Annotated in this window: 104 protein-coding genes and 1 pseudogene (1 of these 105 running past the window's edge); 44 read left to right on the top strand and 61 right to left on the bottom strand. The window is 42.6% G+C overall.

The genetic code is table 11. The features are described 5' to 3' along the window. Nucleotides 1-24 carry the final stretch of an ROK family protein gene (locus tag QM738_RS18900; protein WP_462278304.1) on the top strand. The gene continues 942 nt to the left of window position 1, outside the view, so the window shows 24 of its 966 coding nt (coding positions 943-966); its start codon lies beyond the left edge, outside the window; the stop codon is at nt 22-24. A 53-nt stretch (nt 25-77) separates the two neighbouring features. On the opposite strand, the gene QM738_RS18895 is transcribed toward QM738_RS18900, so the two are convergent. The 3 genes from QM738_RS18895 to QM738_RS18885 all read right to left on the bottom strand — a co-directional run bounded on the left by QM738_RS18895 (nt 78) and on the right by QM738_RS18885 (nt 2274). Continuing rightward, nucleotides 78-599, bottom strand: a complete 522-nt coding sequence (locus QM738_RS18895) for a hypothetical protein (RefSeq protein ID WP_462278303.1) — start codon at nt 597-599, stop codon at nt 78-80. Between the two features lie 82 nt (nt 600-681). Further along, nucleotides 682-1218, bottom strand: coding sequence for a DUF4382 domain-containing protein (locus QM738_RS18890; RefSeq protein ID WP_462278302.1), 537 nt, complete (start codon nt 1216-1218; stop codon nt 682-684). A 66-nt stretch (nt 1219-1284) separates the two neighbouring features. Further along, entirely contained in the window at nt 1285-2274 is a 990-nt protein-coding gene (locus QM738_RS18885) for a phosphodiester glycosidase family protein (RefSeq protein ID WP_462278301.1), read from the bottom strand. A gap of 147 nt (nt 2275-2421) precedes the next feature. On the opposite strand from QM738_RS18885, the gene QM738_RS18880 reads away from it, so the two are divergent. From QM738_RS18880 to QM738_RS18870, 3 genes are all read left to right on the top strand, one after another. Next, the gene (locus tag QM738_RS18880) at nt 2422-2988 is read left to right on the top strand and encodes a hypothetical protein (RefSeq protein ID WP_462278300.1); all 567 of its coding nucleotides are present in this window, start codon (nt 2422-2424) and stop codon (nt 2986-2988) included. 64 nt (nt 2989-3052) lie between these two features. Then, nucleotides 3053-4099, top strand: coding sequence for a sensor histidine kinase (locus tag QM738_RS18875; protein WP_462278299.1), 1047 nt, complete (start codon nt 3053-3055; stop codon nt 4097-4099). A gap of 1 nt (nt 4100) precedes the next feature. Beyond that, nucleotides 4101-4859: a LytR/AlgR family response regulator transcription factor gene (locus tag QM738_RS18870; protein ID WP_462278298.1), complete on the top strand. Its 759-nt coding sequence runs from the start codon at nt 4101-4103 to the stop codon at nt 4857-4859. On the opposite strand, the gene QM738_RS18865 is transcribed toward QM738_RS18870, so the two are convergent. The 4 genes from QM738_RS18865 to QM738_RS18850 form a co-directional block, all read right to left on the bottom strand. Then, nucleotides 4837-5259 (bottom strand): retropepsin-like aspartic protease, encoded by a 423-nt coding sequence (locus tag QM738_RS18865; protein ID WP_462278297.1) that lies wholly within the window; start codon nt 5257-5259, stop codon nt 4837-4839. The two genes, QM738_RS18870 and QM738_RS18865, sit on opposite strands and share 23 nt — an antisense overlap. A gap of 169 nt (nt 5260-5428) precedes the next feature. Continuing rightward, a complete protein-coding gene (locus QM738_RS18860; protein ID WP_462278668.1) occupies nt 5429-5869 on the bottom strand; it encodes a radical SAM protein in 441 nt (146 codons plus the stop codon). Nucleotides 5870-5875: 6 nt separating this feature from the next. Beyond that, on the bottom strand, nt 5876-6352 hold the full coding sequence (locus QM738_RS18855) for a lipoyl synthase (RefSeq protein WP_462278296.1): 477 nt from the start codon (nt 6350-6352) through the stop codon (nt 5876-5878). A gap of 188 nt (nt 6353-6540) precedes the next feature. After that, nucleotides 6541-7338, bottom strand: coding sequence for a hypothetical protein (locus tag QM738_RS18850; protein WP_462278295.1), 798 nt, complete (start codon nt 7336-7338; stop codon nt 6541-6543). Between the two features lie 110 nt (nt 7339-7448). On the opposite strand from QM738_RS18850, the gene QM738_RS18845 reads away from it, so the two are divergent. The 4 genes from QM738_RS18845 to QM738_RS18830 are packed head-to-tail and all read left to right on the top strand — an operon-like array spanning nt 7449 to nt 9808. Beyond that, nucleotides 7449-7853: an OsmC family protein gene (locus QM738_RS18845; RefSeq protein WP_462278294.1), complete on the top strand. Its 405-nt coding sequence runs from the start codon at nt 7449-7451 to the stop codon at nt 7851-7853. Between the two features lie 54 nt (nt 7854-7907). Then, entirely contained in the window at nt 7908-8498 is a 591-nt protein-coding gene (locus QM738_RS18840) for a Crp/Fnr family transcriptional regulator (protein ID WP_462278293.1), read from the top strand. 51 nt (nt 8499-8549) lie between these two features. Next, nucleotides 8550-9230, top strand: a complete 681-nt coding sequence (locus tag QM738_RS18835) for a M24 family metallopeptidase (protein WP_462278292.1) — start codon at nt 8550-8552, stop codon at nt 9228-9230. A gap of 5 nt (nt 9231-9235) precedes the next feature. Then, nucleotides 9236-9808 (top strand): cysteine hydrolase family protein, encoded by a 573-nt coding sequence (locus QM738_RS18830; protein ID WP_462278291.1) that lies wholly within the window; start codon nt 9236-9238, stop codon nt 9806-9808. A gap of 468 nt (nt 9809-10276) precedes the next feature. Here QM738_RS18830 and QM738_RS18825 read toward each other — a convergent pair whose 3' ends face one another. Then, a complete protein-coding gene (locus QM738_RS18825; protein WP_462278290.1) occupies nt 10277-10693 on the bottom strand; it encodes a PPC domain-containing DNA-binding protein in 417 nt (138 codons plus the stop codon). A gap of 179 nt (nt 10694-10872) precedes the next feature. Between QM738_RS18825 and msrA the strand changes: the two genes are divergently transcribed. Further along, entirely contained in the window at nt 10873-11517 is a 645-nt protein-coding gene (msrA, locus tag QM738_RS18820; protein ID WP_462278289.1) for a peptide-methionine (S)-S-oxide reductase MsrA, read from the top strand. 140 nt (nt 11518-11657) lie between these two features. Here msrA and QM738_RS18815 read toward each other — a convergent pair whose 3' ends face one another. Further along, on the bottom strand, nt 11658-13340 hold the full coding sequence (locus tag QM738_RS18815) for an ABC transporter substrate-binding protein (protein ID WP_462278288.1): 1683 nt from the start codon (nt 13338-13340) through the stop codon (nt 11658-11660). A 53-nt stretch (nt 13341-13393) separates the two neighbouring features. Here QM738_RS18815 and QM738_RS18810 point away from each other — a divergent pair, with 53 nt between their 5' ends. Then, a complete protein-coding gene (locus QM738_RS18810) occupies nt 13394-15091 on the top strand; it encodes a M1 family metallopeptidase (protein WP_462278287.1) in 1698 nt (565 codons plus the stop codon). A 160-nt stretch (nt 15092-15251) separates the two neighbouring features. Here the strand turns inward: QM738_RS18810 and QM738_RS18805 are convergent, their stop codons facing one another. Continuing rightward, on the bottom strand, nt 15252-15989 hold the full coding sequence (locus QM738_RS18805; protein WP_462278286.1) for a C40 family peptidase: 738 nt from the start codon (nt 15987-15989) through the stop codon (nt 15252-15254). A gap of 271 nt (nt 15990-16260) precedes the next feature. Beyond that, a complete protein-coding gene (locus QM738_RS18800; RefSeq protein ID WP_462278285.1) occupies nt 16261-16812 on the bottom strand; it encodes a DUF7738 domain-containing protein in 552 nt (183 codons plus the stop codon). 192 nt (nt 16813-17004) lie between these two features. Between QM738_RS18800 and dnaE the strand changes: the two genes are divergently transcribed. Both dnaE and trxA read left to right on the top strand, forming a co-directional pair. Then, nucleotides 17005-20625: a DNA polymerase III subunit alpha gene (gene dnaE / locus QM738_RS18795; RefSeq protein ID WP_462278284.1), complete on the top strand. Its 3621-nt coding sequence runs from the start codon at nt 17005-17007 to the stop codon at nt 20623-20625. Nucleotides 20626-20797: 172 nt separating this feature from the next. Then, nucleotides 20798-21115 carry a thioredoxin gene (trxA, locus tag QM738_RS18790; RefSeq protein ID WP_462278283.1) on the top strand — a complete coding sequence of 106 codons (318 nt, stop codon included), beginning with the start codon at nt 20798-20800 and terminating at the stop codon, nt 21113-21115. A 309-nt stretch (nt 21116-21424) separates the two neighbouring features. On the opposite strand, the gene pnp is transcribed toward trxA, so the two are convergent. Both pnp and rpsO read right to left on the bottom strand, forming a co-directional pair. Further along, nucleotides 21425-23578: a polyribonucleotide nucleotidyltransferase gene (gene pnp, locus QM738_RS18785; protein WP_462278282.1), complete on the bottom strand. Its 2154-nt coding sequence runs from the start codon at nt 23576-23578 to the stop codon at nt 21425-21427. 142 nt (nt 23579-23720) lie between these two features. Beyond that, the gene (gene rpsO, locus QM738_RS18780) at nt 23721-23993 is read right to left on the bottom strand and encodes a 30S ribosomal protein S15 (RefSeq protein WP_462278281.1); all 273 of its coding nucleotides are present in this window, start codon (nt 23991-23993) and stop codon (nt 23721-23723) included. Between the two features lie 117 nt (nt 23994-24110). On the opposite strand from rpsO, the gene QM738_RS18775 reads away from it, so the two are divergent. The 3 genes from QM738_RS18775 (at nt 24111) to QM738_RS18765 (ending at nt 27541) form a co-directional block, all read left to right on the top strand. Next, entirely contained in the window at nt 24111-25109 is a 999-nt protein-coding gene (locus QM738_RS18775) for a Gfo/Idh/MocA family protein (protein ID WP_462278280.1), read from the top strand. A gap of 52 nt (nt 25110-25161) precedes the next feature. Beyond that, nucleotides 25162-26319 carry a glycosyltransferase gene (locus QM738_RS18770; protein WP_462278279.1) on the top strand — a complete coding sequence of 386 codons (1158 nt, stop codon included), beginning with the start codon at nt 25162-25164 and terminating at the stop codon, nt 26317-26319. A gap of 94 nt (nt 26320-26413) precedes the next feature. Next, nucleotides 26414-27541, top strand: a complete 1128-nt coding sequence (locus QM738_RS18765; protein WP_462278278.1) for a glycosyltransferase — start codon at nt 26414-26416, stop codon at nt 27539-27541. 182 nt (nt 27542-27723) lie between these two features. Here QM738_RS18765 and QM738_RS18760 read toward each other — a convergent pair whose 3' ends face one another. Continuing rightward, on the bottom strand, nt 27724-28413 hold the full coding sequence (locus QM738_RS18760) for a cell division ATP-binding protein FtsE (RefSeq protein ID WP_462278277.1): 690 nt from the start codon (nt 28411-28413) through the stop codon (nt 27724-27726). Between the two features lie 204 nt (nt 28414-28617). Here QM738_RS18760 and QM738_RS18755 point away from each other — a divergent pair, with 204 nt between their 5' ends. The 3 genes from QM738_RS18755 (at nt 28618) to QM738_RS18745 (ending at nt 33602) form a co-directional block, all read left to right on the top strand. Then, the gene (locus tag QM738_RS18755; protein WP_462278276.1) at nt 28618-28974 is read left to right on the top strand and encodes a BlaI/MecI/CopY family transcriptional regulator; all 357 of its coding nucleotides are present in this window, start codon (nt 28618-28620) and stop codon (nt 28972-28974) included. A gap of 87 nt (nt 28975-29061) precedes the next feature. Then, nucleotides 29062-32526, top strand: a complete 3465-nt coding sequence (locus tag QM738_RS18750) for an N-acetylmuramoyl-L-alanine amidase (RefSeq protein WP_462278275.1) — start codon at nt 29062-29064, stop codon at nt 32524-32526. A 152-nt stretch (nt 32527-32678) separates the two neighbouring features. Further along, nucleotides 32679-33602 (top strand): hypothetical protein, encoded by a 924-nt coding sequence (locus tag QM738_RS18745; protein WP_462278274.1) that lies wholly within the window; start codon nt 32679-32681, stop codon nt 33600-33602. Between the two features lies 1 nt (nt 33603). On the opposite strand, the gene QM738_RS18740 is transcribed toward QM738_RS18745, so the two are convergent. After that, nucleotides 33604-34824: an AIR synthase related protein gene (locus tag QM738_RS18740; protein ID WP_462278273.1), complete on the bottom strand. Its 1221-nt coding sequence runs from the start codon at nt 34822-34824 to the stop codon at nt 33604-33606. Nucleotides 34825-34976: 152 nt separating this feature from the next. Between QM738_RS18740 and ribF the strand changes: the two genes are divergently transcribed. After that, nucleotides 34977-35900 (top strand): riboflavin biosynthesis protein RibF, encoded by a 924-nt coding sequence (gene ribF, locus QM738_RS18735; protein WP_462278272.1) that lies wholly within the window; start codon nt 34977-34979, stop codon nt 35898-35900. 106 nt (nt 35901-36006) lie between these two features. On the opposite strand, the gene holA is transcribed toward ribF, so the two are convergent. Beyond that, complete coding sequence (gene holA, locus QM738_RS18730) at nt 36007-37005, bottom strand: DNA polymerase III subunit delta (protein ID WP_462278271.1); 999 nt, start codon at nt 37003-37005, stop codon at nt 36007-36009. A 198-nt stretch (nt 37006-37203) separates the two neighbouring features. On the opposite strand from holA, the gene QM738_RS18725 reads away from it, so the two are divergent. Continuing rightward, the gene (locus tag QM738_RS18725) at nt 37204-38211 is read left to right on the top strand and encodes a zinc ribbon domain-containing protein (RefSeq protein ID WP_462278270.1); all 1008 of its coding nucleotides are present in this window, start codon (nt 37204-37206) and stop codon (nt 38209-38211) included. 468 nt (nt 38212-38679) lie between these two features. On the opposite strand, the gene QM738_RS18720 is transcribed toward QM738_RS18725, so the two are convergent. From QM738_RS18720 to QM738_RS18675, 10 genes are all read right to left on the bottom strand, one after another. Further along, nucleotides 38680-42174 (bottom strand): hypothetical protein, encoded by a 3495-nt coding sequence (locus QM738_RS18720; RefSeq protein ID WP_462278269.1) that lies wholly within the window; start codon nt 42172-42174, stop codon nt 38680-38682. Between the two features lie 122 nt (nt 42175-42296). Beyond that, complete coding sequence (locus QM738_RS18715; protein ID WP_462278268.1) at nt 42297-43046, bottom strand: succinate dehydrogenase/fumarate reductase iron-sulfur subunit; 750 nt, start codon at nt 43044-43046, stop codon at nt 42297-42299. Nucleotides 43047-43080: 34 nt separating this feature from the next. Continuing rightward, the gene (locus tag QM738_RS18710; protein WP_462278267.1) at nt 43081-43965 is read right to left on the bottom strand and encodes a glycosyltransferase family protein; all 885 of its coding nucleotides are present in this window, start codon (nt 43963-43965) and stop codon (nt 43081-43083) included. A 143-nt stretch (nt 43966-44108) separates the two neighbouring features. Further along, nucleotides 44109-46085 carry a fumarate reductase/succinate dehydrogenase flavoprotein subunit gene (locus tag QM738_RS18705; RefSeq protein ID WP_462278266.1) on the bottom strand — a complete coding sequence of 659 codons (1977 nt, stop codon included), beginning with the start codon at nt 46083-46085 and terminating at the stop codon, nt 44109-44111. A 53-nt stretch (nt 46086-46138) separates the two neighbouring features. Beyond that, nucleotides 46139-46819 carry a succinate dehydrogenase cytochrome b subunit gene (locus QM738_RS18700; RefSeq protein WP_462278265.1) on the bottom strand — a complete coding sequence of 227 codons (681 nt, stop codon included), beginning with the start codon at nt 46817-46819 and terminating at the stop codon, nt 46139-46141. Nucleotides 46820-46918: 99 nt separating this feature from the next. Beyond that, a complete protein-coding gene (locus tag QM738_RS18695) occupies nt 46919-47482 on the bottom strand; it encodes a hypothetical protein (protein WP_462278264.1) in 564 nt (187 codons plus the stop codon). A 155-nt stretch (nt 47483-47637) separates the two neighbouring features. Beyond that, nucleotides 47638-48717 carry a T9SS type A sorting domain-containing protein gene (locus QM738_RS18690; protein ID WP_462278263.1) on the bottom strand — a complete coding sequence of 360 codons (1080 nt, stop codon included), beginning with the start codon at nt 48715-48717 and terminating at the stop codon, nt 47638-47640. A 16-nt stretch (nt 48718-48733) separates the two neighbouring features. Beyond that, nucleotides 48734-48913, bottom strand: coding sequence for a hypothetical protein (locus QM738_RS18685; protein WP_462278262.1), 180 nt, complete (start codon nt 48911-48913; stop codon nt 48734-48736). A 64-nt stretch (nt 48914-48977) separates the two neighbouring features. Next, on the bottom strand, nt 48978-49793 hold the full coding sequence (gene murQ / locus QM738_RS18680; protein ID WP_462278261.1) for an N-acetylmuramic acid 6-phosphate etherase: 816 nt from the start codon (nt 49791-49793) through the stop codon (nt 48978-48980). 18 nt (nt 49794-49811) lie between these two features. After that, a complete protein-coding gene (locus tag QM738_RS18675) occupies nt 49812-50654 on the bottom strand; it encodes an N-acetylglucosamine kinase (protein ID WP_462278260.1) in 843 nt (280 codons plus the stop codon). A gap of 270 nt (nt 50655-50924) precedes the next feature. Here QM738_RS18675 and QM738_RS18670 point away from each other — a divergent pair, with 270 nt between their 5' ends. The 7 genes from QM738_RS18670 to QM738_RS18640 all read left to right on the top strand — a co-directional run bounded on the left by QM738_RS18670 (nt 50925) and on the right by QM738_RS18640 (nt 59890). Next, a complete protein-coding gene (locus tag QM738_RS18670; protein WP_462278259.1) occupies nt 50925-52511 on the top strand; it encodes a S41 family peptidase in 1587 nt (528 codons plus the stop codon). Nucleotides 52512-52756: 245 nt separating this feature from the next. Then, nucleotides 52757-53218: a hypothetical protein gene (locus tag QM738_RS18665; RefSeq protein ID WP_462278258.1), complete on the top strand. Its 462-nt coding sequence runs from the start codon at nt 52757-52759 to the stop codon at nt 53216-53218. 118 nt (nt 53219-53336) lie between these two features. Beyond that, nucleotides 53337-54692, top strand: coding sequence for a pyridoxal-phosphate dependent enzyme (locus QM738_RS18660; RefSeq protein WP_462278257.1), 1356 nt, complete (start codon nt 53337-53339; stop codon nt 54690-54692). Nucleotides 54693-56062: 1370 nt separating this feature from the next. Then, nucleotides 56063-56827, top strand: coding sequence for a helical backbone metal receptor (locus QM738_RS18655; protein WP_462278256.1), 765 nt, complete (start codon nt 56063-56065; stop codon nt 56825-56827). Between the two features lie 205 nt (nt 56828-57032). After that, the gene (gene fbaA / locus QM738_RS18650; RefSeq protein WP_462278255.1) at nt 57033-58100 is read left to right on the top strand and encodes a class II fructose-bisphosphate aldolase; all 1068 of its coding nucleotides are present in this window, start codon (nt 57033-57035) and stop codon (nt 58098-58100) included. A gap of 111 nt (nt 58101-58211) precedes the next feature. After that, a complete protein-coding gene (accD, locus tag QM738_RS18645; protein ID WP_462278254.1) occupies nt 58212-59129 on the top strand; it encodes an acetyl-CoA carboxylase, carboxyltransferase subunit beta in 918 nt (305 codons plus the stop codon). A gap of 83 nt (nt 59130-59212) precedes the next feature. Further along, complete coding sequence (locus tag QM738_RS18640; protein ID WP_462278253.1) at nt 59213-59890, top strand: hypothetical protein; 678 nt, start codon at nt 59213-59215, stop codon at nt 59888-59890. 107 nt (nt 59891-59997) lie between these two features. Here QM738_RS18640 and QM738_RS18635 read toward each other — a convergent pair whose 3' ends face one another. Beyond that, the gene (locus QM738_RS18635) at nt 59998-60447 is read right to left on the bottom strand and encodes a DMT family transporter (RefSeq protein WP_462278252.1); all 450 of its coding nucleotides are present in this window, start codon (nt 60445-60447) and stop codon (nt 59998-60000) included. A 156-nt stretch (nt 60448-60603) separates the two neighbouring features. Between QM738_RS18635 and smpB the strand changes: the two genes are divergently transcribed. Next, entirely contained in the window at nt 60604-61041 is a 438-nt protein-coding gene (smpB, locus tag QM738_RS18630; protein ID WP_462278251.1) for an SsrA-binding protein SmpB, read from the top strand. A 92-nt stretch (nt 61042-61133) separates the two neighbouring features. On the opposite strand, the gene QM738_RS18625 is transcribed toward smpB, so the two are convergent. The 3 genes from QM738_RS18625 to QM738_RS18615 are packed head-to-tail and all read right to left on the bottom strand — an operon-like array spanning nt 61134 to nt 63526. Then, nucleotides 61134-62561: an L-serine ammonia-lyase gene (locus QM738_RS18625; RefSeq protein WP_462278250.1), complete on the bottom strand. Its 1428-nt coding sequence runs from the start codon at nt 62559-62561 to the stop codon at nt 61134-61136. A gap of 34 nt (nt 62562-62595) precedes the next feature. Beyond that, nucleotides 62596-63096 (bottom strand): FKBP-type peptidyl-prolyl cis-trans isomerase, encoded by a 501-nt coding sequence (locus QM738_RS18620; protein ID WP_462278249.1) that lies wholly within the window; start codon nt 63094-63096, stop codon nt 62596-62598. Nucleotides 63097-63139: 43 nt separating this feature from the next. Continuing rightward, nucleotides 63140-63526, bottom strand: a complete 387-nt coding sequence (locus QM738_RS18615) for a hypothetical protein (protein WP_462278248.1) — start codon at nt 63524-63526, stop codon at nt 63140-63142. An 82-nt stretch (nt 63527-63608) separates the two neighbouring features. On the opposite strand from QM738_RS18615, the gene QM738_RS18610 reads away from it, so the two are divergent. The 3 genes from QM738_RS18610 to QM738_RS18600 are packed head-to-tail and all read left to right on the top strand — an operon-like array spanning nt 63609 to nt 65610. Then, nucleotides 63609-64502: a hypothetical protein gene (locus QM738_RS18610; RefSeq protein WP_462278247.1), complete on the top strand. Its 894-nt coding sequence runs from the start codon at nt 63609-63611 to the stop codon at nt 64500-64502. Nucleotides 64503-64528: 26 nt separating this feature from the next. Continuing rightward, the gene (locus QM738_RS18605) at nt 64529-65206 is read left to right on the top strand and encodes a lysoplasmalogenase (protein WP_462278246.1); all 678 of its coding nucleotides are present in this window, start codon (nt 64529-64531) and stop codon (nt 65204-65206) included. Continuing rightward, on the top strand, nt 65203-65610 hold the full coding sequence (locus QM738_RS18600) for an SET domain-containing protein (RefSeq protein ID WP_462278245.1): 408 nt from the start codon (nt 65203-65205) through the stop codon (nt 65608-65610). Before QM738_RS18605 ends, QM738_RS18600 begins: the two co-directional genes overlap by 4 nt. Here the strand turns inward: QM738_RS18600 and QM738_RS18595 are convergent. The 5 genes from QM738_RS18595 to QM738_RS18575 all read right to left on the bottom strand — a co-directional run bounded on the left by QM738_RS18595 (nt 65607) and on the right by QM738_RS18575 (nt 69735). Then, nucleotides 65607-66128 (bottom strand): class I SAM-dependent methyltransferase, encoded by a 522-nt coding sequence (locus tag QM738_RS18595; RefSeq protein ID WP_462278244.1) that lies wholly within the window; start codon nt 66126-66128, stop codon nt 65607-65609. The genes QM738_RS18600 and QM738_RS18595 overlap by 4 nt on opposite strands. Nucleotide 66129: 1 nt before the next feature. Next, entirely contained in the window at nt 66130-66801 is a 672-nt protein-coding gene (locus QM738_RS18590) for a basic secretory protein-like protein (RefSeq protein ID WP_462278243.1), read from the bottom strand. 96 nt (nt 66802-66897) lie between these two features. Next, nucleotides 66898-67272: a DUF5684 domain-containing protein gene (locus tag QM738_RS18585; RefSeq protein WP_462278242.1), complete on the bottom strand. Its 375-nt coding sequence runs from the start codon at nt 67270-67272 to the stop codon at nt 66898-66900. A 424-nt stretch (nt 67273-67696) separates the two neighbouring features. Next, entirely contained in the window at nt 67697-69334 is a 1638-nt protein-coding gene (groL, locus tag QM738_RS18580; protein WP_462278241.1) for a chaperonin GroEL, read from the bottom strand. 116 nt (nt 69335-69450) lie between these two features. After that, nucleotides 69451-69735, bottom strand: a complete 285-nt coding sequence (locus tag QM738_RS18575; protein WP_462278240.1) for a co-chaperone GroES — start codon at nt 69733-69735, stop codon at nt 69451-69453. A gap of 264 nt (nt 69736-69999) precedes the next feature. Here QM738_RS18575 and nusB point away from each other — a divergent pair, with 264 nt between their 5' ends. From nusB to QM738_RS18535, 8 genes are all read left to right on the top strand, one after another. Beyond that, nucleotides 70000-70932, top strand: a complete 933-nt coding sequence (gene nusB, locus QM738_RS18570; RefSeq protein ID WP_462278239.1) for a transcription antitermination factor NusB — start codon at nt 70000-70002, stop codon at nt 70930-70932. Between the two features lie 17 nt (nt 70933-70949). Then, nucleotides 70950-71411: a DUF1573 domain-containing protein gene (locus tag QM738_RS18565; RefSeq protein ID WP_462278238.1), complete on the top strand. Its 462-nt coding sequence runs from the start codon at nt 70950-70952 to the stop codon at nt 71409-71411. Between the two features lie 48 nt (nt 71412-71459). Next, a complete protein-coding gene (gene yajC, locus QM738_RS18560) occupies nt 71460-71789 on the top strand; it encodes a preprotein translocase subunit YajC (RefSeq protein WP_462278237.1) in 330 nt (109 codons plus the stop codon). Between the two features lie 106 nt (nt 71790-71895). Continuing rightward, the gene (coaE, locus tag QM738_RS18555; RefSeq protein ID WP_462278236.1) at nt 71896-72483 is read left to right on the top strand and encodes a dephospho-CoA kinase; all 588 of its coding nucleotides are present in this window, start codon (nt 71896-71898) and stop codon (nt 72481-72483) included. 30 nt (nt 72484-72513) lie between these two features. After that, on the top strand, nt 72514-74022 hold the full coding sequence (locus QM738_RS18550; protein WP_462278235.1) for an NAD(P)H-hydrate dehydratase: 1509 nt from the start codon (nt 72514-72516) through the stop codon (nt 74020-74022). Between the two features lie 142 nt (nt 74023-74164). Continuing rightward, nucleotides 74165-76396, top strand: coding sequence for a sodium-translocating pyrophosphatase (locus QM738_RS18545; RefSeq protein WP_462278234.1), 2232 nt, complete (start codon nt 74165-74167; stop codon nt 76394-76396). A 320-nt stretch (nt 76397-76716) separates the two neighbouring features. After that, nucleotides 76717-77103: a BlaI/MecI/CopY family transcriptional regulator gene (locus QM738_RS18540; RefSeq protein ID WP_462278233.1), complete on the top strand. Its 387-nt coding sequence runs from the start codon at nt 76717-76719 to the stop codon at nt 77101-77103. Between the two features lie 107 nt (nt 77104-77210). Then, on the top strand, nt 77211-78668 hold the full coding sequence (locus QM738_RS18535) for a M56 family metallopeptidase (protein ID WP_462278232.1): 1458 nt from the start codon (nt 77211-77213) through the stop codon (nt 78666-78668). A 14-nt stretch (nt 78669-78682) separates the two neighbouring features. Here QM738_RS18535 and QM738_RS18530 read toward each other — a convergent pair whose 3' ends face one another. The 5 genes from QM738_RS18530 to QM738_RS18510 all read right to left on the bottom strand — a co-directional run bounded on the left by QM738_RS18530 (nt 78683) and on the right by QM738_RS18510 (nt 94095). Continuing rightward, nucleotides 78683-83863 (bottom strand): PKD domain-containing protein, encoded by a 5181-nt coding sequence (locus tag QM738_RS18530; RefSeq protein ID WP_462278231.1) that lies wholly within the window; start codon nt 83861-83863, stop codon nt 78683-78685. A 182-nt stretch (nt 83864-84045) separates the two neighbouring features. Next, nucleotides 84046-85074 carry a PorP/SprF family type IX secretion system membrane protein gene (locus QM738_RS18525; RefSeq protein WP_462278230.1) on the bottom strand — a complete coding sequence of 343 codons (1029 nt, stop codon included), beginning with the start codon at nt 85072-85074 and terminating at the stop codon, nt 84046-84048. A gap of 92 nt (nt 85075-85166) precedes the next feature. Beyond that, on the bottom strand, nt 85167-91781 hold the full coding sequence (locus QM738_RS18520) for a PKD domain-containing protein (protein WP_462278229.1): 6615 nt from the start codon (nt 91779-91781) through the stop codon (nt 85167-85169). Nucleotides 91782-92322: 541 nt separating this feature from the next. Beyond that, nucleotides 92323-92697, bottom strand: a complete 375-nt coding sequence (locus tag QM738_RS18515; protein ID WP_462278228.1) for a hypothetical protein — start codon at nt 92695-92697, stop codon at nt 92323-92325. Between the two features lie 129 nt (nt 92698-92826). Next, nucleotides 92827-94095, bottom strand: a complete 1269-nt coding sequence (locus QM738_RS18510) for a T9SS type A sorting domain-containing protein (RefSeq protein ID WP_462278227.1) — start codon at nt 94093-94095, stop codon at nt 92827-92829. A gap of 1060 nt (nt 94096-95155) precedes the next feature. Here QM738_RS18510 and QM738_RS18505 point away from each other — a divergent pair. Next, nucleotides 95156-95560, top strand: a complete 405-nt coding sequence (locus QM738_RS18505; RefSeq protein WP_462278226.1) for an LEA type 2 family protein — start codon at nt 95156-95158, stop codon at nt 95558-95560. A gap of 75 nt (nt 95561-95635) precedes the next feature. Here QM738_RS18505 and QM738_RS18500 read toward each other — a convergent pair whose 3' ends face one another. Both QM738_RS18500 and pyrE read right to left on the bottom strand, forming a co-directional pair. After that, nucleotides 95636-96004: a heavy-metal-associated domain-containing protein gene (locus QM738_RS18500; protein WP_462278225.1), complete on the bottom strand. Its 369-nt coding sequence runs from the start codon at nt 96002-96004 to the stop codon at nt 95636-95638. 36 nt (nt 96005-96040) lie between these two features. Beyond that, on the bottom strand, nt 96041-96670 hold the full coding sequence (pyrE, locus tag QM738_RS18495) for an orotate phosphoribosyltransferase (protein ID WP_462278224.1): 630 nt from the start codon (nt 96668-96670) through the stop codon (nt 96041-96043). Nucleotides 96671-96713: 43 nt separating this feature from the next. On the opposite strand from pyrE, the gene QM738_RS18490 reads away from it, so the two are divergent. Beyond that, nucleotides 96714-97343, top strand: a complete 630-nt coding sequence (locus QM738_RS18490; protein WP_462278223.1) for an NUDIX hydrolase — start codon at nt 96714-96716, stop codon at nt 97341-97343. A 391-nt stretch (nt 97344-97734) separates the two neighbouring features. Here the strand turns inward: QM738_RS18490 and QM738_RS18485 are convergent, their stop codons facing one another. The 5 genes from QM738_RS18485 to QM738_RS18465 form a co-directional block, all read right to left on the bottom strand. Further along, complete coding sequence (locus QM738_RS18485; protein ID WP_462278222.1) at nt 97735-98253, bottom strand: hypothetical protein; 519 nt, start codon at nt 98251-98253, stop codon at nt 97735-97737. 110 nt (nt 98254-98363) lie between these two features. Further along, on the bottom strand, nt 98364-98852 hold the full coding sequence (locus tag QM738_RS18480; RefSeq protein WP_462278221.1) for a hypothetical protein: 489 nt from the start codon (nt 98850-98852) through the stop codon (nt 98364-98366). A gap of 12 nt (nt 98853-98864) precedes the next feature. Then, nucleotides 98865-99446 (bottom strand): DUF4304 domain-containing protein, encoded by a 582-nt coding sequence (locus tag QM738_RS18475; protein ID WP_462278220.1) that lies wholly within the window; start codon nt 99444-99446, stop codon nt 98865-98867. Beyond that, the gene (locus tag QM738_RS18470; RefSeq protein ID WP_462278219.1) at nt 99443-99931 is read right to left on the bottom strand and encodes a hypothetical protein; all 489 of its coding nucleotides are present in this window, start codon (nt 99929-99931) and stop codon (nt 99443-99445) included. The genes QM738_RS18475 and QM738_RS18470 overlap by 4 nt, the downstream gene beginning before the upstream one ends. 86 nt (nt 99932-100017) lie before the next feature. Next, entirely contained in the window at nt 100018-100731 is a 714-nt protein-coding gene (locus QM738_RS18465) for an outer membrane beta-barrel protein (RefSeq protein WP_462278218.1), read from the bottom strand. A gap of 113 nt (nt 100732-100844) precedes the next feature. Between QM738_RS18465 and QM738_RS18460 the strand changes: the two genes are divergently transcribed. Continuing rightward, complete coding sequence (locus QM738_RS18460) at nt 100845-101168, top strand: PASTA domain-containing protein (RefSeq protein WP_462278217.1); 324 nt, start codon at nt 100845-100847, stop codon at nt 101166-101168. 448 nt (nt 101169-101616) lie between these two features. On the opposite strand, the gene QM738_RS18455 is transcribed toward QM738_RS18460, so the two are convergent. The 9 genes and pseudogenes from QM738_RS18455 to QM738_RS18415 all read right to left on the bottom strand — a co-directional run bounded on the left by QM738_RS18455 (nt 101617) and on the right by QM738_RS18415 (nt 108964). Further along, the gene (locus QM738_RS18455; RefSeq protein ID WP_462278216.1) at nt 101617-102045 is read right to left on the bottom strand and encodes a hotdog fold thioesterase; all 429 of its coding nucleotides are present in this window, start codon (nt 102043-102045) and stop codon (nt 101617-101619) included. Between the two features lies 1 nt (nt 102046). After that, on the bottom strand, nt 102047-102523 hold the full coding sequence (gene coaD / locus QM738_RS18450) for a pantetheine-phosphate adenylyltransferase (protein ID WP_462278215.1): 477 nt from the start codon (nt 102521-102523) through the stop codon (nt 102047-102049). Between the two features lie 204 nt (nt 102524-102727). Then, the gene (locus QM738_RS18445) at nt 102728-103654 is read right to left on the bottom strand and encodes an aspartate carbamoyltransferase catalytic subunit (protein WP_462278214.1); all 927 of its coding nucleotides are present in this window, start codon (nt 103652-103654) and stop codon (nt 102728-102730) included. 122 nt (nt 103655-103776) lie between these two features. Then, nucleotides 103777-104268 (bottom strand): annotated as a pseudogene (gene pyrR / locus QM738_RS18440) (bifunctional pyr operon transcriptional regulator/uracil phosphoribosyltransferase PyrR); the annotation flags it as partial. A 102-nt stretch (nt 104269-104370) separates the two neighbouring features. Next, a complete protein-coding gene (pruA, locus tag QM738_RS18435) occupies nt 104371-106005 on the bottom strand; it encodes an L-glutamate gamma-semialdehyde dehydrogenase (protein WP_462278213.1) in 1635 nt (544 codons plus the stop codon). A 32-nt stretch (nt 106006-106037) separates the two neighbouring features. Beyond that, on the bottom strand, nt 106038-106295 hold the full coding sequence (locus QM738_RS18430; RefSeq protein WP_462278667.1) for a four helix bundle protein: 258 nt from the start codon (nt 106293-106295) through the stop codon (nt 106038-106040). A gap of 167 nt (nt 106296-106462) precedes the next feature. Then, nucleotides 106463-107552 (bottom strand): peptide chain release factor 2 gene (gene prfB, locus QM738_RS18425; protein WP_462278212.1). Its coding sequence is split into 2 segments (ribosomal slippage): nt 106463-107491 and nt 107493-107552, totalling 1089 coding nucleotides; the frame shifts between segments, so codons are not numbered across the junction. A 351-nt stretch (nt 107553-107903) separates the two neighbouring features. Further along, on the bottom strand, nt 107904-108452 hold the full coding sequence (locus QM738_RS18420) for a YceI family protein (RefSeq protein WP_462278211.1): 549 nt from the start codon (nt 108450-108452) through the stop codon (nt 107904-107906). 32 nt (nt 108453-108484) lie between these two features. After that, on the bottom strand, nt 108485-108964 hold the full coding sequence (locus QM738_RS18415) for an OB-fold protein (protein ID WP_462278210.1): 480 nt from the start codon (nt 108962-108964) through the stop codon (nt 108485-108487). 195 nt (nt 108965-109159) lie between these two features. Between QM738_RS18415 and QM738_RS18410 the strand changes: the two genes are divergently transcribed. Then, nucleotides 109160-109765, top strand: a complete 606-nt coding sequence (locus tag QM738_RS18410; RefSeq protein WP_462278209.1) for a pseudouridine synthase — start codon at nt 109160-109162, stop codon at nt 109763-109765. A gap of 126 nt (nt 109766-109891) precedes the next feature. Then, entirely contained in the window at nt 109892-110158 is a 267-nt protein-coding gene (locus QM738_RS18405) for a hypothetical protein (RefSeq protein WP_462278208.1), read from the top strand. Nucleotides 110159-110204: 46 nt separating this feature from the next. Here QM738_RS18405 and QM738_RS18400 read toward each other — a convergent pair whose 3' ends face one another. From QM738_RS18400 to QM738_RS18380, 5 genes are all read right to left on the bottom strand, one after another. Further along, the gene (locus QM738_RS18400) at nt 110205-111041 is read right to left on the bottom strand and encodes a dienelactone hydrolase family protein (protein ID WP_462278207.1); all 837 of its coding nucleotides are present in this window, start codon (nt 111039-111041) and stop codon (nt 110205-110207) included. A gap of 99 nt (nt 111042-111140) precedes the next feature. Then, entirely contained in the window at nt 111141-112202 is a 1062-nt protein-coding gene (locus QM738_RS18395) for a hypothetical protein (protein WP_462278206.1), read from the bottom strand. Nucleotides 112203-112396: 194 nt separating this feature from the next. Next, on the bottom strand, nt 112397-113410 hold the full coding sequence (locus tag QM738_RS18390) for a Smr/MutS family protein (RefSeq protein ID WP_462278205.1): 1014 nt from the start codon (nt 113408-113410) through the stop codon (nt 112397-112399). Between the two features lie 87 nt (nt 113411-113497). Beyond that, nucleotides 113498-114700, bottom strand: a complete 1203-nt coding sequence (locus tag QM738_RS18385) for an APC family permease (protein ID WP_462278204.1) — start codon at nt 114698-114700, stop codon at nt 113498-113500. Continuing rightward, a complete protein-coding gene (locus QM738_RS18380) occupies nt 114690-115244 on the bottom strand; it encodes an amino acid permease (RefSeq protein WP_462278203.1) in 555 nt (184 codons plus the stop codon). The genes QM738_RS18385 and QM738_RS18380 overlap by 11 nt, the downstream gene beginning before the upstream one ends. Nucleotides 115245-115343: the final 99 nt, after the last annotated feature.

The raw sequence follows: 115343 nt of genomic DNA, 5'->3' as shown, positions 1-115343 counted from the left end.
AGTGCGCTGGCATGGGAGAAATAATAAACATTGGTTATATTGATCATTATAAGCCGGTTAGTTGACCGGCTTTTTTATTACTGCGGATAAAACTTTTCCTTCACTTCCACCTTCGTTCCTCTTGAACTATCAATATAAGTGGCGATAAAAATATAATTGGTATCCAGCTGTACAACGTTATAGAGTCTTTTAACGCTGCCATCGGCCAATGTGAGTTTTAATTTAGTATCATGCTCTAATAGATCCCAGCGCCCATTTTCTATTAAAAATGGCTGGGTGGCATAGCAACTGGAATTACCCTGGTTCATTTCGTAATAACCATCCTTATCAAATTTATAAGCGTTATCCCTTGCGCAAGGCTGCAGGGTATTGAAACTGTTGGTTATAACGTTGGCAGGATTGTGCAACTCTTCTGCTTTTACCCAGCTGCGGCATAATATTTTTTTAGGCGCATATAAACTCTCATTGATCCAGTCGTCCAGCGTTTTGGCGCAGCCGGCCGTGATAAGTAATACGGTAATTATTATACAGGAGAAAGTAATATAAGCAGTCTTCATTTGATAAGCCCTGGTGGACTCAATAAAGATAATGCTTAGCAATGAAGAAAAATTGTTAAATCGTTTCAAAACAAAAAAACACCCATGCAAGATGGATGTTTCTTGTTTTTCCAGGTGGTCATAATTATTTTATCTTCAATACAGGTTTTAATTTGTAATCGCCTGCACCGGTTTGTATGATGGATAATGCTGCGTCAAAATCAATGATCAATGTTTCCAGTGTGGCAGCCAGTTTTTTATTCACCTTTATCTTTAAACCCGATTCTGAACCGCTCGGTATGGTCAATGGATATACAATACCGTTGGTGTCTTTAATACTGTTATTAGGTCCCAGTACAAAACGGATCTCTTTCACCACATCGTGCGGTAACGACAGGCTTGCTAAAACCGTATCCACACCGTTTTGGAAACCCAGTAAATTATATACACCTGCATGAGTAGGCATGCTTACCCAGCCATTATTACTCAATGTATCATCGCTGAATTTTACATTTACTTCATGAATGTCTACGTTCACTTCGGCCAGGTTAGTAGGACCATCGGTCAAACGCACCTGTAAAGTGGATGTACCATTATCATCACTATTTTTTGAGCAGGAAATGAAGGCGAAAGTGCCGGCTAAAAGCAATGCGGCAGCGAGTAGAATGGTATTTTTTTTCATATCAATTGGTTGTTGCTCCAAGAGAAGAAAAAACTATGCCAAAAATCGGCCTAACAGCTTTTACGGTCATTTAATTATGAACACAGCAGGAACCGGCCGCTCCACTCCTTTTTCGCTGGGTGTAATGGTTTCTTTGCCATTGATGAGCATACAACTGCTGCCGCCGCCGTCCAGGTTCAGTGCTTCCACGCAGCCAAGATCTTTTAATAATTGTGCCTGTTGTGTAAGTGTGGCGCCTTCTGCAATACCGGGATGACGGCCCTCAATTACCATAATGATCAGGCGGCCATCAGCCGTATAACCCATACAGGTGCGGGGGTGCTTATCATCAATGGCTTTACCGGCAAAACGTACTTCTTCGTTATTGGTGATCTTTACCTGTCCATCCTGTAACAGTACAGGCCCGCCTCCCACTGCCGTCTGCATTTTCCACTTATCTTTTATGCCCCGGCCTTTTTCTACTTTAGGTAAATGATGCAGCTCCGGTACAAACCTGTATTTGGATATCCTGGTAAAACTATCCTGTATCAATTCCGGTTTCCACTCAAAAGCAATGGGGTATTTAACCGTGCTGTCTGCAAATAACCAGGCCACGTCAGCTTTTCTTTTTTTAGAGATACCAAGAGCGCTGCCGGTGGGATGTTTATACTGGAAAGTATCTTTCCCTTTCATGGGTATGGTATGCGTATTATACTCCAGTATTTTACCGTCTTTCATTACCAGGTTCAGGCTGTGGTTGGTCTCATAACTGAAAAAACTGCAGTTCACAACCAGTAAAGGCCGGTCATTTTTTACATAAAACTGCAGCGGTGTTATCCTTCTGCCCCTGGTGGTATCGGTAGTAAAATTCAGATGCTTGTCCTTTAAAACGGCTTCGGCATAATAAGCAATAAACGGTTTTCCATCCAGGTTGTCGGTGCATTTATACACATGAAAATTGTTGGGCAATGGCTGAAAGGCGCTGTCCACATTCTCCCATTTTTGCTGCGCCTGCAAAGGAAGCGTTGCAATAAAAAAGACTGCTGATAAATAAGCCCCGGTAATGATCCGTTTCATTGAAATAGTTTTTTTAATAATACCACAATTCACTCCGCTTTTTTCCCTGCTCACTCCTTTTTGCTTTCTATAATATATCCGGCAAATTAAACTTGCATCATTAAAATTAGCGCATAACCTTTTTAATAAACAATTAAACTTTTAGTCATGTCATTCAAAACATTTTTTTTCAGTGCAATAGTAAGCCTGGGTTTTGTAACCACGCAGGCCCAGACTGCAATACCGGAAGGCTTTGCAAAAGGCAGTATCACTTTACCTAACAATACTGTGATCAACGGTTACATCAAAAACAATATCAAAAAATCGGCAGCAGTGGTATTCATGGATGAAGCAGGTACTAAAAAAACCTACGAAGGCAATGCCATCAATGGCGTAAGCATCAATGGCGATAATTATACCTGCATCAGCGGCGATTTTTTTAAAATCATCTGTGCCGGTAAACTCAATTTTTTACAAAAGGCCAGCAATGCTGCCGGCACCACCACCTACAATGGCAGCGAACCCGTTTTAATAGCCGGTACCGAAGGAAAACCAGGTGATTATTTCTCCTACACCAACAACCACCTTAAAATTCTCAACAAAAAAAGCATGGAATCTTTTATCAGCAACGAACTGAACGGTTGCAGCGCCGCTGTTGAAAAAGCCAAAGCAATCGATGGCGATATTGCCCGCTTAAAAGAAGCCGTTGATATTTACAACAGCAGCAGCAATTAAGGGCCTGCTGAAAAGCAGTAACAGCGGGCTTTTACTGCCATTGTAATTTTTATATCTTTACTGTATGAAGCGGACCAACTGCAAGATTGCTTTTAACGACAAACTGCTGATGCTGTTCGCTATTCCTTTATTAAGTTTTATCATTCCGATAGTATTTTTTGGTTGCCGGTTGAACCGGCAACCTTATTTTAACGTGGCACGTTTCTTTTCCACTTTTATCATTATCGTGTTGCTGTGGATGGTGAACCGGTACATACTTATCTGGTGCCGCAAAAGATATCCCCGTTTCAGCGATGTACGCAAGCGATTACTGATACAAATAAGCACCATGCTGCTGGTAACGTTGTTGGGCAACAACCTTTTGCATTATATACTTACCGAAACCATCTTTACCGAAAACCCGGTAAGCGTTTTTGATACCGATCATTTGATCACCAGCAATGCCGCAGCCATGTTCTGCCTCATCATGATCATTGGTATTTACGAAAGCATTTATTTTATGCACGAGCTGCGCAGCTCCGTACAGGAAACAGAGAATCTTAAAAGAGAGAACCTTGCAGCACAACTGAACGCATTGCGGACACAGGTAAACCCACATTTTTTATTCAATAACCTCAATACCCTTATTTCACTGATACCCGAAAACCCGGACCATGCGGTTGATTTTGTGCAACAGCTATCAAAAGTGTACCGGCACATACTGGAAGTAAAGGATGAAAAAAGCATTCCTTTAAAAGATGAACTCGACGTACTGCATGCCTATACTTTTTTAATGAAGACAAGGTTTGATAAGAACCTGGAAGTGAATGTGGATGTGCCTGCAGAAAAACTGCAGAAAAGAATTGTACCGCTTTCATTGCAGATACTGATGGAAAATGCCATCAAGCATAATATTGTTTCATCGGACAAGCCTTTGCAGATAAATGTATTTACCGATAATGGCAGCCTGGTGGTAAGCAACAACCTGCAGATGAAAAAACAGGTGAATGAATCCACCGGCATTGGACTGAACAATATCCGCAACCGCTATAAAATGCTGAGCGATGCGCCGGTAAAAGTGACCGAGAGCGAAACCAATTTTACTGTTTCCATTCCATTGATAGAACAATAAAATGAGAGTGATCATTATAGAAGATGAGATACCTGCCGCTAACCGGCTGGCCAAACTGCTTCACCAGTACAATGATGAGGTGGAAGTGGTGTATAAAGCCGATAGTATTGAATCGAGTGTGCAGTATCTCGCTGCTGCGCCGGAGATCGATCTTATTTTTATGGATATACAACTGGCCGATGGTATCAGTTTTGATATTTTCGAAAAAGTGAACATCTCCACTCCCGTTATTTTCACTACGGCATTCGATCAGTATACATTAAAGGCATTTAAAGTAAACAGCATCGATTATTTATTAAAGCCTATTGACGAAAATGAATTGCAGCGTTCATTGGAAAAATACCAGCAACTCTATCCCAAAACCAATCATGATTTTCAGGGTAAGATATTAAAGCTGATGCAGGAAATGAATGCGGTAAAATACAAAGAACGCTTATTGATAAAACGCGGACAGCAATTGAGTTATTTAAAAACAGAAAATACTGCTTATTGCTTCGCAGATGGCAAACTCTGCTATGCGGTGGATTTCAATGGTAATAAATTTTTATTAGAAAGCAATTTATCACAACTGGAAGAACAATTGCAACCGGACAATTTTTATCGTATCAACCGGCACCTGTTGGTAAATATAGAGTCCGTAAAAAAAGTGCATACCTGGCTCGGCGGAAGACTGAAATTAGAAGTATGCCCCGCCACCACTGCCGAAACCATCGTAAGCCGCGAAAGAGTGAATGGATTTAAAGAATGGCTGGGGCGATAGCTTTTTTCAACTGCATTTTAGCTACTTTAGGATCTACCTCAACAGTATCGTACTCAAAATTTAATTTGATCCTCCATTTCTGCATGGTGGCCGCTCCAATGATCGCTTCTTCACTTAAGCCGGGCACCAATAAAAATTCATCGCTTAAGAGTACATCATTTAAATAAAAATCTAAAGAAACTCTTTCAGTCACTTCTATAAAATGCCCTTCGGCAGCAGTGGATATCAACCTCGTTCTGCCTAACGCAACGGATATTTCAAGACCTTCTACATATTCGGGATTGATACAGGAAAGATTTGCTCCACTATCAAATAAGGTATACAAACTCTTTTCTCCTTTGGAGCCTACAAACAGCAACGGGTGTTTTATTACGGACACTTTATTTTTTTTTGAAGTCATAAAAAAAGATAAGGTTTAATGACTACCAAATTTCAGTGAATGGTTTTATAGAATAGTTAGGTTACTAAATGAATAATGAGTTAATGGATAATGAATAATTCTTCCGGCCTAAAGTGCTTACCGTTTCTGCAAACAGTTTAAAACCAAAACCATTATCAATTATTCATTATTAATTATTCATTTTCTCTTCGTTCCACTTATTCCTTCCCCACCCTTCAATAACGTGTTTTTCGCTGTGATAAGAAGAACGGACCAGCGGGCCGCTTTCCACATAATCAAAACCTAAGTTGTAACCGATCTCCCTGTACTCCGCAAATTCATCAGGGTGAACAAAACGGGCAACAGGTAAATGTTTTTTAGTGGGTTGCAGGTATTGACCAATCGTAACCACATCCACATTACTTGCTTTAAGATCTTTTAAGGTTTGCACCACTTCTTCTTTTTCTTCGCCCAGGCCCAGCATAATGCCGCTCTTGGTTCGCATACCACCTTCCTTCAGTATCTTCAGCGTTTCCATGCTTTGCCAGTATTTGGCCTGTATACGCACCTGTTTGGTCAGGCGTTCAGTGGTCTCAATATTATGACTTACCACTTCTGGTGCCGCATCAATAACACGTTAAATATTTTCTTTTTCCGCTTTAAAATCGGGGATCAGTGTTTCTAAAGTTGTTTCAGGGTTGAGCGCTTTAACCGCTTTAATGGTATTGTACCAGATAATGCTGCCGCCGTCTTTCAGTTCATCCCTGTCCACCGACGTGATAACCGCATGTTTTACCTTCATCAGGTGAATGGCTTCTGCCACACGCTGGGGTTCATCCCAATCCACTGCCAGCGGCCTACCTGTAGCAACATTGCAAAAACCGCAGCTCCGGGTACAGATATTACCCAATATCATAAAAGTGGCCGTACCAGCGCCCCAGCACTCGCCCATATTGGGGCAATTGCCGCTCTCGCAAATAGTATGCAGTTTATGGGTATCTACTAAATTGCGTACATGCTTATATTCTTCTCCAATAGGTAATTTAACCCTCAACCAGTCTGGTTTTTTGGGCTTCTGCTCTACTGTTCCATCTATTACCGGTAATTCTGTCATTTTAGATTGTAGATTTTAGATCTCGGGTTTGCAAACCCTTGTATATTAAAGGCCTGCAATTTTGAAAACTGGCTGTTTAATTATAGAAGAACAAAGATAAGAACTAAAGGTTTAAAATAATGCTGCACTATACCGCCTGGCCTTACAGAACCAGCAGTAAAGTTCGCATCAACCACTAAAAGCAGTACTTATTTGCGCCTGCCGAACATCAGTGCAAAATAGGCGGAAAAGAAGAATTGTTTTTGCTTATTGTAAAGCATCTGGGGTATCTTTTTGGAATAATACTCTGCAGTAAGCCCCACTTCAATAGCGCTTACCAGTTCGTTCAGGCGGCCATAATCGAAGCGTACAGCAGGTTTTACATAAATACCGGGTGTAACGGAAAGGTGGTTCCAGCCAGTGCCGAAATTAGGGCCGGAGGCCGAAGGATCGCTCCAGGAATCAATAAAGAGCAGGCTATCGGGAGAATCATATCTTACAAAGGTCCGTTGACCGTTCTTATCCACTTCAATTTCATAAGGCCTTAATAAACCCAGCAACAGGCCGCCGCCCAGGTTACCGGTCACGCTCACACCATTCTTATTACTTTTATTACCCAGCAGCATTTGTTGCTGAATGCCCAGTTTTACAGGGTAAAAAAAGTTGAGTTTACCGTAAATAAAAGGGGAAGAAAAATTGGCAATGCTGGTAAGTTTTTCTTCTTTCTGGTGCTTGCGCTCTCCTATCTCCAGTTGGTACAGCATTGTTTTTTTGATGGATTTACCACGCCCGATCTCGAAAAAAGCGCCATAACCATCACTGTTCAGTTTAAACCCATATACGGTTTGTTTTTTATAGGCGATCACCCCTTCTTCCTCTTGTTTTACCAACGCATCAATGCGTTTACGCTTCTCTTCCTTCTTTGCTTTTTTAGAGTTTTCTTTATCCTGGGCAAATGCACCTGCTGCAAAGCAAAGTGCCATCAGTATAACAAGTAATTTTTTCATGTAGATGGTTTACTTACGTAAATTTATGCAAAAATAGTATGTAGTTAATAAAGATGCTGATTTTGATGAAATAACATACTCCATTTAACAAAAACTAAATTATTCATATTATGACAGCCTCCGTTATTTATAAAGGCGATCTGCGCTGCGAATGCACCCACCTGCAGAGCGGTACCGTTATTGAAACCGATGCCCCTACTGATAACAAGGGTAAAGGCGAACGTTTCTCCCCCACCGATACTATTTGTGTTGGCCTGGCCACCTGCATCATCACTACCATTGGTATCAGGACCGCCGATATGAACATTAACTTTGCCGGTACTACAATCGATGTTACCAAAACAATGGTTGCCGACCCGAGAAGAATTGGTAAGATTGATATCATCATTCATTTTCCGGCCACATTACAAATAAGCGAAGAAAACAAAATGCTGGTACAAAAGATCGGTGATAATTGCCCTGTGGCAAAAAGCCTGCATCCAGATATTGTACAACATATCGAGTACCGTTGGTAAGATGTCCGCCTAATAAAAAAGGTTGGCTTTTCAGCAGCTTTCAATTATGCTACCATGAATGTTGAACTACTACTGTCCAGTATAGCAAAGCATATTTCTTTAACTGCAGAAGAAACAGCATTCTTTATTTCTCTTTTGCAGCCCGCACGTTTATGTGCAGGAGATTTTTTACTGCGGGAAGGAACGGTATGCCGGCACGCCAGTTTCATCACTAATGGCTGTTTAAAAAATTATTCCACGGATGAGAACGGTGCCGAGCATATTGTTGATTTTTTAGTAGAGGAATGGTGGGCAGATGACCTCTATAGTTTTTTTACTGCAACGGCCGCACAATGTAATATCAAAGCCATAGAAGATACAGAAGTGATACAGATCAGCAAAGACGATCTGGAATTGCTGTACAGCGAGGTGCCAAAATTTGAACGTTTTTTCAGGATACTTTTTCAAAACGCTTATATCTCCCAAAAAAGGCAGATCAACCAGATATTGGCTGCGCCTGCAGAAGAAAGATACCTGCTGTTCCTCAAAAACAAACCCTATGCGGAAAAACGCTTTACGCAAAAAGACATTGCCGCTTACCTGGGCGTAACCCCGCAATTCTTAAGCACGCTAAAGAAAAAAATAAACCGCGTTAATGTACATTAACTTTTAATTGTGCCGGATGCATTTTTTTTGTGTCGTTCCAAAACAAATAAAATGACAGAGGCAAAACTATTACACGCTGAAAATATTACACGGCAATTATTTGACGCCATTGATAAGAACGGGCTGATCAAACCCGGCCGATCCGAAGCACAACTGGTAAGTGAGATCACGCAGCTGGCTGCTGAAAAATTCGGTATTACCCAACACTGGCACAAAAAAATTGTAAGGGCGGGCTCAAATACATTGGCCACTTATAGCGATGATCCTACGGACAGGATCATTGAAGAAAATGATATTGTATTCGTTGATCTTGGACCAATAGTAGATGGATATGAAGCTGATATGGGCAGAACCTATGTTTTAGGAAATGATGCAGTAAAACTACAATTAAAACAGGATGTTGAAAATGCCTGGTACGAGATACAAAGCTGGTACAAAAAACAAAACGCGGTAAAAGCTGCCGACCTGTTTAAAATGGCTGTTGATAAAGCTAAAAATTCGGGGTGGGAATTTACGGGTGTAATTGCAGGACATATAGTTGGTAAATACCCGCATGAACAACCTGCAGACCCTAAAAGCTGGGAACTGGATATCCATCCTGAAAACCATGATGATATTTTTTTAAAAGATGCAGAAGGTAATAAACGATACTGGATACTGGAATTGCAGTTCATTGACAAAGAAAAAAATATCGGCGCTTATTTTGAACAATTACTGGATGCATCAAATTAAATAAAATGAGTCTTACAAAAAATAACAGGCCGGCATTGCTGCTGGTGGATATTCAAAAAGGATTTGATGACATCGCTTACTGGGGCGGTCAAAGGAATAATTTGCTGGCCGAGCAAAATGCGGCAGCTCTGTTACAGATCTGGCGAACACTTGAATTGCCTGTGTTCCATATCCAGCATTGTTCCACCAATCCTGCTTCGCCGTTGCATCCAACCCATACAGGCAATGCATTGAAGGAAATAGTAAAACCGTTGAATACTGAAGTAGTAATTAAAAAGAACGTGAACAGCGCTTTTATTGGTACTCCACTGGAAAAATTGCTGAAGAATGATAACATCACAACTTTGGTGATAGCAGGCTTAACTACTGATCACTGCGTATCCACTACGGTAAGGATGGCCGGCAATCTCGGTTTCAGCAATTTTGTGGTGGAAGACGCAACGGCCACCTTCAATAAAAAAGGATGGGATGGTAAAAACTACAGCGCTGAATGGATACATGAAACTGCACTGGCAAGCCTGCACAATGAATTTGCAACAATAATTACTACAGAGTTTGTAATAAAATCTATCCGGTAATTTTATTCTTCTTTATACATATTCTTATAATAAAATAAACTAAGAATAATGCCTGCACGAGCAAAAAAGGTACTATCAGCCATGTAAAATACCTGTATTCCGGTTCAGAAAAACTATGGCCTGCAAAATTCGATACCTCAAAATATCTCCGTGGCATTTCACTGTCAAAATAATGCATATAAAAGAGCCTGTATAATGCTAAAAGCAGCACAAGAGTTGCCAGCACATGTATTACACTGACAATTGCATTTCTTTTATGAACTCTTCTTAATATCAAATGGAGGATAAAAGGGATGACCAGGAATAACAAGAAAAATGCAGACAGGTAGCTGTGATCGAAAACAAAGTAAGTGTCTGACACATACAGACTGAGAGTTGAATGCCCAACAAAAAAAAATTCGATAAGCAAAAGAATGACCGGAATTATCAGCAACCAATTTTCCGCTCTTAAAAATATTTTTTTTATCATTATTTCGCTTCTTTTATTTCCTCCACCTTCAATTCTTCCCACGGTGTGGTACCATCTTTTTCTCTTTTAAAAACAAAGGCATCGCTGGCGGACAACACAATTTCTGCCGTGGTGTAAATGGTACAGCCCTCCATCAAATGCCCGCCAATGGTTTTGCCGGTGCTGTCGCTGATGCTGATATGCAGGTGCGACCCATCCACGGAAACGGTGCCTGTTAAGCTAACGATCTCGAAATGCCCGCTACCGGTACTGCCCTCGGGCTGGTTGGCAAAACGTATATTGTATTGGGTGAGGCTGCCAACACAGGTACTAATCCAGCCGGCTTTCACCTGCTTTTCGGTCACCAGTTGCTGTATGGCCTGCTTCAGGTCTTGCCCGGGTTTAAGGCGAAAGGCGTAATTTGTAACAGTGGACATTTTTGGTTGATTTTTATCCCTGCATGAAGATACTGCAAACAGCAGCAAACCTGCCAGTAAAGGGACGAAAGAACAGCGTATTATTAACATAAAGTGCAATTGTTAAACTAAACCTAACAAGAATTGTTTTAAAAACTTCCGGTAATAACTTTGCGTATATTATGTACAAACAAAACACAATGCTAAAACCAATACTACTTTCACTCGCAGTTTTTACAGGAATATTTTCATTTGCACAAAAAGATAGTAAAAAAATAAAAAAGGAGAACAATAAAATGACAAACGCTAAACTGGATACAGCAACATTCGGCACCGGTTGTTTCTGGTGTACCGAAGCAATTTTTCAACAACTGGAGGGCGTGGAAAGCGTTACCAGCGGATACAGCGGCGGCACCGTTGTAAACCCCACCTACGAAGAAGTTTGCAGCAAGACCACCGGCCATGCTGAATGCCTGAATATCGTGTACGATTCATCCAAAATTACTTTCGACGAATTACTAGAAGTATTCTGGCAGGTGCATGATCCCACAACACTCAACAGGCAGGGCGCCGATGTAGGCCCGCAATACCGCAGTGTGGTCTTTTACCACAACGACGAACAAAAAGCAAAAGCTGAAAAATATAAAGCCGAGCTGGATAAAAGCGGCGCCTGGGATAATCCTATTGTAACAACACTGGAAAAATTTGATGTGTTCTATCCTGCAGAAGCCTACCACCAGAATTATTACAACAATCATCCGGGGCAAGGTTATTGCCAGATAGTGATAAGGCCCAAGCTGGAAAAGTTTGAAAAAGTGTTTAAGAGCAAGTTGAAGAAGCATTAAGGATTTATTACACGAATTTTTACGAATTACACTAATTACAGGAATTAAAATACTGCGATTAGTGTTTTTTTATTCGTGTAATTCTTTTCAATTAGTGCTATTCCCTACTACCTAATTCGTGTAATTCGCTTTAATTAGTGTCATTCAATTTTTGCCCTCCTCAGTTCCAGTAAATTCAAACTGTTCGGTGGAAAATCTTTGATATTGTTTTGTACCAAATGTATGGCCATATCGTACCAAAGCGGCACCACCGGCGCATCATTCACGATCAGCTGATCCATCTGGCGGTATAATTGGTAACGCAGGCTGTCATTCTGTTCTGATAAAGCTTTTTCGTACAATACATCGTAAGCAGGATTTTTATAACGGGTATAATTAGGCGGCGCAGGATTTTTGCTGTAAAAAACACTCAGGTAATTTTCTGCATCGGGATAATCAGCGATCCAGCTGCCGCGGAAAAACAATGCCTGTGATTTAGAGGTCTGTTCCAGCAGCAAACTTTTTTGTATCACTTCTACCTGTATCCTGATACCGACCTGCTGCAGCTCGTTGGCAATATAACTGCCCAGGTCGCCATAAATAGGAATGGTGAGCAGTTTTATCACCGGCAGTTCTTTGCCATTACCATATCCTGCTTCCTGCAACAATTGTTTGGCCTTTATAGGATCGTATTGATAGCCCTTTACAATGCTGGAATCAAAAGACGGTAAACCACAGGGCACAAAGCCACTCTCAGCAGCAATACCGATGGAATTGCGCAGGTACAGCATCATTTTTCTCCTGTCGAAACCATAATTCATGGCCTGCCTGATTTTCTGCGAACGCAGGGGCGAATTTTTTACCAGTTCATTTTGTTCATCCACTAAAATGCCCAGGTATTCGATGTTCAGGTAAGGTTGTTTCTGCAATACGATCTTTCCCACCCAGTCTTTTTTAAGATTGCCGGTTTTGGTCAGTACTTCATCCTTAAAAGAAGCATCGATATCATCAATAAAATCCAGCCGCTTTTGCTGAAATTCTAAAAACTCCGTGGCCTTACTGTCGTAAAAAGAAACCTTGATACCATCGAGATAAGGCAACCGGTTACCGGCACTGTCTTTTTCAAAATACTGTTCATTCTTTTTTAAAACCAGGGCCTGCCCTTCTTCCCATGCCACAAAACTAAAAGGCCCGCTGCCAACGGGATGGCGACGGAAATCGCTCTTGTATTTTTCCACCGCTTCTTTTGGAATAATAGAGCAATACTGCATGCTTAATATACCGAGTATGGACTGAAATGGTCGTAACAATTTTAATTGAAAAGTAGTATCATCAATGGCTTTGAAACCATCCACACTGTCCACCCGGTTATTGAATATCCAGGCGCCGGGGCTGGCCGTATTCTTATCAACAATTCTTTTAAAACTGTATTCCACATCCTGCGCCGTCAGTTTTCTTCCCTTGCCATTGGCAAAACAATCATCGTTGGTAAAGAAAACATCATTCCTTAAATAGAAAGTAAATACCAGGTTATCATCCGAAATGCTCCAGCGCTTAGCCACCGAAGGTGCCAGCTGCATATTGCTGTCGATCTCCACCAGTGTATTGTACAATTGGTGTACCGACCACATCACCTGTTTGTTCTTTGCAAAAGCCGGATCGAGGGAAGCAAGGCCGCTGCTTTCATTGTAATGAAATATCTTTTTATCAGGGTGCTGGTGGGTGTTACAGGAAACAACTATAGTGGATAATGAGATAATGAATAATGAATAATTTTTTATGCCAGCAACAGGCAGCCTTTTCAGCAGGTTTATTAATGATGAGCGGCTTTGTTTTAAAGGCATAGTTGAATATATTCGCCATAAATTTAGGCAATCAAAAATAAACCCCGTTCAAGATGTTGCACCTGAAAAAAATTGCTGCAGTTTTTACTGCCTTATTCATTTTTTCATTATCCATTATTCATTTATCTGCCCAGCCTTTAAAGAAGCTGGCGGCTTTTACACATGCCGATACGCTGCGTGGTACCTATGGACCCACAAGGGATTGGTGGGATGTATTAAAATATGATCTGCATGTAAAATTTAATATTACTGACAGTACTATTAGCGGATACAATGTAATTAGCTATAAGCGTATTAAACCGGTAAATAAGATGCAGATTGATCTGCAGGAGCCGATGATAATAGACAGCATTAAATATAAAGTTTCCAACCAGGAATATAAACTAGATTATACAAAGGATGGCAATGCTTACTTTTTTCTACTCCCTAAAACAAGTCCTGAAAACGCTGACAAAAGAGCTGATATCGCCGTTTATTATCACGGCAAACCCCGCATTGCACGCCGCCCGCCATGGGATGGTGGCCTCATCTGGAAAAAAAGCAAAGATGGTAGCCCATGGGTAAGTGTTGCCTGCCAGGGCCTGGGCGCCAGCGTATGGTATCCTTGCAAAGACCACCAGAGTGATGAGCCCGACAGTGCAGAAATGCACATTACCTGTCCCGATAGTTTAATGTGCGTAGGCAATGGCCGCTTCCGTGGAAAGACCAGCAACAATGATGGTACAGCCACTTATGATTGGGCAGTGGTGGAACCGATCAACAACTATTGTATCATTCCTTATATTGGCAAATACGTTCACTTCAGCGAAGTGTTCAAAGGTGAAAAAGGAGACCTGGATATGGATTACTGGGTACTGCAGGAAAATTTAGAAAAAGCAAAAACACATTTTGCCGATGCAGGCAGGATGATGAAAGCATTTGAATACTGGTTTGGCCCCTATCCTTTTTATGCCGATGGCTACAAACTGGTGGATGCACCGCATTTAGGGATGGAACACCAAAGTGCCACAGCTTACGGTAACGGCTACCAGAACGGTTATTTAGGCAGGGATCAGAGTGGCAGCGGCTGGGGATTGAAATGGGATTTTATCATTGTACACGAAAGCGGTCACGAATGGTTTGCCAACAATATCACCAGCAAGGATATTGCTGATATGTGGGTGCACGAAGGTTTTACCAATTACAGCGAAACCCTGTTCACCGATTACTGGTATGGTAAAGAGGCTGGCAATGCATATTGCATCGGTACAAGAAGAGGTATAAGAAATGATATTCCTATCATTGGCCCTTATAATGTAAACCAGGAAGGTAGCGGCGATATGTATCCCAAGAGCGGTAATATGCTGCACAGCATCCGCCAGGTGATCGATGATGATGAAAAATTCAGGGCGATACTGAGAGGACTGAATAAAACATTCTATCACCAGACAGTTACCACACAACAGGTGGAAAGCTATATCAACAAACAAAGCAAAAAAGACTTCAGCAAAGTATTTGATCAATACCTGCGCACCACCATGATACCGGTGCTGCAATACAAAGTGGAAGGCAATAAGGTTTCATTCCGTTACGACAGCGTGGTGACCGGCTTTAATTTACCACTCAAAGTTTCTTTCGGTAAGGAAGATAAAAGCGAGCAATGGATAAAACCCACTGCAGAATGGCAAACACTTACCCTTGCTGACTGGTACGATAAAAAGACCTTTATCGTAAATCCCAACTTTTACGTAAAAACAAGAAAAGTAGAATAGCAAGAAAATGCTCAATATGCAATGTTCAACTTTCAATGTTCAATTAAAATAGAGGTAAATTCCTCAGCGTTGAATATTGAAAGTTGAACATTAAACATTTTCTTCCAATTAAAAAGGAAGCCCTAAAGCTCCCTTCTAATTTTCATAGCAAATATCTTGCTTATAACTCCTGCGGTTGCGGTTGTTGCTGTGCTTGTGCCACAAACCTGCCACCACCAATATATTTACGGTTATAATAATCTTCGTCCAGGCTGCTGATGGTAACACCACCGTGTACACTGCTGTGTACAAAATAACCATTGGCTAAATAAACGCCTACATGGCTTACACCTCCACGGGTGTTGAAAAATACCAGGTCTCCTTCCTGCAGGTCTTCCCTTTCAATCTTATCGCAACTGGCATATTGATCACGTGCAGTACGGGGTAATGCCAAACCAAACACTTCGTTCAGCAAAGTACCGGTAAAGGCGCTGCAGTCAATTCCTTTTTTGGTAGTGCCGCCATAACGGTAACGGGTACCCCACCAATCCTCGATCACTTCAAACAGCTTTGTATTGGTCAGTAATTCCACATCTATATCCAGCAGCTGTGCATATTTGAATTGCAATGCAGTGCAGCTTTCAATAAAAGCGCCGGTTGAATTTGAAGTCGTTTTTTTGGTATAGGAAACTTTTGTGATAGGGGTTGCAACCGGTTTAGTTACAGGTTTATTGGTCCACACATCATTTTCTGCGGAAGGCCTGGCATCACGTTTTATCTCGATGCCTTCAATGAATTGTACGGATTTCTTTTGTGGTTCGGTAAATTTTACTGTGTTTACAGCGGTTTGAGCTTTACCGGATATTGATGTTCCTGAAAATATGCCAGCGGCAACAGAAACAAAAAATAAGTGTTTCATACGTAAACTTTTGGTTTAAGCGTATGTACGACTTAATCTTGTGTTCTTTGGTCGTCTGATTCTTCTTTAAGTGAACTGTCTATCTAATCTTGCCTTTGAGCCTTGTCCTACAAACTAATTATTAAATAAATTTCTCTAATGCCCCGCAAAGGTACGTTCCGGGGCTGGTAAAAGCAAGCTTTTGAGCATTTTTTATCCTGCTTTATTGCATAACGGACTGAGAATAAAATAATTGTGTGCAGTCGTGGCTTTATGATAAAATTAACGCATATCAATAGGTCCTGGTATCCTTACCCACACTCACTTTCAGCAAAGCCGTCTCTTCGGGATTGAACAAAAAATAGATGTACAGGCCCTTGTATGCAAGGCGGATATTATGTTCCATATAACTGTCCGTTACCTTATAATCTTTCAGGGCCTCCTTTAATTTGGCAGATGTGAGGTCCGGTGTGACTACCAATTTTTCGATGGTTATTTTGCCTTTAAAATAGCCTTTGGGCACTATGTTGTTGCTGTCTGTTTTGGCAAAGTGGAATTGTATTTCAGACACAACACCGGTAGGCAGTTTCTGGTCATCATTCCTTTCAAACAGCACCATGCCGGCATTGTCGTAACTGTGCGTGGTGTTATAACCTGCCCTGCGGCGCCTGTCATCACCAATAGCGGCCATAACATCATCCAGCTTCCAGCCATCTGTCACCTTCGACTTACCGATGCTGAATTCGCCATCTTTAATAACTACCTTGATGCTCGCCGGCGCCACTTGTGCATGGCTGCTGCAAAATGCGAGCGCTAATACAATTGTTATCAGAATATTTTTCATTGCTGGTTGGTTTTAACCCGGTAAAACTAAAATAAAAAACAGCTGTTTAAAATACCCTGTGCCCGGTATATTACAGCCGGCAGCATTGTGGAAAAATGCAACCGGTTCTACCACTATTATCAACGATATTTGCATACTGGCAGATCGTATACTTTTTACACCTGTACCTGCATCTTAATAAACGGTTCAAACATGAAATTTTCGCACTTACACGTTCATACGCAATTTTCTTTACTGGATGGAGCTGCCTCTATAAAAAACCTGTACAAAAAAGCCATTGCAGATGAAATGCCGGCACTGGCTATCAGCGATCATGGTAATATGTTTGGTGTATTTGAATTTGTAAAAGAAGCGCACAATCATAAAAATGCCGATGGTTCCCTGAAAGTAAAACCGGTGGTGGGCTGCGAATTTTATATCACTACTGACCGGCACCGTAAAAATTTCAGCAAGGAAGAAAAAGATCCCCGCCATCACCAGATATTACTGGCAAAAAATGATATTGGATACAAGAACCTGGTAAAACTTACTTCGCTGGGCTATATCGAGGGCATGTATTCCAAGTATCCCCGTATCGATAAAGAACTCATTCATAAATACCACGAAGGGCTGATCGCCACCACCTGTTGCCTGGGTGCGCTGGTGCCGCAAACCATTTTAAAAAAGGGCGAAGAAGAAGGGGAGAATGAATTTAAATGGTGGCTCAATATCTTTCAGCAGGACTATTATGTGGAATTACAACGGCATGGCATACCCGAACAGGAAAAAGTAAACAATATACTTTTAAAATTTGCCAAAAAGTACAATGTAAAAGTGATTGCCTCTAACGATAGCCATTATGTGGACCAATCGGATTTTAATGCACATGATATTCTGCTTTGTATCAATACCGGCGAAAAGCAGTCCACCCCTGCCCTGCGGGAATTTACCGATGATGATGTGCTGGTAAAGAACAAACGTTTTGGATTTTATAACGACCAGTTCTACTTTAAAAAAACGGAAGAGATGATCAAGGTCTTCCAGGACCTTCCGGAAGCGATTGATAATACCAATGAAATTGTAGACAAAATATCAGTGCTGGACCTGAAACGGGATATCCTGTTGCCGAATTTTGTGGTGCCTGCCAATTTTAAAACACAGGATGAATATTTAGAAAGCATTACCTGGGCCGGCGCCAAGGAACGCTATAAAATTCTTACGCCTGAAGCGGAAGAAAGGATACAGTTTGAACTGGGGGTAATTAAAAGCATGGGCTTTGCCGGTTACTTTTTAATTGTGAGTGATTTCATCAAGGCCGGCAGAGAAATGGGCGTATTTGTGGGGCCGGGCCGTGGATCGGCTGCCGGTTCGGTGGTGGCTTATTGCATTGGCATTACCAATATCGATCCTATTAAATACAATTTACTGTTCGAAAGGTTCCTGAACCCCGACCGTAAGAGCATGCCCGATATTGATACAGATTTTGATGACGACGGACGCCAGAAAGTGATCAACTACGTGGTGGACAAATATGGCAAGAACCAGGTGGCACAGATCATTACCTATGGTACCATGGCTGCCAAATCGAGCATTGCGGATGTGGCCCGTGTAATGGATCTTCCACTACCCGAAAGCCGTGCTTTATCCAAACTGATACCGGAGCGCCCGGGCATCAACCTGAAAAGATTATTACATGCTCCCTACACTGCCAAAGAATCAAAAGGCGGTGAAAAATCTTTAGAAGAAAAAGAAGCCCTGCAGGCCGACGATGTGGAAAATGTAAAGCAGCTGCGGGAGATCTATAATGGTACTGATCTGCGCAGCACCATTTTGCATGAAGCGGAAATTTTAGAAGGTTCTGTGCGCAATACGGGCATACACGCTGCAGGTATCATCATTGCGCCTAAAGATCTTACTGATCTTATCCCTGTAGCAACCTCCAAAGAAAGTGACCTGTGGCTCACACAGATAGAAGGTGGAACTATTGAAGAAGCCGGTGTAATTAAAATGGACTTTTTGGGTTTAAAAACACTCAGCATTTTAAAAACAGCCTTGTCATTGATCAAACAAAACCACGGGGTGGAAATTGATATTGATTACATTCCGCTGGATGATGAAAAAGCTTACCAGTTGTACCAGCGCGGTGATACCAACGGTACCTTCCAGTTTGAAAGTGCAGGTATGCAGAAATATTTACGGGAATTGAAGCCCGATAAATTTGATGATCTTATTGCGATGAATGCCCTGTACCGTCCGGGCCCGATGAGTTATATACCTGATTATATCGACCGTAAACACGGGAAGAAACAAGTAGAATATGATCTGCCGGATATGGAGGAACACCTGAAAGAAACCTATGGTATCACGGTGTACCAGGAGCAGGTAATGTTGCTCTCTCAAAAACTGGCGGGCTTTAGTAAAGGGGACGCGGATGTGTTGCGTAAAGCAATGGGTAAAAAACAAATTGCGGTACTGAACAAAATGAAGGCGCAGTTTACCAGCGGCGCAACAGCTAAAGGCCATCCTGCCGAAACACTGGAGAAAATATGGACCGACTGGGAAGCATTTGCACAATACGCTTTCAATAAATCGCACAGTACCTGTTATGCTTTTGTGGCTTATCAAACGGCTTATTTGAAGGCCCACTACCCCAGCGAATACATGGCGGCGGTACTCAATCATGCCGGCAGTATTGATAAGATCACCTTCTTTATGGAAGAATGCAAACGCATGGGCTTAAAAGTACTGGGGCCTGATATCAACGAAAGCCAGAGCGGTTTTGCAGTGAACAACAAAGGCGAGATACGTTTTGGCTTCAGTGGATTAAAAGGCGTGGGTGAAAAAGCTATTGAGGATATCATCATTGAAAGAGATAAGCACGGCGCTTTTAAAACCATCTTCGACCTGGCAAAAAGATGCAACCAGAAATCGTTGAATAAAAAATCGATGGAAAGCCTTGCCTACAGCGGCGCTTTCGATTGCTTTAAAGATATTACCAGGGCGCAATATTTTTATGCCCCACCAGGCGATGTTACCGGGCTGGAAAAGATCATCAAATTCGGTAACGTATTTCAATCACAATCGGCCAGTACCAGCAACACTTTATTCGGCGACCTGGCCATGCCGGAAATACTGCCGCCCAAATTATCACTTTGCGAACCATGGCCATTGGTGCAGCAACTGGATTTTGAAAAAGAAGTGACCGGTATGTATATCAGTGGGCACCCGCTGGACAATTATAAATTTGAACTGAAGCATTATAATATCACACCGCTGGCCGATTATGTGGAATTCAAGAACACCGTAAACAACAGCTCCAACCCTGCAAGGCAATTTCGTGTAGCCGGTCTTGTTATAGACGCTGCCCACCGCCTTACCAAAACGGGTAAGAACTTTGGTATCCTCACCATCGAGGACTTCAGCGGTAAAGCTGAATTCATGCTGTGGAGCGAGGATTATGTGAAGTACCAGAACTACCTGGAAAAAGGCATGATCGTATTGGTGGAAGGTGGTTTTAAACAGCGCTACAATGGCAACGAATACCAGTTCAGTCTTAGTAAGATACACTTGCTGGAAACAGTAAAAACGGCTCTTACCAAGCAGGTGGTGATCGATGTACAACCACAATCGGTAAATGCCGGTTTTATTGATTTTATCGACCGGAATATAAAAGCCAACCCGGGCAAAACTTCCATCAAATTCAATGTGAAGGATGTACGCAACAACTTTAAAGTAGGTATGTACACGCTGGAGAAAGGCTTTACCATGAACGATGAAATGGCCCTTTTCCTGAACGATAATGTTGATTTGGAAGTAAGCGTGGTTACCGGTTAAAACAGCCTTCCCGGGATTGTTAAAGTTTTCGAAATAAGAAATATTTTGTGCCGCTGTGGCATATTTCCGCTTGCAAATTGGCACATTAACAAGGTGTGGATATGTCATTACAGCACGGTAATCAGTTTGGGCTTAAATTTGTCCTCTTACAAGAAAAATTAAATAAAAATATATGGCACACGAATTCACAGATGCAAACTTTAAAACGAATGTTTTAGAATCTGATAAATTAACAGTAATTGATTTTTGGGCAGAATGGTGCGGTCCATGCCGTGCGATCGGTCCCGTAATTGAAGAGTTATCTAAAGAATACGAAGGCAAGGTTAATATTGGTAAAGTAAATGTTGACCACAATCCACAGGTTTCTATGAACTATGGTATCACCAGCATCCCTGCTATCCTTTTTGTAAAAGGTGGCCAGGTGGTAGATAAACTGGTAGGTGCACAACCTAAAGCCAACTTTGTAAAAAAGATCGAAGCATTAAAGTAAGCTGATTACAATTTTAATAAACGAGATCTCTCCCATTTACCGGGAGAGATTTTTTTTATGTGCGCCGAAATTCCATTTCGGCAAATGAAATTGTGCAACTTGTTTTTTTGCTCCGCCTGCGGCGGGAGAACGGGACACGGATTTTTATGATGGTGATGATCAACACAGGTAGATCATAAACAATCATAAGCATCATGAATATCTGCGTTCTAAAAAGCAAGCGCCGCAGGCGCTTGTAGGCCGAAAATGAATTTCGGCAAACGAAACGGCCTCCTTTCGGAGGCCGTTCTAAAATATCCAGAATAAGTATTAAGCTTTCTGTTCACCCTGCTGCGGTTTTGGCTGCGCTTCGGGTTTTGGTATCAAGGCCTTGCGGCTTAATTTAAATTTGCCGGTCTTTTGATCAATGTCCAGCAATTTCACTTTTACCTTATCACCTTCTTTGAATACGCCGTCCATATTTTCTAGGCGTTTCCAGCTTATCTCGCTGATGTGCAGCAAACCTTCTTTCTTAGGCAGGAACTCTACAAAAGCACCAAATTCTTTAATGCTCTTCACCGTTCCTTCGTAAGTATCGCCCACAACTGGTACTGCCACCAGGCCTTTGATCCATGCCAAAGCCCTGTCCAGTCCTTCTTTGTGTGCAGAGAAGATGCTTACTTCACCCACATTGTTCACTTCTTCAATATTTACAGTAGCGCCTGTTTCACGCTGTATTTCCTGTATCACTTTACCACCTGGCCCGATAACTGCACCGATGAATTCTTTATCGATGGTGATCTTAACCATACGTGGTGCATGCGGTTTCACATCTGCCCTTGCAGCAGGTATACATTCGTACATAGCGTTCAGGATGTGCAAGCGGCCATCACGGGCCTGTGATAATGCCTGGCGCATGATATCCATGCTCAAGCCATCCACTTTAATATCCATCTGTACACCGCAGATACCATCGCGGGTACCGGTAACTTTAAAGTCCATATCACCTAAATGATCTTCATCACCTAAGATATCAGTCAACACTGCAAATTTGCCTTCTTTGGTAATTAAACCCATTGCCACACCACTCACGTGCTTTGGAATAGGCACACCTGCATCCATCAATGCCAGTGAACCGGCACAAACAGTAGCCATAGAAGAAGAACCATTACTTTCTAAAATATCACTCACCACACGAACAGTGTAAGGATATTCGCTGCCCGGCATCATTTGCTTTAAAGAACGCATGGCCAGGTTACCATGCCCTACTTCCCTGCGGCCTACACCACGGATCATTTTTACTTCACCGGTAGAGAATGGAGGGAAATTATAGTGTAAAATGAATTTGGAATAATCTGATTTATGAGCGCTTTCTATTAACAGCTCATCCAGCGGTGTACCGAAAGTAACGGTGGTCAGCGACTGGGTTTCGCCCCTCGTGAATAAAGAAGAACCGTGCGGCGTTGGCAAAATATTGGTTTCCATTGCCAGCGGGCGGATATCCGTGGTACCCCTTCCGTCCAGCCTTACACGATCGTTCAGGATCATATCCCTCACTACGTGGTATTGCAGTTCGCCGGTATAATGGCCGATCAGTTTTTTATCTGCATCAGGCAATTCTTCACCTAAAAATTCTACTACTTCATCGTGCAGTTTGGCAAAAGCTTCGCTGCGCTCATGCTTGGCACTTGCTGCAGCAGCAATGGCATGCATTTTATCTTTTGCAAAAGCAATGATCTTTTCATTCAGCTCTTCGTTGCGGTAAGGTTTGGTATATTCTCTTTTTGAAGTGATACCAACTTTATCACGCAGTTCTGCCTGTGCTTTGATCTGGATGCGGATGGCATCGTGTGCCAGTTCCAGCGCTTTTACCAGGTCTTCTTCCTGGCATTCTTTCGCTTCACCTTCCACCATCATGATGTTCTTTTCAGTAGCAGCGATCACAAATTCCAGGTCGCAGGCTGCTAATTCAGTACGGGTGGGGTTGATAATGTATTCACCATTCTTACGTGCAATACGCACTTCAGAAATGATCTCCATAATGGGAATATCCGAAACGGCCAGGGCTGCAGATGCTGCCAGGCAGGCCATTGAATCAGGTAATACTTCTGCATCCGAAGAAATGAGGGTAACCAGTACCTGTACATCGCACAGGTAATCTTCGGGGAACAAAGGCCTTAAAGCCCTGTCTATTAAACGTGAAGTAAGAATTTCGTAATCGTTCAGCCTTGCTTCCCTTTTAAAGAAAGAACCGGGGATACGGCCTGCAGATGCAAATTTTTCCTGGTAATCTACTGAAAGGGGAAAGAAGTTCTGGCCATCTTTCGGCTCTTTGTTGGCAACAACGGTTGCTAACAGGATGCTGTCGCCTAAACGAACAGTAACGGCGCCATCGGCCTGGCGGGCCATTTTGCCGGTTTCGATGGTAACCATGCGGCCACCACCTATATCAAACGTAACAGATTTTGGTTGTAGTAAAGACATAAAATGATTTATGATTTGTGATTGCCGATCTGAGATTTACAGCAAGCCGGAAACCACTTATTAGGAATGTTGTAACAAACAATAATTCCCAACTGAGATTGTACAGTTGGGAATTATCCGAATATTACATAGTTGGAATAATTTATTTACGTAAGCCTAATTTTTCAATTAAACTCCTGTACCCTGTAAGGTCGTGTTTGCTGAGGTAGGTCAATAAACGTTTGCGTTGTCCAACCATTTTCATTAAACCTCTTTGAGAAGAGAAATCTTTTTTGTTAGATTTTAAGTGTTCAGAAATCTGGTTGATACGTTCTGTTAATAGAGCGATCTGGCCCTCAATAGAACCTGTGTTGGTAGCTTTGCCACCGTAAGTTGAAAAAATGGTTGCTCTTTTTTCGATTGTTAAATAAGGCATCTCTTTGTTTTTTAAATAACGTCTTGTTATAGTTTCTTTTTATATTCGGCGCAAAAGTACATAAAAAAATGGGTTTTGCGAGGTGGATTAAGGATTTTTTTTGAATATTGCTAATATATGAAACTGAATTTTGCCATAACAGGCTGTGGAAGAATTGCCAAAAGACATGCGGAACAGGCCGTAAAACAGGGCAATTTAGTGGCTGTTTGCGACATTGTACCCGCTAAGGCCGACGAAATGGCGGCGCTTTACAACGCCCAACCCTATTATTCGCTGGAAGCGATGCTGGCAGCCGAAAAAGAGCTGGATGTGGTAAGCATCTGCACCCCCAACGGTTTACATGCCCATCACTCTATTTTAAGCCTGCAGGCCGGTAATAACGTGCTGTGCGAAAAGCCTTTGTGTATCGCAATAGCCGATGCAAAGAACATGATAGCAGCAGCGGAAAAGGCCGGCAAAAAACTTTTCGTGGTAAAGCAGAACCGCTATAATCCCCCGGTGGCTTTTTTAAAAGAGCTGATCCATACCGGTAAACTGGGCCGGGTATTCAGCTTCCAGGTAAACTGTTTCTGGAACCGGCCCCCCGCCTATTATACCGGCTGGAAGGGCACCCGGGAACTGGATGGTGGAACATTGTTCACACAGTTCAGCCATTTCATCGACCTGGTATATTGGCTGCTGGGCGATGTGGCCGATGTAAAGACCATGACCGGCAATTTTGCCCATCCTTCCATTGCATTTGAAGATACCGGCGCTGTACTGTTCCGGATGAAAAGCGGCGCCATTGGCTCACTGAACTATACGGTAAACAGCTACGATAAAAATATGGAAGGCTCTATCACTGTTTTTGCTGAACACGGCACGGTTAAAGTAGGCGGTCAATACCTGAATGAACTGGAATACTGCCAAGTAAAAGACATCCGGGAACCGGAACTACCAAAGGGCAACCCTGCAAATGGCTATGGGTTTTACCAGGGCAGCATGAGCAACCACGATAAAGTATATGAAAACCTGGTACTTGCCTTACAAAACGATCAACATGAATTTGCCAGTGCCGAAGATGGGTTGAAAACGGTGGAGATCATTGAACGGATTTATGCCCCCTCCGCCCCCTAAAGGGGGAACTGCTTCCTGCTGAAAGAAGAAATTTTATAAACCAAAAATCTCAATGCCCGAAAATATAAAAAGAACTTTCGAGTCTAATGACGCTAAGGTCCCCCCTTTAGGGGGCGGAGGGGGCCACCTTGTCTTTTCGGTCACCACCGACCTCACCTACGACCAGCGCATGATACGCATTTGTACCTCATTAGCCAATTACGGGTATACTGTAACGTTAGTTGGCAGAAAGATGAAAGCCTCTCTCCCGCTTACGCAACAACCCTTTCAACAAAAAAGACTGCGCTGTTTTTTTGAAAAAGGGAAACTGTTTTATGCAGAGTATAATATCCGTTTGTTCTTTTACCTGTTGTTCAAAAAAATGGATTGTATAGGGGCAATTGACCTTGATAGTATTTTACCTTGCTACTTTGTATCCCGGTTAAAAAAAGTACAACGGGTGTATGATGCACACGAATTGTTTTGCGAAATGAAGGAAATAGCCACCCGGCCTGCTATTTACAAAATATGGAAGAAAATAGAACGGTATACGGTTCCAAAATTTATACATGGTTATACAGTGAACCAGCCGATAGCAGAGGAGTTTAAAAAAATGTATGCAGTTGATTATACCGTGATAAGAAATATTGCGCTGCTGCGCAACAGCAGCATTCCTGAAAAGAAAGAGAAATTCATTTTATACCAGGGCGCTGTTAATGAAGGCAGAAGTTTTGAAACGCTGATACCAGCCATGAAAGAAGTGAACGCACAACTGATCATTTGCGGTGATGGCAATTTTATGCAGCAGGCACAGCAATTGGTGCAGGAACATGGGCTGCAGCAGAAAGTGATCTTTAAAGGAAAAATAAAACCAGACGAATTAAGGGCCATTACACAGCAGGCTTATATCGGCGTAACACTATTTGATGATGAAGGGCTAAGCAATTACTATTCACTGGCCAACCGCTTTTTCGATTACCTGCATGCCGGCATTCCGCAGCTCTGTGTTAACTACCCCGTTTACAGGGAGATCAATGATCAATATCACATTGCGGTGCTGACCGATGATATCAGCGAAAAAAAACTCGCCGTTTTACTGAACAATTTGCTGGATAATGAAGTTGAGTATAAAACATTACAGCAAAATTGTTTAAAAGCAAGGGAACAGCTGAACTGGCAGCAGGAAGAAAAGAAATTATTCGAATTTTATAACCAAATATTTAACCACTAAGCGAATAAGGAAAAAGCAAAGAAAGTATTTATCTCTGCGAAAACTCCTTTTCTCTTTTTCTCTGTCCAAAGGACTCCTTCGGAGCGGTAAAAACATGAGTGAACGCCATTTACATATTGTTACACTGGATGTGCCCTGGCCGGCTAATTATGGCGGTGTGGTGGATCTTTTTTATAAATTAAAGGCATTGCAGCAACTGGGCATAAAGATCCACCTGCATTGCTTTACCAGCAACCGCCAGCCACAGGAAGAACTGAATAAATATTGCGTGAGTGTTGACTATTACCAGCGTAAAAAAAACCTGGGCAGTTTTTCTTTTTCACTTCCCTTCATTGTAAAAAGCAGGAAGAACAAAACACTGATCGATCATCTTAAAAAAGATAATTATCCTGTTCTGCTTGAAGGCATTCATTGCACTTACCCGCTTTATGCCAATGAATTGAACGACCGGAAAGTTACCGTACGCCTGCACAATACAGAGTTTGAATATTATAAACAACTGGCAAAAAATGAACGCAATTTTTTTAAGCGTTTATATTTTTTACACGAAAGCCGCCTCTTATTAAGGTACGAAAAAATTATTGCAGGTAAAGCCAGCCTGGTTGCAGTAAGCGAACACGATGTAGCTTTGTATCAACAACTGTTTGCAGCAAAGGATATTTATTATATGCCGGTATTTATACCACATAGCATTGTTACCGGCAAAGAAGGCAAGGGTTGCTTTTGTTTATACCATGGTAATTTATCAGTCAATGAAAATGAAGTAGCTGCAAAATGGTTGTTACAAAATGTTTTCAGCGAATTGGATGTACCCTTTGTAATTGCAGGTAAAGATCCCTCAGCACACCTGCAGGAATATGTAAAGCAATTTAAACATACCTGCTTACTGGCCAACCCCGGCGAAAAAGAAATGCAGGATCTTATTGCAAAGGCGCAACTGCATGTATTGCCATCTTTTAATAATACGGGTGTAAAATTAAAACTCATCAATGCTTTGTATAATGGCCGGCACTGTGTGGTCAATCATGCAGGAGTAGATGGCAGCAGCCTCGAAGGAATTTGTCATATTGCAACTGATGCTGCTTCTTTCCGGTCAGTGATCAACGATATCTATCAACAACCTTTTACAGAAGAAGAAAAAGAAAAACGTCAGGGATTGTTGCAAAGGGTATTTAATAATGAAGAGAACGCAAAAAAGTTAGCGGCAACCTGCGGGACGTGAATCGTGAGTGGTGAGTGGTGAGTCGTGAGTAGGGTTATAATTAATTTGAGTGAATAAACAAAAGGGAAAACTTGATCGTTTTCCCTTTAATAATTTAACAATAAAAACCAGGAAGATCAAACCGAAGGCTCACTCACGACTCACCACTCACGACTGACGACTCACCACTCACGTCTCACGCCCTACATTTCTATCGTAGCATTATCCCACACCCTGCCCTTTTCTGTCTTCAGCATTCTTGCAGGAAATTTATTGATCACCATGTAATCGTGTGTGGCCATGATGATGGTGGTATTATAGTCCCTGCAGATATGGAACAGCAATTGCATGATCTCATCGCTGGTCTCAGGATCCAGGTTACCGGTAGGTTCATCAGCAAGTATTAATTTAGGAGAGTTCAGTAATGCCCTGGCTACATCCACACGCTGCTGTTCGCCACCGCTCAACTCAAAAGGCATTTTAAATCCTTTTGTTTTCAATCCCACTTTATCCAGTACATCAGCGATCTTTTCATCCATCAGTTTTATATCCTGCCAGCCGGTGGCCCTCAAAACAAATTTCAGGTTCTCATTCACATTCCTGTCGGTAAGCAATTGAAAATCCTGGAACACCACGCCCAGGTTACGCCTTAAAAAAGGTACTGTTTTCCAGGTAAGTTGTCTCAGGTCATGGCCCACCACCCAGCCTTCGCCTTCGGTAAGCTGCAGATCGCCGTACATGGTCTTTAACAGGCTGCTTTTGCCGGTGCCGGTCTTGCCCACCAGGTACACAAACTCCCCTTTATCGATGCTGATATTCACATCACTTAAGATCAGGTTACGGTCGCCCTGGTAGATCTTTACGTTCTTTAATTCAACTATAGATTGAGACATAATACAATTTAGGTTTAGTGCTATCTGCGAACGCTGCGCAATCCGCGGGCAAATGCCTGCATTGCAAATTTAACTGTTACAACCTGCCGTTGGAAATAAAATTTCTTCACCATTTGTTAAAAACCGGTGAATAACTAAAAAAATAGTTGTTCGACTAAAAAAATAGTTTTATGTTTACAATACCTATTCATAAAAGACTCACAAATGAAAAACTTAACCAAAGCAGAAGAACAGATAATGCAGGTGATCTGGAAATTAGAAAAAGCATTTTTAAGAGAGATCCTGGATGAACTGCCGGCACCCAAACCGCACAGTAATACGGTGGCCACTATTATAAAGATACTCGTAGATAAAGAATTTGTAGGCATCACAGTCTTTGGCCGAACGCACCAGTACTATCCTTTAGTAAGCAAGGAAGCCTACAGCAAAACGAGTATGAAGAGCCTGGTAAAAGGATATTTTGAAGGCAGTTTCAGCAATGCCGTTTCATTTATGGTAAAGGAAAATAACATCAGCCTGGATGAACTGGAATTACTGCTGAAACAACTGAAGAAAAAATAATCGGGAAGGTTGAAAGTTCGAAGTTGAAAGTTGAAGGCCATAAGTATGCTTTTTAAATTAATTAACGGGTTTCATAAAAACTAATTTATGCTAACAATTGCTTATTATCTTTTAAAAGTGATCATCTGTTCCGGTATCCTGTATGGTTATTACTGGTTGATGCTGCGCAATAAGGTATTTCATAAATACAACCGTTTTTACCTCATGGCGTCGGTGGTGTTGTCGCTATCGTTGCCATTGATAAAGATCAATTTCTGGGAAAAGCAAACGGAGCAACCCACTGCTGTATTTAAAGTGCTGCAGGTGGTGAACAGCAGTGATGAATACATGGATAATATCATTGTAACAGCGAAAAGCAACTCTTTTGATACCGAACAACTGTATCCTATTGCTTACCTGCTGGTGTCGGTGGTACTGCTTGTATTCTTTATACACACACTGGTTGTCATCTTCAATCTTTTAAAAAAATATCCGCGGCAGCATATCGATAGCATTTCGTTCATTAACACAGATGCCAAAAGCACCCCCTTCTCTTTTCTGAATTATATTTTCTGGAATTACAATATCGATATGGAAACCACTACCGGTAACCAGATATTCAAACATGAACTGGCCCATGTGCAGGAAGGACATACTTACGACAAACTGTTCATCAACATTATTCTTATATTCTTCTGGAGTAATCCTTTCTTCTGGTTGTACCGCAAGGAACTGAATATGATACATGAATTTATTGCGGATAAAAAAGCAGTGGAAGACAGCGATACGGAAGCCTTTGCTGCCATGATATTGCAGGCCACTTACCCGCAACACCGTTTTCAACTCACCAATAATTTTTTCTACTCACCTGTTAAACGCCGGTTGCTCATGCTCATGAAAAACAAAAATCCTAAAGTGAATTATTTTGGCCGCATAATGGTACTACCCCTGGCACTATTGATCTTTGCAGCCTTTACACTAAAATCAAAAGGCCATGCTCATTTTTATAACGGTAAAAAGATAACGGTGGTGATCGATGCCGGTCATGGTGGTAAAGATGGCGGCATCAAAGCCATTGACGGTACCCTGGAAAAAGACCTGATGCTGTCGATAGCAAAAGAAATAAAAGAGCTGAATACAAATGACGCCATTGAGATCATTCTTACAAAAGAAGATGATCAGTATTTGACCAAAGAACAAAAAGCTGAATTTGCAAAGAGCCATAACGCAGCGATCTATATCACATTGCATGGCGGGGCAACTGCTACTGCTGCCGAAAAAGAATACGGCCTGGGTAATGTAATAGATGAGCAGCGTGGATTGAAATTGATGATCGGTCATGATGGTGGCACCAACGCAGCGCAAAGCAAATTGTTTGCTTCGGCTATCCTGACTGAATTCAGCAGTAATTATGCATTACCGGTTTCGCAGCAACTTTTTCAGCGTGCCATGTACACATTGGAAAACAACTCCTGCCCTTCTGTATTCATTGAAACCGGCTTAATGAACGATAAAAGCGATCTTGGTTATTTACAGTCTTCAAAGGGCAAAGAAACCATTGCGATCAACATTTTAAATGCCATTGAAAAATTTGCCAGCAGCAACCAGCAAAATACTGCTGCTGCCACTACAGCGGCAACGGATTACTTTTTTAATACACTGAACAAGTCTTCTAAAACTGATAGCCCGTCTGCAGGTTGTTTTATAAATGTAAGCCATGCGGATACCAATTATTTAAAAAGCAATGATTATAAGACCAAGGCGCTCGTGATAGTTGATGGAAAAGAGATGGGCAATGTGGGTTATAACTATGTGGAACAAAGCAATCTTACATACAGCAGTATTGTTATCTACAATCCTTACGAAGCAAGTAAATTGTACGGAACCAAAGGCCGCTATGGCGTTATCAAGTTGACGCAAAAAGATGCGATCTTTTTAACCGGTGATTCTGTTTTTTATAATGACAAAACAAAGCTGATCAAATTATCCGGTTCCAGCGCAACGATCAAGGGTAACCTGGAGAGTACGGTAATATATGTTGAAGGTAAAAAAATAACCCCGGCGGAACTGAATAAGATCGACCCTGCCACCATCAGTTCTGTAAATATTTTAAAAGGCGAAAAGCTGGATGAGATCGCAGGTGAGAAAGGTAAGACCGCGGTTATCAATGTATCCTTAAAGCCTGCTCCCCTGGAAGAAGTGGTGGTGGAAGGCAAGCCGATCTCTGTAAGGTCTGATCTTGCTGATGTGGTGGTAGATGAAAAGGTAAAGACCAGTCAGCCTATCACATTGAGTTATTTATCAAAAGTAAATGTGGATGCAAAAAACAATTCAGATGTTCTTTACGTGATCGATAATAAGATACAGACAGATAATTTTAACCTGAACAGTATTGCCCCGAATGATATTGCCACTATCAATGTTTTAAAAGACAAATCAGCCATCGAAAAATACGGCGACCGGGCGAAGGCTGGAGTTATCGAGATCATCACTAAAAGTAATGAACAGGCATTTGTAACTGTTGCAGACATCAGCAATACACCGGCTGTTATTAATAATGCCCCGGCAGTTATTTCGGTTGATAAAATGAATGTACTGTATATCGGTGTTGATAACCCGGTAAGTATTGCAGCGCCCGGTATTGCGCCGCAGGATGTACAATTGAGTATATCGCAGGGTTCTATTACCGGCGGCAACGGCAAATATATTGCACGGGTGGTATCTACCGGCGAAGCGATCATTTCCCTTTCTAAAAAAGGGTCGGACAAAGTGATACAGACTTTCAGTTTCCGGGTAAACAGGCTTCCAGATCCTGCTGAGATCACTGTTACAGGCAGAAAGTCTGCTAACGCTGTAGCAGGTACGCAGTTGCCAGCCGAAGAACAGGTGCAAAAAACAGGTGACATTAAAGAAGTGACCGTTACCGGGTATCAAAGAAAAGCTGACCCACTTAAAGAAGTGACCGTTGTTGGTTATCCTATTTTCACCAAAACAGAAATAGAGCCGGAATACCCCGGGGGCAGCGCTGCATGGAAAGATTTTATGGTAAAGAATTTAAACCCTGCTGTGCCGGTGGATGAAGGATGGAAAGCGGGTACTTATACGGTGATCGTACAGTTTGTGGTGCATACAGATGGCGCTGTTAGTGATGTTACCACCACTAACTATAAAGGCAGCAAGACCGCACAGCATTGTATCGACCTGATCAAGAAAAGTGCTAACTGGATACCTGCTATGCAGAATGGCCGCAAGGTAAATGCTTATCGTAAACAGCCCATTACTTTTGTAATTGAGCATGCCGGCAAAAGGGATGTTACTGAAATATACAGCGTACCACTGAAAGTGCATTTGATGAACGATGGAAAAGAAACGGTTTATAATATGGTAGGCAACGGCACATTCACCGTACAACCCAAAAACCTGTACCTGGTAAATGGTGCAATCAGCAACGATCCGGGCAATATCAAAAAAGAAACGATCACCTCCATGGAATCCTACGATGCAGGGTCAGGAGCACTGCAATTTGGTGATAAAGGGAAGTACGGAGTTACCATGATCACTACAAAAGGATAGAGTATTTATAACAGTATAGCCATAAAATACTTGTTAAAAAAGAGGGGAATCTGATTCCTCTCTTTTTATTTCAGGTATTATTTTTTTACATTTACTGCAAACGCAGCTCCATTAAAACCCTTTCTGCAATATTATACCTGCTATTATCAGGGATGTTTATTTCGCCCTTGCTGGTAAAAAGCCAGTATGTAGGTGGGGCATATTATAAAAGAAAATTAGCAGAAGCGGAGCCTCCAAAAACTTACACATGGAAAGATATTTATGTTGATACCCCCTTATATGTGGGCATGATCAATCGCATAAAGTTCACTGATATTGACCTGCAGCAATATACGATTGAGTTCTCTTCATTCAATTCTTATAAACAATCCGGCAACGTACAGGAATATGAGGCAACATTTACAGCACCGGGTACTACATCATTAATATGCAGAAACAAGCTCACCGGTAAAACAGCTTATATCTATCATTATAAGATAAAGCGATTACCGGCTGACGAATTTAAAGAAGAACCTGTCTTTTCTATTGAAAACGCTTATGGTAATAAAATAGGATTGTCATCTTTAAAAAATGCAAAAAAAGTGGTCATATCAAATGACCTGGCTTTTAAAAGTGCACAGGTATATTTTTCAGGTACGGGCTTTAAAAGTGTTTGGACACAAACACTTACTCAATCCTCTTTAAAAGAGCTGGATTCACTTATTGCCCTATGCCAGCCAGGATCTCAAATAATATTTGACAATATATACATCACTGCAAAAAATGGTAAAGCATACGGAATAGAAGGGAAAAGCTATACAGTGATAACTGATGAAGAACTAAAAAAGATCCAGGACAATAGTTTAGCTGAATTCCGGAGGCTTATAAACCTCGATTTTGTGAGGGGCACTATCTATTTCTCAGGCGCTAATTTTTCTACTATACAACAGGTTTTTGGTAAAGATATGAATACAGAAAAGCATAAAGTATCAGAGCGTTGCGCTCCTGGTTCTGTAATTACCTTTGACAACTGCGTGTATAAAAACGAAAAAGGGATATTGACCGTTTTAGAAAACAGGTCCATTAAACTGCAATAGATCATCCATACACGATCTCTTCTCCTTTTACCTTTATCACCAGCTCTTTTTTATCACTCTCCTCCACCCTTCCGATCACCTGTGCTGCAATACCAAATTGATTGGCCGCAGCGATCATTGTTGCAGCATCTGCAGCATCGCAATAGATCTCCAGGCGGCAACCCATGTTGAATACTTCGTACATTTCACGATTGTTGCTGCCGCTGTTCTGCTGAATGATGTTGAATATTTCCGGTGCGTCAAATAAATTATCCTTGATCACTTTTAAGTAGCGCTTCGTAACATGGTCTGACGCCCCGTCTGACCATGCTTCCGGAAGATACTTCATACACTTGGTTTGCCCGCCGCCGCTGCAATGGATCAATCCGTGTATCTTTTCAAAATGTTCTTTCAGCAGCACGCTTAATACGGGTGCGAATGTCCTGGTGGGACTTAACAAGAGTTTACCGACGGTAGTGAGTTGTGAGTGGTGAGTTGTGAGTTGGACCGTATCGGTTAGTTTATGTTTACCGATGTACACCACATCATCAGCAAGGCCGGTGTTATAACTTTCTTTAAAATTATCTGCATAGAATTTACCCAGCACATCATGTCTTGCACTGGTAAGGCCATTGCTGCCGATACCGCTGTTGTATTCCGTTTCATAACTGGCCTGGCCAAAACTGGCAAAGCCAACGATCACATCCCCTGCTTTTATTTTATCATTGCTGATGATCTTATCTTTTGGCCAGCGGCAGGTCATGGTGCCATTTACAGCAACCGTACGCACTACATCGCCCACATCTGCCGTTTCACCACCGAGGTAATGAATATTTACGCCGAATGTTTTTAACGTATCAAACAATTGCTGGCTGCCGCCGATCACCTGCTCCAATACTTCGCCGGTGATCAAATGTTTATTGCGGTCGATCGTGGAATTAAAAACAATATTATCGTAAATGCCTACGCACAGCAGATCATCCAGGTTCATCACAATAGCATCCTGCGCAATACCTTTCCAGATAGAGATATCCCCCGTTTCCTTCCAATACAAATAAGCCAGAATACTTTTGGTACCGGCGCCATCTGCATGCATGATATTCACATAAGCATCATCGCCACCTAAAAAATCGGGATATACTTTGCAGAATGCATTGGGGAACAGGCCCTGGTCAAGGTTTTTAACAGCAGCGTGTACTTCTTCTTTTTGTGCCGAAACACCTCTTTTTGCGTAAAGGGACATTGTAGATGGTAGATTTTAGATTGTCGATTCCGGATTGCAGGTTGATAGCAGTCCTGATCATTTATTAAGGGCGCAAATTACGACCGAATTATTCATTATCAATTAACAAATTATTCATTTCCAATTTATCCATTAATTTGCAACTCCAAAATATGCAGGTTCATTACGATATCAACCAGTTACCCGTTTTTAAGAACGCCGTGATCACCATCGGTACTTTTGACGGGGTGCACAGCGGCCACCGGCAGATCATCCACACGTTGAAAGAAGCAGCCACCAATGCCGGCGGCGAATCGGTGATCATTACTTTCCACCCGCATCCGCGTAAAGTAGTGGCTTCGGCCGTTATCGGTGTAAGGCTGATCAACACCCTTACCGAACGTATCGAACTGATCGGCCAGTTGGGTGTGGACCATTTGGTGGTGGTACCTTTTACCGATTATTTTGCCAACCAGCCTGCAGAAGATTATATCAGCGATTTCCTGGTAAAAAAATTTCACCCGCATACCATCATCATCGGGTACGATCATCGCTTTGGTAAAGAGCGCAGCGGCGATTACAAACTGATGGAAGCCAAAGCGGCTGTTTATAATTATCAATTGATGGAGATACCGGTGCACTTACTGGATACCATTAAAGTAAGCAGCAGCAATATCCGCGAAGCCATTCTGCAAAGCAATATTGATGAAGCCAACAAACTGCTCGGTTATCATTTCTTTTTTGAAGGAGAAGTAGTGCATGGCGATAAGATCGGCCGTACGCTGGGTTATCCTACAGCTAATCTAAAAAGCACCGATGAAGAAAAGATCGCACTCGGTGATGGCATTTATGCCGTGTATGCCGAAGTGGAAGGCATTCGTTTTAAGGCCATGATGAGTATCGGTTTTCGCCCTACTGTAAATGGTAAAAAAAGAGTTACGGAAGTAAATATCTTCGATTTTGCGCAGGATATTTATGGTAAGGTCATCCGTATCTACGTAGTAAAATATTTAAGAAGCGAAGTAAAGTTTGATGGACTGGAAGCATTGAAACTGCAGTTGCACCAGGATAAGGAAGATAGTTTATCGGTTTTATAAGAGCCGGGACGCTTCAAGCGGCCTGGATCGTTTTCGAGCCGGGACGCTTTTGCGGCCTGGATCGTAGGGCCGATCATGGTTCAGGCCGCAAAAGCGTCCCGACCCATTACGCGATCATCTTCACCACCATCTCCTTCATCAACGACGCATCCGAAGTACCGGTGTCTCCCACGCCCACGCCTTTCAGGTTATAATGATGCAGCAATAATAATATTCTTTCAATGCCTTCGTACCCATAATTGCGCACACATTCCAGCGCATTCTTTACAGCCGTGGCATTAAAATAAAAATGGGGTTTCAATGCCGCTTCACTTTTATCATTCATACCAAAAATGGTATACACTTTACTGAAGCTGGCATACAAAGCAGGCAACACCATCTGTATCGGTGCCGCTTTGGGATTACCTTCAAAATACTGAATGATCTTTACCGCTTTGGCAAGATCTTTTTTTGCAATGGCAGCCTGCAGTTCAAATACATTGTATTCCTTGCTGATGCCAATGAATTTTTCTATATCATCTTCGGTAATTTCCTTGCGCCCTTTTAAATTCACCGACAGTTTATCTATTTCATTGGCCATGCGGCTGAGGTCATTGCCGATATGTTCTTCCAGCAATATCACTGCTTTGGAGCTGATGGAATAACCTTTACCGGTCACCATTTCCTTGATCCATTCCTGCACTTTAAAATCCTTCAGCTTTTCGGAAGTGAATACTTCGGCTGTTTGTTTTAAAAGTTTGGAAAGCTTGGTGCGTTTATCCAGCGTTTTGGTTTTATATGCCACCACAAAAATGGTGGATGCCAAAGGGTGTTCAATATAACTTTCCAGTTTTTCAATATCCTTCATCTGCTGTGCTTCCTTCAACAGCACCACCTGGCGTTCGGCAAACATCGGGTAACGCTTACAGGCATTCACCACTGCGGTCCATTCCGCATCACGGCCATAAAAAACAGTGAGGTTAAAACCAGCTTCCGATTCATCCAGTATCTTATGCTCTGCATGGTCCACCACCATATCAATATAATAATCCTCCTCTCCTTCCAGCCAGTAAACAGGTTTAAAGCTTTTCTTTTTCCAGTCGCCGATTATTTTTTCTGCACTCATGGCGTAAAGATAAAATATTTTTCAGCCGCATACTGCGTTGTATCACAGATACTGTTGAAGGTCAAAACTGGCATAGTTTTGGCGCTAAATGCAATAAAACCAGCGTGTTTTAGTTATTCACATATTAACACAACAGCCGTTTTACATTCTTTTTAACTCAACGATTGAATATTTTTGTCAGCATAAACCCTTTAAAATATGGCATACGAAAATTTCCCTGAAACAGAAAAAACCTCTACGCCGGCACCGCAGCCTGCGCAAAAAACAAACCTGCGGAACCTGTTGACCGCTTTTTTATTGGTGGCGCTCCTGGGTACATGGGCTTATATCATTTATGATAAGAACAAGACCAAGGAAACCATTCAGCAGAAAGACACACAGCTGGCCACCAGCAATACTGAAAAAGATGTATTAAGAAAAGAACTGGATGACGCCACCATGCGTTATGATATGATCAAGACCAGCAGTGCTGATATGGCGCATAGTAAAGACAGCGTGATCACCCAACGCGACAGGGATATTGCAGAAAAAAGGGTAAAGATACAGCAGCTGTTGACCAAGGCTAATGCTACAGCAGCAGAGCTGGCACAGGCTAAAACACTCATTGCTTCATTGAATGATGATATCACCGGTTATAAAACGCAGATAGAAACCCTGCAAGGTGAAAAAATAGTATTGACACAACAGAAAGAAGCCGTAACAAAGGAAAGAGATGATGCAAGAAAAGAAACCGAAGATGCTAAAACGGTGATCAAAGAAAAAGAAGACATCATTGATATAGGATCCACCCTGCACGCCTCTAATTTTAACATCATAGGCATCAACGAAAAGAAAAGCGGTAAGGAAAAAACCACCACCACTGCTAAAAGAGTAGATAAATTGCGTATCTCTTTCGACCTGGATGAGAACCGCATCACCCAATCGGGTAATAAAACATTGTACATCTGCATTACAGCCCCCAGCGGCACCCCTGTAACGGTGGAAGCACTGGGTTCCGGCACTTTTAAAACAAGGGATGGAGAAGATAAATTTTTTACCGAAAAAGTGGAAGTGAATTATACACAGGGCCAGCGCCAAACCATTAATGTAGATTGGAAACAGAACAGCAATTTTGAAACAGGCGATTATAAAATTGAAGTTTACAACAACGGCTTCAAGATAGGCGATGGTGTAAGGAGCTTTAAGAAAGGCGGCCTGTTCAGTTAAAAGATATATTTCTAAAACAGATAAAGTTTATAAAGTAAATAAGGCAGTGTTTCACTGCCTTTACTTTATAAACTTTTTTATTTGCAACCAAGGCTACAGCTATTCACTCGCCCCTTATCGAATACTACTAACCTGTTATTGAATGCGCTTCGTTCCTTATTTAATAATCTTCGTTCCTTACCAAGTATCACTCCTTCCTTATCTAATAAGATTCATTCCTTATTTAATACGCCACATTCGTTATTAAATCACCGTCGTCCCGTATCAAGTAACATTCCTCCGTTATCTGATAAAACCCTTCCGTTATTTAATACGCTTCATCCGTTATTCGATAACCTTCGTTCCTTATCCAATAACACTCCCCCTTTATCCAATAACCTCCGTTCCTTATCTAATACGCCTCATCTGTTATCAAATAACCCTCATCCCTTATCAATTATCCATTATTAATTATCAATTATTCATTACCTAAAGTATTGCTCTTATAGAAGCCCTCCCCACATGCACCGTCTTGGATTCTCCTGGTTTCCTGCCTTCATACTGCAGGCTTACTTCAAAATTACCGGCCAGCCTGCGGGTATATTCTACATTCCACAGGTAGTTCTTACCGGGCAATAATCCGTCGAGTAATACATATCCCACCGTTGTATTGGCAGCGCCGGAATAAGCATTGAAGTTGATCTGGTTCAATGTTACCTTGGCATTGAGCGTACTGTTGTTAAGGATATTGTAGCGCAATTCTGCTATCACTGCATGTGTCACCGCTCTTTCCATCGAGTCGATGGTGTTATGCTTATTGGAGTAATTATAAGAGAGGCTTAACCTGAAATTGGATTTGTAGATATAGGAAATACTGGGCTCCGCAGTATTCGCCGTAATAAGATAATTACGGTTGTTGAACTTGGTACCGCTGGTGGTCAGTTCGTTCTTCTGCTGGCGCAGGTTGAGGGCTGCAGCAAAATTCTTGTCCAGGTTCCATCTTATTTTGCCTGAAAGATTGCGCACTTTGCGGCTTTCAAAACCATACGATAATAATGTTTTGCTGTTGCTTAATCCATGCGTTAAATCAAAGCCCCATTTAACATTGCTGCGGTTGAAAAAATACGTGTTGGATAAAAAGGAATTCAGTGATATCAATGTAGTATCCACCAGTTTTTTGGTAAAAGGATTGAACTGGAACTTACCGGTTGAAATATCTTTTTTACTGATCTGCAATGAAGAACTGGTATTGGAGCGATACAATAATTTTTTAAGCCCGTGTGCAGCCGATGGTTTCATTACCAGTCTTGGATCAATATCAAAATTGTAATTGAACTGTATGTAATTGGCTTTTACATATTCATTGCTGGGTGTAAATAATTTTACATACTTGCGCTGGTCCTGGAATACGGCGATCTCAAATTCATTCAGTTCCTTTATGCCATTGTTATTGTAATCTATCCAGGTATATTCACCCTGGCCTGCAGGTACTTCAAAAAAACTGTATTCTCTTTTCTGCTCCTGCCCTGCACCCAGTTCGTATAGTATATTACCGATCAGCAATCCCTTCCACTCCCGGAAATTATATTCTGTGCGGCCCAGCAGGCTTTCATCTGCCTTTTGCGTACTGATATTGGCATTGCTGATATGCAGCTTACGATAAGTGATATTGAGTTTTAATTGGCGGTTCTCATTCTTCATGATCTCCGTATAAAAATTAATATTATCACTCTTATTGGCTTCTACCAGTTTGGTCTGTACCGGCAAAAGATCGTTACGGGTAAAATACGATACGCTCCATTTATTAGGCCGCTCAGGATTGGACCTGATGTAGGCCTGCCAGATATTGAATGCAAAACTGATCGGTGTTAAGGTATCGCTTATTTTATTGCGCTGGTGATTGTATTCACTGCTGTAGCTTGCGCCTACCTGCATTTTCTTCAGCTTTGTAAACTCCTTACTAACGTCAAAGCTTGGCCGCAGGTAAGATCCCTGGTCGGTTGCTGTATTGGTAGTGGTAAGGCTCACCGCATTGGTGAACTTCCAGCCATTTACGGCGGTGTAATTATTGAACTGGTGGCGCAGGCCATGGTAATTATCACTCCTGTTATAACTCACGATCTCGTAAGCATAATAATTCCCTTTCTTGTCTCCTACTTTTACGGAGGCATTGGCTAAATGTTCATCGGCACGGTTCACTTCGTAAGGCAAACTCCAGTCACGCAGGTACTCCACATTGCGCAGGCGTTCCAATGGGCGAAACCTGCCCTGCACAAATTCATATCCTGCATTGGTCTGCAGTTGCAATGCCCGGTTGAAAAGGTTGATCTTTTTATCTGTTTGCTGAAACTGTATCTTTGCTGCATAACCTTTATCGTTGCCTTTATCTTTTTCCGAAAAAAGATTCACATCATAATTGCTCATCGCCGCTTCTACTTTCAACTTAGTATTTGCTGAAAATGAATATTCGCCCCCAAGAGAAACGATCTGTTGCTTTTTAGGCGCCACCAGCAATATCACCGGCTCCCAATCGCCCTGCTTTACATTATTGGCATCGGGCTGTACCCAGTAATACACTTTACCATTCACCGCATTCTGCAACGGCATATAATTGCCCTTGCCTGCACCTACATAGCTAAAGGAAAGGCTGTATAATATGTCATTGGGATTGGTGGAAAAAACATAGATGGAATCATGCACCGTAGTGTTATAAAGCGTGTCTATTTTTTTGTACAATATCTTGTCCACCGCAAATGTATCCCGCTGGGCACTTTTGTAAAAAGCGGTATCCACGCCATCGCCGATATCGGCCAAAAATTGTTTTTGCTTGGTATCCAGCACCTGGTTAATGGAAGAATTCTTTGCATCCGAATTACTGAACGCTCCCACAGTAAGCACAAACTTATTATTAAAGTTCACTTCATCACTTGCATAAACCTGTGCATTCAGGTAATTGCGGTCGGCATACTCAAACTCCACCTGCAGCCTGGTATCTTTGGTGATCAGGTGCTTTTGTGTAAAAGTGATCTCGGCCGTATTATAGTTCATTACGTAATCCTGGTCCTCGCCCCGCTGCAATAACTGCCCATCAATAAAAACCCTTTCCGTTCCGGCCAGTATCACAAAATACACTTCGTAATTGGCGCCCTGCAGGCGATAAGGCCCCTGGTTGCCTTCCACCGGCGTAAGTATATTGCGGGTGAATTTTCCTTTGGCAACGGCGCCGCTTACCAGCAGCGAATTGGAAATATGTTTACTGATCTTGTTCTCGGTAATAAATGAAACTCCCTGTAAGCGTTTGTAAAAATTCAGAAAATAACTTTTGCTTTGCCGGATATCAATATCACCGAAGTTAGCCTGCCAGCCTTTTTTCTTTACCTGTAAATAGATCTTATCAAAATCACGCAGGTCCTGCGTATTGCCATCCGGCTGAATAGGGATATTATTATCCGTAATAGCAGCGGTCAGTTGCAGGCTGTCGCCGATATAGCCGCTCAGCTGCAGGTTAAGGCTGGAGTTGACCACCGCATCCTGGCTGTTGCCAAATGATATACCCCGGCCAAAACTACCTTCCGACTTCACTGTTCCAAAATCAAACAAAGGATTGTTCTGCTGTTTATTATTCAGGTTGAATGTAACAGGATTATTATTGAGGAAATTGAACCGCACACTATCATAATTGTAGTGCTTTACCACTGCATTCAATTTAAAAGGGAAAACGCGGTACGTGATGAATACGGTTTCGGAGGCAGGTTTTTTGATCCAGGTGATACTGCCGTTCACTTCATCCACCCTGTAATCGGCAGCGGGAATGCCGGTGACGATCACGGAACCGGGAACGATACTTGCAGAGTCGAGCTTTACCACATCTCCTTTCACCTGCACGATCTTCTTTCGCAGGTTAGATAGTGATGGATTTTGTGCCGCAACGGCCTGCACAAAAAAAAGCAGCAGCAAAAGCAGGTATTTCCCGGGGTGCTTCAAAAGTTTTAAGATTAGTAATGCCTAAAATTACCATTTATTGTGCAAGACGGTGTTAACCGGCCATTTGCTGCATAAAAAAACCTTCCCGCGGGGAAGGTTTGCTATTTTTAAATACGATCCAATTAATCTTCGGAGCTTAAACCAGCTTTCAGGAACTCCCTGTTCATCCGGGCAATATTGGCCACCGAAATTCCTTTGGGGCATTCTGCTTCGCAGGCATAGGTATTGGTGCAGTTACCAAATCCTTCTTTATCCATCTGTGCCACCATGTTCAGTACACGATTCTTTCTTTCGGGCTGCCCCTGTGGTAATAATGCCAGCTGCGATACTTTAGCGCTTACAAACAACATAGCGCTACTGTTCTTACAGGTAGCAACACAGGCGCCGCAACCAATGCAGGCTGCTGCTGCAAAGGCATCATCCGCATCTTTTTTATCAATGGGAATGGCATTGGCATCAACCGCATTACCGGTATTTACAGAAATATATCCACCCGCCTGTATGATGCGGTCAAAAGCCGTTCTGTCCACTATAAGGTCTTTGATCACCGGGAAGGCCTTGCTTCTCCAGGGTTCCACCACAATGGTATCGCCATCTTTAAAAGCACGCATGTGCAACTGGCAGGTAGTGTTCTGTGCCCACGGACCGTGTGCCTTACCGTTGATATACATGCTGCACATACCGCATATCCCTTCGCGGCAATCATGATCAAAAGCAATGGCATCTTTGCCTTCCCTGATCAGTTGCTCATTCAACACATCAAACATTTCCAAAAAAGACATTTCGGAAGAAATATCCTTTACCTGGTAGGTCTCAAAATGTCCTTTATCACTGGCATTTTTCTGTTTCCACACTTTCAATGTTAAATTCATGCTGTAATGTTCCATAGTATAAATTGCTTTTATGCTAAATTTTATGATAGTTGCTGTATTCAAATGGCCTCCATCCAAATTTTTGCCAGATGAAATACAATATCCTGTGCTTTGTATTTTTAAAATTCTTCTTTTGAATATCGATTTCAAAATTCCAGTCTTCCTTTGCCACCAGGTCTTTCATCACAGCAGGATGTGTGCCTTTGAACAATGTCACCGAATCTATCTTTGAATAATCGAATGCGGTTGCTGCCTTTTCTTTTTCTTCTCCTGCCTTCTTTCCTTCTTCGCCTCTCCATAATTTACTAAAGCCCACTGCTTTCTGCTGCATGGTGAGCGGGTTACGCACCCATCCGTAATGATAAATATAAGCGTCTATCAGTTTTACGTTCAGCTTACGGTTATCATCCCATCTAAAGCCCTGTGCATCGCGGTAGCTTTTTATTCGTTTATCATTTCGTATGATCCTGATCTCTTTGCTGTACCAGCTTCTTCCGTCACCAATGTATTTATAGCTGCCGTAAAAGTGATGGTAGTTGAACAGCAATCCTTCCACCCTTTTATCATCCTTGTATTTCTTCATTGCATCCACAATCGTGCTGTGGTATTGCTCATGCACTGCTTCATCTGCCTGTATGTAAAAGAGCCAATCGCTGTCTGCCGCTGTTGCTGCAATAGCTTTATCTGTTTCCACCGCCAGCACTTTGCCGCCTTCCCTCAAACTATCATCCCATACGGAATGGATCATTTTTATTTTATCCGAACCAATGGATGCGATCAGTGCATTGGTATCATCTTCCGAATCTCCCAGGCAAACGATCATTTCATCTACCACCGGCAGGATGGATGTAATTGATTCCACCACAGGATAGCCATACTTGATGGCATTCTTTACAAAAGTGAAACCGCTTACTTTCATTAGCCCCTGTCCCCTAAAGGGGAACTTAGATTGTTACTTTAAAAAAATATTATTACTCCCCTTTGTTTTATTTACAAGATCCAAAAGCACTCAACAACATTTTAAACGCCACAAAGCCCCCTTTAGGGGGTTGGGGGTGCTGTTTACTTATAACTCCTCTGCGTTGGCTTCACTATCTCAAACTTCAAATCTTCCCTGTTCAATTCCCAATTGCTTTCGCCTTTATATTCCCATGCTGCCACATAACTAAAATTATCATCATCACGTTTTGCTTCACCGTCATCTGTCTGGCTCTCTTCGCGGAAGTGGCCACCGCAGCTTTCATTGCGGTTCAGCGCATCTTTGCACATCAGTTCGCCCAGCTCAATAAAATCAGCCACACGGCCGGCTTTATCCAGTTCGGGGTTCATGCTGTCAATATCACCCGGTATGCGTACGTCGCTCCAGAATTCTTTTTTCAATTGCTGAATTTCGGTTATGGCTTCCTGTAAGCCTTGTGCATTACGGGCCATTCCGCATTTATCCCACATGATCTTGCCCAGGCGTTTATGGAAACTTTCCACGGTCTGGTTGCCTTTGATATTCATCAACGTATTCAGGCGGTCGCTCACTGCTTTTTCTGTTTCTTCAAATGCAGGATGCGAAGTGGGTATCGATGCTGTGCGGATATCATCTGCCAGATAATTACCGATAGTATATGGGATCACAAAATAGCCATCTGCCAGGCCCTGCATCAATGCAGATGCACCCAGGCGGTTAGCACCGTGATCGCTGAAGTTGGCTTCGCCCAATGCGTACAGGCCCGGAACGGTGGTCTGCAATTCATAATCCACCCAAAGACCGCCCATGGTATAATGCACCGCAGGATAGATCCTCATCGGCATTTCGTACGGGTTTTCGCCTGTTATCTTATCGTACATATCAAACAGGTTACCATATTTTTCTTTCACCACTTCTTTACCCATCGCAATTATGGTGGCTTCATCTACATTACTTAAACCCTGTTTGCCTGCTTCAATTTTTCCGTAACGTTTTATTGCATCTGCAAAATCGAGGTACACGGCTAATTTGGTGGTACCCACGCCATATCCTTCATCACATCTTTCTTTAGCTGCTCTCGATGCCACATCCCTCGGCACCAGGTTACCAAATGCAGGATACCTTCTTTCCAGGTAATAATCCCTTTCTGCTTCAGGTATATCCACTGCTTTACGGTTATCGTCTTTTTGTTTGGGTACCCATATCCTTCCGTCATTACGCAAACTTTCACTCATCAGCGTAAGCTTACTCTGGTAATCGCCACTAACGGGAATGCATGTAGGATGTATCTGTGTAAAACATGGATTGCCGAAATAAGCGCCTTTTTTATGTGCTTTCCATGCCGCGGTAACATTGCTGCCCATGGCATTGGTGCTTAAATAAAATACGTTGCCATATCCACCGGTGCACAATAACACGGCATGACCGAAATGCCTTTCCAGTTTACCGGTCACTAAATTTCTTGCGATGATACCTCTTGCCTTACCATCTACCATTACCACATCCAGCATTTCGTGGCGGCTGTATTGTTCTACATTGCCCAATGCAATTTGTCTTTCCAGCGCACTGTAAGCGCCCAGCAATAACTGCTGACCGGTTTGACCCGCAGCATAAAAAGTACGCTGTACCTGTGTACCACCAAAACTCCTGTTGCTCAACAATCCACCGTATTCCCTTGCAAAAGGAACCCCCTGTGCCACACACTGATCAATGATATTCGCACTCACTTCTGCCAGGCGATGCACATTGGCTTCCCTTGCACGGTAATCACCGCCCTTTACTGTATCGTAAAACAAGCGGAAAACAGAGTCACCATCATTCTGGTAATTCTTGGCGGCATTGATACCACCCTGCGCTGCAATACTGTGTGCACGGCGCGGACTATCCTGGAAACAGAATGTTTTTACTTTATACCCCAGCTCACCCAATGAAGCAGCAGCCGAAGCGCCTGCCAAACCGGTTCCTACAATTATGATCTCGATCTTTCTTTTATTGGCCGGGTTCACCAGCTTTACATGCCCTTTGTAATCTTCCCACTTTTCGTTCATTTCACCGGCAGGTATTTTTGAATTGAGCGCCATTGTATTTTCAGTTAATTTATTTGATGATAAATTCAGGTTTTTTCAGGAATGTATTACTGCAGCCAGTCCGTATAAAAAGCAATCGGCATCAATGCAAACAGTATACAAACAATAATAGAGAATGCGGTACCGGCAAACCGGATGATCGGTGTGTATTTTTTATGATTCAAACCAAGCGTTTGAAAAGCGCTGGGAAAACCATGCAGTAAATGCCAGAACAGCGACACCACACCCAGCAGGTAAGCGATCACTGCCCATAACTGTTGAAAGTATTCCTTCATTTCAACATACAGGTTATATTCTGCATCGTTCTCGCCACCATTACCATACAAGGCAATTTTTGTATTGACAAAGAATTTAGAAACGTGCAGTATTAAAAAGAATAATAATAAAGTGCCCAGCAGGCCCATACTGCGGCTATACCATTTGCTGTTGGTGGATGCTGCATTAACAGCATACTTCACCGGCCTTGCCGCGCTGTTTTGTTGCCACAACATCAGGCCTTGTATAATATGGGCGATCAATCCTGCAAACAGGCCGATCTCTAAAACCCTTACAATGTAATTATGGCTCATGAAATGGGCATAGTACCTGAACATCTCTCCCCCGTCGTTAAAAAATATCATGGAATTGATGGTGCAATGGATAACAAGAAAGGAGATCAGAAACAACCCTGTAAGCCCCATTGTAAACTTCTTTCCGAGAGAAGAAGTGAAAATCTGTTTAAAATTCATTACGCAAAGGTTAATTGTAAAATTTTGGTCAGCAAATTTAAGCTGTATTCGGTCAAAAACATACTTTGTACAATGTTTTTATGCAAACGATGTCGGTTTTTACTCCAGCAACCGCATCATCCAGTTATCCACCTGCTGAAAAACCACTTCGGGTTTAAGGGTGCGCCATTGGGGAAAATCTAAAAGGCTGATATAATTGGTCAGTCTTGCTTTTTTAAAATCGTACTGGCTTTGCTGGGGCATATTGAGGATGGCCACCCAGCCGCCATCATCCTGTAATTGCTCCCGCCATTCTTCATAGTAATCATCATTGCTGCTGTGAAAGTTGAGTACATTCTCTGCAATGATGATGAATTTATTGATGCCCTTTGCATACAACACGTCTGTAACTTCTCTCCGCAAGGTCATGATATCATTCTCTATCGCATCATTCCACTCTCCTATCAGTTCTATGATAGCATAGTTCTGTTCGTAATCTGCAAACAATAATTTCATGTACAAAGTACGGCTGCCAAAATCGTCCCACTGCGGATGGATATAATAATTGTAGACCGTTTGCGAAAATTCAAATTCGCTGTAGGTACGCCCGTAGAACGGTGAGAGTTCATCTTCTTCTGCTGCGTATAAATGCCGCCAGTTATAATATGGTTCAATATCCTGCACAGATAAAACAGTTTTACTTTTGCAAAGTTCAAAGAAAAGGTTCTATTTTATTGCCTGATGTTAAAATATTTTTGTGGTCGGAAGCTGGAGCTTCCAGGGACAAAAAAAGAGGCTGTCATCATGACAACCTCTGCACTTAATAACCATAATTATTTTTACTGCACCACAATGCGTTCTGTAAACACCAGTTGATTGGATGCATCTGTAACTTTTACCATATACATGCCTTTGGCAATGCCTTTAGATAACTGTACTGTTTCTGCCTGCACTTTACCGGAAACAATTACCTGTTTAGCCATGATGGCCCTGCCGGAAAGATCGCTTAATGCAACGGTATATTTGCCTGCTTTCTGTCCGTCGAACAATACTTTGAATTCGCTGGCTGTAACAGGATTGGGAAATATTCTTGCATCTGCATTAACCGGTGCAGCAGGTAATACTGCCGGTAATACACCAAAACTTTTTTTAGCATCTGCTTCTTTCTGATATAACAGGTTACCATTGGCAAGGTCAGATGCATTATAGGTTTTATCCGAACCTTCGATCTTAACCGCTGCAAGGTCGCTCATTTTAAATTTGTAGTAACCATCAAAGCTGTTAGCGCTGCTTACCACGATATTATCTTCTTCATCAACAGCTGCGCCATTGGTGGTATAGTTGCCTGGTAAACCGGTGATGGTACCGATATGTGTAGCGATCCTTGTTTCAATATCCACTTTAAATACCTGGTGATTGGCCGATATCACGTACAGCATACCGTAAGCATCTGCAACCATATCGCCACCCCAGCTGGTGCATTTATTATGAATGGACATACCGCTTTTATTGCTTTCTGCATCTATCAATCCGCCCAGGTCGGTGATCACTGTTTTTTTACCGGTGGTAAAACGGATCAGGTGGTTACCATCATTGGTGATCGCATAACCGTTGCCGTCAGCTGCAATATCCATACGGGTGATGTGATTGCCTTCATCCATCATATCAGATGCATTGAGCAATTGTTTTTTCTCTGCGTAAAATTGTGGGGTCTCTCCTTTAGCATCCAGATCTAACCAGCGCAGTTCGCCAATGCGCATGGGCGTAAAGAATAATTTATCGTGTTTTTTATCGTATGCAGCTGCTGCCACCATGGTCAATGTAGGTGCATCCTGTACCTGTACCGAAGCAGTGCTGCCATTATTATCGTATTTGAAACTTTGGGTGGTTGCAGGCGCTTTGGTGGCTGCATCCAGCATTACAAAAGCAGTTTTATCACGCTGAAAAAATTTCTTTCGTTACTTTCCCGGAGCTGATATCCACCTGGCGGATATTCATCCACCTGAAATCGCCACTACCATCACCGGTTATTGCATAGGTTTTGCCGGCATCTTGTGCCTGCGCTGCAAATGAAGTAATAATAAATGAAGTTGAAAGTAGAGTTTTGAAATTCATATGAGTATAGTTTAGTAATGAGATTCGTAAGTTAATAAAAATACATACATGATGATATTATTTTTTATGAACGGAAGCTTTCGATCGCTTTTTTAACACTTCCTTTTTTTAACAGCAATTCTTTGGCTTCGCTGTACTCGCTCAGGCCCAGTTTTTCCATCAGCATTCTTACACCCCGGTCCACAATTTTTTCATTGGTCAGCTGCATGTTCACCATCTTGTTGTCTTCCACCCTGCCCAATTGTATCATGGCCGATGTAGAGATCATGTTCAGCACCAGTTTTTGTGCCGTGCCGCTTTTCATCCTTGTGCTGCCGGTAACAAATTCCGGACCCACCACAACTTCTATCGGGTGATCGGACGCTGCACTGATCGGTGAATCGGGATTGCAGCAGATGCTGCCGGTAACGATATTATTTTCCCTGCATTTTTCCAGTGCGCTGATCACGTAAGGCGTGGTACCACTGGCTGCTATGCCTATCACCACATCATTGCTGTTGATATTGTGTTCCTGCAGGTCCAGCCAGCCCTGTGCGGTATCATCTTCGGCCGATTCCACCGCTTCTGTTATGGCCTTGCTGCCGCCTGCAATAATGCCTACCACCAATCCCTGCGGTACACCGTAAGTGGGCGGGCATTCACTGGCATCCAGTACGCCCAGCCTGCCGCTGGTACCTGCACCGATATAAAAAAGGCGGCCACCCATCAGCATCTTATCTACCACGGCCTGCACCAGCGCTTCTATTTGCGGAACCACTTTTGATACTGCGCCGGGCACCACCGCATCTTCTTTATTGATATTTTCCAACAGTTCCTGCACACTCATCTTTTCCAGGTGCCTGTACTTTGAAGCGGATTCTGTGATCTTTTCAAAAGCCATATTTACACGGGTTCTTTTTTAATTAGTATGATATTTTACCAGGCCATCCATGGGTTTCTGCATTACTTTGCCCAACTGCAATTCGTAGGAGTGGCACATTTCTTCCAGTACATCTTTAAAACCGTAAGCCACGCTGCCGATAAAGTTCACCGGCAGGGTCCAGCTTTCGCGGTATTTGTACACATGGTTAAAGAAAAAATCATTAAAGCCATCTTCAATGATATTCTCTACCATATAATGCCCCCTGTTCTCTGCTAAAAACACCGTAAAGTTGGCAAGGTACCGGTTAGGCAATGGTTTTTTATACACGGCTTCCAGTATCTCTGTAGTGCTGGTCTTGAATTTTGCATCAAAACGGTCCATCAGGTCGGCATCAAAAGTACTGTACAAATAATGCTGTATTACTTTTTTACCTAAATAAGCACCGCTGCCTTCATCGCCCAGTACATATCCCAGGCCGGGACTGTTCTTGACTATTTTTTTACCATTGTAAAAGCAGGAATTAGAACCTGTGCCCAGGATACAGGCAATACCTTTTTCCCTGCCGCATAAAGCTTTGGCGGCACCCATCAGGTCGTGATCCACGGCTACTGTTGCACCTGTAAAAACTTTCTGCACGGCTTTCTTAACCAGTCTTGCATTGTTGGGATTGGCGCATCCCGTTCCATAAAAAAAGATCTCGTCCGGCATTACCCGCTTCATCTTTTGCTTTAATTCCTCTTCCAGTATATTTTGTATCTGTTCTCCGGTTAAAAAGTAAGGACTAAGGCCCTGCGTAAAAAATGTTTTCTTCTTCTTCCCCTCCACCAGGCACCATTCTGCTTTTGTAGAACCACTATCTGCAATTAATATTATCGCCATTGTTTCCTTTTGTAAATTGAAGTTACTGCATTTATCAATAAGCTGCAAGATACAAGGTACAGGGGAATAGTTGCAAGCTGCAAGGGAAAAGCATGCAACTGTCGGTATCATAATAAAGACAAACGGTTATATAAAAAGTTGCAATCCGCCAGCGCAATTATTTTTCCATTAATTAAAAATATCGCAACAGCCTGCTCATCCCTTGCGGCTCTTCCCCGCCGCTCCTCATTCTGCTTGCTTTCACTTCCGTCTTCTCCCTATCTTCGCAGCATGAATAATAAAAAGTTACAGGTTTGGCTGCCGCTTCTTTTCAGCCTTACATTAATAGCAGGGATCTATATCGGGTTTAAGATGAGGGACGATTTTCCGGGAAAAAGTTTCTTTTACATGGAAAAAAGAAGGCCGGTGCAGGAGATCATGGACCTTATTGAAAATAAATACGTGGATGAGGTTAAAATGGATGCATTGGCTGATACCGCCATACAGGCCATGCTGAATAAACTGGACCCCCACTCTGTTTTTATCCCTGCCGAACAGCTGCAGGGCATTAACGAAGACCTTGCGGGTAAATTCTTTGGTATTGGTGTGGAGTTCAATGTATTTGACGATACCATTAATGTGACCAATGTATTGCAGGATGGCCCGAGTTTTAAAGCAGGACTGCAGACCGGCGATAAATTCATAAAAGTAGACGACAGCGCTGTTGCCGGTACCAAGATAGATGGCGAAAGGATAAGAAGATTATTAAGGGGCGACCGTGGTTCGGAAGTGGTGATCAGTTTTTTAAGAGGTACCGAAATGAAAAAAGTTACCATTAAAAGAGATGCTATTCCATTAAGCAGCCTCGATGCCAGTTATATGATCGGGAATGGTGTGGGTTATATCAAACTCAACAAATTCTCCCAGGAAACTTACAATGAATTCATGGTGGCGCTGCTGGCATTAAAAAAACAGGGTTTGCAAAAACTGATACTCGACCTGCGGGGCAATGGTGGTGGTGTACTGGATGAAGCAGTGGAAATTGCAGATGAATTATTGCCGGGTGATAAACTGATCACTTATACCGAAGGAAAACATGTAGCTAAAAAAGAATACCGCTGCCGCAGGGATGGACAGTTTGAGACCGGGCCATTGGTGGTAATGGCCGATGAAGGTACCGCCAGCGCCAGCGAAGTACTCATCGGTGCACTGCAGGATTGGGACCGTGCTACTGTAGTAGGCCGTCGTTCGTTCGGTAAAGGCCTGGTGCAGGAACAATTTGACCTGAGTGATAACAGCGCCCTGCGTTTAACCGTGGCCCGTTATTATACCCCTGTTGGGCGCAGCATTCAAAGGCCGTATAACAATGGCGAAAAAGCTTATTACGAAGAGATCAGCAAACGCTTTCATGATGGTGAAACACAAAGTGCCGATTCAATTAAGAACGATAAAACAAAAGTGTACAAGACCAAGGGTGGAAAAACAGTGTATGGCGGTGGCGGCATTACGCCCGATTATTTTGTGCCGTTGGATACATCGGGTTATGGTATCAATACCGCAAGAGTTTACAGCGATGGTATCATTTCCAATTATGCCTACCACTTTTACCTGCAGCACAGCAGCCAGTTGAATGGTTATAAAAATCCCGGTGAGTTCATCAAGAATTTTTCTTTCACTGAAGATGACTGGAAACAATTTTCTATGCTGGCAGAAAAAGATTCTGTAAGCCTTAATACTATTTCTCCCAAAGAAAAAGAAGATATCAGCAACCGCATCAGGTCGTCTATTGCCCGGCAGGTATGGCGCACCGAAGGCATGGTGGAAGTATTGAACACCGATGATAATGCCATTAAAAAAGCGCTGGAAGTATTACAATAAAAAACTGCAAGCCTCCCGTACAGGAGGCTTGCAGTTTGTAAATAACAGGCAATTCATTTCACTACCCGGTCATTTACACTTCAGAGGTAAGGAATTTCAGAGATAAAGGATATTGATCTGTACATGAATATTGGATGATGTAAAGGTGCTTTTTATTCAATAACCATCCGGTAGACTGCGGTATAAATGTATTGTCGAAAGTTTTCTATGCTAAAAAATAAATGACTCAACCATAATAATATTGTATGGGATTACTTGAATTTTTCTTTGGGAAAACAATAAAAATTGAGCACCCATTTTTTGGACAGCTGCGCTTTTCCGGTGACAAGAAAAATCCTTCGAATAGCTTTTTTACAGGACGTAGATTTTTTAAACCTAAGCAAGAGATTCTTGAAATTAGTATTGCAGCAGGCATAGAAGGTCCTACACAATTGCAAGTTGATTTCTTTGAAAAAATTGAGCATGAATATGGAGATATCTGCCGTTCAATCATCCCTGTAATTGAGGATGAATTCAGAAACTGGAAACCCGATTTTAAAATCATCGATTTTGCAAAAGAATTTGAACCTGTTTGGCTTGATATTCCATGGTGCGAATCCAAACCAATTATTTGGGAACTCACATTTGAATCTGACCACGACAAAAATCACGTGTTTATTTTGACCATGGAAGATTTTACTGCAAAGTCTGTATTGATCGACGGATAAACAACCCTTCAACCTTGAACTTTCAACTTTGAACTTTTAACTCTGTACTTTGAACTCCCAACTTTGAACTTTCCACTTTTCAACTTCCCCTTACCTTTGCAGCAAAACAACGATTACTATGTGGCTGAATAATATATTGGAAACAATTGGCAACACCCCGCTTATCAAACTCAATAAGATCACGCAATCGCTTCCCTGCACCGTTTTAGCCAAGGTGGAATATTTTAATCCCGGTAACAGCATTAAAGACCGCATGGCTTTAAAGATGCTGGAAGTGGCAGAGCAGGAAGGAAAGATAAAACCCGGTGGCACCATTATAGAAGGTACCAGTGGCAATACCGGTATGGGTTTGGCATTGGCGGCCTGTGTAAAAGGTTATAAATGTATTTTCACTACCACCGATAAACAATCTAAAGAAAAGGCGGATATTTTAAAAGCCGTGGGCGCCGAAGTGATCGTATGCCCTACCAATGTAGAGCCCGAAGATCCCCGCAGTTATTATTCTGTAAGTAAAAGACTGGCTACGGAAGTGCCCAACAGCTGGTACGTAAATCAATACGATAACCTGGCCAACCGCCTGGCGCACTACGAACAGACCGGTCCGGAAATATGGCAGCAGACCGAAGGTAAAGTAACACATTTGGTAGTGGCTACCGGAACAGGCGGTACCATTGTAGGTACAGCAAAATATTTGAAAGAGAAAAATCCCAATATTAAAGTATGGGCCATTGACAGCTATGGTTCTTTATTAAAAAAATACTTTGATACAGGCGAGATCGATCAGAAAGAAGTGTACCCTTATATCAGCGAAGGCTTTGGAGAAGATTTTGTGCCGGAGAACTATGATATGAGCGTGATCAATGAATTTACAAAAGTTACCGATAAGGATGGCGCTATCATGGCCAGGCGTATTGCTAAAGAAGAAGGATTGTTTTGCGGGTACAGCGCAGGCAGTTGTTTACAGGGTGTTTTCCAGTTAAAGGATCAATTGAAAAAAGATGATGTGGTGGTGGTGATCTTTCATGACCATGGCAGCCGCTATGTAGCTAAAATTTATAACGATCAATGGATGCTGGAAAGGGGATTTTTAGAAGTAAAAACCTTTAAAGACCTGGTAAGTGGCCGTGGTAATAAAAAACTGGTGACCATTGATAGTAAACAAACTGTTTTACAGGCTATTGAACTGATGAAGAAGTATGATATTGAGAATATACCTGTAATGGACAATGGTGATAATATAGGTTCTATTTCAGAAAGCGGGTTATTCAATAAAATACTCAATAACGCGGAGATAAAAACCGAATTAATAGCCACTGTCATGGAAAAAAATTACCCAGAAGTGGGATTTGATACCCCAGTTGAGCGTTTAAGTATGTTAATTAACAAAGAAAATGGGGCTGTTTTAAGCAAAGATGAGAGCGGATCATATCATATTGTTACTAAATACGACATTATCCAAAGCCTTGCCAAATAATGTTAAAGGAAATTATACGATAAGGCCCAAAGCCGCGTCAATGCTGCATTTCACGATGCAGCATTTTTCATATTAGCTTCATTTTCATACCAAAATCGTAAAACTACGATACTTTTTCACGTAGCTCTCCCATTAAAAATTATGCGTATTTACTATTGCCACAGTAAATACTATATGCGTAAAAAAGAGCAATACCGCTCTTGTACAGCTTTGCAATCTGTTGCATCTTTGTGTCAGAAGTTGATTGATAGGAATTAAATATCAATCATTATCCAACAATCCTGAAGAAGCCAAAAGAATTAAATCCAATTTGTGAAAAACCAATAACAATCCAATATCAGTCAACTTCTACTTTTTTAAATTATCATAAAGATCTAAACCTATAAAAAACCAACGGTTCCAAAGAAAACAGAAAACCAATATCCAATGCCTATGCTGTAAAAAGCGATGATGGCGAGAAAGACCGAAGAAGACCAATATCCAGCCTATGCCTTAAAAAGCGATGATGGCAAAAACCAAAGACGACCCAATATCCTAAGCCTATGCCCTTAAAAGCGATGATGGCTACTTTGAAAAGACCGACTGAAACCGGATTAAATCATTTAAGAAGCTAAAAACTTCTTGTAGAGACAGATCCAAAACAATCCTGTTTAAAACCGACTAGTGCTTGGTTGGTTCTCAAAAAATTCACTTCCATAGGTATCTGACACGTCAGATGTTTATGGAAGTTTTTATTTATACAAAACTCACTATTCTTCAAGCCAGGCTCGTAAAACTACGTATCATTTTTTCGTAGCTCTCCCACTTAAAAACCGCAGCATTTACGATTGCCACAGTAAATACTATATGCGTAAAAATGGGCAATAACGCTCTTGTACAGCAACTGATTCCGTCGCATCTTTGTGTCAGAAGTTGATTGATAGGAATTAAATATCAATCATTATCCAACAATCCTGACGAAGCCAAAAGAGATCATCCAATATTGTGAAAAAACCAACAACAAATCCAATATCAGTCAACTTCTAATTTTTTAAAGCGATAAAACATTATAAGTTCGAAACCCGTTGAAAACCAACATATCCAAGGAAAATCCAAAGAAAACCGAATCCAAAGAAAACAAGAACCAATATCCTAAGTTGCCTATGCTGTAAAAAGCGATGATGGCCCAATGAAAAGACCTACTGAAACCGGATTAAATTATTAAGAAACCAATGTGTTTCTGGCAGAGAAAGATCCAAGGCAATCCTGTTTAAGACCAACTAGTGCTTGGTTGGTTCTCAAAAAATTCACTTCCATAAGTATCTGACACGTCAGTTATTTATGGAAGTTTTTATTTATGGCAAGTGCTGGCTTCTGCATAATTTTACGGCATGCTGTTACAGAAAAATGATACCCCTGCCATTGCTGCCCGCCGCATCATTTCGATGGTACCTTCTATAACAGAATTACTGCATTATTTCAACCTGGAAGAAGAAACAATAGGCATCACCAAATTCTGTGTGCATCCCTCGCAATGGTTCAGGAGCAAGCCCCGGGTGGGCGGCACCAAAACAGTCAACATTGCCGCTATACAAAAACTGCAGCCCGACCTGGTCATTGCCAATAAAGAAGAAAATGTAAAAGATCAGGTGGAAGAACTGGCCAAAGAATTTACAGTACTGCTCACCGATGTGGATACCGTGGAAGAAGCTTTGCAGATGATACAGCAGGTAGGCGATTGCTGCGGTAAAACCAGTGCAGCCATGCAGCTGGTAAGTGATATACAAAAGGCATTCGCAGGCATCCCTGTTTCAGTAAAACCTGTCAATACAGCCTATCTTATCTGGAACAAACCTTATATGGCGGCTGGTGGCGGTACTTTCATTAATGACATGCTGTTAAAAGCCGGTATGCAGAATGTTTTTTCGCATAAAGAACGATACCCCGAAGTAACAGCAGCGCAGATACAGGAAGCAGGTTGCGAACTGTTGTTGCTGAGCAGCGAGCCCTACCCTTTTAAACAAAAACATATTGATGAGCTGCAACCTTTATTACCCGGCACAAAAATTTTACTGGCAGATGGGGAAATGTTCAGCTGGTATGGCAACCGGATGCTGCACTTTCCGGAATACTTGAAGGCTTTGAGGCGTGAGTAGTGAGTGGTGAGTGGTCAATAGTGAGTATTAAAGCCCTTTTGTGTCAGGGGACACTTTTTGCTTACTTAATAAAACGCACGTTTCAGCTACCCTTCTTTCCCACCTTACGTCTTAGGTTTCATAACTGCCCACCCACCTTTGACAACTCACTACTCACGTTAATTAATCGCCGTACTTCCTTACATTTGCAAAAAACAAAACAGTTATGAGTAAATACAGATCAGGCGTTTTATTTGGTGCTGAGTTAGAAGCATTGTATAATGATGCAAAAAATAACCAGTTTGCCCTGCCTGCAGTTAATGTAATTGGTACCAATTCTATCAATGCAACTTTAGAAACTGCAGCAAAAGTAAATTCTCCCGTTATTATCCAGTTCAGCAATGGCGGCGCACAATTTATGGCCGGTAAAGGCATGCCCAATGATAAGTTACAGGGCAATATTGCTGGTGGTATTTCCGGTGCAATGCATATTCACAATGTGGCCAAATATTACGGAGTACCTGTTGTAATACATACTGACCATGCTGCTAAAAAATGGCTGCCATGGGTAAGCGGACTGATAGATGCCGGCGAACAGTTCTTTAAAGAAAAAGGACAGCCGCTTTTCAGCTCTCACATGCTCGATCTTTCTGAAGAACCTATTGAAGAGAATATTGCCACTTCGGTTGAATTTTACAAACGCATGGCGCCCCTGGGCATGAGCATTGAAATTGAACTGGGTGTTACCGGCGGTGAAGAAGATGGTGTTGATAACAGCGATGTGGACAATGATAAATTATATACCCAGCCTGCACACGTGGCCTACTCTTATACTGAATTAAGCAAAGTAGGAAAATTATTTACTGTTGCCGCTGCATTTGGTAATGTGCATGGTGTGTACAAACCGGGTAATGTGCAATTAAGACCAGAGATATTAAAGAACAGCCAGGAATATATTGAGAAAGAACTGAAGACCGGTAAACAGCCTGTATACTTCGTATTCCACGGTGGCAGTGGTTCGCCGCAAAACCAGATCCGTGAAGCAATCAGCTACGGTGCTATTAAAATGAACATTGATACCGATATGCAATGGGCTTTCTGGGAAGGTGTGTTGAATAATTATAAAAAGAATGAAGCTTACCTGCAGGGTCAATTGGGTAATCCTGAAGGACCCGATGCACCCAATAAAAAACATTACGATCCAAGGGTTTGGTTACGCAAAGGCGAAGAGAGTTTTATTAAAAGATTAGAAGTTGCTTTTGAGGACCTGAATTGTATCAACCGAAATGCATAAAACAGTTACGGGTTAGTTGATCGTTTGCGAAAATGTGAACCCTTATTATCAAACCAACGATCAACTAACCCGTAACCCGTAACTTTGTACTCATAACTTTCAACTATTACTATGAGCCAACAGAAAGAAGAAGATTTTGAACTTAACCTTACCGGCGAAGAAGGCGAATCGGAAGAAACGAAATCGAGCTGGTTTAAAAGGATAAAAAAAGGCATTCTTACTTCCACCAAGGATAAAAAAGATGCTCCTGAAGGTTTATGGAGCAAATGCCCTAATTGCAAATACACCTGCACGGTTTCGGAATTGAGGGAGAACAAATTTGTTTGTCCCAAATGCGAATTCCATCACCGCATCGGCAGCGAAGAATATTTCGAGATCATTTTTGACGAGAACCAGTATACAGAACTGTTTGCCAACATCCGCTCCAAAGATATGCTGGGCTTTACCGATCTTAAACCTTACAATAAAAGGCTGGAAGAAACCTATTCCAAAACAGAGATACACGATTCCATTACTGTTGCACACGGCAAGGTACATGAGAATGACTTGGTGATCGCCTGTATGGATTTTGAGTTCATTGGTGGCAGCCTCGGTAGTGTAATGGGCGAAAAGATCAGCCGTGCCTGCGATTATTGTATGGAGCATCGTATCCCTTTTATGATCATCAATAAAAGTGGTGGTGCCAGGATGATGGAAAGCGCTTTTTCATTGATGCAGCTGGCAAAAACTTCCGGCAAACTTTCTCAGTTAAGCGACAAACAGATACCTTATATATCCCTTTGCACCGACCCTACTTTTGGCGGTACCACGGCTTCTTTTGCAATGCTGGGCGATATCATTTGTGGCGAACCCGGCGCCCTGATCGGCTTTGCCGGCCCCAGGGTTATTAAAGAGACCATTAAAAAAGACCTGCCCGAAGGTTTCCAGCGCAGCGAATTTTTACTGGAGCATGGTTTCCTCGATTTTATCATCCCAAGAAAAGAATTAAAAGAAAAATTAGGCAACCTGCTGCTATTATTCAAAAGCTAGTATGCGTTGTAAAAAATATCAAATCCTACCCGGTGCTACCAGGTGGGATTTTTTATTATATCTTTAAGCTACAAAATACCGTTATGAAAAAACTATCTTGTTATACCCTTCCCCGCACACACTTACTGCTTATTTTTTGTTGCTGTTTTATTTTTTTTACAGCATCACATGCACAGGTAAAAGAATTTGAAGGCGTGATCAGTTATACGCACCTGGTTACGGCTATTGAAAAGGATTATGATGTTTCAAGCGACTATGGCTATATGGGTAAGCAATCTGAATTCTATTATAAAGCAGGCAAATACAAATGGCTGAATCAAAATGCATTTATCGAAATGGATCTGTTCAGAAGCAGGGATACCATCGAGTTTTTGAAAATGCAGCCCTCTGATACCATCATGTATGTACCCAATAATTTTTCAAATGAAAGGGTGATTGATTATAAGATACTGCCGCATGCCGATACCGTGATGGGATATGTTTGCGATGTGCTCGTGATCAAAGCTAAGGGACAAGGTGGCGAATGGACAAGGCGTCTTTCTTTTTCGGATAAGTTCCCGGTTGACCCTGCTTTTTTTGCTCACTATACTTACAATTCCACCAATGTTATTTACTCCTTAATGAAAGCTTTGCCATTAAAAATAGAATTGCTTTATCCCAATAGAAAGATAACGTATACTGCAACTAAAACGGATAAGAAGGCAGTTGATGATAAATGGTTTGAGTTTAGCGCTGACACCAAATTCAAAAAACTTTTCTAAAACCCATTAACGGACAACCTGTTTGTCTTTGCAAAAGATGCAGCGCATTTCCGCCGCCCTCCCGGCTTCAACAAACGGCGAACACTTATTATGAATTGATAAACAAATCACTTTTTCATTACCAAATATACTCCACCGATCATCAAGCCAATGCCTGCAACACGGGTAAGGCTGATCGTTCTTACCGCTACATTAAAAAGCCCGAAATGATCTATTGCTACGGCACAAAGTATCTGCCCGGTAACAATAAGCCCGATCGCTGTTCCAACACCGATCTTTGGTACCAAAATAGTGATCATTACAACATAAGTTGCCACGATCAATCCGCCGAGATAGCCATACGAAGGCGCTGCGGTAAGTTGCTCCCGCGATGGTAAAGCTGTTCTTGATAAAAGCAGGAAGAGTACCATGCCTATCAACCCTATTACAAAAACCATAAAACCGGTAATATAAGGGTTCCCGATGCTTTTACTGAATGCAGCATTGGTGGCAGCCTGCACAGGGATCAGTGCACCGGTGATCAATGCCAATGCAAGAAAAATGATATCGTTTCTCATCACATTTTTTTTGATACCAAATATAGCTTAATAAAGTTCGCCTTCATTGCACATTGATAGTAGCAGTCTGCACAAAATATCTTCTAAGGTGCAGGTCGCTACTTTGCTATGCAAAGTTTTAGCGCCCCGCCCCTTACCTTTGCAAAAAAAGCAAAAGTGGAGATCAGTAACCGTAAGGCATATCACGAATATTTTTTTGAAGCAACTTATATTGCCGGGCTGGTATTGCAGGGCACCGAAATTAAAAGCCTGCGTGCCGGTAAGGCCAGCTTTAACGACAGCTATTGCCTTTTTCATAACGGGGAGTTATTTGTAAAAAGCCTGCATATTTCCGAATACGCTTTTGGTACCTATACCAATCACCAGCCCATGCAGGAAAGAAAATTATTGCTTACCAAAAGAGAACTGCGCAAGCTGGAAGGCAAAATAAAAGAGAAAGGTTATTCTATCATTCCTTTAAAGATATTTCTTACCGATAAAGGCTTTTTTAAAATGGAGATCGGCCTCGGCAAGGGCAAGAAGAATTACGATAAAAGAGAAACGATCAAAACAAGAGAGGCAGACAGGGATATTAAGAGGAAGTACGGCATATGAAAAGCCACAAGAGGAATAGTTACAAGGGAAAAGCAGGTGAGTTCAAACAGTATACTCATCCCTTGAGGCTTGTAACTTGAAGCTTGGTTTGCTTAGCATTCACTCAAACTGATCGGCACATTTACCGCAAGGCCGCCATCAGCGGTTTCTTTGTATTTGCTGTTCATATCCAGAGCAGTGTTCCACATGGTTTTGATTACGCCATCCAGGCTTACTTTGGCATAATCGGGTGTGCTCTGTAAAGCCAACTGGCAGGCAGTGATGGCTTTTATAGCGCCCATGGTATTTCTTTCAATACAGGGTATTTGTACCAATCCACCGATAGGATCGCAGGTAAGCCCCAGGTGATGTTCCATAGCAATTTCGGCGGCCATTAAGGTTTGCCGTTGTGTACCGCCCATACATTCCGTTAATGCAGCTGCAGCCATAGCGCTGCTCACGCCTATCTCGGCCTGGCAGCCTCCCATTGCAGCAGATATGGTAGCGCCTTTTTTAAAGATGCTGCCGATCTCCGAAGCGGTCAATAAGAACTGTATGATCTTATCATCGTAATTGCCATTGCAAAATGTAACATAGTATTGCAATACTGCCGGTATCACACCCGCTGCGCCATTGGTGGGTGCCGTAACCACTCTTCCAAAACTGGCATTCTCTTCATTCACGGCCAGGGCAAAACAACTTACCCAATCCAGTATATATTTAAAATCGCTGCCCCCCTGCCGTATGGTGGCGAGCCAGCTGTTATAGTTCGCATAGCCGCGACCGTTAATTAATTTTTTATTCAACCCGGCGCCCCGCCTTTTTACATTCAGTCCGCCTGGCAGCATGCCTTCTGCATGGCATCCCCTGTAAATGCAGGCTGTCATAGTATTCCAGATTTTCAATACGCCGTCTTTTGTTGCTGCCTCGCTGCGCCAGCTGGCTTCATTCTCCAATACCACGTCGCTTACACTCAATCCGGTCTTCATGCACCAGTGCAACAATTCATCCGCTGTATTGATGGGAAACGGCAGGTTCACCTCATTTTTTGCATCTGCATCTTCTCCTTCTTTTTTTACAAACCCACCACCTACTGAATAATAGGTTTCTGCAATGGTATTGCCATCGTGCAGCTGTACTAAAAAAGTGAGTGCATTAGGATGATAAGGAAGGCTTTCGCTGTACAGGAATTCAATATCTTCTGCAGGATCAAAATCAATTTCGTGTTTACCGGCAAGCAATATTTTTTTCATTGCTTTGATGTCAGCGATTTTGGCATCAATATTATCCACTTCAAATGTTACCGGATCATCACCGCTTAAACCCAGTTGTACTGCCACATCGGTACCGTGACCCACACCTGTTTTAGCAAGCGAACCATACAACAATACTTCAATAGACTTTACATTGAAGAGAATGTTTTGTTTTTCCAGTGATGCAGTGAACCGTTGTGCGGCACGCCACGGCCCCAGTGTATGGCTGCTGGAAGGTCCAACGCCAATCTTAAACATATCGAATACTGAAATGGCTTCGTGGCTCAATGCTGAATTTTTATTTACAATTTACTGAAAAATATCAATTCACATCCAGCACCTGTATATTGAATACAAGGATGGAGTTTGCGGGAATTACCACTACCCCTGCATTATTGCGTACATCCTGGCTGCCATATCCGAGCGAAGGTGGAATATATAAATTGATAGAGCCGCCTTTTTTTACCAGCGGAATACCTTTCTGCCAACCCAATATCAATCCACCAAGGGTAAATGTAATGCCGCTCAGGTTCTCATCAAACTTGTTACCATTGGTAAGGTAGCCGGAATATTTTATGGTAATATTGGAACAAACGGAAGCTGTGGTTGTGCCCGTACCCGCTGCAGTTATTTCATAGAACAAACCACTGGAATGCTGTATCGCTGCAGGATGCGCAGAAGCACAATAATTCTGCACAGCAGTAACTTCGCCGGAAGGCGCTACAAAAGTAGATTCTGTATAAGGACAGGTAACTTTATTATCCTTATTGCAGGATAAAAACAAAGAGGCGGTCAAACCAATCACTAAAAATTTCTTCAGCATATTTTAAAAGATTAAAAGGTTAAAGTTAAGAGATGAAACAGGCTTATAGTGCTGCACCGGTTGCTTTTTTTTCCTTAGTTTTTAATTCATGATACAATTGTTCGTTCGTTTCCCATTTATAATGCATACGGAAGTAGGAAAAGCCAATTGCAATAACAATAACAGCAATGAATATCATCATAATATCGCCGTTGGAAAGGCGCATGAATTTTTCTGTCATACCCGGTACCACGATCTCTGTTTGCTGGTGCGTAGCTGTAGTGAACCAGCCGGGAAAGAATATTTTTACCACACCAAAAAAAATGATCACGGGCAGGCTGAACATCAATGCCATAGGCAAACCTGCCAAAAGCTTATGCTTAAAGGTACTTTCCCTGTCCCTTACACTCTCCCAGTATCGTAAAAATTGTTTGTCTTTTTCTGTAAGCATACCGCAAAACTACGGCAATTGAGGATACCGCTTTGTTATATTGCGAATATCTTGTAGGTTTGTTAGGACTAACCTTTTACTGATGAAAATAGAACAACTGCTCGTTCAGCACTTTTACATTGCCAAACAGGTTACTTTACAGGGCATTGGTACTTTTACTTTATCGCCCGATTTTATTGCTCCCGCCGATAGTGATAAAGAAATTGTGCTGCCCGAAAATTCCGTATCCTTTCAATACAATCCCAAAGCAACAGAAGACGGAGCACTGATCGATTATATTGTTCAGCAGACACGTAAAATACGACCATTGGCCACCGCCGATCTTGAATCGTACCTGATGCTGGCCAGCCAGTTCCTCAACATAGGCAAGCCGCTTAAAATTGAAGGCATTGGTGTATTGGAAAAAGGACAGGATGGCGTTTATCGTTTTTACCAGGGCGAATATGTGAATACCAAAGTAGAAACCGCCGAAGTAAAACTGAAAGAAAAAGCAGAAGAAGATATTTCGTTCTCCAATGAGAGCACATCATCGAGCAATAATAAAAAAATGTTACTGGTATTTGCTGGCATTGTTGGTATTGCTTTGATAGCCTGGGCTGCCTGGCATTTTTTAAATAAAGAAAAAACACCTGTTGCAGAAAATGCAATTGAACAACCTGCCACGCCAGCGCCTGATACTGCAAAGAAAGATACCATTGCCCCCGTTCAGCAAAAGCCCGACAGCATCAAGCCTGCAGTACCGGCTGAGAACAGCAATTATACTTTTAAAGTGGTGATAAAAAATTATCCTGCATTATTACCTGCTCAGAATTCTTATAAAAGATTGACCAGCTACGGGCATAAATTACTGTTGTACACCGCCGATTCTGTAACCTTTAAAGTGGCCATGCCGCTGAATACGCCGTTGAGCGATACTGCCCGGGCCCGTGATTCGGTAAGGATATTATTCGGCGGTAAACCTTATATTGAGCAGTAATAAAAACAACGGTACTTTTTTACTGCATGAAATCTACATTGTCCATAAAGTTTGCGCTCATTTTCTGGATAACTGTTGCAGTTGATATTATTGGTATTGCTACAGGTATCAGCCTGTTGCATTTTATTGCAAAGCCTTTGCTGGTGCCTGTTTTAATAGCATGGTTATTTTATAGCAACACAACTGTTCCTTTTAAAAAGTTACTGCTTACCGGTTTATTTTTTTCCTGGCTGGGCGATGTGTTCTTTTTGCTGGAAGATAAAAATCCCAACTTCTTCATTTTTGGGCTGGCGTCTTTTTTACTCACCCATATTTTTTACATTATTTATTTTTTAAAGATACGATCGGCCAATACTTCCCTTTTAAAAAAACAACCGCTATTAATAGTGCTGGTTACCGGTTACGGTTGTACGCTTTTATGGTTATTGTATCCGCATTTGGGCGCTCTTACCATACCTGTTATAGTGTATGCCATTGTGATCTGCACTATGCTTACCTGCAGCATCCATATATTTACCAAAGTAAATAAACCGGCTAACCTGTTGTATTTAGCAGGCGCAGCATTTTTTGTATTATCCGATTCGCTGCTGGCCATCAATAAATTTTACCAGCCATTTGCATTTGCAGGCGTATGCATCATGCTCACTTATTGTGCAGCGCAATACTGTATTGTAAATGGTTTCATCAAACAAAAAGCTCCATGACCAAAGCTGCACTACTCGCCGAACTGAGCAATAATACCTATGTGATGTTAAGGCCCTCTCCCATTGAAGGTGTGGGTGTATTTGCCATAAAAGATATCCCTAAAGGTTGCCGCGATATGTTCAGCAAACCCAGTGAAGAAGATCAATGGATCACGGTGCCTAAAAAAGAAGTGGCAACTTTGCCGCAGCATGCACAATTCATTGTAGGCAATTACTGCCTGTACGACGAAGCCAATTATTTTATTCCCGCTGAAGGATTTAAAAAGATAGACCTGGCATTATTCTTAAATCATGCTGATGAACCCAATATTATTTCTATCAATGAGGGCGATTTTTTTGAGGCGATAAGGGATATCAAAGCCGGTGAAGAACTGGTGATCGATTATGGTGAGATCGTGGATTAATTTCTTATAATTGCCGAATACATGGTGGTACCATACACAGAAGGTTGACTTGCCAAAAAATTAATTGAGGAAAATCCATTTGCTTCAAAAAGCAATCTCAGTTTATCAGCATTTACAGGGTAAGGCACCCACGGATTCGATCTGTCTGTATCATATTCTACTATAATTATGCTGCCCTCTTTTTTAAGCTGCTGTTTTAAATTACCGACGAATTCTTTCTGATCTTTTACATAATGCAGTGAATTTGCCATCAGGAAACCATCAATACCTGCTGCAAATTGTATTGCGGTAAAATCTTCCTGTAGCGTTTCAATTGTAACCTCGTTATAAACGCCTTTTAAATGCTTAAAACCATTGCTGCTTTTATCAATGGCGGTTATTACACTACCAGGCGAAATGACCGAAGCCAGTGCTTTGGTAAATAAACCGCTGCCGCATCCAAGGTCTGCCCATTTACCGGCACCGTCATTGCGGATATAGGTATTATCAATAAGTTTTATGGCGTCAGTTAATAACATGTCATATTGCAGGATTTTTTGCATACGCTTCCCACAGTTGATCCAGGTTTTTACCGGTTAATGCTATCCATACAACATCGGTGTAAATATGTTTTCTTAATCCATCATCCAGTTTTTTTACGATACCCTTTTTTACATTTTTTTCGATCCAGAGTAAGAATCTTGCAGTGACACGATAGGCATTATCATAGTGCTGTGTGGGTTTATAATCCGGCAGGCTCCATCCGGCTCCGGCATTATCCACACCAAATTTGTTACGGGCAAAATCTGCAATGCCTTCTGTAAGCCAGCCGGGCCCGCCACTGTCGCCATAATTCTGCACGATATGCATTACTTCATGCGTCACCACATCCACATCAGCCGGGTGCTTACTCATGTATTTAGCGCTGAACACCACCCTGCCATTATCCGTTGCTGCAACACCATTATAACTGGTATCAATAAAGAAAGATACTGCTGTCAGTGTCTGCTTATTATATTCCTTTGCCAGTTTGGGATACACTATAAAAAATACGTCGATCAACCTTTGCATGAGCTGCGGCGAAAAACCGGCATCATTGCCCGAAACATGCAATGTGTACTTGCCGTGTGTGATAGTTTGTTCGGTTTGCGCACTTGAACGGGTACTTAAAAAAATAAAAATTATGATTAAGCCGCAACAGATCTTTTGCATGAAATAAAGTATAAGATGAAGTAAAGAAAGGCAATTTAATCAATAAAAAATCCTTCCTGTGTTTGGCAGGAAGGATTTTTTATTGTTATCCATTAATTAATTTTTCCCAATGGCATTGATATCATCCTGCACCTGGTTCACTCCGTTGGGTCCGATATAAGTTGCACTTCCAAAGCCTAATATAGGCCAGAAAATAAAGCCCAGGAAAACAAGGGCAATACCAAAGCCAGTGTCTTTACCAAAAGATTTTGCAATGGCGATCATTATTACAAAAATGATGTAGATGTTAACAATAGGAATAAAAATGAGCCACCAGTTTTTTACACCTGCTATTTTATCACCCATTATATAATAGTTATAAAATGGTACTATACAGGCCCAGCCAGGCTGGCCTGCTTTTTCAAAAGCCTTCCAGATACCTGCAATAACAACAACGATGAATGCGAGATAAAAAATTAAAAAGATTGCCATAATAATGTTGATTTTGAGTTGAAGAATCAACAAATAAAAGAAAAATATGGCAGAAATCAAATCCCCCCGGCATTTTCAATATATAAGTACAGGTACTATTTACTAACTTATTTTAATGCAATCACCATCCGTACTTGGTAACTAAGCTTTATCTTTTTAAAATCAACAGGAGTTGAAAAATCTTTGTGCTTTGGGAAAATAAAATAATGTCAGTAAAAGCAGCAATGCCATTAGTTTTTCATAATAAAAGTTTGATGATGATGAATGATTTACTACAGGAGCATTAATACTCAAAGATTACACAAACCAGTACCAACATCTAAACGTTGTAATACAAAAATGCCCGGAAGCTGGAGCTTCCGGGTACAAAAAACCCTCTCACTTTTCAGCAAGAGGGTATTTTTATTTATTAATTATTCATTAATTAATACCCCATTCCACCCATATCAGGCGCACCATGTGTATGCGGCGCTTCTTCCTTAGGTTTATCAGCAATTACTGCTTCGGTAGTCAATAACATACCTGCAATAGAAGCTGCATTTTCCAACGCTACACGGCTTACTTTAGTTGGATCGATGATACCGGCTTTGAACATAGAAGCTTCGTAATCTTCTTTGCGAGCATTGAAACCAAAATCAGCTTTGCCCTCTTTTATTTTCTGTACCACGATGCTGCCATCAATACCGGCATTGGTAGTAAGGGTGCGTACAGGCGATTCTAAAGCCTGGCGTACAATATTCACACCAGTCAGTTCATCATCGATCATGCCTTTTACTTTAATACCCAGGCTGTCGATAGCGCGGATATAAGCAACTCCACCACCTGGTACAATGCCTTCTTCCACTGCAGCACGGGTTGCATGTAATGCATCATCCACACGGTCTTTCTTTTCTTTCATTTCCACTTCGGTAGCAGCACCTACATATAATACCGCAACACCACCAGCTAATTTAGCCAGGCGTTCCTGTAATTTTTCTTTATCATAATCAGAAGTAGTGGTCCCGATCTGTGCTTTGATCTGGTTCACCCTTCCAACGATATCTGCTTTTTTACCTTTACCACCCACGATAACAGTATTGTCTTTATCGATAGTGATAGAAGAAGCCTGTCCTAATGAAGAAAGATCAGCGCCTTCCAGCTTATGGCCCATTTCCTCACTGATAACCGTACCCGCAGTTAACACAGCGATATCCTGCAGCATTTCTTTCCTCCTGTCGCCAAAGCCCGGAGCTTTTACAGCAGCCACTTTAATGGTACCGCGTAATTTATTTACCACCAGCGTAGATAATGCTTCACCATCCAGGTCTTCAGCAATGATTACTAAAGGACGGCCGCTTTGTGCTACTTTTTCCAGGATAGGTAAAATATCTTTCATGGTAGATATTTTTTTATCGTAGATCAGTAAGTATGGATTCTGTAATTCAGCTTCCATCTTTTCTGTATTGGTAACAAAGTAAGCAGAGATATATCCCCTGTCGAACTGCATACCTTCCACAATTTCAACAGTAGTATCAGTACCTTTTGCTTCTTCCACAGTGATCACACCTTCTTTACCTACTTTTAAAAATGCTTCAGCGATCAGTTTACCAATGGTTTCATCGTTGTTGGCAGAGATAGTTGCCACCTGCTGAATTTTTTTGCTGTCGTTACCAACAGTTTGTGATTGAGATTTTAAATTCTCTACTACAATAGAAACCGCTTTATCAATACCACGTTTCAGGTCCATTGGGTTAGAGCCCGCAGCCACCATTTTCAAACCTTCGCTGATGATAGCCTGTGCCAGTACAGTAGCGGTAGTGGTACCATCACCTGCAATATCAGCAGTTTTGCTGGCCACTTCTTTCACCATCTGTGCGCCCATATTCTCAATAGGATCGTCCAGTTCAATTTCTTTTGCAACTGTTACACCATCTTTAGTTACCTGTGGTGCACCAAATTTCTTTTCAATAACCACGTTGCGGCCTTTTGGTCCAAGGGTTACTTTAACAGCATTGGCCAAAGTGTCAACGCCCTTCTTCATTTTATTTCTTGCTTCGATATCGAAGTATATCATTTTTGCCATAAACTCGATTTTAGATTTTAGATTTACGATTTTAGATTTAATAAGCTATGTGCTTGCTGCTATGATCTTCAATTAGCTTACTCTTTAAAGTTCCCCCTTCAGGGGGCGGAGGGGGTTTATACAATCGCCAGGATATCACTCTCCCTCATGATCAAATACTCCTGCCCTTCCAGGCTGATCTCAGTACCTGCATATTTGCCATACAGAACGGTATCACCTGCTTTTACAGTTACCGGTTCATCTTTTTTGCCCGGACCTGCTGCCAGTACAGTACCACGCTGTGGTTTTTCTTTAGCTGTATCGGGGATGATAATACCGCCTGCAGATTTTTCTTCAGCAGCGGCTGGTTTCACAATTACCCTGTCGTGTAATGGGGTAATGCTTAACTTCTTTGTAGCCATAACCTATTTGTTTTTGATTTAGTTAAATATTTTGGACGGCAAATGTACACTAATTCTGTGCCATACAAAATTTAAAACAACTTGGCAGTTTTTGGGGTTAAAACCAGCAGCTAAAGGCTTAAAACAGGGAAAATTCGGCAGTTTGGCATTGTTTATCAACGTTCTTTTTGGCAGTATTAACCAATAAATAACGGTGTGGGCACCGGCTATCCATAATTCCTCCTTCATAATTCATAATTCATAGCTACCTTTGCCGCCACAATTATGATCAGCAGAAGAAATATCAGGGTTAAAGTGATGCAAACGCTGTATACTATCGACAGTATGAGCGGAGAGGTAAAACCCGGCGAACCTCTTACTATATTAAATAAAAAACTGGAGGCCAGCCGCGGCCTTTTTACTTACCTCGTTTTTTTTATAACCGAAGTGGCCCGCTACTCCGAAACAGATGCCCGGCAAAGGGCTTCCAAGAACCTGCCCACCGCCGAAGACCTTGCGGTAAATACCAAGATAGCGGGTAATGAAGTATTATGGAAAATAGTGGAAACACCCGGCTTTAGTGCCGCTGTGGCAGATTTTAAACTGAAGCACATCATTGATACCGAACTGCTGAAAAAGATCTACCTGCAACTGGCAGCTTCGGAAGAATATAAAGAATACATCAGCGTACAGGCCAGGGATAAAAAAAGCGAAAAGGATATTCTTGAATTCATCTACCGCACTTTATTATTACCCAACGAAGATTTTATTGCCCATGTGGAAGAACACTTCATTAACTGGGATGATGATGCCGAAATGATGGAACAACTGGTGGCAGGTTATTTGCAAAAACCTGCAGGCTATGATTTCGGCCCGATACTGAGTAAAGAGAAACTTGATTTTGCCAAAAACCTTTTGCAGACCACTATTGAAAAGGCTGAGGTAACACTTGAGCTTATCAAACCAAAACTCAAGAACTGGGATGCAGACCGTATTGCTGCGCTCGACCTCATCATACTGCAGATGGGTGTATGCGAATTCCTGTTTTTTGAGACCATCCCCACCAAGGTTACCATCAATGAATACATCGACCTGGCAAAGGAATACAGCACGGTGCAGAGTGGCCAGTTTGTAAACGGCTTGCTGGATAATATTCATAAAGAATTGACCCAGCAGGATAAAATCCACAAAAAAAGTCATAAGAACAGCAGCTTATAACACAGAAAAAAATAACCATGAAAAGATATTTTTTGCTCCTTGCACTCCCCGCCCTTGTAAGCGCCTGCAACATTAAAACAAAGGATCAGCTTGCAGGAGATTCTAAAACAGATTCTATTAAAAGGGTGCAGCAGTTAAAAGCACAGGAAGACGCGATGAAGAATACCACTACCGTGCAACTGATAGACAGTGCTTATAATTTCGGCACTATCATACAGGGCGAAAAAGTGGAATACAATTACCGTTTTAAAAATACCGGTACCAACCCGCTGGTGATATTTGATGCGCATGCCAGCTGCGGCTGCACAGTGCCCGAAAAACCGGAAAAGCCCATCATGCCCGGCGAAATAGGGTTTATCAAAGTGGTGTTCAACAGCAGTGGTAAAAAAGGCCACAACGAAAAAGAGATCAATGTGAATGCCAATACCAACCCGGCTTTCCCGGTATTAAAACTGTTTGGAGAGATCAATGAAAAATAAACCATTCAATTTATAAGTGACCAATTAACATAAAACAACAAACAAAACATGCAACTATTAAGTATTTTTTTACAAGCACAACCTAACAACAACATCACGTTGTACATGATGGGTGGTATGATCCTGGTTTTCTATTTTTTTATGATCCGCCCGCAGGCAAAAAAAGCCAAGCAGCAAAAACAGTTCATCAGCAACTTACAGAAAGGAGATAAGATCGTTACAATAGCCGGTATACACGGTAAAATAAATAAAGTAAACGAGGATAACACTATCGAACTGGAAACCAGTCCTGGTAGTTATATCAAGATCGAACGCAGCGCCATCAGCATGGAAATGACAGCGAATGTGAACAAGCCGGCTGCAGACGTAAAGAAATAAAACAATTGTAGATTTTAGATTTGCGATTTTAGATTTGTAGAACGATCAATGGATAATTTAAATCCGAAATCGGAAATCTAAAATCGCAAATTCATTTTAAGCCATCATGATTAAAGTAGGTATCACCGGCGGTATCGGCAGTGGCAAAAGCACTGTGGCAAAAGTATTTGAAGTACTGGGCATACCTGTTTATTATGCTGATGATGCCGGTAAACGCCTGATGAATGAAGATGCGGCATTGATACAAAAAATAAAGGATGAATTTGGCGAAGCGGCTTATAAGAACGGCCAGCTGGACAGGAAATACCTTGCAGGTATCGTATTCAACTCCCCTGAAAAATTAACTACGCTGAACGCTATTGTGCATCCTGCCACCATCGCAGATGCAGAAAGATGGATGCACCAGCAGTCCACCCATTACGCTTTAAAAGAAGCCGCCATTATTTTTGAAAGCGGCGCACAGCAGCAACTCGATTATGTAATAGGCGTGTACGCCCCTGCCCCATTGCGTATACAAAGGGCCATGCACCGGGATAATATTACCCGTGATGAAGTGGTACAACGCATGAACAAGCAAATGGATGAAAGCATTAAAATGCGTCTCTGCGATTTTGTAATAAAGAATGATGAACAGGAATTACTGATCCCACAAGTACAGCAACTGCACAAGCACCTGTTAACATTGCAGCAATAAGCGCCTGCAACTATTTTCGTACATTACAGGATGAAAATATTTTCAGCAGCACAGATAAAACAATGGGACGCCTTTACCATTGCGCACGAACCCATCAGCAGTATCGATCTTATGGAGAGGGCTGCTGCAAAATGCTGCGAATGGATCACTGCACAGCATTATTTTGAAAAGCACTTCCGTATTTTTTGTGGCAAAGGAAATAATGGCGGCGATGGACTTGCAATTGCAAGACTGCTTTTACAAAAGGGCTACTTTGTATCGGTATACATATTGGAGTTTGGCAACAAAGGAAGCGAGGATTTTCAAACCAACCTGTCACGCATACACGAAATAAGTACAGACATTCATTTTATTCAATCGGATAGTTTTCTACCTGCGTTTGAGAGGGCAGATATTATAATAGATGCGTTGTTTGGTACGGGGCTGAATAAACCATTGGAAGGCATCAGCGCTTCGCTGGTGAATTACCTCAACAGTTTACCCAATACCATCATTAGCATCGACCTGCCCAGTGGGCTTTTTGCAGACGCATCTTCTAAAACAAATACGGTCATCAAATCGCATCACACGCTGAGCTTCCAGCAGTACAAACTGGCCTTCCTGTTGCCGGAGAATGAGGGCTATTGCGGCGATATTCATTTGTTGAATATTGAATTATCACCTGCATTTGCAAAAAATGAAGCGGCGGCATTTGAATTGACTTCATTGCAATTGATGCAGTCTATTTATAAACCGCGAAAACAGTTCTCTCACAAGGGCAGCTATGGCCATGCAGCATTATTTTGCGGCAGTTACGGCATGATGGGTGCGGCCGTATTATGCGCTGAAGCCTGCCTGCGCAGTGGTGTGGGTAAACTCACCTGCCATATTCCACAATGCGGCTATAGCATTTTGCAGACCGCCGTGCCCGAAGCCATGTGCATCACTTCCGGTGATGCGTATATCGAATCAACCGGCGCAATAGAAAACGCAGATGCAATAGGCATTGGTCCAGGCCTGGGTAATCATCCTGTGCATGTTGCTTTGTTAAAAGATATTTTCAGCAAAACAAAACACCCGATGTTGCTCGATGCAGATGCACTCAACACAATAGCTACAGATAAAACATTGCTTTCGCTTATTCCGGCAGGCTCCATTCTTACACCCCATCCCAAAGAATTTGAACGCATCTTCGGGCCCTCTGCCAATGATTTTGAAAGACTGCAGCTGGCGCTTCAAAGATCGAAAGAACTGAACATTTATATCATTTTAAAGGGGCATTATAGTTTTATCAGTACGCCCGAAGGCAAAGGATTCTTCAACAGTACCGGCAATGCCGGTATGGCTACCGCTGGCAGCGGCGATGTTTTGACCGGCATTATTACCGGCCTGCTAGCACAGCAATATATTCCGTTACAGGCCTGCCTGCTGGGCGCTTACCTGCACGGGCTTGCAGGCGATTTTGCCGCCGCAGCTTCATCACAGGAAGCAATGACAGCCGGTGATATCAGCCTTTACCTGGGAGAAGCCTTTAAAACACTGGCCGGTGCTGCCGCCTGAAACCCGCCACAGCAGCGGCATTACAGCCCCTTTCCTCATTTTTTTTACACATATTAACACTGCTTTTAATTAAGTACGCCAATATGCCTGTTTTTGAGGCAATTCCCCTATTTTTGCCGTCCAAATTTCAGAACAAACAATTATGAATAATTTGATCTACGCCGTTCCGGCAATGGGTGTTTTAGGACTGCTTTACACCTTATGGAAATTCAACTGGGTTAGTAAACAAGATGCAGGTAACGACCGCATGAAAGAGATCAGCAACTACATTGCTGAAGGCGCCATGGCTTTTTTAAAAGCTGAGTGGAAAGTACTGGGCTATTTTGTGGTTATTGTTGGTATACTGCTGGCAGTAATGGCAGGCGCCAATCCTCACAGCCACTGGAGCATTGCTATTGCTTTTGTTTTAGGTGCTGTATTAAGCGCTACTGCAGGTTATATAGGTATGAAAGCGGCTACCAAAGCCAACGTACGTACTGCACACGCTGCACGTACCAGCCTTAGTAAAGCATTGAATGTATCTTTTACAGGCGGTGCCGTAATGGGTGTTGGTGTTGCGGGTTTAGCGGTGTTGGGCCTTGGTGGATTATACATTGCATTAAAAGCTTACTTCGCTCCCGATGCTGCTATTAATTCTGAAGAAATGGTAAGGACGATCGAAGTACTGACCGGTTTTTCTTTAGGTGCAGAATCTATTGCATTATTTGCCCGTGTGGGTGGTGGTATCTATACAAAAGCTGCAGATGTGGGCGCTGATCTTGTGGGTAAAGTAGAAGCAGGTATTCCTGAAGATGATCCACGCAACCCTGCAACCATTGCAGATAACGTGGGTGATAATGTGGGTGACGTTGCAGGTATGGGCGCCGATCTTTTCGGTTCTTATGTAGCAACTGTTTTAGCAACCATCGTATTGGGTCAGCAAACTACTGTAACCGGTACAGATGTACTGGGTGGTTTCTCTCCCATCGTGTTGCCAATGCTGATAGCAGGCGTTGGTATCATCTTTTCAATCATCGGAACTTTATTTGTACGCATCAGCGAAAACGCAGGTATCAACACTGGTACTGTACAGAAAGCCCTGAACATGGGTAACTGGGGCTCTATGATACTGACCGCCATTGTTGCAGGCTTCCTGGTAAACTGGTTACTGCCCGAGCAAATGGAACTGCGTGGCGTACCCTTTACCAAATGGGGTGTAATGGGCGCTATTGGTGTAGGCTTGGCAGTAGGCGCCTTGATGAGTATCATTACTGAATTCTATACAGCAATGGGCAAACGCCCTGTAATGTCGATCATACGCCAGTCTTCAACAGGTCATGCTACTAACGTGATCGGCGGCTTGGCAATTGGTATGGAATCAACCTTTTTACCGATCCTGGTTTTGGCAGGTGGTATCTGGGGCAGCTACGAATGCGCCGGTCTATACGGTGTGGCTATTGCAGCCGCAGGTATGATGGCCACTACAGCTATGCAGCTGGCGATCGATGCATTCGGACCTATTGCAGATAACGCAGGTGGTATTGCCGAAATGAGCGAATTGCCCAGCGATGTGCGTGAAAAAACAGACGTATTGGATGCCGTAGGTAACACTACTGCTGCAAGCGGTAAAGGTTTTGCTATTGCTTCTGCAGCATTAACTGCACTGGCTTTATTCGCAGCCTTTGTAGGTGTGGCAGGTATCACCGGTATTGATATTTACAAAGCAAATGTATTGGCCTGCTTATTTGTGGGCGCTATGATACCTTTTATTTTCTCTTCCCTGGCCATCCGCGCCGTGGGTGAGGCAGCCATGGCGATGGTGGAAGAAGTGCGCAGGCAGTTCCGCTCTATCCCCGGCATTATGGAAGGAACCGGTAAACCGGAATACGATAAATGCGTGGCGATCTCTACACAGGCTTCTATCAAAAAAATGATGTTGCCAGGTGCTATCGCTATCATCTCTCCATTGATCATTGGTTTTATGCCGGGCCTGGGTGCTGAGGCATTAGGTGGATTTTTAGCCGGTGCTACTGTAAGTGGTGTATTAATGGGTATGTTCCAGAACAACGCCGGTGGTGCATGGGATAATGCTAAAAAATCTTTTGAAAAAGGTGTGGAAATCAATGGCGAAACTTATTACAAAAAATCAGATCCGCACAAAGCTTCTGTAACAGGTGATACCGTTGGTGATCCTTTTAAAGATACTTCAGGGCCTTCCATGAACATCCTTATTAAATTAATGAGTATTGTTTCTTTGGTAATTGCTCCTACCCTTGCAACCATTCAGGGCAAAGAATCATCTAAAGAGATAAAGAAGGAAAATATTAAAGAAGTACCGGTAACAAAAGCAAATAATGCTAATACCGTAAACTTATTAACTGCTTCCAACAAATAATAAGCAGGTTAATAAAAATAACTTAAGTCTAATCAGAACCATTATAACCAAAAAGTCCGGATGTTTCCACATCGGGGCTTTTTTATTTTTAGCCACGGATTACACGAATTTTCACGGATGAATACAAGTACGGTTAATTAAAATAAAGACGCTTTGTCTCTTAAAAAAATCTGTGTCAATCCGTGTAATCCGTGGCAAGCTTTTAGGCTTCAGCCCAAACCCCTTCTCTATGGCGAATGTTAATTTGTTAATAAAAATTACATGAGCGGACTTGCCATTTACGACTAAAATCGTATTTTGCATACGAAAATAATCGTATTATGACATTGATCAAGCACCAAAAGCCTACCGAGAGCGAGCTGGAAATACTGCAGGTTTTATGGAACGAGAAAGAGGCTACCGTACGTACGGTACATGAAGAATTGTCGAAAACCAAGGAAAGTGGCTACACCACCACCCTTAAATTAATGCAGATAATGTTTGAAAAGGGTTTAGTGACCCGTAACGACAGCAGCAAGACGCACGTGTACCAGGCAGCTGTAAGCCGCGAAAAGACCCAGAAACAGTTCCTGAACAAAATGATCGATACCTTATTTGCAGGCTCTTCGGCCAACCTGGTGCTGCAGGCATTGGGCGGTCATGATGCCAGCGAAGAGGAGCTGCAAAAGATACAGGAGCTTATCGATCAGTTGAAGAAAGACAAGTAAAAGTTTATTGGTTAATTAGTTTATTAGTCAAGTAGTAAATTATTATACCAGTAGACCAGTTAACCAATTAACTAATAAACAAGTTAACCAACAACTATTATCCGTTTATGGCGCATCTCTCTTACAGTTTTTGCATGAGTATGCTGCACAGCCTGTGGCAGGCTGGGTTATTGGCATTGGTTTATTTTATTTCCGAAAAAACGTTTGGTAACAACACTACGCCCCTGCAGAAAAGGAACTGGCTGTTTGCTTTATTAGGCGCCCAGTTTGCCCTTTTTGTTTTCACCTTTTGCACTTACCTGCTCAATATTGAAACGGTGGTTACCGAAAACCTGGTGGGCAATGCAGTTTCCGATCTTATTTCTTCGGGCACGGCTGGTGCTTATACCCCTTGGATATTTGCCATTTATCTTTTAGGCATCAGCTATAAAATGATCAAAGCGCTGTACGAATGGCGCCATTTTAAAAAACAGTTCAACAACGGACTACAGAAACCTTCCATCGATCTTAAAGTATTCACTGCATTAAAGGCGGCGCATTTCGGCATTAAAAGAAAAGTGCAGTTATGGTTCAGCAGTACAGTAAATGCACCGGTTACTTTTGGATTTTTTAAACCTGTGATTGTACTGCCGGTGGCACTGGCCAATCATATTTCTTTAAAACAGGCCGAAACGCTGATACTGCACGAATTGTCGCATATCAAAGCCAATGATTACCTGCTGAACTGGGTATTGATCATCAGCGAAAATATCTTCTTCTTCAACCCTTTCATCAATGCCCTGTGCAAAAAGATACGGCTGGAAAGAGAAAAATACTGCGACAGCACCGTGATCGCTTTCGAATACTCGCCACTGTTATATGCCGAAACTTTATTGAAAGCCCAGCATATCAGGCAGCAGATACCTCAATACCAGCTGGCAGCAGTTGCAGGCAAAGCACAATTATTGCAGCGTATACAGTTCTTTACCAATCAAAATAATTTTACGCATAACCGCAGCAGGTTTATTTTTCCCTTACTCAGCATGTTGTTCATACTGGTGCTGGGTGGCGTTTTCTTTTTCCAGGCAAATATCAGCGCTGCAGCTAAACCACCGGTGGTAAATATCACAGCGCCCGTTTTACAGCAAGACGAGGAAGCGGAAGCCGAACCGGTATCGTTGGTAGATAAATTTGTAAATAATTTTTCCGAAGAAAAGCTGAAGCTGATCACCGATGCGGTTGAAAAGCAAAGACCGGTCATTGAGAAGAAATTGAAAGAACTGGAACCTGTAATTAAAACCATACAAGACAAAGCCGCCGCTTTTGCAGAACAATTTGATGGCAATATCGTAACTCCCGTGGTGTTAAAAGAAGGTATCCCTACCCGCCAGGTGATCGTAAAAGAAGAACAATCCGGTTCTAAGAATGCCACTTTAAAAGTGTACAATGTTTCATTGATCAATGGACAATGGGTGGTGGTACCCGAATGGATGCTGGCCGCAAGAGAAATACCTACAGATTCCCTGTTGAAAAGAATGGATACCTCCGCTCCTCCTGTCAGCGAACATTCCGACGACCAGGAATAATTCTTTTCCCTCCCTTATTTTACAATCGTAACATAACCAGTTACAGGCTCCCTGCCCGATCCCGGTTCTATAATGTAATAATAAGTATCGAAGGGTAATGTCTTGCCATTCATTTTACCATCCCAGGGCTTTTTATATCCTTTTGATTCAAATACCAGTTGCCCTGTTCTTGTAAATACCTGCACCCTGCAATCAGGATAAGTATCCAGGTAACCGATCGTCCACACTTCGTTGATGCCATCTCCGTTTGGCGTGAATGTGTTAGGGATGCGGGGCGCTTTCAATACTTTCACAAACATCCTGTCTGGCGCCGCTGTACAACCACCACTGCCTGTTACGGTAAGTGTGTACGTAATATCATCCTGCACATTGCTTGCAAGAGGTGCTTCAACAGTTGTGCTGTTTAAATAAGTGGCAGGCGACCAGTAATATTGCAGGTCGTTGCCGGTAACCACGGGCTGTATGGTAATAGCGCCGCCCTGCAGCACTACCCTGTCCGGGCCTGCATCCACAACAGGATAAGGATACACCGTAAATGTTTTGGTAAGCGTATCACTGTTGCAACCGTTACTGTTCTGAATATACAATGCCACTGTAAAACTGTTGGTAGAGCTATATAGATGAGTTTCCTGTTTATTGATACCGGTGATACCGTCTCCAAAATCCCAGTGCCATTTGTTTACAGTACCGTCCAGTCCATTGGTAATATCAGTAAACACCACTACATCACCAATGCAGACAGATGGTTTGCTGATAGTAAAAGCAGCTTTGGGCTGTGGATGAATGAAATCAACCAGGTGCGTACTGCTTTTGCTGCAGCCGCTGGCACTGGTAACGGTAAGCAGTACACTATAAGGCCCTGTACCGGTATAGATATGTGGCGGTGGCGTTTTTGCCACCGAAGTATTAAGCAAACCACTGGCAGGATCGCCAAAATTCCATAGATAAATAAGCGCTGCATTATCGGGTATAGAAGAAGTATTGATAAATGATACTGCAGCCGCAGGCAGGCACACACTGGATTGTGCAAAAGAATACAAAGGCACAGGGTTAGGGTTTACATATACCTGTTGCGTGGTAACCGTGCTTTTACAACCGTAGGCAGAACTGTTATACATGGTAACCGTATAATAGCCCCATGCCGGGAAGTTGTGTGTGAAGGTGCTGCCGGGTGCATGCTGTTCAACCGGTGAACCATCACCAAAATTCCAGTAGGTATTATTGAGTACCACACCAGCAGGGCTTGTTGATTGTTCTTTAAATACCGCAGGGGTGCCTTCGCAATCGGGTCCTGCAAAGCTGAATCTGGCGCTGGCAGTATCCAGTACCGTAATGATCTTGCTCATACTGTCCACACAGCCCATCAATGAAGTGAAAGTATATTTGATGGTATGCGTACCAATACCCGCAGTTACCGGATTAAACAGGCCTGCAGCATTTACTCCCTGTCCCGAGTACACGCCGTTACCCGTTACCCCTCCTACTTCTGTTGCCTGTGTAAGCAGGTAGGGCGCTGCATCATAACAGGCATCGGGTATGGCATTGAACTGCACTTTTGGAGCGGCATTTACGGTAATAGTAGACAATTTATCATTCACACAAATACCGCCGGAATAAGCACGGTATCTTATTTGATAAGTTTTGGTTACCTGCGAATTGGGCAAGTATAAATGTTTATACACTTTGCCGGTAAAAGGCAGATCATCCACTTGTGGCGGACCTGCGGGAAAATTGATATTATCCCAATAGATCTCCACCTTGGTGATATTACCGGGGAACACACTGGATGCTTCCACGATTGCAACAGAATCATTGGCACATAACGAACCGGGATTATTCACGATGAAATTAGCTACAGGGAAGCTACCGTTAACGATCAGCAGTTGCGTAATGGTGTCTTTGCAACCATTATTGCTGGCAGCTATCAATCTAACATTATAAGGCCCTACAGCTGTATAACTGTGCTGCGGGTTTTGAGCATTGTTCAAGGGCGAACCATCGCCAAAATTCCACTCCCATCCATTGATAAAAGAAGGCGCCGCCACTTTACTGGTATCGGTGAATTGTGCATAGGTATCACTCAAGCACACTTCAGGAATAATGAAACCGGCCAGCGGCCTTGCATTCACCACTACTGTTTTTGCAGCAACGGGATTACTTATACAACCCTTGCTGGTGGTCACTTTCAGGCTTACAGTGTAACTGCCAGCCGCAGCAAAAACATGCGACGGATTTTGTGTATTATTCAAAGCTGATCCATCACCAAAATCCCACTCCCAGGCATTTAATGTACCGGCATTGGGTACAGAAATATCGTTAAAACTAATAACCCTTGTTGCGCAATCAGGCGCTGTATAAGTAAAGTTGGGTGTCGGCAAAGGATTGATCACCACGGTAAGTGTGGCGGTATCGCTGTAGCACGCTACATTGGTCTTTACCCAGTGTTTAATGGTCTTTGTTCCTGCGGTGGCATAGGTATGCGATGGATTCTGTGTAGTATTTACCGGCGAACCGTCTCCAAAATCCCAGTACCATTCTGTTATCGTGTTGCCGTTTCCGTTACTATTGTCAATAAATACCGTTGCAGTGTTCAGGCAATTTTCAGGTGCTGCTGTAAAGGCCGCTATTGCCTGCGGGTAAATATTGGATAACACTTTAGTGGTATCATGCACACAGCCTGCTGCACTTTTAGTAATAAGTTTTATACTGTAAGGGCCCGTGGTATTGTAATAATGGGCAGGATTGGCCAGTGTGGAAGTATTATTGGGCGCACTGGAAGGATCGCCAAAATCCCATGTATAGCCAAAGCCTCCCGTACCATCTGCAATAGTGCTGGTGCTGATGAAATGTGCAGAGTCCCAGGGCAGGCACACCCCTGCCGGTAAACTGAAATTGGATACCGGTATAGGATTTACTTTAAATGTTCTGTAAAAAGGAAGGCTCTTACAACCAGTGTTGGTTTCTACTACCAGTGTATCCGTTATTGCAGGATTCCAGGGTGCATAGATATGCGTGGTATCACTGTTGTTGGTACGGGTAATGGTAAAGCCATCCCCAAAATTCCAGTACCATTTTACAATGGCGCCCGGTGATACCAGTGTAGAAGTATCACTGAATGTTACGGGCAGGCCGGAACATATTGGTGATGACATACCAAATTTTGCCAACGGTGTTTCAGTTACAGCTACCTGTTTTGTTGCTGGTGAAGTATAACAACCAATATTGCCCAATGCCGTTAGCGTAACAGTGTAAGTACCTGCCGAAGAGAATTTATGCTTCGGGTTCTTGAGCGTGGATGTATTACTGGTGCCACTTGCAGGATCGCCAAAGTTCCATTGCCATTGGTAATTGTACAAGCCTGAGCCTGTAGCATAAGCAGTGGCATCAAAAAACGAAACAGAATCTGCAACACAACCACTGGTTTGATGCGTGATGGCAGCAACGGCCGGATCGTACACATATAAACTGTCATCTCTTACCTGGAAATTGCCGCAGCCGTCCGAACCGGAAGTTTCTGCAGTTAATGTAACAGGATAAACACCCGACGGGCTGTAAGTATACGGCGTAGGCAGTTTGTAGCGCCAGAGCTGTTTACCATTTACAATATAGGTACTATCATTGATCGACGAAGGGTTCAGTATGGTAACATTCGGGTATCCCATCGCGTTATGAAAATCCCATACCAGTGATAAGGGCTGAAATGGATAAGTTACAGAAAAATAAAAAGGCGTACCGCTGCAGGCTGTTACCTGGTTGCTGATATTTAAAGGATTGATAGGCGTAATGAACGTATACAGGTCTTTGATATTGGTACCCGCATTGTAACCATAAGATTCTGCGCTGCCATAACCGTAAGCAATAGCAGAAAAACCGGAATCTGATTGTAACTGGTGCACCCCTGCTGATACAGCAAACTGGGCGTATACATAATTAGGATCCTGCGGATGCGCCGTGAAAGAGGTAGCCGGTATAGCATTATCCAACCGGAATGAAGCCGCTCCTCCTGCCTTTATCACCACATTGATATAGTGTTTGGTAATGGCTGCATGCGTGGTGGAATTTAGCGTAACACTCGCAATGGTTTGCTCAGCGGAACTTAAATAGATCATTTCCGGGTCTCCGGGCGAGCCATTACCGCAGGCACCTTGTGTAGTGATCATCTGCGCCACCATGATCGGTTGATCGGCTTCTATCAGGTTGGGTACGTTGCTCAGTGGCAGATCGTAATAAATATTATTGATGATGCCGCTTTGTACAACACCATTCAGTTTTACTACAGTTGCCGGGTCTTTGACCATGATCCTGAAATAATTGAAGGGCAGGTCCTTGGTGGGTACGGTATAATATTTCTTTCCCCAGGCAGTGGAAGGAAAGCATTGCTGTATATAATTGTCCGCAGTACCGCCGGTGCTTACCGGGCAGGTGATACCCACTTTACCGGAACCGGAAAACACCGCTATTTTTTTACATTGCCCGGTAGAGCTTGCAATGGATTTTATTTTTGTTCCCGTAAGTTCAACACCGGTGGATGAATTGGTGGCATTGGTGATCAGTTGTCCCAATAAATTCAATACATCCCCCTGCATTAGTGTATCCGTATACGTTATACCGGCTGTTCTTGTTTGTGTATTGGCTGAGGGTGTTGTTTGTATAATGGTACTGTCTTCTGTAGCTATCACAAAAGCATAGGGATAAGACCATGCATTGTTGGAATTCTGTTTATAGTTCAGCGAATAATATTCTTTACCTAAAGTATTGGTGGGAAAGAGCAAGGTAGCACCGGATATAGACCCATTATAGATATGTGCATACGCAACAATGGGTTTGTCGCTGGTGATATGGATACCTTTTTTCAGGTATTTCTGTTCTGCGCCCAGCCTTGCATCATCGGTACCAGTTTTAGGGATGGCTTGTGTTTCCACCAGCCCGGTGCCCACCGGTGGTGGCACGATCGTGTAACTCCTCGTCCAGCCTGTTGCGGGTATGGTAACGGTAACGTTTGCCTGCACATCGGAGGTAAAATACAACACCATATCCTGCGAACCTCCACCTGCAATTAAAGTGCCATTGGTATTGTACATGGATACATGACTGCCATAGCCTACCCAGAAGTCCTTTCCCTTATTACTAAAATCCTGGGCGGACACGGCATGGCACAGCAATGCGAGAATAGCAGGCAATAAAAATTTTCTCATGTCTTTGGTATAACAAGCGGTAAAAACAAACTGATCCTGTCAAATGGTGCTTTTTCTGGGGGAAACGTTGATTCTAAAGTCCTGGTCTGGTAAAAGGGTAAATCCGGTTTAAATGTACATAAAAAAAGCGCCCCCTGCAAGCAGGAGGCGACTTTTTACAAGCAGTTAACGGTGATAAAAAATTAATAACACCTGGGGCATTTCTGGCTGTATTTATTGCCGATGATAAAGCCGATCATTATTTCGTTGGTGTTGTTGGTATAGTTCCTCAATCTTGAGGTAGTAGCAACTTCATAAGAATAGCTTACATTAAAAGTGTTTGATATATTCAAACCTGCCATGGCAGAATAACCGGAGATAAGGTTGGAGAAACGGTAGCTGCCACCCACCCATACTTTATCCAGGTACTGGAATTTTAAGTTGGTATGCAATCCGCCTAATTGCGGCTGCCAGTACTGGAACATTACCGATGGCATCATCATCACTTCGTCAGTCAATGAAAAGCGATAACCTGCTGTAGCAAAAAAGTTAGGGGTGTAAGAGGTACCATATTTATCGTTGGTAACAAATTTTGCTTTGCCTGGTATGATGTTTAATACAGAAGCGCCCAGGAAATATTGTGCAGAATACAACCATAACCCCGCTCCCAGCTCCGGCATGATCTTTTTCAGCTCGCCGCTGCTGATACCAATGGCAGGATCATTAGGATCCAGGTTGGCCCATTCTATTTTAGAACGGTCCAGGTTCACGCTGCTGATACCTGCGCTGAAACCTACCGATAAAGTTGTTTTTACACCCAATGGCTTATGATAAGCATAAGAGCCTGTCAGCGTCCAGCGGTTGATATAACCGGCCTTATCGTTCATGGCTACAAAGCCAATACCATGGTGCGGATCTGGCGGGGTGTATTCCTGCCATAATCTTTTACCACGCGGATCTTCGCCCGGCACTGCAAAAGACGTGGCGCTGGTGCGCAGGTCTTCCTTGCCTATCGGCGCATGAATACTGAAGTAACTGGTAACAGGAGCGCCATTAATGCCCGTCCACTGGTTACGGTTACTCAATTTAATGTCGGTATAGTTTTCAATACCTGTTACACCCGGATTAAGGATGTAGTTGTTTAAGATGTACTGCGTGTAAAATGGTTTGGCCTGGGCCATTGCCATGATACTGCACAAACTACCAACTACAATTAATGCTAATTTTTTCATGGTTCAGCTTTTCTTTTTCTCTGCCTGCTGCGTGAAGAAACCGGTTTGATTTTGCACCGGTCTCTTCACGCAGTTTTAAAGCAACATTTTAATTATTTAACAATCGTTACATAACCGGTGATCGGCGCTCTGCTATTACCTGGTTCTATGATATAATAGTAGGTATCAAATGGCAATGGTTTACCATTCAGTTTACCATCCCATGGTTTTTTATAGCCTTTCGATTCAAATACCAGCTGGCCTGTTCTTGTAAATACCTGTACCCTGTTGTTAGGATAAGTATCCAGGTAATCGATCAACCACAATTCGTTGATACCATCACCGTTTGGTGTGAAGGTATTCGGTATTTTAGGCGCTTTCAATACTTTGATGAATACCTTATCAGGCGCAGCGGTACAACCACCGGTGCCCGTTACAGTCAATGTGTAAGTGATATCATCCATAATGATATTGGCGGTAGGCGCCATATCAGTAGTACTGCTTAAATAAGTTGGTGGCGACCACAAATACTGGTACGTGGTGCTGCCCGAAACCACCGGTTGTAAGGTATATGAACCACCTTCCAGTACAATACCATCAGGCCCTGCATCTACTACCGGGTACGGATGTACGGTAAACGTTTTGGTGATGGTATCACTGTTACAGCCAAAGCTGTTCACGGTAAATAAGGTAACACTGTAAGTGGTGGCGCTGGCGTAGCGGTAAGTAACCGGGTTGGTGCCCAGCTTGGTACCATCGCCCAGGTCCCAGTTCCAGGTAGTAACCAGGCCATCCTTCGGATCGGTCTGGTCTCTGAACGTTACATCACTGCCGATACAAACACCGCCTGGATTACTGATACTGAAATCAGCTTTCGGTTGCGGATGTATGCTGTTGACAGGCACACTGTAGGTTTTAACGCAACCTGCATTGCTGGTTGCCTGCAGTGTAACAGGGAATGGCCCGTTGGTAACGTAAGTATGGGTTGGGTTCAACGCTGTTGAGTTAGCGGAGCCGTCACCAAAATTCCACAAATAGGTCATTGCGGTATTGTTGGCAATAGTGGTCTGGTTCTGGAACTGTACCACCGCTTTTGGCAAACAAACAGGATCGCTGAAGATAAAGGCCGGAGCAGGTAATACATCACTGATGGTAACAGTGGCTGTGCCCGTTTGAGCCTGCAGGCAGGCCGTGGTGCTGCCATCCCTTACATCTTCCAGCGTATAGGTAAATGTACCGGCTGCAACTGTTGGTACAAGCACCGTTACGGAAGTATTGGTACCCGTAGTAGTGACTGTTTGCAGGCCGCCGCCATTGATGCGGTACCTGAAGGTATAAGGAGTTGAGCCGCCGGCACCGGTAAAGGTGATATCCGGGTAAGGCGTATTGATACAAATTAATTTATCGCCGCTGATGGTCGCTGTTGGTAAAGGGTTCACCTTAACCACCACAGTACCGCTTTGCAGCTGACTGCAACCTGTGCTGGTACCGTCTTTCACGCTCTTCAATACATAAGTAAAGGTATTGGCCACAGCAGTGGTTTGCAATACGGTTACAGAGTTACCGGCTGTAGTGGTAACTGTTTGATCCGCACCACCATTCACGGAATAAGTAAAGGTATAAGGTGCAGTACCGCTGGCGCCTGTAAAGGTGATCGCTACTGATGGCGCATTCTGGCAAACCTCTGTATTACCGGCGATCAATGCGGTTGGCAATGGATTGATGGTGATAGTACCGGTAGTGCTTGGTTTAACGCAAGGGCCGGTAGTGGTAACAGTATAAGTAAATGTACCGCTTACACTAGGCGTACCCGTAATGGTGATAGTACCACCGCTGTAGCTGCCGGTAACACCCGCTGGCAAACCGGTAACAGTGCCGCCTGTACCGCCACCTCCTACTGCGTATGTAATATTGGTAATGGCTGTATTAACACATACTGTTTGCGCATTGGTACCTGCTGCTGAACTTAAGCTTAAAGTAGCATCCGCATTCACTGTTAGTGTACCCCCCAGCGTTGGTTTAACGCATGGGCCAGTAGTGGTAACTGTGTAAGGGAATGTACCCGATACGGTTGGCGTACCAGTGATGGTGATTACACCTCCTGCATAAGTACCGGTAACACCTGCTGGCAGACCTGTTACAGCGCCGCCGGTACCTGTACCGCCTACTGCATAAGTAATGTTGGTAATAGCATTATTGATACAAACGGTCTGTGCATTGGTACCCGCTGCAGATGTCAAGGTCAAGGTTGCATCGCCGGTGATGGTGATGCTGCCCGTTGCAGTTGGTTTGATACATGGACCTGTTGTTGTAACAGTATAATTAAATGTACCCGTTACAGTTGGAGAACCCAGGATGGTTACAACGCCTCCGGAGTATGTGCCGGTTAAACCGGCAGGCAAACCTGTTACGGTTGCACCGGTGCCGCCACCACCTACTGAATAAGTAATGGTAGCGATACTATTATTGATACAAATGGTTTGATTATTAGAACCGGCAGCAGAGGTCAAAGCTATAGTTGCATCAGCATTCACTGTCAATGTGCCGCCCAGTGAAGGTTTGGCACAAGGACCTGTTGTACTAACAGTATAGTTGAATGTGCCCGATACGGTAGGCGTACCGGTGATAGTGATAACACCGCCGGCATAAGTTCCCGTAACACCTGCAGGCAGACCTGCTACAGCACCGCCGGTACCAGTACCACCTACTGCATAAGTAATATTGGTGATGGCATTGTTAACACAAACAGTTTGCGTATTGGTGCCCGCTGCAGATGTTAAGGTTAATGTAGCATCTGCTGTTACTGTAATAGTACCGGTAGCCGTTGGTTTAACGCAAGGACCAGCGGTGGTAACAGTATAAGTAAATGTACCTGCAACACTTGGTGAACCCAGTATGGTTACCACGCCACCTGCATACGAACCAGTTACACCCGTTGGTAAACCAGTTACGGTTGCACCGGTAAGGCTGCCTCCAGCTGCGTAAGTAATATTCGTTAATGGAGTATTGATACAAACAGTCTGCGCATTGGTACCAACTGCAGAGCTCAGTGACAATGTACCGTCAGCTGTAACAGTTAGTGTACCCCCCAGCGTTGGTTTGGCACATGGCCCTGTGGTACTTACCGTATAAGGGAATGTGCCCGATACAGTGGGCGTACCCGTAATGGTGATAATACCTCCAGCATAAGTACCGGTAACACCTGCCGGCAGGCCTGTTACTGCTCCACCGGTGCCCGTACCGCCTACTGCATAAGTAATATTGGTAATAGCATTATTGATACATACTGTTTGTGCATTGGTACCCGCTGCAGATGTCAAGGTCAAGGTTGCATCGCCGGTGATGGTGATGCTGCCCGTTGCAGTTGGTTTGATACATGGACCGGTTGTAGTTACCGTATAATTAAATGTACCGGTTACTGTTGGAGAACCCAGGATGGTTACAACACCGCCGGAATAAGTGCCGGTTACACCTGCAGGCAAACCTGTTACGGTTGCACCGGTACCGCCGCCACCTACGGAGTAGGTAATGGTGGTAATACCATTATTGATACAGATGGTTTGATTATTAGAACCTGCCGCTGATGTCAGTGCAATAGTTGCATCCGCATTTACAGTTAATGTACCGCCCAGTGAAGGTTTGGCACAAGGGCCAGTCGTGCTGACTGTATAGTTAAATGTACCTGCTACAGTTGGTGTACCCGTAATGGTGATAACACCACCGGCATAAGTACCCGTAACACCTGCAGGCAGACCTGTTACAGCGCCGCCGGTGCCCGTACCACCCACTGCATAAGTAATATTGGTAATAGCATTATTGATACATACAGTTTGTGCATTGGTACCCGCTGCCGAACTTAAAGTTAATGTTGCATCCGCCGTTACTGTAATAGTACCGGTAGCTGTTGGTTTAACGCAGGGGCCCGTGGTAGTGATAGTATAAGTAAATGTACCCGCAGCACTTGGCGTACCCAGTATGGTCACCACACCGCCTGCATAAGTACCCGTTACACCAGCAGGTAAACCGGTAACAGTAGCACCGGTAACACTGCCGCCTGCAGTATACGTAATATTGGTTAATGTATTATTGATACAAACAGTCTGCGCATTAGTGCCCGCAGCAGAGCTCAACGCCAATGTTCCGTCTGCAGAAACAGTTAGTGTACCCCCCAACGATGGCTTAACGCATGGGCCGGTAGTGCTTACCGTGTAAGGGAATGTACCCGATACGGTAGGCGTACCCGTGATGGTGATAACACCACCTGCATAAGTACCGGTAACACCTGCCGGCAGACCTGTTACTGCACCGCCGGTACCTGTACCGCCTACTGCATAAGTAATATTGGTAATAGCATTATTGATACAAACGGTCTGTGTATTGGTACCCGCTGCAGAAGTTAAAGTCAATGTTGCATCACCGGTAACGGTTACAGTAGCACTTTGTCCCGTAACGATGCGCTTACAAACAGCTGCTCCCACATTCTTGATACTATCAAGCGTGTAAACAAAGGTTCCGGCCACATTCGTTGGAATACCCGTAATGGTATATACACCCGCAGCATCGCTCGTTACGGGTGCCTGCCCTACTCCATTTATACTGTAGTTCATTATATAAGGAGCAAGACCTCCTGTACCCGTCAACGTAATGGTTGGAGATGCTGAATTAATACAAACAGTCACAGTTCCATTAATAGTAGCATTCGGTACATCCGGTACCACTACCGTTTGCTGGTAAGTGGCCTGGCAACCCACCGTTGTATAAGCACTGTATTGTACATTATAGCTTCCGGGCCCGGTAAAGGTGTGGGAAGGATTACGGATCGTTGAAGTATTGGATGCACCACTCGCCGGATCATTAAAATTCCAGGTCCATAAATAGGTTGGCTTAGGCGCTTGCGGCGTTGTTTCTGTAAAATCAACCTGCTGCAGGTAACAACCCACATTGCTTGCTGTAAAACCTGGTGGTACCGGCGGCCCTGTAACCGTAAGCTGGAAGGTATAATCCTGCTGGTTACCACAACCCTCTGTTGTACTTCTGTAAACAGTAATGGTAATATTATATACACCCGGCGTACTGAAAGTGTATTGACCGGGAACAGAATACCAGGCCACTTCCTTGGTGTTCCTTATATTAACAGAGTCGGGTGTTACCGTAGGCGTTCCATGAACCACATACGGGAAGTTATTCGGCGACATTACAGAAGTATTGCTGCAATCCCACCTTATAGAATCATAACGGATAAAGTCTGGAGTAGCGCCTACTGTTTTATTGGGTAAGTATACTTTAAAATCAAACGGAACACCCACGCAAACATTCGGCGTGGTCTCAATACTGTATGGCGGCGTTACTTCCAGCTGCTGGTTCAGATCTATCACGTTCGTACCCGCATTGTATCCATAGCTCTCTGTACCACCATAACCATAAGCAATGGCAATAAAGCCTGAGTCGTTGACCACCCTGTGACTGGGCGAACCTACCGTAGTGCTGGCTGTTAAGTTTACGGTTGCGTAAGAATAACCGGTGGTACCTATCGGTGTAAAAGTTACTGCCGGTGCCACACCATCTACTCTTAAGCTGGAAATAGATGTACCGGTGTTCTGCAATATCAGATTAAGATAATGACTGGTAATATTGGTATTGGGCGGCGTGAGCGACTGGTGTGCAGACACAAATGCAATATCACTCAAGGTCTGCTCTACCGGGTTGATCAATATCATTTCCGGGTCACTCGGTATACCATCGCAGTTTTGCGTGGTGATATATTGGTATACAGCGATCTGGTCTACCGAAGATATATCCTGCGGCGTGCTCGCAGTAAATTCATAATAAGAGTTGCTGATCAGTGTAGCAGCTGACAAAGGTGTACCGTTCACATTTACAACCGAAGTAGGCGAACTTACATATACCCTGATGATATCGTGGTTCTTTAATGCAAATGGAGAAGTAAGATACCTTCTGCCCCAGGAGCTTTTAGGAGTAAGCTGCTGGAATAAATTATCGCCAGAGCTGGCGCCTCCGCAACCCATCGCCGTCCTGGTAGAAGAACCAATCACCACAATTCTCTGGCAACTGTTGCTGCCGCTGGCAATAGACTTTACCGTGGTGCCCGAAAGTTCGTTCAGGGATTGGTATTGGTATACATCACCTTTATTAATTACTATCTGGAAGGGAATACCTGCTGTGTGCGCTCCCGAAACATCCGAGTTTACAGGATTGATCTCAACCGTGGTATTATCTTCAATACCCACTACTTCAAACTGGCATCTTTCAGAACCAAAGGTACTTCCCTGGGGTACATAGGTTGATACCACGTACTCTTTACCCATTACATTCACCGGCAGTAATAATGTGGAACCTGAGATAGACGCATTCAATACATGCGCATAAGCCGCAACAGGATTGGCCGATTCAATATGAATGGCCCTGTTTTTTTCCACCACGTTATTGGAGGCAACATAGCAGCCGGCATTGGAAGGTATTGTTGCATTACCGATCCTTACAATAGAGGTCTGGTTGGCAGCTACAGTAAAAGGGATCGAGTTCCCGTTGAATGAAACCGTACCGGTGGTATTTACATCCGAGGTAAGATAGATCGCCAGCCTGGATACCGTACCTGAGCTGTGTGCCGGGTAGGCAAACCAAAAGTCCTTTCCTTTATTGGACTGGTCCTGGCTGAATCCTTTGAAAACGGTCAATACAATAAAAAACAGCAGTAAAATTTTTCTCATGTGTTTGGTTGTATATAGTTAGTCAGTATTGCTCAAATAATAAAAAAATCCGGTAAACGGATGCTAATTTGGGGGAGTTCGTTGCCTGCCAAGGATAATAAGAAATTCACATGTTTTTCACAGGTAGCGGAGGCTGTAAATTTAAGGAAAAGAAACGAAAAAAGCCCTGTGGCAGCGGGCTTTTTTAAAATAAATTCAAAAAAGCAGGCCCAGATGCAGCGGTTTTTGAAGATTACAATTGTTCCCTCTTTAAATCAAATTCGTTAGCAGCCTTCAACGAATTATTAATTTTTTAGCAGTTTTTTCGAGGCCTTTTTTAATCCTGATCTTTAATTGAAAAACTGCGAAACATACTTGTTGAATGTTGAAGAAAGATAGTGGTAAGAAATGTATCAATTATACAAAAACAAAAAAGCCACATAGAAATGCGGCCTTTGTTAAGAACCTTTCGATTCTGTAACCCCCAAAGAAAACATCGTAAACCAAGCACTAACAACGTTTACTGTCTCCGGGGTATTTCTTAAACGCTGTTTGTTAAAATTTATTTTGCTGGTGTTAAAATTTCGCTGAATTGTTGCTCACCTTTTGTATCAATATGGCATAACCGGTAATAATACTTAGTAGCTTTCCTACGTTTTAATTTTTCTTTATATGCGTAGGCATTGCCTGGTTGTGTGGGGTCATTACCCAATACGATGGCAATGGTTGTAAATTGTTTTGCATCTGCGCTTCGTTGTACCTGCCAAACATTACTTGCACTATCGCCTTCAGTTGACCAGTGAATGATAAGTTGTGATTTGTTTTCATAAATGGTGAGTTTATTGATTACTATTGGTACGTTTTTATTTTTTTGCTGGCTGAACGCAGTAGTTATTATGAATGCTGCTGCTATTACCAGGTTGATCTTTCTTTTCATTTTATCCGTTTAAAACTTTAAAGCTTTTTACGGATAAGGTTTAAAACTGCAGTTAGTTCAGGTAAAAGGAGGTTGCCGGTCGGGTAAAAGAACCAGCAACTCCTGTTGACCTTCTGTGCTTGGTTATAATTAGTTTTTAATGATCTTTTGAGTACCGATGATGGTAGTGTTCATCATCACAGTTGCTACATACATGCCTGGGGCCAGTTTAGCAAGACCGTTCACCTGCAGGTTGTTGTAACCTTTGCTTACAGTGCAGATCTTGGTAGATACGATCTGGCCGTTAGCGTTCACGATGTTGATCTGTGCAGTACCGTTTTCAGTAGATGTAAAACGTACATTCAGGTCGGCAGTGAAAGGATTAGGGCTGGTCTGTATCTGTACACCTTCAGCAGCTTTCAATTTAACCACCAGTGTGTTGGTGTAAGAGATCCTGCCACTGTTATCCACCTGTTTCAAACGATAGTATACTACTGATTTGGTTTGCAGTTCTGCAGAAGCATCTTTAAACTGGTAGTTCTTTTTAGAACCGTTCTCAAAACCATCCAGCACCATACCGATCATGCTAAAGCTGCTGCCATCAAATGAACGCTCAACTTCAAAGTGGTTGTTATCAATTTCCTGTTCAGTGATCCATTTTAATAATACTGCTTTGTCAGCTACCGCAGCATCGAAAGAAAAATACTTAACCGGTAAAGTTGATGCAGCTACATAGTTAAAACCTTTAAAGTAGATACCTTTCTGCCTTGTTGCAGATGAGTTACCCAGGTTAGCAGCGCCTGCTTTGTAAGTAAAGCTGCTGATGTTCGTCCTGGTTAAAGTAAACATGACCTGCTTAGCTGAAGTATCAACACCATTATATTCAATACCACCGATATTAGTAGCCAGGTACTGGGTCAATGTAGGCACCACGTTGATCTGTAAAGTACTGGTAAGGTAAGATAAGATACTACCTGCACCCATATCCAGCATATCCATTTCGTGTAAAGTGCTGTTACCATCTATATCCATTGCAGTTGCACGTAATGTATCAATTGACTGAGCAGCGCCGCTGCCTTTAACGAACTCGATCTTGAATTCTACCAGGCCAGTGCTTAAAGCAGGCACTTTGATCTCTGGAGAAAAAGCTTCCGGCATGGTAGTAGTATTGTCGTCCAGTTTAGTAACTGTAGCACCACCGGTTGCACTTACTATAGTAACATAAGCATCAATACCTGAAGCCACGCTACCGAATTTATACTTAGCACCTACCTGTAAAGCAGTACCGCTTACCAGAGATGGAGTTGCATTAAACTTTAAGTTATAGCCGTTATTATCAGCTTTAGTTTGGAGAGAGAAAAACAGGATTACTACGCATACAGATATAGCTTTCCTAAGAGAAGTAAAATTAGTTTTCATTTTTCTTGTGTTTGTTGTTTCAGATATTTCCCGGAATTCTGGTGGAGGTAACACCTTGCTCCTGGATGGCTCTAAAAGGAAAATCGGGTTTCGGACCTGAAAGAACAATAACCGAGGTAATGGTCATTTGTAATTTCATCACAAACATAATATGCATTTTCGGAAACCGCAAACTTTCTACGCCGTAATTTTACGGCACTTCGAGGAAAAATACGTTTTTGGGTTTTTTGTTTGAAAATTTCTAATACTACAATCGCAACTACTTAGATGAAATATGGCTATTCAGCGTAAAAACTTTCGTTAACTTTTAATTACCCCTTGTTTTGTTGAACAAATCGCATATTTCCGGCCGCTTTTTGTGTACTTTTTTAAACAGGGGTTTTACTAAAACCCTCCAGAGTCTTTTGCGTATTTTACCTGTTCCCCGCCTCGTTTGTTTACCCGGTAAGGATACTGAGTAGTGCCCCGGATCGCTATTAATATATACCAGACGGTATTCCGCCATTTTGTCAACACTTACTTAAAAAAAGCAATATTTCCATTAGCGCCCCGATCGGCTCCAGGGCGGAGCCTGGGCCTCAAAACTGGCTGAAACGGTAAATTTGGGCATTTGTGCATTTTGGGCCCGCTTTAAAAATGGCAACTTTGTGCAATATCAGCCATTAAACGAAATTTAATTTTATATAAACAATTTATTAATTTGTTAATCAGTATTTTATGATACATTAATTAACATTCAACCTCAATCAGGTTCAGCTCCACTATTCTTGCATTTTCAGCCTGTATTTATTACAATAAAAAGTTTAGATTATAGTATCTAACAATTTTAATAACAGTTTATAACAATAATTTTTTACAACTAAATAAAGTACCAAAATCGGGAGCGTACAAAATATGCTATCTTAACAGGCTATGCTAATATGCTTAGCAGTATTTTTTGCGTTTTTCTTTGCAGATTTTTATTTAATTTGTGGCAGCATCCACACAAAATGGATCCTTAAATACTATGGCCCTGAAATGCTCCCCTATCCTGCTGCTGGTTGTGGCATCCCTTATTTTTATGACAGCCTGTCGGGAACCCAAGGAACTGGAATACCGGGATTTCAAGAACCTCAGCTCCGAAAAGCTGGGATTTTCCTCCTCTACTTTTAAGGTAGACCTGGTGTATTACAACCCCAATAATTTCGGTTTGCAGCTCCGCAGAACCGACCTGGACATCTATATTGATAGTAATTATTTGGGCCATACGGCGCAGGATTACCAGATAAATATTCCGCGGAGAGGGGAATTTACGTTGCCTTTAAGCATAGAAGTGGACATGAAAAATGCGTATAAAAACGCAATTCCGGCCCTTTTTGGAAAAGAAGTGCTGGTAAAAGTGGTGGGAAAAGTGAAGCTGGGGAAGGCTAATGTGTTCAAAAGTTTTAATGTGAACTACCAGGGAATGCAGAAATTCTCGCTCTAAAGCATCTTGTTAAGCATAAAAAATCCCTCCACGATTGACCGTGGAGGGATTTTTTTTATAGTTGTTGTTCGTTTTTTACCCTTTTTTGGCCGGTACTTTAGGTGTTTCGGCCGGTTTTTTACAGCACATGGGCAGGGCTTTATAGGCCGATTCTTCCGCTTCAATATCATCTGCATCAAATCCCAGGTTGGCAATGGCCGTTTTTACCGCCTCTTTACTGGTGCGGTCGGTAAGCCAGGTTACGGTAGCAGTCTTCCTTTTCAGGTCTACTTTTATAGAAGTTACCCCTTCTTCCTTGCTCATAAAAAACTCCAGCTGGTCCTTGCATTTATCGCAGTTTTGCAGGTTGGGCAGGCTTATTACGGCTTTGTCGTTCATTTTTACCTGGGCGCTTGCGGCTGCGGAGCATACTACCAAGGCCAGGCCCAATATCATTTTTTTCATCGGTATTTTTTTAATCAATTTAAGTAAAAATAAGCATTAGCCCGCCCAGTTGGCCGGGTCGGCGCTCCAATTTAACAAGGTTTTTTGCTGATCGGGCGATACAATGCCTTTTTCAATAGCCAGTTCTATCAATGTGGGATAGTTGGTAAGCGGGTATAGCGGTAGCCCGGCATCGTCAAATGCTTTGGCGGCTACGCTAAAGCCATAGGTAAATATCGATACCATGCCGATCACTTCCACCCCCGCGGCTTTGAGCACATCGCAAACCTGCAGGCTGCTTTTGCCAGTCGAGATCAGGTCTTCCACCACCACTACCTTTTGCCCTTTTTCCAGGTTGCCTTCTATTTGATTACCTAATCCATGTTCTTTTGGTTTGGGGCGTACATATACATACGGCAGCTTTAACTGGTCGGCAGCCATGGCGCCCCAGGCTATACCGGCAGTGGCTACACCGGCCAGTACTTCGGCATCGGCAAATTTTTCGAAGATGACACTGCAGAGTTCGCTTTTAATAAAATCCCGGATGTAGGGATAAGATAATACCTTCCGGTTATCACAATAAATGGGGCTTTTCCACCCGCTGGCCCATGTAAAAGGTTGTTGCGGACTTAATTTAATTGCATTAATTTGTAAGAGCTTTTCAGCAACAGCTTTTTCGTTTGTCATGGTGCAAATTTGACGGTTGCTATTTAAAATTTGAAATATTATTATGCACATCAAGATCTATTTTGGAGATAAGCCTGTTTTTCTTTGCGATCATATAGATACCGAACTGAACGAGATACTGCACCACCCCGATGCGGTGTTCATTGATGAGATCAGCAACCCTGCCATTAAATCTTTACTGCACGAAATAAAGAAAGAAGAGTTTCATGCCGGTGTGCTGTGGCACGAAGACCTGGAACAATTAAAGAAGGTCTTCTTTAAACATTTTACTTTAATTGAAGCGGCCGGTGGCATTGTGCAGAACACTAAAAAGGAACTGCTTTTTATCTATCGCCTTGATAAATGGGACCTGCCCAAAGGCAAAATGGAAAAAGGCGAAAAGCCAGATGCTACTGCTATCAGAGAAGTGGAAGAAGAGACCGGCGTTACCGGCCTTACCCTTAAAAAAAAGGTGGGCGAAACCTATCATACCTACGATGCCTACGGCAAACATTATTTAAAGGTCACCTACTGGTATTATATGACCTGCTCCGCCACGCAACACCTGGTGCCGCAAACCGAAGAAGATATTACGGCTATTAAATGGGTGGCAACAAAGGATATCAAGCAACCAATGAGTAATACTTATCCATCTATTAAGGATATACTCAGCGTGTTTTTTGACGAGCCATGAACGTGAGACGTGAGACGTGAATCGTGAGTTGTTTGAAGGTTATTAATTTAATAGTTATAAATGGGAGGTTGGAGGTAAGGGTTACGAGTTACGGGTTACGGGTTTGTTTGCGTGCTTCGACACTCACCACTTACAATTCACCACTCACTTTTCACATTCGTAAGGTATAGCAAAGCGGATAGGATTACATAAAATCGGAGTCGGAGTAGATGTACCTGCCCTTATCTTGACCACATTAATACTTGTTAACCACATAGGCACATAGATAACATAGGGAACATAGTTAGAACGTGCAGTAAAACTTATAAGAACCATCTATATTAAAAATAGCTGTATCAAATGAGGGTGTTGATTAAAGCGTTTATGTATATAGGTGAATTTTTACCTTTGTTCAATCTACTACTATCCTAAGAAAAAAATGTTTATCAAGGTAGTACTCACTTTGTGTAAGACCTGAGTCAAAGCTGCCAATAAAAGTATAGGTTATCCTTGTAATGTTACATTCCAGAATTGGAGGATCATTGTTACTAACCCAACAATTCCGGTCGTCCAACAGCTTTGCTATAATAAACTTCAAACCTATCTTATCTTCCTCCTCTTTGAACATTTTAGTAGCATCTATTGTACTCTTATTTGCATTATTAATAATAGTTCCCAATACAGACGTTACGCCTTGTTTTTTGTAATCCTGTTCAAGTTTTATGATATATGCCAGGTCTGTTTCTATGGTAATTACTGAATCCCGGTATAAAATGACATTCTTTGTTCGGGGAATTATGGTGCTGCAAAACTTGTAAAAAAGCAGGTGTACAGTATCCCTGCGCCCATGCGGTACGGCCTTTTCCTGCGGGAAAGCGACTGCATTGATCGCCATCAGAAAAATTCCGGTAAAGAACAGCTTGCTGATCATAAACTCTTAACAATGGTTTTATATTATCCTGAATTGAGTTTTTGGCAATATGTTGCTGAAGATATAAAGTAAAGTTGAAAATTGGATACGGTCCCTTCCTGCAACTAAAGCTACTCTCCAATCTTTTCATCGAGGTAAGCAAGCAGCTCTTCGGCCAGTTGCCGGTTACGGCTGGAATTATCGAACCTGGTATTGCTAAGAAGATCCCTAACAGTAATGCTTACAAAATCTTTCAATTGATCGCTATTCATTAAGTTGTATGTTCCCATTTCGGGATCGAAACTGCAGCACCACTCTGTAATTATTTCGAGCGCACAATTTTGCACCAGTTCGCTTTTAGTTGCTTTAATAAGGCGGATAATAATTGGCAGCGCTTTTAAAACAGCCGGGTAAAAAGTACCGCCATGGTTATTTCCTAAAGCAAACAAAACATCGTTGTATACTTTCCCTTTGTCCGATTCGTTTGTAAGGTTTATAAGTTGTAAAAGGTTAGGCTCAACTTTATTGGCTTGGTAGAATTGGGGGCCATTGAACAAACGCCAGTTGGTTGTTTTAATTTCATTAATAATGTCGCTTATCGTACTACCGGGCTCAGTCATCTTTAGTATCATTTATTTTTGTGCCATTAATTCCTGTCTATAATTGTCAATTTCATTTGCCCATGTATTGGTTGTTTGCAGAATGAATGAGTTGATGATTTCATTTCCCTTTTCTGTTTCTCCGTTTTTTATTAATGTTAAACCTATGTAGGGTCTGCAATCTGTCCAGCTTGTGGGTACATCTTTTTTAAGTTCAAGGCAGTCTGTAATATGCTTATACCGATCAAAAAAAGGGAGGATATATTTTTGCAGATCATCTGCAAGCAGTTTTTCTGTATCATCATTAATATTATAGTCCTGGTTTCTTCCAATAAGTGCATCCGTTCTGATCCTAAACTGGCAATCATATTCTTTTGGTTTTAGGGGTAATCTCTCTTCCCGCAATTCAAAACCAACCGGAAATAAAAAGCCAATATTCAAATAAACACCAACACTGTATTCGCTGTTGTTAGTGCTTGACTGGATATTGAATATTTTCCAAAAGTCTTTTTCTTTTTTTGTGAAAGTAGTACCGGATACAGTAAATCCTGCCTGCTTAAATGCAGGTTTAAATAAGTCTTTGATTATTTTATCACGCTTTTCTAAAGCTGTCATATTGCCGTTGTTTTTTCGAATCGCCGAACCTCAGCTCCAAAACTTTCCCGGCGTCTTACCTCTTCATCAAATTCTTCTTTGTCCAGTATTATTAAGTCTATATCTGGAAGTCCGACCTGACCAAAATTATTTTCGGTAAGGTAAATGCCATTTGCTAATTCAATAAATGCACGTTGTTCAATATCTATTTGGTTATCGTAATAGTTAAAAAACAAGCCTGTTATTTTCTGGCCAACGAAATATGTTTTCACTTCTTCATAAGCAGGCTCTCCCGTTACGAACCTCATTTTAAAGTAATCCAGGTTGTCTGGCGTCAATTCAAGGTATTCTTCGTTATCAAATTCGGGTATCCCAATAATTGCGTCGTTAGAAAGCTTAATATAGGAGTGAAAAGATTGTGATCCGTATTCGTTTTCCGGAACGTAATGAAATCTAATCTCAACAATTTCTTTTCCAATCAAGTCGGATAATTTCAGTGTATCCATATAAAATATCTCCTGGTTAAATATACAATATTATAAATTTAACCCTGGTTGATTCTTTTGCTATCTATTTTACTATCACCCTCCCATCACCTCACCGAACAATAAAACCCCACATTCAGCCCGGCACTCCATAAATGCTCCGAGATCGAGGCGTCTTTTGTTTTTAGTACGTTGTAGCGAAAGCTGGGTTCGGCAAACAACTGCAGTTTATTATTCAACTGGTAATTAACACCGGCGCTGATAACGGGTGAAAAGTCGAGCTTTTTAAAGCCGGATGTGGAGGATGAGGACTTTTTCTGCGAGGTGCCATTTAAATACCCGTAGGTAATGTTTTCTTTGGCATTGAGTAAAATACTGGTTACAAAGCCAAGGCCGGTATTGAACTGCAGCTGCCCTGTTCCAAAATGCAGTTTTAGTTTTAACGGAATGCCGATATACTGGTAGGTATAATTTATCTTTTGGGTGGATGGCAGGGTATTATCAGGTGGGGCATATACCAGTTGCTGTTCCTTTGTTTGGTAGCCTTTATTGGCATATTGTATCCCTGTTTCAAAGCCAACCCGCCGGGAGCATTTAAAGTACACATTCAGCCCGGCTGTGTAACCAAATTTTGCAAGCTCGTTATCGTTCCTGCTTTTTATTACCAGGTCGGTGGGAGCGTCGCCACTGTGATATACAAGCGTACGGAAACTGTGGTCGGGCGAAAAGCTGAGGCCAAGCAATGTTGATGAGGAGTTTTTTTGTTGTGCTGTTGCTGTTAACGAAACCAATGCTGTAATAAATGCCAAAAAATGTTTCATAGTAGTGCTTTTTAGTACAAAATATAAAATGACTTGAACACTGATCTTACATCAACCGTTGCATGGTCAGGCATTTTTAGTATCTTAACCATTCAACTTAAAATTAGCTAAGCATGCGCTTTAAAAAAATAGCTGTTATTATCTTTTCCACTCTTATAGTCAGCACAAGCCTGTATGCACAGAAAAGTATTACCATTCCAAACTTAATTGGGATGACTTTTAAGCAAGCTAAAATATTTTTGAAAAATAAAGGTGTGGAAATAGGGGCTGTAATATTTGAGTCAAGCCTGGAAGGTAAATTTTTAGATAGCTGTATTGTTTACAAACAAAACCCTTTGCCAAAAAATAAAAGAGTAGTGAAAGGTGTAAGACTTGTAGATATTTACCTTACCGCTAAAGAACAATATATTGAACTTAAATCGTCTAACGATTTTTGATTTAAGGAATAAATTTAGTTGTTTTTTGAGTACATATACATCGTTACGGGTTGTGGGTTATGGGTTTAGGGTTATGGGTTATGGGTTACGGGTTTAGAGTGTTAGGGAGGTTGGTTTATTGAATGCGGAGCTGGTGTATTAAGTTATTGTGGTTGGTAATTAGATAAGCTATGTTGCGGATCGAATGGTGGATGTTGCTGATTGAATAAGGTATGTTATGAATTGAATGAGCAAGGTTGTTTATTTAATAACGGAGGTTGCTTATTTGATAAGGGAGGTTGCTTATTTGATAAGGGAGGTTGCTTATTAAATAACGGATGTAGCCAATCGAATGCGCAACGTTGCTGATTGAATAAGGTTGGTGGTGGATTAAATTGGCTGGGTTAGTTATAAGATAAGGGAGATTGGTTTTAAGAGTTGCAGGGTTAAAAGTTTAAAGTTTAGGGGGTTAGGGTTTGCGGAGGATGGCTACGGTGAGGCGGCTGATGCACACCAGCTTTTCGTTATCGTCGTGTATTTTGATATCCCATACATGTGTGCTGCTGCCGAGGTGGAGCGGCGTGCAGGTGGCCGTTACATAGCCATTGCGGGCGCTGCGTACATGGTTGGCATTTATCTCCAGCCCTACACAGATATATTTTTCAGGATCGATAACAAAGTGTGATGCAATGCTGCCAATGGTTTCGGCAAGGGCGCAGCTGGCGCCGCCGTGCAGCAGGCCGTAAGGTTGTTTGGTGCGGTCGTCTACCGGCATTTTCATTTTAAGGTAATCATCGCCTACGGCCACCCATTCCATACCCAGGTGCTCACCCATGGTTTGCGGGCCCAATGGTTGCATAGTAGGCAGTGATAATGATTTATTGAACCAGATAGACATTTTATAATTGCTGCTTGATAGATGCATTTACCGGCCCGGGCAAAAAGGCGGATACATCGCCGCCGTTGCGCAATACATCCCTTACCAGGGTAGATGCCACGGAAGTAAACTGCGGCAGGCAGGTGAGAAAGATGGTTTCCACATGGCCATCCAGGCTGCGGTTCATATCGGCAATGGCTTTTTCGTATTCAAAATCGTTTACGTAGCGGATACCCCTTAATATAAAATTGGCGCCTACTGCTTTGCAGCATTCCACCGTTAATCCATCGTATACTACGGCTTGCACTTTGGGATCGTCTTTATATATCTCTCTTAACCATTGCAGCCTTTGATCTTCACTGAACATAGGCGCTTTATTTACATTGCGGCCAATACCTATAAAGAGTTTATCGAACAATGGCAATGCACGGTCGATGATATCGATATGCCCGAGTGTTACGGGATCGAAGGTGCCGGGGAACAAGCAAATACGAGACATGGTTTACGATTGTAGATTTTAGATTGTAGATTTTAGATTTAGATTGGAGATTTTAGATTGCTGATTTTTTGTTTGGTATTTCAAAGTTTTATAAATCTGCAATCGCCATTCTAAAATCTAAATTTGTCTTATGTTCTAGATTTTTTGTTTGACGTTTCGAAGTTTTATAAATCTGCAATCGCCAATCTAAAATCTAAAATTGCTTTATGCTTTTGTGCCCGCCAACAGGTACAGCACCGCCATCCTCACCGCTACCCCATTCTCTACCTGCTGCAGGATGATGGATTGATTGCTGTCGGCTGCGTCGCTGTCAATTTCCACACCACGGTTGATGGGGCCGGGATGCATGATCACAATTTCTTTGTTCAAACTGTCCAGCAGTTTTTTACTTACTCCGTAAGCAAGGTTGTATTCCCGCAGTGAGGAGAATAATACCTGGTTCTGCCTTTCCAGTTGTATGCGCAAAACGTTGGCCACATCGCACCATTGCAGGGCTTTCTTTAAATTATATTCCACCTGCACGCCCAATGCTTCGCTGATGTATTTGGGTATCAACGTTGGCGGACCGGCCACCATTACTTCGGCGCCCATCTTTTTTAATAAATAAATATTACTGAGGGCCACGCGGGAGTGCATGATATCGCCGAGGAGTACAATTTTTTTCCCTTCCAGCGTGCCCAGTTTTTCCTGTATGGAAAAGGCGTCGAGCAATGCCTGTGTAGGATGCTCGTTGATGCCATCGCCTGCATTTACAATGGCTGCCGGTATATGCTTTGCCAAAAAGTGCGGCGCCCCGCTGGCGCTGTGGCGCATCACCACCATATCCACCTTCATGCTGAGGATATTGTTCACCGTATCCAGCAGTGTTTCGCCTTTAGCGGCAGAGGAGCCGGAAGCGGTAAAGTTGATGGTATCGGCGCTCAGCCTTTTTTCGGCCAGTTCAAACGATATCCTGGTACGGGTGCTGTTCTCGTAAAAAAGGTTTACGATGGTAACATCCCGCAGCGATGGTACTTTTTTTATTTGCCTTTGTAATACCCCTTTAAATTCTGTTGCTGTAGATAAAATAGTGGAAATATCCTGGGGTGTGAGATCTTTAATGCCTAATAAGTGTTTGGTAGATAGTTGCATTAAGCGTCAAAGTTAATTAACAATTAATAATTAGCAATTAATAATTTTTCAAGACAGAGGGACCTTGTGCAATTCAAAGACTTTTCCTTTAAAGGCATTATTAATTATTAATTTTTAATTATTCATTCATACAAAACTACTTCTTCCCTTTCCCACTCCACCTTTACCTTTTGAGATATTACGGTGTCGATGGCTTTGCCGCAGTAGTCGGGTTGTATGGGCAGTTCGCGGTTAAAACGACGGTCCACCAGTACACAGAGTTCTACTTTTTTCGGGCGGCCAAAATCCTGCAGGGCATCCAATGCTGCACGGATGGTGCGGCCAGTGTACAGCACATCATCTATCAGTATCACTTTTTTGCCATCTATCGAAAAGGGGATGTCGGTTTTATTGGCCACGTGCAACTCCTTGCGGATGTCATCGCGGTAAAAGGTAATGTCCAATATGCCGTATTGCACCTGCTGGCCGGGCGATAATGCCTTTACCGATTCCATTACCTTATTGCTCACTTTTACGCCACGGGGCTGCAGGCCTATGAACACCACATCATCCAGGCTGGCCTGGTTTTCGAGTAGCTGGTGCGATAACCTTAATATAGTAAGATGCAGTTGCTGTTTATCTAAGAATGATCTTCAATGTATATATTTTACAAGGCGAATTTACCTGATATCCTCCGAATAAAAAAAGCCCCGCAAGCGGGACCTTTTTATTACAATTTATTTTTCCTGTAAAAATGGATAACGGTAATCGGTTGGCGGATTGAAGGTTTCCTTGATCGTTCTTGCACTTAACCAACGATAGAGATTCAGTATCGATCCTGCTTTATCGTTGGTGCCGCTGGCACGGGCGCCACCAAATGGCTGCTGCCCTACTACTGCCCCGGTTGGTTTATCGTTGATGTAAAAATTACCGGCGCTGTTGCGCAGTTTGTTGGTGGCCACTTCCACTGCAAAGCGATCCTGCGCCAGTATAGCTCCTGTAAGTGCATAAGAAGATGTACTGTCTACGATCTTCAATGTTTCTTCAAATTTATTTTCGTCGTACACATACAATGTAAGCACCGGGCCAAACAATTCTTCGCACATAGTTACATAGTACGGGTCGGTGGTTTCTATTACAGTAGGTTCAATAAAGAAGCCTTCTGTTTTATCGCATTTACCACCTACTATGATCTTTGCCTTGCTGTCTCTTTTCCTGGCGCCTTTGATATAGGCTTCCAATTTATCAAAACTCTTCTCGTCTATCACGGCGTTAACAAAGTTGGTGAAATCTTCCACGCTGCCCATCTTCATCGTCTTTATTTCTGCTATCAATTTCTTCTTTACTTCTGCCGCCATATTAGATGGTATGTAAGCCCTGGATGCTGCAGAACATTTTTGTCCCTGGTATTCAAATGCACCACGGGCCAGTGCGGCCACCACTGCATCTACATTGGCAGATTTATGCGCCACCACAAAATCTTTACCGCCTGTTTCGCCAACAATACGTGGATAGGTTTTGTAATTGCTCATATTGCCGCCGATCGTCTTCCACATATAGTTGAACACGCCGGTGCTGCCGGTAAAATGCAATCCTGCAAAATCAGGATGATTGAACACCACGTCGCCAATGGTGGGTCCGTCGATGTATACTAAATTAATCACACCATCGGGTAAACCAGCTTCTTTTAATATGCGCATGAACATTTGTGCGCTGTACACCTGTGTGTTGGCGCATTTCCATATCACCACGTTGCCGCACATAGCAGCAGATGTAGGCAGGTTGCCGCCAATGGCGGTGAAGTTGAAAGGCGTTAATGCAAATACAAATCCTTCCAGCGGGCGGTATTCCATCCTGTTGTACATACCGGGGCTGCTGATAGGCTGCTGGCGGTAAATATCGCTGAGGAAGTGTACATTAAAACGCAGGAAGTCTATTAATTCGCAGGCGCTGTCTATCTCTGCCTGGAAGGCATTTTTGCTTTGGCCCAGCATGGTGGTGCCGTTCATGTAAGGGCGGTATTTGGTAGCGATCAGGTCAGCGGCTTTTAAAAAGATGTTGGCCCTGTTCTCCCAGCTCATGTTGGCCCATTTGTCTTTTACTTTCAATGCTGCTGCAATGGCTTTTTTTACATGGCTGGCATCGCCTTCGTTAAAATGACCCAATACATGTTTGCGTTCATGCGGGGGCGTTATGGCTGTTTTTTTATTGGTACGCACTTCGTCGCCGCCTATATACATCGGCACATCGATCTTAGTGCTTTTTAATTCTTTTAAGACTGCTTTAAGCGCCGCTTTTTCTTTTGATCCTGGTGCATAATTCAACACCGGTTCGTTAGCTGGCAAAGGATAATAAAAGTCTCCGTATTGCATATAATTAATTTGATGATTTGAAAATTAGTTAATTAGCTGATTGATTTTAATTTTGACGTTGCTATTATTTTGGATAATACTTTTACAATAGAGATGCAGTTATTAAGCAATTCATCGCAATTGGCATAGCCGGCAGAATTTTTACAAAGTAACAGCCAATATTCTGTTTCATCTGCTTCTTTTGCTGCAATTTTTAATTTATGAATAAAATCCATTTTACTTTCTGCATTCTGAGCCTCTCTTACATTAGCACCAATACTCGTCCCCGATTTTAATAATTGTCGTGCTATTACATACTTATGCTACTTTTCTAAAACCTCAACGTATTTGATAATGTTCAATGCAAAATCAAAGGTAAGCTCCACAATTACATTTTTCTCTTTATTTCCTTGCATAAAATGGATTATAAGTATTACACAGGGTAATCATTAAATTTCCAAATCAACTCATCGCCAAATTATTCCGTTTCTTTTTCACTCATCAAATAAGCTTTTATAAACCCATCCAGTTCGCCATCCATCACGGGGCCTACGTTGCCTACTTCGTAATCGGTGCGGTGGTCTTTGATCATTTTATAAGGATGGAATACATAGCTGCGTATCTGGCTGCCCCACTCTATCTTTTTCTTTTTGCTGTTGGCCGCGTCTTTAATGGCATTGCGTTTCTGCAATTCTATTTCGTACAGGCGACTTTTCAGCATCTGCATGGCTAACTCACGGTTGCCGAGCTGGCTCCTGTCCTGCTGGCATACCACTACTATACCGGTGGGTATATGCGTTAACTGTACCTTGGTTTCCACCTTGTTCACGTTCTGTCCGCCGGCGCCGCCGCTTCGGGAGGTTTCCATTTTTACGTCGGCAGGGTTGATCTCGATATTGATCGTATCATCCACCAATGGATATACGTTCACCGATACAAAAGATGTATGCCTTCTTGCATTACTGTCGAAGGGTGAGATACGCACCAGGCGGTGCACCCCTGTTTCTGATTTTAAGAAGCCGTAGGCAAAGGATCCTTCAAACTTGTAGGTGCAGGTTTTTATACCGGCGCCATCGCCCCATTGCCAGTCCATTTCCGTTACGGTCCAACCCTGCTTTTCGCCGTACATGCGGAACATACGGGCCAGCATTTCGGCCCAGTCCTGGCTTTCGGTACCACCGGCGCCACTGTTGATCTGCATCATGGCGGGCAGTTCATCTTCGGGCTGGTTGAGCGTGCTTTTAAATTCCGCTTCTTCTACTTTATTGATGGCATCGTCGTATGCCACTTTGGTCTCTTCTTCGGTGGCATCGCCCCCTTTCCAGAAATCGAATAATACGGCAAAATCTTCCACGGCGGTATTCACCGAATGGTAGAGATCAATCCAGTATTCGTTCACTTTTATTTCTTTAAGAATGCCTGTGGCACGGGTGTTATCATCCCAAAAGCCGGGAGAGAGAGAGAGTTGTTTGTCGTTGGCGTTTTTTGCCTCCCTGTTGTCTACGTCAAAGAAATCTCTTCAAAACCGTTGTGCGGTCTCTCAGAGCCTTAATCTGTTCTATTGTCATGGGGCAAAGTTACGAAATTTTTGTACGTGGAGGAAATGGCACGCAGAGAGGAAGAGGACGCAGAGGGGCACGAGCCTGCGGCTGTGGGGTGGCCACGAAGACACGAAGGCACAAGGGCACGGAGAGGAAAGGGAAAGAGATGAATGAGAGGGTATTGGATTATTCGAGAGCAGTTTTTGGGTTCGGGGGAAAAGGCACGAAGGGACACGAGCCTGCGGCTGTGGGGTGACAACGAAGAGAAATGGCACGCAGAGGCGCGGAGGACGCAGAGGAGATTTGACACGAAGATGCTAAGGCATAAAAAATCCCGCAGGGATGAACTGCGGGATGGGTGATGTTATAAATTAAAGCTTATTTGAATTCTGCGCTTACGGTGATCTTTGGATCGGTGGATACTTTACCGGCACCGATGGCTGCACCGTTCACTTCGTAGTCAGCTACTTTAATGCTGAAGTCGGTGGTGGTGGTGATGGTTGCGCCTGCTACAACGATCTTGGCAGTGGTGGTAACTGGTTTTGTTACACCATGCAAGGTAAGGTCGCCGGAAACAGTGGCAGTGTAAGTACCGTCTGTTGTGAATTTTACATCAGACAGGTTAGTGATGCTGCCTTTAAAGGTTGCAGTAGGAAATTTATCAGAGTTCATCCAGCCTTCACTGTTGAAGTGCTCCTGTATTTTAGGATTGGCGAATGAAAAGCTTTTTATGGTTACTTCAAATGCTACTTTACCTGATTTGGTATCCAGGCTGGCAACAGCAGTTTTGTTCTCTGCTTTTGGCAATGCATCCAGCTTGGTGGTGGCATCAAAATTAACAGTAGCGGATGTGGTGATCTTTTTCTTTTGTGCAAATGATGCACCTGCAAGGGTTACTAAAGCGAAAAGAAGGATTGATTTTTTCATTTGTTTGTTTTTATTTTTTGTAAATATTTAATTTATTTATTGACCTTGTCTACAGCACTGCGTTTAAAATCCACGTGAATGGTTTCCAGTATATCGCTGTAAATACCGCCGCTGCAGGAACCTTTGATGGATACAGAGTCGCCTACTTTTAATTGTTTGGCCTCATTCAGGTGCTGCTGCTGAAAGGCAAATATCACGTACGATTGCGTAGTGGTATCTGTCATTCTTATATTCATCGTGGTATCGGCTGCTGCTGCTTCTATTTCCGTTACGCGGCCGCTTACGGTTACTATCTGGTCGGCATATTTTTTATTGGCCAGTGTATCGTTCTGCTGAAATTCTTTTAAAAGATCCATTGCGCTTACAGTATATGCTGCCTTACGGTCGGATGTATCCGCAAATTTTTCTGTAAAGATGTACCATATTGCAACTGCTCCTGCTATCAATAATATCAAACCTGTTATCAGCAGTTTTTTCAGCCAGGGTTTCATACCTTTTTTTTGCCCGGTCATGGTGGTGGTTTTTAATTTTAAACAAATATACGATGTTTAAACATCAATTTCCAATACCGCCGGCAAAAATTTCCACTTCTTTAACTTTCAGCACTTTAAACTGCCTGCCGGCATGGTAACAAATATTGCACCAAAGCACTCCTCTCCTTTCTTACATTACTGTGAAATTACGGAACTTGCGCTATAAATATTTTTATGACACCGCCGGCAAACCGTTACTTCATTGTGCATAAACCCTTTAATATGGTGTCGCAGTTCAAAAGCTCGCATGCGGTTGGTTTACTGGGCGATCTTGATTTTGATTTCCCTGAGGGCACCCATGCCATTGGCAGGCTTGACAACCATTCGGAGGGTTTATTGGTCTTAACTACTAATAAGAAGGTGACGCGGCTGCTGTTTTTGAGCGAAGAACCGCATAAAAGGACCTACCTGGTGCAGGTAAACAATGTAATGAGCAGCGAAAACCTGGAACGGCTGCGGAATGGGGTGGATTTTAAAATTAAATCGGGCCAGCCTTACACTACGGCCCCCTGCACGGTGGAAGTGGTAAGTGACCCGGCTGAATATTGCAATATGGCGCCCCGGCTTACCGCCTGGGAACCCTATACCTGGTTATTGATCACCATTACGGAGGGTAAATACCACCAGGTGAGGAAGATGATCGCTGCCACGAGGCATAAATGTAAAAGACTGATCAGGGTGAGCATTGAAGACTTGTGGCTGAAAGACCTGGGATCCGGAAAAGTGAGAGAAATGGATGAAAAAAATTTTTTTCAACAATTGAAGATAACAGATTATTAACTTTCAATGCGTTTTGAATGCCGCTTGTTAAATTTTTGCACAATTTGATTACATGCAACGCTTTTAAAATGTATGGCACCTAAATTGCACCATATATAGTACCCAACAGCCTAAATTTATTTACACATGAAACTAGAGTTTTTTAAAAATATTCAGTTCACCAAACTGATCAAAGCAGAGGGAAGATTAAGAGAGTTTAATTTTCGCAACCACCTGAGCCCGATGATGAAGGATGTATGTTCTGTAAATGTTACCGACAATCGTGGCAACCGCATTATTTTTGAAATGCAGAAGCAGGAAGGCGGCTGGAAGATAGCGCAGGCCAAACTGCCGGTGTGGATACTGGAGAACGAGAATAATTTTCAAAGAGTTATTGAAGAAGAAATACAATAAAAAAAGGTTCAGCAATGCTGAACCTTTTTTCTTTTTCATTCATCCGTTAATTCTGCCTGTTCAGGTTCTTTCCAAAAAAATCTTTCATTTCCTTCCATGATGCAGTATCTGCTGCAGCGTTATAAGCTATCGGCATATTGAATTTTTTACCATTTGCTGTTGCGTCAGGATTGGTAAAGGCGTGTGTGGCGCCTGCATATTCTTTAAATGTGTAAATAGCGCCAATTGAATCCATTTGTTTTTTAAAGGCAGCCACTTCTTCCGGTTTTACAAACTGGTCATCTGCTCCATGACATACCAGTATCTTCGCTTTCAGCAGGTTCTTATCTGCCGGTACGCCTGCCAGGCCACCGTGAAAACTTACTACTGCTGTTAATGGTTCGCCCAGTCTTGCCATATTAAGCACCATGGTACCGCCAAAGCAAAAACCAATGGCTGCAATTTTGGAAGTATCTGCCTGGCTATATGTTTTTGCTTTTGCAAGCGCTGCATCAAAGCGGCTTTTGGCGTATGCAGGATTGGTATAGAATGGCATGGCCAATGCTTTGGCTTCATCCGGGTTGTTGCCTATTTTACCATTGCCGTACATATCCACTGCCAGTGCCAGGTATCCCAGGTCGGCCAGTTGTTTTACCCTGTTCTTTACAAAATCATTCAGCCCCCACCATTCGTGCACCACTAACACAATAGGTAGTTTTGCGGCACTGCTGTCGTAAGCAACAAAGCCGGTCAATTTAGCGCTGTCGCTTCCATAGCTTACATTTTCTGCTACGATGGCTTTTTCTTTTGTCATAGGTTTTTCCTTTTCTTCTGTGGCGTTGTTACTGTTGCATGCAGTTAACAATACTACTGCACAGCCGATGATGAATTGAAATTTTTTCATTGCATATTAATTTTTGATTGATAAACATAAATCTGCCGGTAAAGTTCAATAAAAGAAAGCATTTACCAATACATGGTTGCTATTAATGTTGCAACACGGTTATTTGCCGGCGGTTTTTTCGGCAGGCTTTATCCTGGAGGGATCGAGAATGATGGTGTGTACAAAAAGTATGCGTTCTTCCTGTATGGCGTCGTCGGAGTTGATGACCGCGGTACGGGTAAAGCCGTCATCGGTGCAGTTCATACAGCCCAGGATGATGCTGGCCTTTTTAAAATCCAGTTTGCCGGTGCTGTCTGTTGCCACCAGGCCCGTATTGGCCGATCGGCCACCATTAAAATTAAAGGCAGCATCGTTCAGCCTTCTTAACTGGTACAGGCTCATGCCCGGCCTGATACCGTCGCGGAGGCGCCATTCATTTTCGGGTATGTTCTGTTCGTATTGCATGGTGCTGGCTGCCATTAACTGGCCACCAATATAAATTTTTGCAAGACCGCAGTTATTGGCTGCATCGGCCCATAAAAAAACCACCTGCCTGCTGGTGTTGGGAAATAATACGGAGCATTTGCCCAGTTGCTGATCGGATAGATAATAAATATCTTTCTGCACATTCTTTTCGCCGAAATAAAAGCGCAGTTGTTCGTGCGAATTAAAATATACCAGGTCTTCTGCGTAGCTGATCTCTTTGGGCCTGGGCAGGTCTTGCTTTTTTACAAAGAAGGAATATTCGGTGAGTGTATCAATTGCTTTGGATGATACCAGCACGGTCACATCATTGTGCTGAAACAATAATGAAGGTGCGGTGAGCGAATCTTTTTCGCGGTTGCAGAAGAAGCCTTCTTTTTTTATATCCGCTTTTATTTTTTGAAATTCTTTTGCAGATGTGGTGCGGTAGATGAGTGAAAAATCTTCCTTGGTGCTGAAGCTGGTCACACTTCTCTGCACGGGAATCGTATCTGCTTTGCCGGGCCTGTAATCAAAGTCACGGGCAATGGTATCGGTCATGTAGGAAGTACCGGTAAATAAGAACCCTTTTTTGGAAATATAGCTGTCGAATTTTTGTTTGGGTACATAAGATAGTTCTGAAATATCCATGGTTGCCATCTGCGCAGCAGCGGCCATTCCCATTAACAGTAAGCAGGTAAATAGTAACAGTCTTCTCAAAATAACAACTTTTAGATCAGTATGATCATCCTAAAAATGGCTTTAAAAACGGACTGGATAAATTGTGTTTCCTGGAGGTGATTTTCAGCGGGGGGTACTAAATTGCTGCCAGCAAGCAGGCAGCATCTGCAAAGCGAAAATAAGGATTTATATCAAATTAATATAGGCCGGTAAGAAAAATATAATACAGGGGATCAATACTGGAAATAGATCTCGGTGGCCCCGTAACCGTACAATGCAGTGTACTGGTTTACAAAGGATTTCACTTCTTTTTTCAACCGCAGTATTTCGTGTATCTCATCTTTTAATTTTCCGGTGCCCACACCGTGTATGATGGTGAGCATGGGTTGATGGTGTGCGATGGCCAGGTCGTAATATTTTTCAAAGGTCTTTAGCTGCAGGGTGAGCATTTCAAAATTGCTGAGCTGTTTCCAGTTGTCGGTGAGTTTTTCTATGTGCAGGTCCACCACGGTACGGGCGGGCTCCAGATTTTCCCTTACACGGGAGGCATCGTAAATGCGGAAACCTGCATTGCCCAACCTGCTGAGGTCTACTTTTTCTTCCTCTGCCTTATCAGGATAATTGTCAAACAGCAGATAGCCGAAGGTGGGTTCGTTCTTTACCTGTATCTCTTCTATTTTTTTAAAGAGTTGTTTGCCTTTTAGTTTTAAGGATACTTCGTAAAAAGGCGCTTTTCTTTTATCGGGTTCTTTCAATGCAAATTCAAAATCAAAACGGGGACTGTCGCTCAGTTCTTCAAAGTCCACATCGTGCAGGTAAAAATCGGCCAATGGCTCAATGATATTCTTTAACTGGAATACACTGTTGCCACCGATCATAAGATCGTAATTGAATATAAAAGGAATATGTGTTTGGTTGAGCAGGTGTATCTTGAATTTTTCCACCACTTCATCATCAAAAACATCTTTGCTGAAAACAGGCAGGAATGAAAGCACCACCCCATCCCCTTCCTTGGTTTTGCCCACCGGTTTTTCCTTGCGCACCTGGTCGATAAACACTTTCTTTTTTTCCGGCGCTTTTTTTTGGGTGAACATTTTAAAATAAGGAAAGTCTATCTGGTCCATATAGGCCGGAAAGCGCACGCCTTTTACTTCAATCATCACCATTTTTTCGTTCATGATCTCCACCACTTTGCCATCTTCGTTGGTCAACAGCACGGTGATCTTATCTCCTACTTCGTATTTCATAAGGCAAAAATACGGAAGGTTTTTAATAACGAGCCCCCCAACAGGTTGGAGGGCATCGTTGATTGATTATAAAACCTCAAGTACTTATTATTTTCCTAATTGTTCCAAAGCTTCTCTTTCGGCTACTTTATTGGGAGAGAGTTTGCTGTTTTTATAGCTGTAAAAGAAATAGATGACCAAACCTATTACCAGCCATGCCAGGAACCTGAACCACACCATGTGTGTTTCCTGCGCCATCAGGTAAAAACAACTGGTAAGGCCCAGTATGGGGATCAATGAATAATTTTTTACTACTGTGAGTATGGTCACGATCGTTGCCACTATCCAAAACAGCAACATGGGTGATGCCTCCAATGTAAATAGACTTTTAAAATAGCCATCGCTGTACTTCATTATAAGCGTTATCGCCAAAGCATATAAGATCGGCATTACATACCTCCCGTTGATATAAGGCACTTTGAATTTTGATTCGGGTTTATTGGGCAGTTTATCCAGCACCAGTATACCACCGCATACCAGCACAAAGGCAAATAGTGTACCGATACTCGTTAGTGACAGCACGGTACTTAAATTTAAGAACAGTGCAGGTATGGCCACACAGATACCGGTTAGTATGGTGGAGAATGATGGTGTTTTAAATTTAGGATGCAGTTTAGAAAATATTTTCGGCAACAGCCCGTCGCGGCTCATGCTCATCCATATACGCGGCTGTCCCATCTGGAACACCAGCAATACGCTTGCCGTTGCTATAATGGCGCTTACTGCTACTATGCCTGCTATCCAGTGCAAACCTCTTGATTCAAATACCAGCGCCAGCGGATCGCCTACATTGAGTTGTTTGTATGATACCATACCGGTAAGTACCAATGCCAGCAATACATACAATATGGTGCAGATGATGAGAGAGTAGATCATTCCCCTTGGCAGATCTTTTTGCGGGTTCTTACATTCCTCAGCCGTGGTAGAGATGGCATCAAATCCTATATAGGCAAAGAATACCGCGGATACGCCTTTGAGTACACCACTAAATCCATTGGGTGTAAAGGGGCTCCAGTTTTCGGGATGCACATAATATGCACCTAATACAATAACTAAGAATATCACACAGAGTTTTATGATCACCATTAAATTGCTCATGGCCCGGCTTTCCCTGATGCCAACAAATACCACGGCAGTTATCAATGCCACTATACAAAATGCAGGAAGGTCCATGATAAGATGAAGACCACCCAATGTTGGTGCATTGGTCCACGCATTGTATCCTGAGAGCATCGCTGCATTATCTGCCATTGGCAGCTACAGATTGTAATGTTTCTCCTTTTGCCAGCAGCCCTGTTACATCGTTAAAACCGGTATGCGCTGTTACATAATCCATGCTTAGCCAGTCGGCCACGTGCATGCCTGCTTTATCCATCAGGTTGGTAAAATAATCGCTCCAGCTGATGGCTACGGCGATATTACCAATAGCATATTCCATTAAAAGGTCCCATCCTATTATCCAGGCAAATATTTCTCCAAAGGCCACATACGAGTAAGTGTAGGCGCTGCCCGCCACCGGCACCGTGCTGGCAAACTGTGCATAACACAAGGCTGCAAAGCCGCAGGCAATGGCGGTAAATACATAAAGATATACCACACCCGGTCCGCCATCGTAACTGGCTTTACCGATACTGCTGAACACACCTGCACCAATAACTGCTGCCACTCCAAAAAAGGTAAGGTCGCGTACTCCCAGTACTTTCTTTAAGGAAATATGGTCCCCATCTCCCATACCGGCCTCTGCATCTTTTAATATTGTGTTGATAGATTTCTTCCTGAATAAAGAAGTGGACATGTTGTTATGTTTTGGTTTGATGGTTCAATCATCCAAAATAATTAATAATATTGAGACTGAAAATAAAATTTGATGATAAACATGCCTGAATGGAGTTGC

The sequence above is a fragment of the Ferruginibacter sp. genome (assembly GCF_049840995.1).
Lineage (GTDB): Bacteria > Bacteroidota > Bacteroidia > Chitinophagales > Chitinophagaceae > Ferruginibacter.
Note: the sequence above shows the minus strand (reverse complement) of the source record. Positions and strands in the feature narration are given on the sequence as shown.

Coding starts and splice junctions, on each gene's coding strand:
- QM738_RS18890 (WP_462278302.1), bottom strand. CDS start 1,218: ATGAAAAAAAATACCATTCTACTCGCTGCCGCATTGCTTTTAGCCGGC.
- QM738_RS18885 (WP_462278301.1), bottom strand. CDS start 2,274: ATGAAACGGATCATTACCGGGGCTTATTTATCAGCAGTCTTTTTTATT.
- QM738_RS18880 (WP_462278300.1), top strand. CDS start 2,422: ATGTCATTCAAAACATTTTTTTTCAGTGCAATAGTAAGCCTGGGTTTT.
- QM738_RS18875 (WP_462278299.1), top strand. CDS start 3,053: ATGAAGCGGACCAACTGCAAGATTGCTTTTAACGACAAACTGCTGATG.
- QM738_RS18870 (WP_462278298.1), top strand. CDS start 4,101: ATGAGAGTGATCATTATAGAAGATGAGATACCTGCCGCTAACCGGCTG.
- QM738_RS18865 (WP_462278297.1), bottom strand. CDS start 5,259: ATGACTTCAAAAAAAAATAAAGTGTCCGTAATAAAACACCCGTTGCTG.
- QM738_RS18855 (WP_462278296.1), bottom strand. CDS start 6,352: ATGACAGAATTACCGGTAATAGATGGAACAGTAGAGCAGAAGCCCAAA.
- QM738_RS18850 (WP_462278295.1), bottom strand. CDS start 7,338: ATGAAAAAATTACTTGTTATACTGATGGCACTTTGCTTTGCAGCAGGT.
- QM738_RS18845 (WP_462278294.1), top strand. CDS start 7,449: ATGACAGCCTCCGTTATTTATAAAGGCGATCTGCGCTGCGAATGCACC.
- QM738_RS18840 (WP_462278293.1), top strand. CDS start 7,908: ATGAATGTTGAACTACTACTGTCCAGTATAGCAAAGCATATTTCTTTA.
- QM738_RS18835 (WP_462278292.1), top strand. CDS start 8,550: ATGACAGAGGCAAAACTATTACACGCTGAAAATATTACACGGCAATTA.
- QM738_RS18830 (WP_462278291.1), top strand. CDS start 9,236: ATGAGTCTTACAAAAAATAACAGGCCGGCATTGCTGCTGGTGGATATT.
- QM738_RS18825 (WP_462278290.1), bottom strand. CDS start 10,693: ATGTCCACTGTTACAAATTACGCCTTTCGCCTTAAACCCGGGCAAGAC.
- msrA (WP_462278289.1), top strand. CDS start 10,873: ATGCTAAAACCAATACTACTTTCACTCGCAGTTTTTACAGGAATATTT.
- QM738_RS18815 (WP_462278288.1), bottom strand. CDS start 13,340: ATGCCTTTAAAACAAAGCCGCTCATCATTAATAAACCTGCTGAAAAGG.
- QM738_RS18810 (WP_462278287.1), top strand. CDS start 13,394: ATGTTGCACCTGAAAAAAATTGCTGCAGTTTTTACTGCCTTATTCATT.
- QM738_RS18805 (WP_462278286.1), bottom strand. CDS start 15,989: ATGAAACACTTATTTTTTGTTTCTGTTGCCGCTGGCATATTTTCAGGA.
- QM738_RS18800 (WP_462278285.1), bottom strand. CDS start 16,812: ATGAAAAATATTCTGATAACAATTGTATTAGCGCTCGCATTTTGCAGC.
- dnaE (WP_462278284.1), top strand. CDS start 17,005: ATGAAATTTTCGCACTTACACGTTCATACGCAATTTTCTTTACTGGAT.
- trxA (WP_462278283.1), top strand. CDS start 20,798: ATGGCACACGAATTCACAGATGCAAACTTTAAAACGAATGTTTTAGAA.
- pnp (WP_462278282.1), bottom strand. CDS start 23,578: ATGTCTTTACTACAACCAAAATCTGTTACGTTTGATATAGGTGGTGGC.
- rpsO (WP_462278281.1), bottom strand. CDS start 23,993: ATGCCTTATTTAACAATCGAAAAAAGAGCAACCATTTTTTCAACTTAC.
- QM738_RS18775 (WP_462278280.1), top strand. CDS start 24,111: ATGAAACTGAATTTTGCCATAACAGGCTGTGGAAGAATTGCCAAAAGA.
- QM738_RS18770 (WP_462278279.1), top strand. CDS start 25,162: ATGCCCGAAAATATAAAAAGAACTTTCGAGTCTAATGACGCTAAGGTC.
- QM738_RS18765 (WP_462278278.1), top strand. CDS start 26,414: ATGAGTGAACGCCATTTACATATTGTTACACTGGATGTGCCCTGGCCG.
- QM738_RS18760 (WP_462278277.1), bottom strand. CDS start 28,413: ATGTCTCAATCTATAGTTGAATTAAAGAACGTAAAGATCTACCAGGGC.
- QM738_RS18755 (WP_462278276.1), top strand. CDS start 28,618: ATGAAAAACTTAACCAAAGCAGAAGAACAGATAATGCAGGTGATCTGG.
- QM738_RS18750 (WP_462278275.1), top strand. CDS start 29,062: ATGCTAACAATTGCTTATTATCTTTTAAAAGTGATCATCTGTTCCGGT.
- QM738_RS18745 (WP_462278274.1), top strand. CDS start 32,679: ATGTTTATTTCGCCCTTGCTGGTAAAAAGCCAGTATGTAGGTGGGGCA.
- QM738_RS18740 (WP_462278273.1), bottom strand. CDS start 34,824: ATGTCCCTTTACGCAAAAAGAGGTGTTTCGGCACAAAAAGAAGAAGTA.
- ribF (WP_462278272.1), top strand. CDS start 34,977: ATGCAGGTTCATTACGATATCAACCAGTTACCCGTTTTTAAGAACGCC.
- holA (WP_462278271.1), bottom strand. CDS start 37,005: ATGAGTGCAGAAAAAATAATCGGCGACTGGAAAAAGAAAAGCTTTAAA.
- QM738_RS18725 (WP_462278270.1), top strand. CDS start 37,204: ATGGCATACGAAAATTTCCCTGAAACAGAAAAAACCTCTACGCCGGCA.
- QM738_RS18715 (WP_462278268.1), bottom strand. CDS start 43,046: ATGAATTTAACATTGAAAGTGTGGAAACAGAAAAATGCCAGTGATAAA.
- QM738_RS18710 (WP_462278267.1), bottom strand. CDS start 43,965: ATGAAAGTAAGCGGTTTCACTTTTGTAAAGAATGCCATCAAGTATGGC.
- QM738_RS18705 (WP_462278266.1), bottom strand. CDS start 46,085: ATGGCGCTCAATTCAAAAATACCTGCCGGTGAAATGAACGAAAAGTGG.
- QM738_RS18700 (WP_462278265.1), bottom strand. CDS start 46,819: ATGAATTTTAAACAGATTTTCACTTCTTCTCTCGGAAAGAAGTTTACA.
- QM738_RS18690 (WP_462278263.1), bottom strand. CDS start 48,717: ATGCTGGATGCAGCCACCAAAGCGCCTGCAACCACCCAAAGTTTCAAA.
- QM738_RS18685 (WP_462278262.1), bottom strand. CDS start 48,913: ATGAATTTCAAAACTCTACTTTCAACTTCATTTATTATTACTTCATTT.
- murQ (WP_462278261.1), bottom strand. CDS start 49,793: ATGGCTTTTGAAAAGATCACAGAATCCGCTTCAAAGTACAGGCACCTG.
- QM738_RS18675 (WP_462278260.1), bottom strand. CDS start 50,654: ATGGCGATAATATTAATTGCAGATAGTGGTTCTACAAAAGCAGAATGG.
- QM738_RS18670 (WP_462278259.1), top strand. CDS start 50,925: ATGAATAATAAAAAGTTACAGGTTTGGCTGCCGCTTCTTTTCAGCCTT.
- QM738_RS18665 (WP_462278258.1), top strand. CDS start 52,757: ATGGGATTACTTGAATTTTTCTTTGGGAAAACAATAAAAATTGAGCAC.
- QM738_RS18660 (WP_462278257.1), top strand. CDS start 53,337: ATGTGGCTGAATAATATATTGGAAACAATTGGCAACACCCCGCTTATC.
- QM738_RS18655 (WP_462278256.1), top strand. CDS start 56,063: ATGCTGTTACAGAAAAATGATACCCCTGCCATTGCTGCCCGCCGCATC.
- fbaA (WP_462278255.1), top strand. CDS start 57,033: ATGAGTAAATACAGATCAGGCGTTTTATTTGGTGCTGAGTTAGAAGCA.
- accD (WP_462278254.1), top strand. CDS start 58,212: ATGAGCCAACAGAAAGAAGAAGATTTTGAACTTAACCTTACCGGCGAA.
- QM738_RS18640 (WP_462278253.1), top strand. CDS start 59,213: ATGAAAAAACTATCTTGTTATACCCTTCCCCGCACACACTTACTGCTT.
- QM738_RS18635 (WP_462278252.1), bottom strand. CDS start 60,447: ATGAGAAACGATATCATTTTTCTTGCATTGGCATTGATCACCGGTGCA.
- QM738_RS18620 (WP_462278249.1), bottom strand. CDS start 63,096: ATGCTGAAGAAATTTTTAGTGATTGGTTTGACCGCCTCTTTGTTTTTA.
- QM738_RS18615 (WP_462278248.1), bottom strand. CDS start 63,526: ATGCTTACAGAAAAAGACAAACAATTTTTACGATACTGGGAGAGTGTA.
- QM738_RS18610 (WP_462278247.1), top strand. CDS start 63,609: ATGAAAATAGAACAACTGCTCGTTCAGCACTTTTACATTGCCAAACAG.
- QM738_RS18605 (WP_462278246.1), top strand. CDS start 64,529: ATGAAATCTACATTGTCCATAAAGTTTGCGCTCATTTTCTGGATAACT.
- QM738_RS18600 (WP_462278245.1), top strand. CDS start 65,203: ATGACCAAAGCTGCACTACTCGCCGAACTGAGCAATAATACCTATGTG.
- QM738_RS18595 (WP_462278244.1), bottom strand. CDS start 66,128: ATGTTATTAACTGACGCCATAAAACTTATTGATAATACCTATATCCGC.
- QM738_RS18590 (WP_462278243.1), bottom strand. CDS start 66,801: ATGCAAAAGATCTGTTGCGGCTTAATCATAATTTTTATTTTTTTAAGT.
- QM738_RS18585 (WP_462278242.1), bottom strand. CDS start 67,272: ATGGCAATCTTTTTAATTTTTTATCTCGCATTCATCGTTGTTGTTATT.
- groL (WP_462278241.1), bottom strand. CDS start 69,334: ATGGCAAAAATGATATACTTCGATATCGAAGCAAGAAATAAAATGAAG.
- QM738_RS18575 (WP_462278240.1), bottom strand. CDS start 69,735: ATGGCTACAAAGAAGTTAAGCATTACCCCATTACACGACAGGGTAATT.
- nusB (WP_462278239.1), top strand. CDS start 70,000: ATGATCAGCAGAAGAAATATCAGGGTTAAAGTGATGCAAACGCTGTAT.
- QM738_RS18565 (WP_462278238.1), top strand. CDS start 70,950: ATGAAAAGATATTTTTTGCTCCTTGCACTCCCCGCCCTTGTAAGCGCC.
- yajC (WP_462278237.1), top strand. CDS start 71,460: ATGCAACTATTAAGTATTTTTTTACAAGCACAACCTAACAACAACATC.
- coaE (WP_462278236.1), top strand. CDS start 71,896: ATGATTAAAGTAGGTATCACCGGCGGTATCGGCAGTGGCAAAAGCACT.
- QM738_RS18550 (WP_462278235.1), top strand. CDS start 72,514: ATGAAAATATTTTCAGCAGCACAGATAAAACAATGGGACGCCTTTACC.
- QM738_RS18545 (WP_462278234.1), top strand. CDS start 74,165: ATGAATAATTTGATCTACGCCGTTCCGGCAATGGGTGTTTTAGGACTG.
- QM738_RS18540 (WP_462278233.1), top strand. CDS start 76,717: ATGACATTGATCAAGCACCAAAAGCCTACCGAGAGCGAGCTGGAAATA.
- QM738_RS18535 (WP_462278232.1), top strand. CDS start 77,211: ATGGCGCATCTCTCTTACAGTTTTTGCATGAGTATGCTGCACAGCCTG.
- QM738_RS18530 (WP_462278231.1), bottom strand. CDS start 83,863: ATGAGAAAATTTTTATTGCCTGCTATTCTCGCATTGCTGTGCCATGCC.
- QM738_RS18525 (WP_462278230.1), bottom strand. CDS start 85,074: ATGAAAAAATTAGCATTAATTGTAGTTGGTAGTTTGTGCAGTATCATG.
- QM738_RS18520 (WP_462278229.1), bottom strand. CDS start 91,781: ATGAGAAAAATTTTACTGCTGTTTTTTATTGTATTGACCGTTTTCAAA.
- QM738_RS18515 (WP_462278228.1), bottom strand. CDS start 92,697: ATGAAAAGAAAGATCAACCTGGTAATAGCAGCAGCATTCATAATAACT.
- QM738_RS18510 (WP_462278227.1), bottom strand. CDS start 94,095: ATGAAAACTAATTTTACTTCTCTTAGGAAAGCTATATCTGTATGCGTA.
- QM738_RS18505 (WP_462278226.1), top strand. CDS start 95,156: ATGACAGCCTGTCGGGAACCCAAGGAACTGGAATACCGGGATTTCAAG.
- QM738_RS18500 (WP_462278225.1), bottom strand. CDS start 96,004: ATGAAAAAAATGATATTGGGCCTGGCCTTGGTAGTATGCTCCGCAGCC.
- pyrE (WP_462278224.1), bottom strand. CDS start 96,670: ATGACAAACGAAAAAGCTGTTGCTGAAAAGCTCTTACAAATTAATGCA.
- QM738_RS18490 (WP_462278223.1), top strand. CDS start 96,714: ATGCACATCAAGATCTATTTTGGAGATAAGCCTGTTTTTCTTTGCGAT.
- QM738_RS18485 (WP_462278222.1), bottom strand. CDS start 98,253: ATGATCAGCAAGCTGTTCTTTACCGGAATTTTTCTGATGGCGATCAAT.
- QM738_RS18480 (WP_462278221.1), bottom strand. CDS start 98,852: ATGACTGAGCCCGGTAGTACGATAAGCGACATTATTAATGAAATTAAA.
- QM738_RS18475 (WP_462278220.1), bottom strand. CDS start 99,446: ATGACAGCTTTAGAAAAGCGTGATAAAATAATCAAAGACTTATTTAAA.
- QM738_RS18470 (WP_462278219.1), bottom strand. CDS start 99,931: ATGGATACACTGAAATTATCCGACTTGATTGGAAAAGAAATTGTTGAG.
- QM738_RS18465 (WP_462278218.1), bottom strand. CDS start 100,731: ATGAAACATTTTTTGGCATTTATTACAGCATTGGTTTCGTTAACAGCA.
- QM738_RS18460 (WP_462278217.1), top strand. CDS start 100,845: ATGCGCTTTAAAAAAATAGCTGTTATTATCTTTTCCACTCTTATAGTC.
- QM738_RS18455 (WP_462278216.1), bottom strand. CDS start 102,045: ATGTCTATCTGGTTCAATAAATCATTATCACTGCCTACTATGCAACCA.
- coaD (WP_462278215.1), bottom strand. CDS start 102,523: ATGTCTCGTATTTGCTTGTTCCCCGGCACCTTCGATCCCGTAACACTC.
- QM738_RS18445 (WP_462278214.1), bottom strand. CDS start 103,654: ATGCAACTATCTACCAAACACTTATTAGGCATTAAAGATCTCACACCC.
- pruA (WP_462278213.1), bottom strand. CDS start 106,005: ATGCAATACGGAGACTTTTATTATCCTTTGCCAGCTAACGAACCGGTG.
- QM738_RS18420 (WP_462278211.1), bottom strand. CDS start 108,452: ATGAAAAAATCAATCCTTCTTTTCGCTTTAGTAACCCTTGCAGGTGCA.
- QM738_RS18415 (WP_462278210.1), bottom strand. CDS start 108,964: ATGACCGGGCAAAAAAAAGGTATGAAACCCTGGCTGAAAAAACTGCTG.
- QM738_RS18410 (WP_462278209.1), top strand. CDS start 109,160: ATGACACCGCCGGCAAACCGTTACTTCATTGTGCATAAACCCTTTAAT.
- QM738_RS18405 (WP_462278208.1), top strand. CDS start 109,892: ATGAAACTAGAGTTTTTTAAAAATATTCAGTTCACCAAACTGATCAAA.
- QM738_RS18400 (WP_462278207.1), bottom strand. CDS start 111,041: ATGAAAAAATTTCAATTCATCATCGGCTGTGCAGTAGTATTGTTAACT.
- QM738_RS18390 (WP_462278205.1), bottom strand. CDS start 113,410: ATGAAATACGAAGTAGGAGATAAGATCACCGTGCTGTTGACCAACGAA.
- QM738_RS18385 (WP_462278204.1), bottom strand. CDS start 114,700: ATGGCAGATAATGCAGCGATGCTCTCAGGATACAATGCGTGGACCAAT.
- QM738_RS18380 (WP_462278203.1), bottom strand. CDS start 115,244: ATGTCCACTTCTTTATTCAGGAAGAAATCTATCAACACAATATTAAAA.